General features: G+C 72.3%; 109 protein-coding genes, 1 tRNA gene and 2 pseudogenes (1 of these 112 only partly in view). 69 read left to right on the top strand and 43 right to left on the bottom strand.

Annotated elements, in window-relative coordinates:
• The 4 genes from ACWCPN_RS05390 to ACWCPN_RS05375 all read right to left on the bottom strand — a co-directional run.
• On the bottom strand, positions 1-35 hold the beginning of the coding sequence (locus ACWCPN_RS05390; protein WP_365122374.1) for a hypothetical protein. 151 nt of this gene lie to the left of the window's left edge; only the first 35 of its 186 coding nucleotides appear in the window; its start codon is at positions 33-35; its stop codon lies beyond the left edge, outside the window.
• Positions 36-88: 53 nt separating this feature from the next.
• Positions 89-592 (bottom strand): Asp23/Gls24 family envelope stress response protein, encoded by a 504-nt coding sequence (locus ACWCPN_RS05385; protein ID WP_451202544.1) that lies wholly within the window; start codon positions 590-592, stop codon positions 89-91.
• A 154-nt stretch (positions 593-746) separates the two neighbouring features.
• Positions 747-1,403: a fasciclin domain-containing protein gene (locus tag ACWCPN_RS05380; RefSeq protein ID WP_451202542.1), complete on the bottom strand. Its 657-nt coding sequence runs from the start codon at positions 1,401-1,403 to the stop codon at positions 747-749.
• A gap of 67 nt (positions 1,404-1,470) precedes the next feature.
• Positions 1,471-3,090 carry a molybdopterin-dependent oxidoreductase gene (locus ACWCPN_RS05375; protein ID WP_451202540.1) on the bottom strand — a complete coding sequence of 540 codons (1,620 nt, stop codon included), beginning with the start codon at positions 3,088-3,090 and terminating at the stop codon, positions 1,471-1,473.
• A 248-nt stretch (positions 3,091-3,338) separates the two neighbouring features.
• On the opposite strand from ACWCPN_RS05375, the gene ACWCPN_RS05370 reads away from it, so the two are divergent.
• Genes ACWCPN_RS05370 through ACWCPN_RS05360 form a run of 3 tightly spaced genes read left to right on the top strand, consistent with a single transcriptional unit; the run spans position 3,339 to position 4,881 of the window.
• Entirely contained in the window at positions 3,339-3,923 is a 585-nt protein-coding gene (locus tag ACWCPN_RS05370; protein WP_451202538.1) for an RNA polymerase sigma factor, read from the top strand.
• Positions 3,920-4,540, top strand: a complete 621-nt coding sequence (locus tag ACWCPN_RS05365) for an Asp23/Gls24 family envelope stress response protein (RefSeq protein WP_451202537.1) — start codon at positions 3,920-3,922, stop codon at positions 4,538-4,540. The genes ACWCPN_RS05370 and ACWCPN_RS05365 overlap by 4 nt, the downstream gene beginning before the upstream one ends.
• Positions 4,537-4,881, top strand: coding sequence for a hypothetical protein (locus tag ACWCPN_RS05360; RefSeq protein ID WP_451202536.1), 345 nt, complete (start codon positions 4,537-4,539; stop codon positions 4,879-4,881). Before ACWCPN_RS05365 ends, ACWCPN_RS05360 begins: the two co-directional genes overlap by 4 nt.
• Before the next feature lie 65 nt (positions 4,882-4,946).
• On the opposite strand, the gene ACWCPN_RS05355 is transcribed toward ACWCPN_RS05360, so the two are convergent.
• The 3 genes from ACWCPN_RS05355 to ACWCPN_RS05345 form a co-directional block, all read right to left on the bottom strand.
• Positions 4,947-5,672 carry an anti-sigma factor gene (locus ACWCPN_RS05355; protein ID WP_451203023.1) on the bottom strand — a complete coding sequence of 242 codons (726 nt, stop codon included), beginning with the start codon at positions 5,670-5,672 and terminating at the stop codon, positions 4,947-4,949.
• A 23-nt stretch (positions 5,673-5,695) separates the two neighbouring features.
• Positions 5,696-6,280 carry a sigma-70 family RNA polymerase sigma factor gene (locus ACWCPN_RS05350; protein WP_365121585.1) on the bottom strand — a complete coding sequence of 195 codons (585 nt, stop codon included), beginning with the start codon at positions 6,278-6,280 and terminating at the stop codon, positions 5,696-5,698.
• 128 nt (positions 6,281-6,408) lie between these two features.
• Entirely contained in the window at positions 6,409-7,809 is a 1,401-nt protein-coding gene (locus tag ACWCPN_RS05345) for a helix-turn-helix domain-containing protein (RefSeq protein ID WP_451202535.1), read from the bottom strand.
• A 213-nt stretch (positions 7,810-8,022) separates the two neighbouring features.
• Between ACWCPN_RS05345 and ACWCPN_RS05340 the strand changes: the two genes are divergently transcribed.
• Positions 8,023-8,787 (top strand): DUF4232 domain-containing protein, encoded by a 765-nt coding sequence (locus tag ACWCPN_RS05340; RefSeq protein ID WP_451202534.1) that lies wholly within the window; start codon positions 8,023-8,025, stop codon positions 8,785-8,787.
• Positions 8,788-8,880: 93 nt separating this feature from the next.
• Here ACWCPN_RS05340 and ACWCPN_RS05335 read toward each other — a convergent pair whose 3' ends face one another.
• The 3 genes and pseudogenes from ACWCPN_RS05335 to ACWCPN_RS05325 all read right to left on the bottom strand — a co-directional run.
• Entirely contained in the window at positions 8,881-9,084 is a 204-nt protein-coding gene (locus ACWCPN_RS05335; RefSeq protein WP_030736617.1) for a cold-shock protein, read from the bottom strand.
• Positions 9,085-9,314: 230 nt separating this feature from the next.
• Entirely contained in the window at positions 9,315-9,653 is a 339-nt protein-coding gene (locus ACWCPN_RS05330) for a MerR family transcriptional regulator (protein WP_451202533.1), read from the bottom strand.
• A gap of 277 nt (positions 9,654-9,930) precedes the next feature.
• Positions 9,931-10,116 (bottom strand): annotated as a pseudogene (locus ACWCPN_RS05325) (FG-GAP repeat domain-containing protein); the annotation flags it as partial.
• 157 nt (positions 10,117-10,273) lie between these two features.
• Here ACWCPN_RS05325 and ACWCPN_RS05320 point away from each other — a divergent pair.
• Positions 10,274-10,618, top strand: a complete 345-nt coding sequence (locus ACWCPN_RS05320; RefSeq protein WP_451202531.1) for an ANTAR domain-containing protein — start codon at positions 10,274-10,276, stop codon at positions 10,616-10,618.
• 320 nt (positions 10,619-10,938) lie between these two features.
• Complete coding sequence (locus tag ACWCPN_RS05315; protein ID WP_451202530.1) at positions 10,939-11,472, top strand: hypothetical protein; 534 nt, start codon at positions 10,939-10,941, stop codon at positions 11,470-11,472.
• 210 nt (positions 11,473-11,682) lie between these two features.
• Here the strand turns inward: ACWCPN_RS05315 and ACWCPN_RS05310 are convergent, their stop codons facing one another.
• The 9 genes from ACWCPN_RS05310 to ACWCPN_RS05270 form a co-directional block, all read right to left on the bottom strand.
• Positions 11,683-12,177 (bottom strand): DUF5994 family protein, encoded by a 495-nt coding sequence (locus tag ACWCPN_RS05310; protein WP_451202529.1) that lies wholly within the window; start codon positions 12,175-12,177, stop codon positions 11,683-11,685.
• 132 nt (positions 12,178-12,309) lie between these two features.
• Positions 12,310-12,615, bottom strand: coding sequence for a hypothetical protein (locus ACWCPN_RS05305; RefSeq protein ID WP_451202528.1), 306 nt, complete (start codon positions 12,613-12,615; stop codon positions 12,310-12,312).
• Positions 12,616-12,929: 314 nt separating this feature from the next.
• Entirely contained in the window at positions 12,930-14,684 is a 1,755-nt protein-coding gene (locus ACWCPN_RS05300; protein ID WP_451202527.1) for a SpoIIE family protein phosphatase, read from the bottom strand.
• 174 nt (positions 14,685-14,858) lie between these two features.
• Positions 14,859-15,359, bottom strand: a complete 501-nt coding sequence (locus ACWCPN_RS05295) for a DUF5994 family protein (protein ID WP_451202526.1) — start codon at positions 15,357-15,359, stop codon at positions 14,859-14,861.
• Between the two features lie 342 nt (positions 15,360-15,701).
• Positions 15,702-16,055, bottom strand: coding sequence for a helix-turn-helix domain-containing protein (locus ACWCPN_RS05290; protein ID WP_451202525.1), 354 nt, complete (start codon positions 16,053-16,055; stop codon positions 15,702-15,704).
• A 570-nt stretch (positions 16,056-16,625) separates the two neighbouring features.
• The gene (locus ACWCPN_RS05285; RefSeq protein WP_365121564.1) at positions 16,626-16,937 is read right to left on the bottom strand and encodes an SCO5918 family protein; all 312 of its coding nucleotides are present in this window, start codon (positions 16,935-16,937) and stop codon (positions 16,626-16,628) included.
• Between the two features lie 47 nt (positions 16,938-16,984).
• Positions 16,985-17,332 (bottom strand): CBS domain-containing protein, encoded by a 348-nt coding sequence (locus tag ACWCPN_RS05280; protein WP_451202524.1) that lies wholly within the window; start codon positions 17,330-17,332, stop codon positions 16,985-16,987.
• A 41-nt stretch (positions 17,333-17,373) separates the two neighbouring features.
• Positions 17,374-18,858 (bottom strand): DEAD/DEAH box helicase, encoded by a 1,485-nt coding sequence (locus tag ACWCPN_RS05275; protein ID WP_451202523.1) that lies wholly within the window; start codon positions 18,856-18,858, stop codon positions 17,374-17,376.
• Positions 18,859-19,101: 243 nt separating this feature from the next.
• A complete protein-coding gene (locus tag ACWCPN_RS05270; RefSeq protein ID WP_004986771.1) occupies positions 19,102-19,305 on the bottom strand; it encodes a cold-shock protein in 204 nt (67 codons plus the stop codon).
• Between the two features lie 365 nt (positions 19,306-19,670).
• Between ACWCPN_RS05270 and ACWCPN_RS05265 the strand changes: the two genes are divergently transcribed.
• The gene (locus tag ACWCPN_RS05265; RefSeq protein ID WP_451202522.1) at positions 19,671-20,024 is read left to right on the top strand and encodes a restriction endonuclease fold toxin; all 354 of its coding nucleotides are present in this window, start codon (positions 19,671-19,673) and stop codon (positions 20,022-20,024) included.
• 7 nt (positions 20,025-20,031) lie between these two features.
• A complete protein-coding gene (locus ACWCPN_RS05260; protein WP_451202520.1) occupies positions 20,032-20,427 on the top strand; it encodes an immunity 7 family protein in 396 nt (131 codons plus the stop codon).
• Positions 20,428-20,769: 342 nt separating this feature from the next.
• On the opposite strand, the gene ACWCPN_RS05255 is transcribed toward ACWCPN_RS05260, so the two are convergent.
• Positions 20,770-20,843: transfer RNA gene (locus ACWCPN_RS05255), tRNA-Gly, on the bottom strand.
• A gap of 523 nt (positions 20,844-21,366) precedes the next feature.
• Between ACWCPN_RS05255 and dcd the strand changes: the two genes are divergently transcribed.
• Both dcd and ACWCPN_RS05245 read left to right on the top strand, forming a co-directional pair.
• Positions 21,367-21,942, top strand: coding sequence for a dCTP deaminase (gene dcd, locus ACWCPN_RS05250; RefSeq protein ID WP_351672548.1), 576 nt, complete (start codon positions 21,367-21,369; stop codon positions 21,940-21,942).
• 10 nt (positions 21,943-21,952) lie between these two features.
• Entirely contained in the window at positions 21,953-22,462 is a 510-nt protein-coding gene (locus tag ACWCPN_RS05245; protein WP_365121558.1) for a phosphoribosyltransferase, read from the top strand.
• A gap of 66 nt (positions 22,463-22,528) precedes the next feature.
• Here ACWCPN_RS05245 and ACWCPN_RS05240 read toward each other — a convergent pair whose 3' ends face one another.
• The 5 genes from ACWCPN_RS05240 to ACWCPN_RS05220 all read right to left on the bottom strand — a co-directional run bounded on the left by ACWCPN_RS05240 (position 22,529) and on the right by ACWCPN_RS05220 (position 29,608).
• Positions 22,529-22,939 (bottom strand): hypothetical protein, encoded by a 411-nt coding sequence (locus ACWCPN_RS05240; protein WP_451202518.1) that lies wholly within the window; start codon positions 22,937-22,939, stop codon positions 22,529-22,531.
• Between the two features lie 206 nt (positions 22,940-23,145).
• Positions 23,146-24,168: a YIP1 family protein gene (locus ACWCPN_RS05235; protein WP_451202517.1), complete on the bottom strand. Its 1,023-nt coding sequence runs from the start codon at positions 24,166-24,168 to the stop codon at positions 23,146-23,148.
• Positions 24,169-24,192: 24 nt separating this feature from the next.
• Complete coding sequence (locus tag ACWCPN_RS05230; protein ID WP_451202516.1) at positions 24,193-25,665, bottom strand: FG-GAP and VCBS repeat-containing protein; 1,473 nt, start codon at positions 25,663-25,665, stop codon at positions 24,193-24,195.
• 193 nt (positions 25,666-25,858) lie between these two features.
• Entirely contained in the window at positions 25,859-27,157 is a 1,299-nt protein-coding gene (locus tag ACWCPN_RS05225; RefSeq protein ID WP_451202514.1) for an FG-GAP repeat domain-containing protein, read from the bottom strand.
• A gap of 168 nt (positions 27,158-27,325) precedes the next feature.
• Entirely contained in the window at positions 27,326-29,608 is a 2,283-nt protein-coding gene (locus tag ACWCPN_RS05220; protein WP_451202513.1) for a (Fe-S)-binding protein, read from the bottom strand.
• A gap of 193 nt (positions 29,609-29,801) precedes the next feature.
• On the opposite strand from ACWCPN_RS05220, the gene ACWCPN_RS05215 reads away from it, so the two are divergent.
• The 7 genes from ACWCPN_RS05215 to ACWCPN_RS05185 all read left to right on the top strand — a co-directional run bounded on the left by ACWCPN_RS05215 (position 29,802) and on the right by ACWCPN_RS05185 (position 37,726).
• Complete coding sequence (locus tag ACWCPN_RS05215) at positions 29,802-30,821, top strand: MraY family glycosyltransferase (protein WP_199211332.1); 1,020 nt, start codon at positions 29,802-29,804, stop codon at positions 30,819-30,821.
• A gap of 94 nt (positions 30,822-30,915) precedes the next feature.
• On the top strand, positions 30,916-32,754 hold the full coding sequence (gene dnaK, locus ACWCPN_RS05210) for a molecular chaperone DnaK (protein WP_451202511.1): 1,839 nt from the start codon (positions 30,916-30,918) through the stop codon (positions 32,752-32,754).
• Complete coding sequence (gene grpE / locus ACWCPN_RS05205) at positions 32,751-33,413, top strand: nucleotide exchange factor GrpE (RefSeq protein ID WP_365121541.1); 663 nt, start codon at positions 32,751-32,753, stop codon at positions 33,411-33,413. Before dnaK ends, grpE begins: the two co-directional genes overlap by 4 nt.
• A gap of 36 nt (positions 33,414-33,449) precedes the next feature.
• Positions 33,450-34,619, top strand: a complete 1,170-nt coding sequence (dnaJ, locus tag ACWCPN_RS05200; protein ID WP_199211334.1) for a molecular chaperone DnaJ — start codon at positions 33,450-33,452, stop codon at positions 34,617-34,619.
• Positions 34,620-34,626: 7 nt separating this feature from the next.
• Complete coding sequence (locus tag ACWCPN_RS05195; protein ID WP_199211335.1) at positions 34,627-35,085, top strand: heat shock protein transcriptional repressor HspR; 459 nt, start codon at positions 34,627-34,629, stop codon at positions 35,083-35,085.
• A 308-nt stretch (positions 35,086-35,393) separates the two neighbouring features.
• A complete protein-coding gene (locus tag ACWCPN_RS05190) occupies positions 35,394-36,500 on the top strand; it encodes a sugar ABC transporter substrate-binding protein (protein ID WP_451202509.1) in 1,107 nt (368 codons plus the stop codon).
• Between the two features lie 173 nt (positions 36,501-36,673).
• Positions 36,674-37,726, top strand: coding sequence for a LuxR C-terminal-related transcriptional regulator (locus tag ACWCPN_RS05185; RefSeq protein ID WP_451202508.1), 1,053 nt, complete (start codon positions 36,674-36,676; stop codon positions 37,724-37,726).
• A gap of 20 nt (positions 37,727-37,746) precedes the next feature.
• Here the strand turns inward: ACWCPN_RS05185 and ACWCPN_RS05180 are convergent, their stop codons facing one another.
• Positions 37,747-38,730, bottom strand: coding sequence for a helix-turn-helix transcriptional regulator (locus tag ACWCPN_RS05180; protein WP_451202507.1), 984 nt, complete (start codon positions 38,728-38,730; stop codon positions 37,747-37,749).
• A 183-nt stretch (positions 38,731-38,913) separates the two neighbouring features.
• Here ACWCPN_RS05180 and ACWCPN_RS05175 point away from each other — a divergent pair, with 183 nt between their 5' ends.
• Complete coding sequence (locus ACWCPN_RS05175; protein WP_451202506.1) at positions 38,914-39,123, top strand: hypothetical protein; 210 nt, start codon at positions 38,914-38,916, stop codon at positions 39,121-39,123.
• Positions 39,120-39,455 (top strand): hypothetical protein, encoded by a 336-nt coding sequence (locus ACWCPN_RS05170; protein ID WP_199211337.1) that lies wholly within the window; start codon positions 39,120-39,122, stop codon positions 39,453-39,455. Before ACWCPN_RS05175 ends, ACWCPN_RS05170 begins: the two co-directional genes overlap by 4 nt.
• A gap of 166 nt (positions 39,456-39,621) precedes the next feature.
• On the opposite strand, the gene ACWCPN_RS05165 is transcribed toward ACWCPN_RS05170, so the two are convergent.
• Positions 39,622-40,035, bottom strand: a complete 414-nt coding sequence (locus ACWCPN_RS05165; RefSeq protein ID WP_365121529.1) for a pyridoxamine 5'-phosphate oxidase family protein — start codon at positions 40,033-40,035, stop codon at positions 39,622-39,624.
• A gap of 142 nt (positions 40,036-40,177) precedes the next feature.
• Here ACWCPN_RS05165 and clpB point away from each other — a divergent pair, with 142 nt between their 5' ends.
• Entirely contained in the window at positions 40,178-42,775 is a 2,598-nt protein-coding gene (clpB, locus tag ACWCPN_RS05160; protein ID WP_451202505.1) for an ATP-dependent chaperone ClpB, read from the top strand.
• A gap of 182 nt (positions 42,776-42,957) precedes the next feature.
• Positions 42,958-43,488 carry a YbjN domain-containing protein gene (locus ACWCPN_RS05155; protein ID WP_451202503.1) on the top strand — a complete coding sequence of 177 codons (531 nt, stop codon included), beginning with the start codon at positions 42,958-42,960 and terminating at the stop codon, positions 43,486-43,488.
• A 45-nt stretch (positions 43,489-43,533) separates the two neighbouring features.
• On the opposite strand, the gene ACWCPN_RS05150 is transcribed toward ACWCPN_RS05155, so the two are convergent.
• Positions 43,534-44,718, bottom strand: a complete 1,185-nt coding sequence (locus ACWCPN_RS05150; RefSeq protein ID WP_451202501.1) for a pyridoxal phosphate-dependent aminotransferase — start codon at positions 44,716-44,718, stop codon at positions 43,534-43,536.
• A gap of 140 nt (positions 44,719-44,858) precedes the next feature.
• Here ACWCPN_RS05150 and ACWCPN_RS05145 point away from each other — a divergent pair, with 140 nt between their 5' ends.
• The 3 genes from ACWCPN_RS05145 to ACWCPN_RS05135 all read left to right on the top strand — a co-directional run bounded on the left by ACWCPN_RS05145 (position 44,859) and on the right by ACWCPN_RS05135 (position 47,857).
• Positions 44,859-45,245, top strand: a complete 387-nt coding sequence (locus ACWCPN_RS05145; RefSeq protein ID WP_451202500.1) for a hypothetical protein — start codon at positions 44,859-44,861, stop codon at positions 45,243-45,245.
• A gap of 349 nt (positions 45,246-45,594) precedes the next feature.
• The gene (locus ACWCPN_RS05140) at positions 45,595-46,140 is read left to right on the top strand and encodes a DUF2617 family protein (RefSeq protein ID WP_451202499.1); all 546 of its coding nucleotides are present in this window, start codon (positions 45,595-45,597) and stop codon (positions 46,138-46,140) included.
• A gap of 79 nt (positions 46,141-46,219) precedes the next feature.
• A complete protein-coding gene (locus tag ACWCPN_RS05135; RefSeq protein WP_451202497.1) occupies positions 46,220-47,857 on the top strand; it encodes a polyamine aminopropyltransferase in 1,638 nt (545 codons plus the stop codon).
• 16 nt (positions 47,858-47,873) lie between these two features.
• On the opposite strand, the gene ACWCPN_RS05130 is transcribed toward ACWCPN_RS05135, so the two are convergent.
• Complete coding sequence (locus ACWCPN_RS05130) at positions 47,874-50,171, bottom strand: SpoIIE family protein phosphatase (protein WP_451202496.1); 2,298 nt, start codon at positions 50,169-50,171, stop codon at positions 47,874-47,876.
• A 177-nt stretch (positions 50,172-50,348) separates the two neighbouring features.
• On the opposite strand from ACWCPN_RS05130, the gene ACWCPN_RS05125 reads away from it, so the two are divergent.
• The 16 genes from ACWCPN_RS05125 to ACWCPN_RS05050 all read left to right on the top strand — a co-directional run bounded on the left by ACWCPN_RS05125 (position 50,349) and on the right by ACWCPN_RS05050 (position 67,037).
• Positions 50,349-51,113, top strand: a complete 765-nt coding sequence (locus ACWCPN_RS05125; RefSeq protein ID WP_392292908.1) for an SRPBCC domain-containing protein — start codon at positions 50,349-50,351, stop codon at positions 51,111-51,113.
• A 102-nt stretch (positions 51,114-51,215) separates the two neighbouring features.
• Positions 51,216-52,004, top strand: coding sequence for an aldose epimerase family protein (locus ACWCPN_RS05120; RefSeq protein ID WP_451202495.1), 789 nt, complete (start codon positions 51,216-51,218; stop codon positions 52,002-52,004).
• A 10-nt stretch (positions 52,005-52,014) separates the two neighbouring features.
• Entirely contained in the window at positions 52,015-52,566 is a 552-nt protein-coding gene (pyrE, locus tag ACWCPN_RS05115) for an orotate phosphoribosyltransferase (protein WP_451202494.1), read from the top strand.
• Between the two features lie 156 nt (positions 52,567-52,722).
• Complete coding sequence (gene fbaA, locus ACWCPN_RS05110) at positions 52,723-53,745, top strand: class II fructose-bisphosphate aldolase (RefSeq protein ID WP_365121505.1); 1,023 nt, start codon at positions 52,723-52,725, stop codon at positions 53,743-53,745.
• 63 nt (positions 53,746-53,808) lie between these two features.
• Positions 53,809-55,263 carry an MFS transporter gene (locus ACWCPN_RS05105; RefSeq protein ID WP_451202492.1) on the top strand — a complete coding sequence of 485 codons (1,455 nt, stop codon included), beginning with the start codon at positions 53,809-53,811 and terminating at the stop codon, positions 55,261-55,263.
• Between the two features lie 206 nt (positions 55,264-55,469).
• Positions 55,470-55,883: a DUF3151 domain-containing protein gene (locus tag ACWCPN_RS05100; RefSeq protein WP_199211348.1), complete on the top strand. Its 414-nt coding sequence runs from the start codon at positions 55,470-55,472 to the stop codon at positions 55,881-55,883.
• Between the two features lie 162 nt (positions 55,884-56,045).
• On the top strand, positions 56,046-56,894 hold the full coding sequence (locus tag ACWCPN_RS05095; protein WP_451202491.1) for a tryptophan 2,3-dioxygenase family protein: 849 nt from the start codon (positions 56,046-56,048) through the stop codon (positions 56,892-56,894).
• A complete protein-coding gene (kynU, locus tag ACWCPN_RS05090; RefSeq protein WP_451202490.1) occupies positions 56,887-58,083 on the top strand; it encodes a kynureninase in 1,197 nt (398 codons plus the stop codon). Before ACWCPN_RS05095 ends, kynU begins: the two co-directional genes overlap by 8 nt.
• A gap of 174 nt (positions 58,084-58,257) precedes the next feature.
• Positions 58,258-59,163 carry an alpha/beta hydrolase gene (locus ACWCPN_RS05085; RefSeq protein WP_451202488.1) on the top strand — a complete coding sequence of 302 codons (906 nt, stop codon included), beginning with the start codon at positions 58,258-58,260 and terminating at the stop codon, positions 59,161-59,163.
• 137 nt (positions 59,164-59,300) lie between these two features.
• Entirely contained in the window at positions 59,301-60,305 is a 1,005-nt protein-coding gene (locus tag ACWCPN_RS05080; protein ID WP_451202487.1) for an alpha/beta hydrolase, read from the top strand.
• Between the two features lie 82 nt (positions 60,306-60,387).
• Entirely contained in the window at positions 60,388-61,608 is a 1,221-nt protein-coding gene (locus ACWCPN_RS05075) for an acyltransferase family protein (RefSeq protein ID WP_451203021.1), read from the top strand.
• Positions 61,609-61,678: 70 nt separating this feature from the next.
• Positions 61,679-63,010 (top strand): sensor histidine kinase, encoded by a 1,332-nt coding sequence (locus tag ACWCPN_RS05070; RefSeq protein WP_451203018.1) that lies wholly within the window; start codon positions 61,679-61,681, stop codon positions 63,008-63,010.
• On the top strand, positions 63,007-63,705 hold the full coding sequence (locus ACWCPN_RS05065) for a response regulator (RefSeq protein ID WP_451202485.1): 699 nt from the start codon (positions 63,007-63,009) through the stop codon (positions 63,703-63,705). Before ACWCPN_RS05070 ends, ACWCPN_RS05065 begins: the two co-directional genes overlap by 4 nt.
• Before the next feature lie 74 nt (positions 63,706-63,779).
• Complete coding sequence (locus tag ACWCPN_RS05060) at positions 63,780-65,135, top strand: sensor histidine kinase (RefSeq protein ID WP_451202483.1); 1,356 nt, start codon at positions 63,780-63,782, stop codon at positions 65,133-65,135.
• A complete protein-coding gene (locus ACWCPN_RS05055) occupies positions 65,132-65,797 on the top strand; it encodes a response regulator (protein ID WP_451202482.1) in 666 nt (221 codons plus the stop codon). Before ACWCPN_RS05060 ends, ACWCPN_RS05055 begins: the two co-directional genes overlap by 4 nt.
• 19 nt (positions 65,798-65,816) lie before the next feature.
• Positions 65,817-67,037 (top strand): cytochrome P450, encoded by a 1,221-nt coding sequence (locus ACWCPN_RS05050; RefSeq protein WP_451202481.1) that lies wholly within the window; start codon positions 65,817-65,819, stop codon positions 67,035-67,037.
• 25 nt (positions 67,038-67,062) lie between these two features.
• On the opposite strand, the gene ACWCPN_RS05045 is transcribed toward ACWCPN_RS05050, so the two are convergent.
• Together ACWCPN_RS05045 and ACWCPN_RS05040 are read right to left on the bottom strand one after the other, a co-directional pair.
• On the bottom strand, positions 67,063-68,664 hold the full coding sequence (locus ACWCPN_RS05045) for an ABC transporter permease (RefSeq protein ID WP_451202480.1): 1,602 nt from the start codon (positions 68,662-68,664) through the stop codon (positions 67,063-67,065).
• Positions 68,661-69,590, bottom strand: a complete 930-nt coding sequence (locus ACWCPN_RS05040; protein WP_451202479.1) for an ABC transporter ATP-binding protein — start codon at positions 69,588-69,590, stop codon at positions 68,661-68,663. The genes ACWCPN_RS05045 and ACWCPN_RS05040 overlap by 4 nt, the downstream gene beginning before the upstream one ends.
• Before the next feature lie 115 nt (positions 69,591-69,705).
• On the opposite strand from ACWCPN_RS05040, the gene ACWCPN_RS05035 reads away from it, so the two are divergent.
• The gene (locus ACWCPN_RS05035; RefSeq protein WP_451202478.1) at positions 69,706-70,242 is read left to right on the top strand and encodes a GbsR/MarR family transcriptional regulator; all 537 of its coding nucleotides are present in this window, start codon (positions 69,706-69,708) and stop codon (positions 70,240-70,242) included.
• Between the two features lie 178 nt (positions 70,243-70,420).
• Here ACWCPN_RS05035 and ACWCPN_RS05030 read toward each other — a convergent pair whose 3' ends face one another.
• The gene (locus ACWCPN_RS05030; protein ID WP_451202476.1) at positions 70,421-71,272 is read right to left on the bottom strand and encodes a diacylglycerol kinase; all 852 of its coding nucleotides are present in this window, start codon (positions 71,270-71,272) and stop codon (positions 70,421-70,423) included.
• 197 nt (positions 71,273-71,469) lie between these two features.
• Between ACWCPN_RS05030 and ACWCPN_RS05025 the strand changes: the two genes are divergently transcribed.
• From ACWCPN_RS05025 to ACWCPN_RS05010, 4 genes are all read left to right on the top strand, one after another.
• On the top strand, positions 71,470-72,753 hold the full coding sequence (locus ACWCPN_RS05025; RefSeq protein ID WP_199211354.1) for an adenylosuccinate synthase: 1,284 nt from the start codon (positions 71,470-71,472) through the stop codon (positions 72,751-72,753).
• A gap of 197 nt (positions 72,754-72,950) precedes the next feature.
• On the top strand, positions 72,951-73,916 hold the full coding sequence (locus ACWCPN_RS05020; RefSeq protein WP_451202474.1) for a helix-turn-helix domain-containing protein: 966 nt from the start codon (positions 72,951-72,953) through the stop codon (positions 73,914-73,916).
• Positions 73,909-74,058: a hypothetical protein gene (locus ACWCPN_RS05015; protein ID WP_451202473.1), complete on the top strand. Its 150-nt coding sequence runs from the start codon at positions 73,909-73,911 to the stop codon at positions 74,056-74,058. The genes ACWCPN_RS05020 and ACWCPN_RS05015 overlap by 8 nt, the downstream gene beginning before the upstream one ends.
• Before the next feature lie 31 nt (positions 74,059-74,089).
• Positions 74,090-75,064 (top strand): peptidoglycan-binding protein, encoded by a 975-nt coding sequence (locus ACWCPN_RS05010; protein WP_451202471.1) that lies wholly within the window; start codon positions 74,090-74,092, stop codon positions 75,062-75,064.
• Positions 75,065-75,155: 91 nt separating this feature from the next.
• On the opposite strand, the gene ACWCPN_RS05005 is transcribed toward ACWCPN_RS05010, so the two are convergent.
• The 3 genes from ACWCPN_RS05005 to ACWCPN_RS04995 all read right to left on the bottom strand — a co-directional run bounded on the left by ACWCPN_RS05005 (position 75,156) and on the right by ACWCPN_RS04995 (position 78,106).
• Positions 75,156-75,806, bottom strand: a complete 651-nt coding sequence (locus ACWCPN_RS05005; RefSeq protein ID WP_365121467.1) for a hypothetical protein — start codon at positions 75,804-75,806, stop codon at positions 75,156-75,158.
• A 140-nt stretch (positions 75,807-75,946) separates the two neighbouring features.
• Positions 75,947-76,639, bottom strand: coding sequence for a GntR family transcriptional regulator (locus tag ACWCPN_RS05000; protein ID WP_451202470.1), 693 nt, complete (start codon positions 76,637-76,639; stop codon positions 75,947-75,949).
• A gap of 111 nt (positions 76,640-76,750) precedes the next feature.
• On the bottom strand, positions 76,751-78,106 hold the full coding sequence (locus tag ACWCPN_RS04995) for an aminotransferase class III-fold pyridoxal phosphate-dependent enzyme (RefSeq protein ID WP_451202469.1): 1,356 nt from the start codon (positions 78,104-78,106) through the stop codon (positions 76,751-76,753).
• Between the two features lie 226 nt (positions 78,107-78,332).
• Between ACWCPN_RS04995 and ACWCPN_RS04990 the strand changes: the two genes are divergently transcribed.
• Positions 78,333-80,600 (top strand): serine/threonine-protein kinase, encoded by a 2,268-nt coding sequence (locus ACWCPN_RS04990; RefSeq protein WP_451202467.1) that lies wholly within the window; start codon positions 78,333-78,335, stop codon positions 80,598-80,600.
• Positions 80,601-80,699: 99 nt separating this feature from the next.
• Here the strand turns inward: ACWCPN_RS04990 and ACWCPN_RS04985 are convergent, their stop codons facing one another.
• Positions 80,700-81,449: an SLATT domain-containing protein gene (locus ACWCPN_RS04985; protein WP_365121456.1), complete on the bottom strand. Its 750-nt coding sequence runs from the start codon at positions 81,447-81,449 to the stop codon at positions 80,700-80,702.
• Between the two features lie 274 nt (positions 81,450-81,723).
• Between ACWCPN_RS04985 and ACWCPN_RS04980 the strand changes: the two genes are divergently transcribed.
• The 7 genes from ACWCPN_RS04980 (at position 81,724) to ACWCPN_RS04950 (ending at position 88,222) form a co-directional block, all read left to right on the top strand.
• Complete coding sequence (locus ACWCPN_RS04980; RefSeq protein WP_451202466.1) at positions 81,724-82,068, top strand: YbaB/EbfC family nucleoid-associated protein; 345 nt, start codon at positions 81,724-81,726, stop codon at positions 82,066-82,068.
• A 111-nt stretch (positions 82,069-82,179) separates the two neighbouring features.
• Positions 82,180-82,779, top strand: a complete 600-nt coding sequence (gene recR, locus ACWCPN_RS04975) for a recombination mediator RecR (RefSeq protein WP_199211360.1) — start codon at positions 82,180-82,182, stop codon at positions 82,777-82,779.
• The gene (locus ACWCPN_RS04970; RefSeq protein ID WP_451202465.1) at positions 82,772-83,434 is read left to right on the top strand and encodes a DUF5063 domain-containing protein; all 663 of its coding nucleotides are present in this window, start codon (positions 82,772-82,774) and stop codon (positions 83,432-83,434) included. Before recR ends, ACWCPN_RS04970 begins: the two co-directional genes overlap by 8 nt.
• A gap of 178 nt (positions 83,435-83,612) precedes the next feature.
• Positions 83,613-84,905: an aspartate kinase gene (locus ACWCPN_RS04965; RefSeq protein ID WP_199211362.1), complete on the top strand. Its 1,293-nt coding sequence runs from the start codon at positions 83,613-83,615 to the stop codon at positions 84,903-84,905.
• Positions 84,902-85,975 carry an aspartate-semialdehyde dehydrogenase gene (locus ACWCPN_RS04960; RefSeq protein WP_365121452.1) on the top strand — a complete coding sequence of 358 codons (1,074 nt, stop codon included), beginning with the start codon at positions 84,902-84,904 and terminating at the stop codon, positions 85,973-85,975. Before ACWCPN_RS04965 ends, ACWCPN_RS04960 begins: the two co-directional genes overlap by 4 nt.
• Positions 85,976-86,294: 319 nt before the next feature.
• Entirely contained in the window at positions 86,295-86,990 is a 696-nt protein-coding gene (locus tag ACWCPN_RS04955) for a SigE family RNA polymerase sigma factor (protein ID WP_199211364.1), read from the top strand.
• Positions 86,987-88,222: a hypothetical protein gene (locus tag ACWCPN_RS04950; protein ID WP_451202462.1), complete on the top strand. Its 1,236-nt coding sequence runs from the start codon at positions 86,987-86,989 to the stop codon at positions 88,220-88,222. The genes ACWCPN_RS04955 and ACWCPN_RS04950 overlap by 4 nt, the downstream gene beginning before the upstream one ends.
• 66 nt (positions 88,223-88,288) lie before the next feature.
• On the opposite strand, the gene ACWCPN_RS04945 is transcribed toward ACWCPN_RS04950, so the two are convergent.
• Positions 88,289-89,125: an SURF1 family protein gene (locus ACWCPN_RS04945; RefSeq protein WP_451202460.1), complete on the bottom strand. Its 837-nt coding sequence runs from the start codon at positions 89,123-89,125 to the stop codon at positions 88,289-88,291.
• Positions 89,126-89,307: 182 nt separating this feature from the next.
• Between ACWCPN_RS04945 and ACWCPN_RS04940 the strand changes: the two genes are divergently transcribed.
• Positions 89,308-91,128: a prolyl oligopeptidase family serine peptidase gene (locus tag ACWCPN_RS04940; RefSeq protein WP_451202459.1), complete on the top strand. Its 1,821-nt coding sequence runs from the start codon at positions 89,308-89,310 to the stop codon at positions 91,126-91,128.
• A 182-nt stretch (positions 91,129-91,310) separates the two neighbouring features.
• On the opposite strand, the gene ACWCPN_RS04935 is transcribed toward ACWCPN_RS04940, so the two are convergent.
• Positions 91,311-93,161, bottom strand: a complete 1,851-nt coding sequence (locus ACWCPN_RS04935) for an NAD-binding protein (protein ID WP_451203016.1) — start codon at positions 93,159-93,161, stop codon at positions 91,311-91,313.
• Between the two features lie 104 nt (positions 93,162-93,265).
• Positions 93,266-94,228, bottom strand: coding sequence for an SCO2400 family protein (locus ACWCPN_RS04930; protein WP_451202457.1), 963 nt, complete (start codon positions 94,226-94,228; stop codon positions 93,266-93,268).
• Positions 94,229-94,519: 291 nt separating this feature from the next.
• On the opposite strand from ACWCPN_RS04930, the gene ACWCPN_RS04925 reads away from it, so the two are divergent.
• Positions 94,520-94,993 (top strand): carboxymuconolactone decarboxylase family protein, encoded by a 474-nt coding sequence (locus tag ACWCPN_RS04925; protein ID WP_451202455.1) that lies wholly within the window; start codon positions 94,520-94,522, stop codon positions 94,991-94,993.
• A 288-nt stretch (positions 94,994-95,281) separates the two neighbouring features.
• On the opposite strand, the gene ACWCPN_RS04920 is transcribed toward ACWCPN_RS04925, so the two are convergent.
• Positions 95,282-95,752 carry a hypothetical protein gene (locus ACWCPN_RS04920; protein ID WP_451202453.1) on the bottom strand — a complete coding sequence of 157 codons (471 nt, stop codon included), beginning with the start codon at positions 95,750-95,752 and terminating at the stop codon, positions 95,282-95,284.
• Positions 95,753-95,966: 214 nt separating this feature from the next.
• Here ACWCPN_RS04920 and ACWCPN_RS04915 point away from each other — a divergent pair, with 214 nt between their 5' ends.
• The 7 genes from ACWCPN_RS04915 (at position 95,967) to ACWCPN_RS04885 (ending at position 104,890) form a co-directional block, all read left to right on the top strand.
• The gene (locus ACWCPN_RS04915; RefSeq protein ID WP_199211370.1) at positions 95,967-96,803 is read left to right on the top strand and encodes an MmyB family transcriptional regulator; all 837 of its coding nucleotides are present in this window, start codon (positions 95,967-95,969) and stop codon (positions 96,801-96,803) included.
• A 317-nt stretch (positions 96,804-97,120) separates the two neighbouring features.
• Complete coding sequence (locus tag ACWCPN_RS04910; protein ID WP_451202451.1) at positions 97,121-98,320, top strand: 8-amino-7-oxononanoate synthase family protein; 1,200 nt, start codon at positions 97,121-97,123, stop codon at positions 98,318-98,320.
• 133 nt (positions 98,321-98,453) lie between these two features.
• Complete coding sequence (locus ACWCPN_RS04905; RefSeq protein WP_392292885.1) at positions 98,454-99,620, top strand: MFS transporter; 1,167 nt, start codon at positions 98,454-98,456, stop codon at positions 99,618-99,620.
• Between the two features lies 1 nt (position 99,621).
• Positions 99,622-101,226: a carboxyl transferase domain-containing protein gene (locus ACWCPN_RS04900; RefSeq protein WP_199211373.1), complete on the top strand. Its 1,605-nt coding sequence runs from the start codon at positions 99,622-99,624 to the stop codon at positions 101,224-101,226.
• A gap of 9 nt (positions 101,227-101,235) precedes the next feature.
• Positions 101,236-103,230, top strand: coding sequence for an acetyl/propionyl/methylcrotonyl-CoA carboxylase subunit alpha (locus ACWCPN_RS04895; protein ID WP_451202449.1), 1,995 nt, complete (start codon positions 101,236-101,238; stop codon positions 103,228-103,230).
• 75 nt (positions 103,231-103,305) lie between these two features.
• Positions 103,306-104,187, top strand: a complete 882-nt coding sequence (locus ACWCPN_RS04890) for a 3-hydroxybutyryl-CoA dehydrogenase (protein WP_451202447.1) — start codon at positions 103,306-103,308, stop codon at positions 104,185-104,187.
• A 61-nt stretch (positions 104,188-104,248) separates the two neighbouring features.
• Entirely contained in the window at positions 104,249-104,890 is a 642-nt protein-coding gene (locus ACWCPN_RS04885; protein ID WP_451202446.1) for a biotin transporter BioY, read from the top strand.
• Between the two features lie 110 nt (positions 104,891-105,000).
• On the opposite strand, the gene ACWCPN_RS04880 is transcribed toward ACWCPN_RS04885, so the two are convergent.
• Both ACWCPN_RS04880 and ACWCPN_RS04875 read right to left on the bottom strand, forming a co-directional pair.
• Positions 105,001-105,303, bottom strand: coding sequence for a muconolactone Delta-isomerase family protein (locus tag ACWCPN_RS04880; RefSeq protein WP_365121425.1), 303 nt, complete (start codon positions 105,301-105,303; stop codon positions 105,001-105,003).
• A gap of 122 nt (positions 105,304-105,425) precedes the next feature.
• Entirely contained in the window at positions 105,426-105,857 is a 432-nt protein-coding gene (locus tag ACWCPN_RS04875; protein WP_451202444.1) for an arsenate reductase ArsC, read from the bottom strand.
• Positions 105,858-105,985: 128 nt separating this feature from the next.
• On the opposite strand from ACWCPN_RS04875, the gene ACWCPN_RS04870 reads away from it, so the two are divergent.
• Positions 105,986-106,294: an ArsR/SmtB family transcription factor gene (locus ACWCPN_RS04870; RefSeq protein WP_199211377.1), complete on the top strand. Its 309-nt coding sequence runs from the start codon at positions 105,986-105,988 to the stop codon at positions 106,292-106,294.
• The gene (gene arsB, locus ACWCPN_RS04865; protein WP_451202443.1) at positions 106,291-107,373 is read left to right on the top strand and encodes an ACR3 family arsenite efflux transporter; all 1,083 of its coding nucleotides are present in this window, start codon (positions 106,291-106,293) and stop codon (positions 107,371-107,373) included. The genes ACWCPN_RS04870 and arsB overlap by 4 nt, the downstream gene beginning before the upstream one ends.
• A gap of 80 nt (positions 107,374-107,453) precedes the next feature.
• On the opposite strand, the gene ACWCPN_RS04860 is transcribed toward arsB, so the two are convergent.
• A complete protein-coding gene (locus ACWCPN_RS04860) occupies positions 107,454-107,825 on the bottom strand; it encodes an ArsR/SmtB family transcription factor (RefSeq protein ID WP_451202441.1) in 372 nt (123 codons plus the stop codon).
• Between the two features lie 280 nt (positions 107,826-108,105).
• Here ACWCPN_RS04860 and ACWCPN_RS04855 point away from each other — a divergent pair, with 280 nt between their 5' ends.
• From ACWCPN_RS04855 to ACWCPN_RS04835, 5 genes and pseudogenes are all read left to right on the top strand, one after another.
• A complete protein-coding gene (locus tag ACWCPN_RS04855) occupies positions 108,106-109,491 on the top strand; it encodes an NAD(P)-binding domain-containing protein (RefSeq protein ID WP_451202440.1) in 1,386 nt (461 codons plus the stop codon).
• A 130-nt stretch (positions 109,492-109,621) separates the two neighbouring features.
• Positions 109,622-110,095, top strand: a complete 474-nt coding sequence (locus ACWCPN_RS04850) for a hypothetical protein (RefSeq protein ID WP_451202439.1) — start codon at positions 109,622-109,624, stop codon at positions 110,093-110,095.
• Between the two features lie 41 nt (positions 110,096-110,136).
• Positions 110,137-110,304 (top strand): annotated as a pseudogene (locus ACWCPN_RS04845) (site-specific integrase); the annotation flags it as partial.
• Between the two features lie 937 nt (positions 110,305-111,241).
• Positions 111,242-111,697 carry a helix-turn-helix domain-containing protein gene (locus ACWCPN_RS04840; protein WP_451202438.1) on the top strand — a complete coding sequence of 152 codons (456 nt, stop codon included), beginning with the start codon at positions 111,242-111,244 and terminating at the stop codon, positions 111,695-111,697.
• On the top strand, positions 111,687-112,261 hold a 575-nt coding region (locus ACWCPN_RS04835; RefSeq protein ID WP_451202437.1), incomplete at its 3' end, for a tetratricopeptide repeat protein. The genes ACWCPN_RS04840 and ACWCPN_RS04835, both read left to right, overlap by 11 nt.

Here is a 112,261-nt window from a genome sequence, read left to right as displayed (position 1 = left end):
ATCCCCGCGATCATCCCTACGAACGGAGCGTTCACGCCCGTCCACCTCCCGACTGGATCCGCTGCCGACCGCTCATGCCCCCGGTCCGCTACTCCACGCGTGCCTCGGCACCGGAGGAGGGCTCCTCCTCGTCCGGCAGCCGGACGTCGTTGACGGTGATGTTCACCTCGACGACCTCCAGCCCGGTGATGCGCTCCACCGCCGAGATGACGTTCTCGCGCACGTCCCGGGCCACGTCGGTGATGGGGACGCCGTACTCGACGACCAGGTCGAGGTCCACCGCCGTCTGCCGCTCGCCGACCTCGACCTTGACGCCGCGCCCCACGTTGGGCCGGCCGCCCGGTACCCGGTCGCGGACGGCGCCGATGGTGCGCGACAGCCCGCCGCCCATGTCGTGGACGCCCGGGATCTCCCGGGCCGCGATGCCCGCCACCTTCACGACGACCAGGTCGGCGATCGAAGTCCGGCCCCGGTCCGCGGCGGGCTGGTCCACGCCGGCCGTGCCGCCGGCGAGGGCCGTGGTGCCCTCTGTCCTGCCGCCGGTCCCGGCGGCGTGGGTGTCCTTGACGGTGACCGTGCTCTGCGTGGTCATGGTGGTGTCCTTCCCGCTTCTGCTCGTTCCTGTTGCGCCTGTATGTATTCGGACCCGCCCGGGCCGCCTCTGTGACGCACGTTTTCCGGAAGCTTCCGGCGGAACGCGGACGGGGGCCCGGACCACGTGGTCCGGGCCCCCGTCAGGCACGGCGTCAGGAAGGCATCAGCACCGTGTCGACGATGTAGACGTTGGCGTTGGCCGTCTTGACGTTGCCGCAGACGACCTTCGAGGAGTCGTTGACGGTGTAGGACTCACCGGAGCCGGACGTGGCGAGCTTCGACTTCTCCAGGGTGGGGAAGGACCCGTTCTCCAGGTCCTTGGGCGCGAGCTTCTGGCCGACGACGTGGTAGGTCAGGATCTTCGTCAGCTGCGCCTTGTCGGCGAGGACCTTGTCCAGGGTGGCCTTGGGGATCTTCTTGAAGGCGTCGTTGGTCGGCGCGAACACGGTGATGTCCTTCGCGTTGTTGAGCGTGTCGACCAGACCGGCCTTCTTCACGGCGGTAACCAGGGTGGACAGGGCCGGGTTGTTGGAGGCGGCGGTGGCCACCGGGTCCTTGGCCATGCCGTCGAAGGAACCGGCGCCGTCCTTGGGAACCGAGGAGCAGGCGGGCCCGAACGGCTCGTCCATGGCCGACGCGGAGCTGCCCATGCCGTCGTCCGAGGTGCCGGCCGTCGCCGTCGCCGACGCCTTCGAGGCGGAGTCGGACTTGTCGGAGTCGCTGCCGCCGTCGGAACAGGCGCTGAGGGCGAGCGGCAGGACGGCCGCGGCGGCCACGGTCAGGGCGGTACGGCGGAAACGGGTGTTCATGCGGATCTCCTGTTGGTAGCGGCAGCCCGAGCTGCCTTTATCGGGGGGAAAGAGATGGTTCGGGAGGTCACTCGACGGTGACCACGACGGAGTGCCGTCCACTGGCTCCGTCGGGAACGGTCCGGGTGCGTCTGTCGGTCTGCACCCGGCCGGAGCGGTCGGTGGCGCGCACGGTGAGCGTGTGACCGCCCTTGGTGGCCCGCCAGGGGAAGGACCACTGGCGCCAGGTGTCGCGGCTGTCCTCGGTGGCCAGCCGGGCCTCCTGCCAGGGGCCGTCGTCGACCCGGACCTCGACCCTGCCGATGCCGCGGTGCTGGGCCCAGGCGACCCCGGCGACCATGACCGGGCCGGCCGCGGGCCGGGCGAAGGGCTTCGGGGTGTCGATCCGGGACTGCGTCTTCACGGGCGCCCTGCGGGCCCAGCCGCGCTTCACCCAGTAGGGGTCGTAGGCGTCGAAGGTGGTCAGCTCGAGGTCCGTGATCCACTTGCAGGCGGAGACGTACCCGTAGAGCCCCGGCACCACCATCCGTACGGGGAAGCCGTGGTCGAACGGCAGCGGCTCCCCGTTCATGCCGACGGCGAGCAGCGCGTCCCGGCCGTCCATGACGTCCTCGACCGGGCTGCCGATGGTCATGCCGTCCACCGAGCGGGCCACCAGCTGGTCGGCCGGGCCGCCGCGCGACGGCGGCCGCACCCCGCACTCGGCCAGCAGGTCGGCCAGCCGGGCGCCGGTCCAGCGCGCGGTGCCCACGTAGGGGCCGCCGACCTCGTTGGACACACAGGTGAGGGTGATGTCGCGTTCGACCAGGTCGCGGCGGAGGAGGTCGTCGAAGGAGAGCACGACCGGCCGGGTGACGCCCTTGCCGTGGACGCGCAGCCGCCACGTCGTGACGTCCACCTTCGGGACCACCAGCGCGGTGTCGACCCGGTAGAAGGAACCGTTGGGGGTGACGAACGGGCTCACGCCGGGAATCCGCAGACCGGCTCCCCGCGGGACCGCCTGCGCCGGCGAGCCGGGCGCCGGCAGCACCAGTGCGTCGCGGGCGGCGACCGCGTCCCGGCCGCTCGCGCCGTTCAGCGACCGGCCCAGCGCCCCGGCCCCGGCGGAGGCGGCGGCGGCGGCCGAGGCGGCGATCACGAACCCGCGCCGGTCCCATCCGTCGCCGGAAGCAGCCCCGGCTTCCGCATCGGGACCCTCGCCCTCGCGGGCCGGGTCCCGCCACGCGAGCCGGCCCGCGAGGAGGAAGAGAACGGCCGCTCCGGCGCCCGCGCCCACGAGCGAGGGCAGGGTGTCGGACAGTCCGCGCGAGTCGGGCCGGCCGACGGCCGCGAGCGCGCCGACCACGCCGAACAGCACGACCCCCGCCGGGGCGGCCCGCCGGTGGCGCAGCGCGGCGATTCCGAGGGCGCAGGCGAAAAGCGTCAGCACCGCCAGAATTCCGAGTTCCAGAACCAGTTTGTCGTCGGTCCCGAAATTCCGGACGGCCCAGTCCTTCACGGCGGCGGGCGTGCGGTCGATCGCCGCCCCGCCCACCGCGACGACGGGCCCCGCCTGCGGGCGGACCGCCACCGACACCAGCTCGGCCAGGGCGAGCGAGGCGAAGCCCGCGACGGCGCCGGCGAGCGCGCCCGCCGTCACCCGGAGCGGCCCCGAGGGCCTGCGCGGTTCCTTCTCGTCGTCGGTCACGTGGGGAATCCGGTTCCGCGGGGGTTCCGGATTGGCCGTTGCCTCGATCGAGTGAATCTTTTTTCCGCACCAATCCACGGGCCGTTCCGCTACGGAAGAGAAGAAGAAATCGAAGGCCGGAACTCCGCGAACCCCGCTCGCCCCGCCGGTCGTGCATCCGCCGGTGCCCCGCCGCCGAAGAAGTCGTGCGTAACGGGCACGGCTCGACGGTGTCCAAGTGGGAGAGACCGGACGAGAGGAGCCGCCCAGTGGCGGGGGCCCGCACACCGACCGCATCACCGGACGTCGGGGGCGTCACCGACGACGCCCTGCTGACGGTCCGGGCCGCGGAGGGCGACGAGGACGCCTTCGCGGTGCTCGTGCAGCGCCACGCGCCGGCGCTGATCCGGCTGGCCACGCGCCTGCTGGGCACCCCGGCGGAGGCGGAGGACGCGGTGCAGGACGCCTTCCTGAGCGCCTGGCGCCGGCTGCCGGAGTTCCAGGGCCGGGCGTCCTTCGGGACGTGGATGTACCGCATCGTCACCAACCGCTGCCTGAACCTGCTGCGGTCCCGCAGACCGGTGGCGCCCCTGGAGGCGGCCGGGCAGCTGGCGGCGGCCGAGCACACCACGTCCCCCGAGCGCCTCGCCGAGTCCCGCGACGCCGTCCGCGAGCTGCGCGAGGCCCTGGACCTGCTCTCGGCGGAACAGCGCACCTGCTGGGTACTGAGAGAACTGGACGGCCGGTCCTACGAGTTCATCGCGGACGCGGTCGGCCTCAGCCAGGAGGCCGTCCGGGCCCGCGTCTTCCGCGCACGCCGCTGCCTGACACGAGCACTGGGGGCCTGGCGATGACCACCCACACCGACCCGCCCGACGACGCCCGCGCCCTCGGCGACGACGAACTCCTGCCGTGCGGGCGGCCGTTGTCCCAGGTCTGGGACGACTGGGAACGGCAGACGGACGACCCCCACCGGGCCGCCTGCCCGCACTGCCGGCACGCCGTCCGGGAGCTCGACGCGCTGGAGACGGCCGTACGCGGCCTGCGCGAGGAGAGCCCGGACACGTCCGCGTACGACGCCGGGCCACTGACCCGGCGGGTCATGGACCTCGTCCGGCTGGAGCTGCGGCCCGGCCGCCCGCTGCCCCTGGGCGGCCCCGCCGAGGACCTGTGGATCATGGAGACGGTCGCGGCCCGCACGCTGCGCGAGGCCGCCGAGACGGTCGACGGCGTACGCGCGGGCTCCTGCCGTCTCGCGCCCGCCGACGGCCCGGACACCGGCGCCGTCGCGCTCCGTCTCGACATCCACGCCCCGGCCGGCGCCGACCTGCCGGAGCTGGCGGAGCGGGTACGGCAACGGGTGCGGGACACCGCGGACCGGCACCTGGGCATGGACATAGCGGCCGTGGACATCCGTGTCACCGACCTCGTCGACGCCCCCGTCGGCGATCAGGAAGGGCGAACCGCATGACCGCGCACATCACGCACGACACGCTCGTCGAGGACGTCGCCAGGGTCGTGGAGGGCGTGCCCGGTGTGGCCTTCCTCAAGCCGGGCCTGGCGGCCCGGCTCCGCTCGGCGTGGGGCGGCCCGGGATCCGGGCCCGGCGCCGGACGTCCGCAGGCCGCCGGGGTCCGTCTGACGCCCGGGCCCGACGGCTGGCGGGTCGACGTCCAGGTGGTGACGTCGCGCCGGGACCGGTCGTTGGACGTGGCCCGCGCCGTCCGCACCGCCGTCCAGGCACACCTGGCCACGCTGTCCCCGGACCGCCCGGCGGCACAGGTGACCGTGACCGTGACCGGCCTGGTCTGATCCGGAGCGGCACCCGGCGCCCCGCCGCCCGGGTGCCCGCCCCTCGCTCCGTCCCGGAGCGGCCCTCAGGCGGGCAGGCCCAGCAGGGCGACCGGCGCGGACGTCGGCTTCGTGGAGCCGCCCGCCGGCTCCACGGTGACCCCCATGCCCGAGGCGCCGTCCACCCCGCCGCGCAGCAGCACGGCCTGGTCGGTGCGGCCGGGATCCATGAGGCCGGCCGACCGCATCGTGCCGTCGTCGTCGAACCAGAGCTGGTAGACCTTGCCTCCCGCGGGCCGGGCCATCCCGGAGGCGACGAAGACGGCCTTGTCCCGTTCCCGGGAGACGACGACGCTGCCGGTGGCTCCGTGGCCCAGGGCGGCGGTCCGGGTCCGCGCGTCCGGCGCCGCGAGCACGGCGGCGATCTCGGCGGTGCCCTGCCGGGCGCCGCGCGCCTGGCGCAGGGCGTCCTCGGCCCGCTGGTGCTGCCACACCGTCGTACCGCCGAGGGTGGCGGCCGCCGCGAGACAGGCGGCCAGCGCCCACCGGGACAGCAGCCGCGCCCGCTTGCCGGCCCGGCCCGCGCGCATCCCGGTCGTGCCGGGCGACACCTGCCGGACGGAGGAGATCTGCCGCAGGACCTTCCCGCGCAGGGCCGGCGAGGGCGTCATGGTGGCGGCGAGCCCCAGCCGGGCCGCGGTGGCGGACAGCTCGGCGGTCTCCTGCGCGCACGGCTCGCAGTCCGCCAGATGGCGCTCGAACGCGGTGCGTTCCTCGTCGAGCAGGGCGTGCAGCGCGTAGGCGCCGGTCATCCGGTGCAGGTCGGCGGTCGTGGTCACGCGGTCACCCCCAGGCAGTCGCGCAGCCGGATGAGACCGTCCCGCAGCCGGGTCTTGGCGGTGCCGAGGGGAAGGGTGAGCGCCTCCGCGACCTGGCGGTAGGTCAGCCCGCGGTAGTAGGCGAGCGTGACGGCCTGCCGCTGGATCTCGGTCAGCGTGCGCAGGCACCGTCGCACCTGCTCGCGCTCCAGTCTGGCCTCGACCTGTTCGGTCACGTGGTCGAACTCGGGCGTCCGCGCCAGCAGGGCCGCCTTGTGGTCCCTGACCGCGGCGGCCTCCACCGAGCGCACCCGGTCCACCGCACGGCGGTGCGCGAGCGTGAGGACCCAGTTGCGGGCGGTCCCGATCTCGGGCCGGTAGCGGGGCGCGGTGCGCCACACCTCCACCAGCACCTCCTGCGCCACCTCCTCCGACTGGGCCGGATCCCGCAGCACGGCCTGTACGACCCCGAGGACGGGACCGGCCACGGCGTCGTAGACGGAGGCGAACGCGTCCTCGTCGCCCAGGGCGACGCGGCCCATCAGCTCCTCCAGATCGGGTTCCGACGAGGGATGGGCGCCGATGTACACGGCTTCTCTCACAAGGGGCCTCCGCGGTTGCGACATCTCCGGACGTAATCCGGTCCCGGAGAGGCGGCGGATTGGTCCCGGCGGTAAGAGAGCGCGGATACCCCGAAAGGGCGGCCCGACGCCCGGTCGGCGCCCCGCCGTCACCCCGGCTGGGCGGGACCCCACTCGGAGGAGCCGAGCGGGTGGCTGTACGCGGGGCGGCCCACGTTCCCGCTGGTCCGGAAGGGCCTGCCGTTGTCGTCGACGCGCACGGTGCCGTGCCGGTCACCGCTGGACCAGTCCAGCTCCAGGTACCAGCTCACGTTGTGCGCCCGGGCGTCCGCGAAGACGTAGAAGACCTCGGGGTCGGACTCGCTCACCTTGTACGGGAAGTCGCGCCGGCCGGCCTTCGGGCTGAGTGCGGGCCGCCCGGCGTCGAGGTCCGTCCCGAACGCCGCCGTCCCCACGCCGCCACCGCACCCGACGCCCATCGCGAAGTCGTTCCAGGCGAGCGGCGGGCTCTTCTCCACCACCCGCACGTGCAGGTCCTCCAGGACGACGGTGGCCCTGCCGGTCCCCTGCACGGTCAGCGCGAGCATCTGCTGTCCGCCGGCGACCCCGCCCAGCGCGGTGACCCACCCGCGCGCGTCCGGCTCACCGGGCGGCGGAGGCACCTGCTCCGGTTGCCGGTCGATCAGATAGTGCTGGCTGCAGGGGTCGTCCCACTTGTACGGGTTGACGGCGACCGCGGGCGCGGTGGCCCCGTCCCGGGCACCGCCGCCCTGCGCCGACCCGCCGCCACCGTCACGGGAGGGGGACGCGGAGGCGGACGCCGGGGGACTCGCGCCGCGCGAGGCGGACGGCGCGGGCGAACCGCTCCTCGCACCGGCCGGCTCCGAGCCGCCCGCACTCTCCGGGGCGGGCTGAGAGACCGCCGTACCCGTACCCGGGTTCCCGGCCCGGCGCTCTTCGCCGCCGCCGGACAGAAGGTTCGCCACGAGCACGGCCGACACCAGGGCGGCGGCCACGCCGGCCCCGGCGAGGACGACGGTACGCCGCCGCGCCCAGGGCCCCCCGGCCGAACGCCCCGGTTCAGCCGCGGCCCCGGTCACGGAATCCACCGGCTCCCCGGACCTGTCCGTCCGGGCCGCGTCCGGCGCCGCGGACTCCGCGGGCGCGGACCCGGACGGCGCCTCCGCCCGTGCCCCCGGCCCCTGCGTCCCGGGAGCGGACGGCGCTTCCGTCTCCCCGGCCCCGGACGCCGACGGCGCTTCGGCCGTCACCGCCCCGGCCCCGGCCTCCGCCGCCCCGCTCGCCCTCTGCCGGCGCCGGGCGTCCGCGAGAACCCACCGCCGGTGCAGTTCCACCAGCTCCTCGGGCGTCGCCCGGCACAGCCGGGCGAACCGTTCCACGGGCGCGTAGTCCGTCGGTACGGCGTCCCCGTTGACGTACCGGTGGAGCGTGGACGCACTCGTGTGCAGCCGCTTGCCGAGCACCCCGTAACTGAGCCCGGACCGTTCCTTCAACCGGCCCAGCAGCTCCGGGAAATCGTCCCCCGTCACCGTTCGTCCCCTCCAGACGTCCCGTGCCCCCGTTCCAGGGGAAGGTCATTTCAGCAGGTCAGCGCTGTTGCAGTCATTCCAGCGTCCCGGAAGTGCCGGCAGTCCTGGCAGCCGGGACGGATCACCGCCCAGGCTTGGACCATCCAAGCACGCCGCTCCCGGACGACGGAGGAGCGGTCCAGGCCAACACCCGTACCGCACAAGGGGGATCCCATGTCCACACGCACCCGCCGCAGCCGTCTGCTGTTCGCTTCCGCACTCGCCGCCGCAGCGCTGACGCTGACGGCGTGCGACGACGGAGGGGACGTTCGCGACGAGGGCGCGCCGGCGGGCTCCGCCGCCACGCCCGCGCCCACGGCCTCCGCCACGCACTCGCCCGGGGCGAGCGCGGGAGGCGCCGCCGGCTCGGCGGACGGCTCGGCCGGCGGTGCGGCCGCTTCGAGCGGTACCACGGGTGCCCAGGGCGCGTCCGGCTCCGAGGGCTCGTCCGGGACCACGGGCTCGAAGGGCTCCAAGGGGTCCGCCGGCTCGAAGGGTTCTTCGGGCTCGAAGGGTTCGGGGGCCACCTCCGCCCGCTGCTCCCTCTCCGCCACCCGGACGACCGCCACGGTGGTCTCCCGCCCCCTGAACCACATGCTCCTCACCGTCACCAACACCGGTTCGAAGAACTGCGACCTTCTCTACTACCCGGCGGTCCGCTTCGGCGAGGCCCAGTCCGTCCCGGCGGCCTACGAGGACTCCAAGCCGCAGGCGGTGGTCACGCTGGCGCCCGGCGAGTCGGGCTACGCGAGCATCCGTCTCTCGGCCGGCGACGGCAGCGGCTCCCACGGCTACACGGCCAAGTCCCTCGAGGTCTACTTCGACACGGGCGCGAACGCCGCCGCCCGGCCGTCGCTGCCCGCGAAGGGCGTGTACGTCGACGACTCGGTCCGGGTGTCGTACTGGCAGTCGACGATGGACGACGCCCTGAACTGGTGACGCGAGAAAACGAGCCGGGGCCCGCACCTCAAGGGTGCGGGCCCCGGCCACAGGGTGCGCGAACCACCGGCTCGCGACGATCTCGCGTCAGCGTCAGGCGGGAACGATGTTCTCCGCCTGCGGGCCCTTCTGGCCCTGCGTGACGTCGAAGGTCACCTTCTGGCCTTCCTGAAGCTCGCGGAAGCCGGTGGTGGCGATGTTCGAGTAGTGGGCGAACACGTCGGCGCCGCCACCGTCCTGCTCGATGAAGCCGAAGCCCTTTTCCGCGTTGAACCACTTCACGGTGCCAGATGCCATATTGAATCTCCCTTGAGGGGCAGTGCCGGATCCGCACTTTACGGAACCGAGTGGCCGCGATGATCACCCCTCCGGAAAGATCCGGAAAGCCGTGCAAAGAAAAAATCTCTGGCAATCAGAACTGCAACCAGTAGCAAGCTAACACAGGTCGCGGTCACGGCAACTGAGCATTTTCCGGAGCGTCGGCTAGTTCTCGCCCGGCCGTCGTCGGTAATTCTGTACCGGCGGGACTAGCTATCCTTGGCGCGCCCGTCCAGCTTCCGGCGCATTTCCCGGTTCAGTCGGAGGGCGTCGTCGAGCTGGTCCTCCAGGGAGACGATGCGGCAGGCGGCCTCGACGGGAGTGCCCTGGCCGACCAGCTCACGGGCCCTGGCGGCGACGCGCAGCTGGCGGCGGGAGTAGCGGCGGTGACCGCCCACCGAACGCAGGGGGGTGATGAGCCCGGCCTCGCCGACGGCCCGGAGGAAGGCGGGCGTGGTCCCGAGGACGTCCGCGGCCCGCCCCATGGTGAAGGCGGGATAGTCGTCGTCGTCGAGGTTGCCTGCGACGGGGGCGATATCGGCGGGCATGGCACCTTCGTCTCGGGGGCGCGGCGGTCCACCGGTCCGCTCGGCACCCCGCGCCGCGCGGACTCGGCGCTCCGCCGCCTCGTAAGGCAACCCTAGCGCCGCGATACATGGACATGTGGCCCCGCCGTGGCAGTTTTCCGAAGCGGGAACGGTCCTGCACGACCGCCCGGTACGTCTGCCGGCCCGTCGCGATCTTCGCGCGGCCGCCGAAGGATCCCCTGCCGTCACCGCTGTTGCGCCAGAGGTTGCCGCTGCTGTCGCGCGAGACGAGGTCCGTCCTGCCGTCGCCGGTGAGGCCGCCGGCCGCGACCACCGCGTCGTAGGAGGCGCCCCAGTTCGAGAACACCTTCACGCGGGGCCTGAACGTGCCCCTGCCGGGGCCGTCGTACCGGTACAGGTTGTTCGACCTGTCCTGGACGAGCAGGTCGCCGACGCCGTCGCCGTTGAGGTCGCCGAACGGCACGAACCTGGCGCTGGTGGGCCATCCGGTGCCGGAGACCTTGCTGCCCAGCGTGCTGCACCCGACGGGATGTCGGGGTAGGAATGGAGATGGCGTACTCGTCCTTCGCTCGTGCGGCAGCCTCCCGAGCGGAACATCCGCAGTCAGGGATGTGATCACGATGCTCCATCCGCAGCACGACCCCGCCGTCCGGGTCGGAGCGCGCCCGCTCCCCGGACGGGAGGATCTCCTTCACAAGATCAGTGAGCTGCAGAACGAGATCGGCCAGCTGCACGACGCCGTCGTCTCGCACGCCGTGGTCGACCAGGCGATCGGCGTGGTCATCGCCGTCGGTGGCCTCCGCCCCGACCAGGGCTTCGAAATCCTGCGGCACGTCTCGCAGACCACCAACATCAAGCTGCGCCGGGTCGCCGAACAGATCGTGGACTGCACGAATGGCGAGAGTCTGCCCGACGAGATCCGGCGAGCACTGGACGTCGCTCTGTCCACCGCACACTCCGCCTGAAACGGGCAAGGAAACCGCCGTCGCCGGTCGACGCGTCGTTCCCCCGGCCACCGCCGTCGTGCGCCTGTACCACCGGAGTACGGTGGACCCACCGAGGGCTTTCCGCGCACCGGCTTCGGGTCGTTGCCGTTCTCGGCGCTCGACGACGCCGGGCTGCGGTTTCGTCCGCCCCCCGGGGCTGGGTCCATTCCATGTTTGAGTACGCGCCGGACCGGTCCGGGCCGGTGACCGCAGACGCCACACCGCACCGCGAGCGGGGCGAGCGGCCGCGCACCAGGGGCAAGGGCGCGTCGCCCCGGGTCGTGGAGTGCCTCCGCCCCTTGACCCGTTGCCAGGTCGCGGACCGGCTGGCGGGACTCGGCGACCTGTACGCGGAGTGTGCCGGAGGGGGCCCGTGGCAGTGGAACGAGGGACGCTGCCTGTTCCTCCGCCGACTCGCGACGGATCTGCGCCGGCCGGGCTTCGCCCTGCTGATCGCGGAGGCCGCCTCCATGACGGGATACGCCTACGGCTTCCCCGTGCGTGACGACGGACCCCGGTGGCCCGGTCTCGACCGGTGCCTTCCGGCCGCCCTGCGCCGGATCGCCGTGTCCGGGAGTCTCTTCGCCGTCTCCGCGATCGTCGTCCGGCCCTCGGTACGCGCCCAGTACCCGGGCCGTGACTGGAATCTCGCCCGGCGCCTGCAGCGACGGCTCCTGGCCGACCACGACGCGGTGCTCGGCGTCACGCTGGTGGCCCGCGGCGACGTGCAGACCCTGCGGGCGCTGCGGTCCTGGGGATGGCGGTCACCCGTACCGGGCACCCGTGCGACGCCTCGGCACGCTCCCTGCCGCGTCCTGGTCCTCGACCGCTGACCGTCCGGGCGCCCGCGGGCCCCGCATCGGTGGCTCCGTCCTCGCAGAGCGGGTTTCCTGCTCGTCGGCCGGGTACTCAGCGGGTGGAACGTCCGGTTGGGACCGCAGCTCGGCGGACTCGCGCTCGTGGAGATGCCGCACGCATCCCCGCGAGTGCGTCATTCCCGGGTGACCGGTGGTGTCAGCCCCGGGCGGCGGCCAGGCGCCTCCTCAGTCGGCCCCCTTCGTCGCGCTCCCGAGCCGTCCGGTCTCGGCGAGTGCCAGCATCCGGGCGGCGGTCAGCGGGTTCTCGGGGTCGGCCGCGGCGGCGAGCAGCCGGGCGGCCGTTCCGGAGGGCTCCTCGGGCGGGACGATCATCAGCACCCAGCGTCCCACGGTGCCGCATTCCAGGGTGATGACGTGTGCTTCGCTTCCGGGTCCGGCCGGCTCCACGGCGATCACCCCGCCGGGCGCCATGACCGTGCGCGGGGCGTCGGGCCATTCGGCGGGGTCCACGGTGACCCGCACAGTGGTGTCCGGATCGGGCTCCAACGACTCCACGAGAGAAGGAAGTTCGAGTTCCAGTGCGTCGCAGCGCGGCCACCAGGCTCCGTCCAGGGGGCCATGGCTGGCGTCCGTGGTGAGGGTCAGCCGGGGCCGGGGCATGCGGTACGTGTGCGCGGAGGCCGAGGTCGGGTCTTCGGGGGGCGTGTCGCTGGGTTCCATCGTGCGGTCCCGTCCCGGGAGTCGTCGGACGACCGCCCGTTTCGTCACTCGCCGGGAACGGCACCGCCGGCCGCGCTGCGCGAAAGCTCTCGGTCCGATCAGGCTACTCCCGGCCGGGGAGAAACGTGCGGGTCACTCGTCCGGCCGTGCCCTCCGCGCCGTCCGCTCGACCTCGTGTTCCTCCTCCTGCTCCTCCATCAGACGGATGCCTTCATGGGTCAGCGAGACGGTGGCGGGGGTTCGGTGCGAGGTCCATTCGACGCTGATCAGGCCGTCGTCGGCCAGATAGGAGCAAGCGGCGGAGAGGTCCTCGTCGGGCAGGCCCAGCTCCGTGCGGAGCGCCGATCCGCTGACCGCGGGGCGGTTGACCTCGACGGCCTCGTACAGGGATCGCAGGACTGCCTTCCGGTTGTTCTTGCGTTCGCTGAGTTTCGTCATGGCTGTCGCTCTCCGAGGTGTCGACGGCCGCGCCGGGACGGACACGGTGCGCTCCCGCGGCACCACGGCCCCGGGTCCGCGATCCCGCGGCATCAGGGCCCGGTCACACCTCGTCGGTGTGGGCTCCGCCGCCTTGCCGGTGGCGAGCGAGGACCGTGCGGGTTGCGCACCCTGCGCGGTGTCGCAGGTGAGATGGAGCCGGAACAGCGCCCTCTTCTGAAGGGTATGCCGGGCAGGCGCACCCGTGCGCACCACGGCCGGTGGTCCGGGCGGCAGGGCGCCGGCGCCACCGCGAACGATCACCCCGTCGTCGCTCACGGTTCGCCCGCGGTCCGGGTGCCGGGCAGGCGCAGGGCGAGCAGGGCGATGTCGTCGGTGGTGCCCGGGGGCATCCGCGCTGACAGCCGGTCGCACAGGGTGTCCAGCGGCTCGTGGGCGAGGGCGAGGGCGTGTCTGCGCAGTCGGGCGAGCTCGGTGCCCAGGTCGCTCCCGGGCACCTCGACCAACCCGTCGGTGTAGAGGAGGAGCGTGGAGCCCGGCGGCAGGGCGCGGGTGGCGCTCGGCCGATGACCGCCGACGCCCAGGTGGGTCCCGAGGACCAGTCCCTGCCCGGCTTCGAGGTACTGCGCGTTCCCGCCGGGGGTCAGCAGCAGGGGCGGCGGGTGCCCGGCACTGGTCCAGTGAAGCGTCCACGGGCCGGTGCCGGGGGCGTCGGGGCCCTCCAGCCGGGCGAGGACGAGGCTGGCCATCGGCACGCTGGTGATGGCCTGCATCGCGTCGTCGAGCCGGTCCACGACGGCACCCGTCGGCCCGGCGCGGTCCCAGGCGAGGGCGCGGAGAATGCCCTGCAACTGCGCCATGCCGGCCGCCGCGGTCAGGTCGTGGCCCAGGACGTCCCCGATGACCAGTGCGAGCGTGCCGTCCCTCAGGGTGAACGCGTCGTACCAGTCACCACCGACCTGCGAGCCGGCCGGGGCGGGCTGGTACCGGGCGGCCAGCTGCACCCGCCCGTGAGGGGGCAGCGGGGGAAGGAGGTTGCGTTGCATGGCCTCGGCGACGGCGCGCTGGCGGCCGAACCGGCGGGCGTTGTCGATGACCGGGCCGACCCGGCGGCCGATGTCGCCCACCACCTCCACGTCGCCGTCGTCGAAGGGACGCGCCGGGTCGGTGCGCACCAGGGTGAGGGCTCCGGTGACATGCTCCCGGGTGCCCAGGGGCACCGTGATGACGGATGCCGCGCCGGTCGCCCGGAGGAAGGCACTGTGGACGGCGGCCAGGGGGGAGTCCGGGGGTACGTCCACGCACGACCGGTCCCGCAGGACGGGGTCGCCCCCGCTCAGCACCTGGACCAGGGGTGAGCGGTCCCCCTCCCCGGCCGGCGGAAGGTGACCGCGCCAGTCCTCCTGTCCGGCGTCACGGCCCCCGGGGCCGGTCACCGCCACCCGGTACACCTGGCGGGAGCCGACCCGCAGGTCCACCGCCGCCCAGTCGGCGAGACGGGGGACCAGGAGCCGGCTCAACCGGGCGAGGGCCTCGTCCACCTCCAGGGTCTGCCCGAGCACGTCGGTGATCTCCGCGACGAGCGTCAGCCGCTCGGTGAGGTCCTCCAGAGCACTCGTACGGGCGGCTCGCTCCGCTTGTTCGCCCCGTTCCGCCCGCTCTGCACGCTCCGCGCGTTCCCGACCGGCTCGGCGCTCCGTCCCGGCTTCGACGATCAGTACGACCATGCCCGAGGGGAGGCCGCCCTCCGTCAGCGGCGTGGCCGACCAGGAGACAGGGATCAGCCGTCCGTCGCCCCGCAGGCACCTGTCGTCGTCCCCGCACGCCGCGCGCCCTTCGGCCAGTGCTCGCAGCAGCGGGCAGCGCTCGCGCGGGATCCGGGCGCCTCCCGGATCGCGGTGGCACAGGTCGTGCAGGTCCTGGCCGTACATCGCCGCCTCCGGGCGTCCCAGCAGCCGCTCGGCCGCGGGGTTGACGACGACGATCCGCCCTGCCGGGTCCACCACGGCCACGGCCGTGCCCACCTGCTCCACCACCCGCTGCCACAGGCCCGGGTCCGCCGTCGGCACCCGACGCTCTTCCTCCCCGTCACGCCCCACACCTTCCACCACACCGCCCACCGCCTTACGACACTCCGCCGCCGGGTCCTGGTCCCCCGGGGTCACAGGAACTCCGGCGCCCCGATGATCCCGCGCGAGGGCCGGGCTGCCCGGTTGCCACGACCGCCGGGGGGCGAGCGGCGTCTACCGCTGCCCGCGGGGGCCGGTGGGTCGGGTCTGATCACGGGCGGTGTCGACCAGGATCTGGCCGGCCTGCCGGAGGTTGCCGGCTCGTACCGCGTCGGCCATGGCGGCTCTCGCCGCGGGCAAGGGTGTGTCCGGTGGGATCACGAGCAGCGAGAAGTGGTCGCGGTCGCCACGGGTCACGAGGGCGGTGTCGTCCCTCACGACGGAGGCGTCGACGTGCACGAGGCGGCCTTCGACGGTGATCCGCGTCGGCAGTTCGTCCCAGGCGTCGCGGTCCAGGCCGACGCGGGTGACGGGCCCGAGCCGCTCGGACAGCGCGGCGATCAGACCGGGCAGTTCGGTGGCGGGATCCCTGGAACGGGGCCACCACGCACCGTCGAGGACGCCCTCGCGGTCATGGGTGGTCGCGAGCCGCAGGAGCGCCGTTCCGGGGCGCAGCGACTCGTACGCGCCGTCCGCCAGGAGTCCTGCCGGGGGAGGGGGGTCGGAGACGGCCATCGACATCACCTGCCTGTGGGTTCCGGCAGGCCACCGACCGCGGATGGCGGTGACGGAGCGGCTGCCGCAGCGGAATCACGGCCTCCTCGCGATCCTCGCTCCCACGCTACTCCGCGTCGCCGCCGCGGCACGGTCGAGGTCGACCTGACCTGCACCATGGACCCGTGCCGGGGCCTGATGCGGTGCGCCGAGAAGGAAGCGACGGGACCCTTTTGGGGCCCCATACGCCGGCTACGGGCGGGCCGGGCGACGGCACTTGAGGGGCCTTACGGCTGCCGACCCGGGCGGATGTTTCGTGCGGCGGCAGTCACGGGAGTGTCCGACCGGCGCGCGCCCGCATGATCAGCCGGCACCGGGAACGGAACTGCCGGGTGCCTCGTGCCCGGCACGACGGCGGTACTCGGCGTTGATGCGCTGCGCCTCCTCGAGCTGGTCCTCGAGGATGACGATGCGGCAGGCGGCCTCGATCGGGGTGCCCCTGTCGACGAGCTCGCGGGCGCGCGCCGCGATCCGCAGCTGGTAGCGGGAGTACCGGCGGTGTCCGCCCTCCGAGCGCAGCGGAGTGATCAGACGAGCCTCACCGATGGCTCGCAGGAAAGCCGGGGTGGTGCCGAGCATCTCGGCTGCCCGCCCCATCGTGTACGCGGGGTAGTCGTCGTCGTCCAGACGATCACTGAGCGGGTTGTCTGCTGTCATGTCACCTCGTTCTGCAACGCGTCGAGGGGCCCTGGTGCCGTACGGCACCAGGGCCCCGAAGGAAATTCAACACCATCTGTCGGCCCTACTGCTGTGCCGACCTTCTGTTTCCGCCGCCGGCCCTCGCCGAGGGGCGGTGCGGGGATCGCGGTTGCCTGACCGGGGACCACCTTCCAATCCGGGGTCTTGCGGTACCCGGGCCGAGTGCTCCTCGGGCCGGGCGATCCTGATGGCGTCTGCTCCTCCGTCCTTCCTCTGAACGGTCACTCGCTGAACTGGTACTGCGGTACTGCTGTCGGCGCCCGCCAGTTCGTGTCTGCCGGGCTTTTCTCGACCGGTGTCTACGGGAAAAATGCTACCCATGGCAGAGCCCAATGTCTACTGTGTCGACAGTAGATTTCAGCCCTGTGGGGGAACAGATAGCCTGCCACCTGCGACAACGGGTGAAGCAGGACGGCCTCGGGCCCCCGCGCCGGGCGGAGAACCGGTGGCGCGACGACGGTGAGGGCCCTGCCGACGCGCGTCGGCAGGGCCCTCACCGGGCTCCCGTGGGCGGTCTTCCGCCCGCCCTCATGCCTCCGGTTCGGCGCCGCCGAGCAGTGCCGACGCGGTCTGGAGCGGAGTGGGGACTCGCGCCGGAGCCGCGTCGGGGCGGGTGTGGCAGGTGAAGCCGAGGCGGGTCATGGCCCGGACGACCTCGGCGCTGGTGAAGTCGCGGCGGTCCTGTCGGGTGATGACCTGGCCCACCTGCTTGACGGGGTAGCGGCGGCGGCCGACCGTCACGGATTCGGCGGTGACGAGTTCGGGCGTGATGCCCTTCATCGAGGCCAGAACCCCGCTCTTGGTCAGGCAGAACGGGTATCGGGCGATGACACAGCGCATGTTGCCTCACAGGGAGAGGGGGAACCGTCTGACCGGGGCGCGGTGGGTCAGCCGGAGAGGGTGAGGAGTCCTTCGGCCCTGCCGTGCGCACCGACGGCGACGGCGCGAGTGCCGGGCGAGGTGAACGGTCCGCCGAGGACGTCCCGTAGACGGATCCGGTCCGTGTACGTGGAGTCGGCGCGGTGGACCTCGAGTTCGGCCCGGGTGACCGAGCCCGTGCACTGGTCGTCCCCGTCGCACAGCAGGAGGTACTCGACACGGGCACCGGTCATGACGGACAGCGCGACCTCGACCGTCATGTCGTCCCGGACCCGGGGGCCGGACGCGTCCCCGTCGCCGACCACGGTCACGGGGGAGGCCGTGGCCTGTTGGTGCTGTGTCTGAACCGGTGTCAAAGCCGTCTCCTCGAGGATGGGTGAGCTGCTGGCCGACGCGGTCAGGCCGCCGGGTCGAAGGCGGTCCGCCGCGCCCTGCGCCGCCCCGCTCGTCCGGCGGCGCGCCCCTGGGCGGGGCGGCCGCGCTCACCTCGGGGTGAGGGAGCCGCGGCGGACTCGGCACGGCGGGCACGTGCCACGGCCGGCCCGGTGACGACGACAGGGACACCGGAAGGCGCCTGGGCGCCGGTGATGCGGCTCAGTTCCGCTTCACCCGAACGTACCGGGGTGATCCGGGGGGTGATGCCAGCCGAGGACATCAGCCGTTCCATGCCGCGGCGTTGGGCCGGTGTCACGAGGGTGACGACGCTGCCGGACTCGCCGGCGCGGGCGGTGCGGCCGCCGCGGTGCAGGTAGTCCTTGTGGTCGCCGGGGGGATCCACGTTGACGACCAGGTCGAGGTTGTCGACGTGGATGCCGCGGGCCGCGACGTTCGTCGCCACCAGCACCGTCACGTGTCCGGTCTTGAACCGGGCGAGGGTCCGGGTGCGCTGGGGCTGGGACTTGCCGCCGTGCAGGGCCGCGGCGCGGACGCCGCTGTTCAGCAGGTGCTCGGTCAGCCGGTCCACGGCGTGCTTGGTGTCCAGGAACATGATCACCCGGCCGTCTCTCGCCGCGATCTCGGTGGTCGTCCGGTGCTTGTCCGCTACGTGCACGTGGAGTACGTGGTGTTCCATCGTGGTGACCGCTCCCGCGGAGGGGTCGACGGAGTGGACCACCGGGTCGGTCAGGTAGCGGCGGACGAGCAGGTCGACGTTGCGGTCCAGGGTGGCGGAGAAGAGCATCCGCTGCCCCGCGGGGCGCACCTGGTCGAGCAGGGCGGTGACCTGGGGCATGAAGCCCATGTCTGCCATCTGGTCGGCCTCGTCGAGGACGGTGACGGCGACGTCGTGCAGTCGGCAGTCGCCCCGGTCGATGAGGTCCTTCAGCCGCCCGGGCGTCGCGACGACGACCTCCGCGCCGGCCCGCAGCGCACCGGCCTGCCTGCCGATCGGCATTCCGCCGACCACGGTGGCCAGCCGCAGCCTCACGGAGCGGGCGTACGGGGTGAGCGCGTCGGTCACCTGCTGGGCCAGCTCGCGGGTGGGGACGAGGACCAGGGCGAGCGGCTGCCGCGGCTCCGCGCGCCGGCCCGCTGTACGGGCCAGCACCGCCAGGCCGAAGGCGAGGGTCTTGCCCGAACCGGTGCGGCCGCGGCCGAGCACGTCACGTCCCGCGAGGGAGTTCGGCAGGGTCGCTCCCTGGATGGGGAACGGTACGGTCACGCCCTCGTGGCCGAGCGCGGCCAGCAACGGCGCCGGCAGGGCGAGGTCGGCGAACGACTCGACGGCGGGCAGCGCCGGCGTGATCGTCACCGGCAGGGCGAACTCGCCACGGGAAACGGCCTGTCGACGTGTGTAGCCCTTGGACCCGGGAGCTCTTCTGGCGGAAGAACCCCGGGAGCGGTCATCGGAGCGGGACGTGCGGGCAGTGCGTGCGCGATTCAAAGTGGAACCTTCCTCGATATGGGTGCGTAGGCACGTGGCAAGGAATTTCCGCAGCCGGATGAATGGCACAGAGAATCGCGAGAACGAGCCTGAGATGATGAGCGCCGAGTCGGATCGGCGGGGGAATTCTTCACCGCTCGGAAAGGTGGTGGGCCCTTCGTGTCGCGCGCCCTGAAATGCGGCGAGCTGGGGCCCGCACCCCAAGGTGCGGGCCCCAGCTGCGAAGTACGCGTCGCCGTCCGGTCAGGCGGGGACGATGTTCTCGGCCGTCGGGCCCTTCTGGCCCTGCGCGATGTCGAACGACACCTTCTGGCCTTCCAGCAGCTCGCGGAAGCCCTGGGCGGCGATGTTCGAGTAGTGGGCGAAGACGTCGGCGCCGCCGCCGTCCTGCTCGATGAAGCCGAAGCCCTTTTCCGCGTTGAACCACTTCACAGTACCGGTAGCCATGTCATTTCTCCTTCGGAGACGATGGTCGGAATTCGCTCTGTACGGATTCCGCGTCGCCGTGCTGATTAGCCCGTCGGGAAATGAACCTTCTGGCAACCACACCTGCAACTGGTATCGACAGTAGCACGGCGCGACCGCCCCTGCCTGTTGCGTAATTCCGTTCGGGTTGATGGTCGAGAAATACTCGACGAGGGCCGCACTTGTTTCTCATTTCGCGGATACAGATATTCATGCGCGGCTGAGCCTCGTCCACGGAACACGGGCAGCGGGGCACTTCCGGCCTCCTGGCGGCCGTGGGTGCGCTGGCGACGCCCGTTGTCGACCGTGGTTGGCCGCTCTGGAGGGCACGCGGTGGGCACAACGCGATGGCAAGGAGTGGGCGCCGGAGGCGCGCGCCGACGGTATTCCCCGACCCCGCCGCCGACGCCCTGGCCGAGCGGCTCGGCGGGGAGTCCCGGGTGAAGTTCGAGCACGACCCGAAGGGGCGGGAGATCGACGCGATCAGCGACGACTACGTGGCGCAGTCGAAACCCGGAGGCATGCAGATGGGAAGCGCCCTCAGAAACCAGGCGAAGGCCACATTCGAGTACGCGATCCAGTCCGGCCGCACCCCTTACTTCCACTTCGACGGCGAGCCGGGTCCCGGAGTGATCGCCAAGCTCCAGGAATACGGCAGGCGGTACGGTATCCAGCCGGTGATCGACACGAAACCGCTGTGAGAGGCATATGTACGAGTTTCATGGTTGGTTCGGCATTGCCGAGTCCCCCGAAGAGGCGGACGCGGGATCGCTCGAAGAGGGCGTGGCCGAACTGCGGGCGGCCATCGATCGCATCGATTGGGCAACTGGCGAGGTGACGCTGAAGCTGCACAGCGGGGAGTACTTCGTGCGGACCGACGGTCTGGTCAACCGGCGCCGTGACGAGGCTGAGGAACTGGACGCTCTTATCCGCTTCATTGCGCGCCGCTTCCCCGGTTCCTGGGGGCTGCTTTACGAGCGCTCCGCCGACATGGACCATCCGCCGGGGCCGGGAGCCTTCCGGGTTCGCGTCATGGCCAGGGGAGAGGTACAGGACCGGCTGGACCCGTTCCTGTCCCCGTGCCGTCCGGTCATCGAGGACTGACCGGACCTGGCCGACGCCATGGGCCCGCGCTGGCGCCTGCAACCAGGCCAGGTGCCCCCTACCCGTGCAGCAGTCTCCTTCATTTGGTCATTGCGGCGGCTTGACCAGGAACGTGGCTGCGGGGTCGACGTCATCGCATACGAGTCGCCGATCTCGTCCACCGTGCCGATCGCGAAGGGCGCCGTTTCCGCCAGGTCGGGTCAGCTTTCCGTGCCGTGGGAGTAGACGGCACCAGGGATTACCTTCCGCCCCGGCCTTAGGGCACCGCACGCAGAGGGCGTGACGCCCGAAAATGGTCTAGACAACAAAGAACCCCCTGGTCTCCGACCTGGGGGTTCCGCATGGAGCGGGTGACGAGAATCGAACTCGCGCTCTCAGCTTGGGAAGCTGATGTTCTACCATTAAACTACACCCGCGTGATTACGGGCTGACCGCCTCCGCGGAGTCGAGGCCCGAACGCTCGCTCACTGTACCCCATCGAGGACCCCCGGTGCCCGGACCCGGGGGTCCTCGTGCGTCCGGGGCATGGGATACCGCTGCGGGGGAACGGAGTTGGGGCGTACCGTGGCGGGGTGGGAGAGGGGCCGGGCGAGGCCGGAGTGCCGCCTGGAGAGTCGTCTCTTTGATCCCGTAATGTGGCTTTCGTCGCCAGGGCAGCAGGGCGACGAGGCTCTTGGGGAAGGGACTTGAGGGATTTGATGGATCGCACCGTCGTTCGTTGCGCGGACGGACACGTCTTCAGCGCCACTTCGTTCCCGATGCAGAAGGCCGAGCGGCTGGGCCCCGGCCGGCTCGTGAGGTGTCCGCGGTGTGCCCGGCTCCGCAGTGTGGTGCAGGTGGCCCTGGAGAAGCGGTAACCGGAACCGACCGCACACGGACACAGGCGCGCGGAGCCGTCACGATTGCCGGGGCTCCGCGCGCCTTGCGTATCCTCGGGGCGTGCTTCTCTCAGACAAGGACATCCGGGCCGAGATCGATGCCGGGCGGGTACGGATCGATCCCTATGACGAAACCATGGTTCAGCCGTCGAGCATCGACGTCCGGCTGGACCGCTACTTCCGGGTGTTCGAGAACCACCGGTACCCGCACATCGACCCCTCGATCGAGCAGGCCGATCTGACCCGGCTGGTCGAGCCCGAGGGCGACGAGCCGTTCATCCTGCACCCCGGGGAGTTCGTGCTCGCCTCGACGTACGAGGTGATCACGCTTCCCGACGACCTCGCCTCGCGTCTGGAGGGGAAGAGCTCCCTCGGCCGGCTCGGTCTCGTCACGCACTCCACCGCCGGGTTCATCGACCCCGGGTTCAGCGGGCACGTGACGCTGGAGCTGTCCAACCTCGCCACCCTGCCGATCAAGCTCTGGCCCGGTATGAAGATCGGCCAGCTCTGCATGTTCCGGCTGACCTCGCCGGCGGAGCACCCGTACGGCAGCGAGCGCTACGGCTCCCGCTACCAGGGGCAGCGCGGGCCGACCGCCTCACGGTCGTTCCTGAACTTCCACCGGACCCAGGTGTGAGGGCGGCGGCATGAGCGCGGCACGCGAGAACCTGACCTACGAGCGGTTCGGCACCGCGGTCCGCGAGCTGGCCCAGACCATCGCGGACGACGGGTACCAGCCCGACGTCGTGCTGAGCATCGCGCGGGGCGGCGTGTTCGTGGCGGGCGGGCTGGCCTACGCCCTCGACTGCAAGAACATCCACCTGGTCAACGTCGAGTTCTACACCGGTGTCGGCACCACCCTCGAGATGCCCGTCATGCTCGCGCCGGTGCCGAACGTGATCGACTTCTCCGACAAGAAGGTGCTGATCACCGACGACGTCGCGGACACCGGCAAGACGCTCAAGCTGGTGCGCGACTTCTGCCTCGACACCGTCGCCGAGGTGCGCTCCGCGGTGATCTATGAGAAGTCCCACTCCCTGGTGAAGTGCGAGTACGTCTGGAAACGGACCGAGGACTGGATCAACTTCCCGTGGTCCGTGCTCCCTCCGGTCCGCAAGGCCGGTACGCCGGTCACGCCGTCCAAGGACGCCCTCTAGGACCGGCGGGGTCCGGCGGCCGGGGCTCGTGCCGCCGGTGCGCCGGACCGTGCCGTCAGAGCGTCGTCACTGCGCGGCCTGCTGCTGTTGCTGCTGCTGGGTGCAGTTGATGGTGACCTTGTCCCCGTCCCTCGTGACCGTCTTCAGAGCCTTGGCGGCCTTGGCGGTCTTCAGCGCCTTGGCCGTCTTCAGGGCCTCGGCGACGGGGTCCGCAGCGGCCTGCTGCTGCTGTTGCTGCTGCTGGTTGCAGTTGACCGTGATGGTGCCCTCGTCGTCCTTGGCGGCCTTCAGGGCCCGGGTGGCGGTGTCGCCCGTGCGGACCTGGTCCATCGAGGGGTAGGAGATCTGCAGGAGCGTCATGTTGCCCAGCAGCGGAAGGGAGTCCCCGACACCTTGTGCCTGGGCACCGCCGGCGCTGAGGAGAACCGCGGCCGTCACAGCGGCGCTGACCGTGGCACATCGCTTGGCGAACTTCACTCGACCAACCTTTCGTCGTCCCTGATGCCGAATGCCTTGCTTCGGGGGACAGAATGGTCACGGCGGGCGGCGAAGGATCACTGGGCACGCTGCGGTGCCTTCCTTTTCCCCCGTACAGCCTCACCGGGGAAATGCGCCGAGCGGATGCGAAAGACCCCCGGCGGGTGATCGCGCGGGGGCCTTTTCCGTGACGGTGAAGGACCGGGCTAGAACGTGCCCAGCTTCACGATCGACAGCAGCGCGATGAGCTGGATGGCCGACGCGCCCAGCGCCTTCGGCCAGGGCAGGTCGTGCGAACGGGACACCATCAGGGTGAGCAGGGCGCCCGCGCCGATCCAGGTGGCCCAGCCGAGCAGCTGGACGAATCCCGCGTCGCCGCCGAAGAACATGGCGAAGACCAGGCGGGGGGCGTCCGTGAGGGACGTGATCAGCATGGACAGGCCGACCGTGGGCTGCCAGGCGCCGTTGCCGCCGAGCTGACGGGCCAGGGTGTGGGTCACCACGCCCAGGACGAAGGCGCTCAGCACCATCGCCACGGCGGTGACCAGGACGATCGGGACCGCGTTGGACAGCGTCGCGTTGATCGCGTCCGCGCGGGCCCCGTCGAAGCCGAAGACGGCGAGCAGGCCGTAGAGGAAGGTGACGATCAGGGCCGGGGCCCACATCGTGTAGTCCCGCATCCGCAGGAACGTCTGGTTCGGGGCGAGCACGACGCCCTTCAGCAGTTCCTTCCAGTGCAGGGGCGGGCCGATCGGGCCGGACGGCGCGGCCGCGCCGGCGTGGTAGGTCGAGCCCTGGGTGTAGCCGGCGGCCTCGTCGACCGAGAACGCCTGGGTGTGGCCCGGGTTGTTCGCCGCGTACGGGTCGTACCCGCCGGGTCCCGCGCCCTGGTGGCCGCCGTCGAAGTACTCCGGGCCGTCGTCGGCCCGCCCCGGGTACCCGTACGGCGCCCCCTGCTGCGGGTACGGCGGCTGCGGCGCCGACGGGTAGCCGTACGAGGGGCCCGCGGGCCGTCCGTACGGCTGTCCCTGCCGTCCCTGCGAGGGCCCGCCGGGCCGCCCCTGTCCGTACGACGGTCCCTGCGGCGCCTGCTGTCCTTGGGGGGTGCGGTTGTCCCGGCCCCCGCGTCCGATCCTGAATCCAGCCACGTCATCGAACGTACCTGGTCCCGGCGGCCGACGTGCCGGACCCGGACGTCCGGGCCCGGCTTTGCGGCCGACCTGTGACATCCCCTAAGGGACCGTCAGGGTCGGTCAGTCGGCGAAGTTGGCACCGAAGAACGGCGTGCCCGTCGTCGAGACGCCCGAGGTGCTCGGGGACATGGCGCGGGAGCCGGTCGTGGTGATCCTCGTGCCGTTGGAGGGCAGGTAGGTCACCGCGCCGTTGTCGGCGTTCTCCCGGGAGCCCACGATCAGGTCGGCCCTGCCGTCGCCGGTGACGTCGTCGAGCTTGACGTCCTGCCCGAAGTAGTCGTCGTCCTCGTCGCTGCCGGGCACGCCCGCCGTCGACTGGGCGAAGGACTGGGCGCCGGAGGCGGTGTCCAGGCCTGCCGGGGTGCCGTAGAGGACGGTGACCGTACCCGTGTTGGCGGCGCTGCCGATGTTCTCGCCGGCCACGCCGATCGCGAGGTCGAGGAAGCCGTCGCCGTTGACGTCGCCGAGGTCGAGCTCGTAGCCGAAGAAGTCGTTGCCCTCGGCGGTGCCGGGGACGTTGCCCGTGTCCTGGGTGATGCCGGTGGCGTTGGAGGGGCCGCCGTCGGAGCCGTAGGTCACCCAGACCTTGCCGCCCTTGCCGGAGTCCGGGATGGCCGTGCCGTCGTCGGTGGTGGTGTTCCAGTAGGCGCCGCTGACGATGTCTCCGTAGTGGTCGCCGTTGATGTCGCCGATCGCGGTGATCACGCCGGGCTTCAGGGGCACGGCCTCGGACATGTGGAGGCCGCTCGCCCCGCCCGGGATGTAGTAGTTGCGGTTCCAGCCTTCGGCGGTGTCGGTCTCGAAGCCGTCGACGACCAGGTCGGTCTGCCCGCTGTTGTTGATGTCGCCGGCGGTCAGGTTGAGCGGTCCGCCCGCGTCGGTGCCCATGATCGGGGGCTTGACCGTGTACTTGCCGCCCGGGGTGCCGGCGGAGCTGAAGCCGCCCTTGAGGACGTAGATGGTGGCGGTGGAGCTGCCCACGGCCAGGTCGGCCCGGCCGTCGCCGTCGAAGTCGCCGGCGGCGAGGTTCTTGCCCCAGTAGTCGTGCGCGGAGGGAGCCGGGTCCGCGACCGTGGACCCCTTGCCGGTGATTCCGGAGGCGGAGCCCCACAGGATGACGACGCCGCCTCCGTCGGTGTCACCGCCGACGTCCTCGCCGGGGGCGCCGACGGCGAGGTCGTCGTAGCCGTCGTCGTTGAAGTCGGCGTACGCGGTCTCGGCGCCGAAGTGGTCGCCGCTCTCGGCGGAGCCGGGGTTGCCTGCGGTGTTCTGGCTGATCGTGGAGCGCTTGGCGGACGAGATGCCGCTCTGGCCGCCGTAGAGGACGACCAGCTGGCCGGCGGCCTTGCTGCCGCCGACGTAGGCGCCGTCGGCGGAGAAGGCCGTGTCGCCGATCCCGTCGTTGTTGAAGTCGGCCTGCGGGACGACGGTGGAGTCCGCGGCCGTGGCGGTCACGGCCGAGAACGTGAGCAGCCCGCCCGTCAGAGCGGCGGCGGTGGCCGTCGCGAGGGCGAGTCGCAGAGGCTTGTGCATGCGGGTTCTCCTGCTGCATGCGGGGATGCCTGGCGGGCATCCGCAGTCGATGGGGTGCGGACCGTCCGGGTTCGCCGCGGGTTGCCCCGCGGTTCACGGAGCGTTCGGCGCAGAGGAGACCCGCGCGGGGACGCAAGGGTTGTACGTGACGCCGGTCACTTTCCGGAGCCGCCGGGAACCGGACCGGCCCGGATCACATCGCCAGGAACTCCGAGCTGGAGAACGTCACCGCCGGCCTGTCGTCGAGCAGGTCCTTCGCCGATCCCCGGTACACGGCGACGGTGTCCTTCGTGTCGCCCCGGTGCGTCCGCACGACCAGGTCGGCCCGCCCGTCCCCGTCGAAGTCGCCGGCCGTGAGGACCCGCGTGGTGCCGGGCCCCGGCGGCGCGAGGGTGACCGCGTCCTTCCCCGTGAGCCCGGCCGGCCCCGCCCGCAGGACGCGCAGCCGGGAGCCGCTGGAGACGAGTTCGTCGCGGCCGTCGCCGTCGAAGTCGGCGGCGTCCAGCGTCGAGCCGGGCACGGCGAGCGCCGCCGGCGCCGCGGGGGCCGGCAGGTCGTAGCGCAGGGACGTTTCCGCCGTGCCGCCGACCGCCGCGTCCAGCGCCTTGCCGCGGCCGAAGCGGCCGAGGGCCACGTCGACGCCGGCGGGCAGGCGGGTGCCGGTGCGGGTGGGGCCGGCCGGGCCGCCGAGGACGAGGGCGGCCGTTCCGGTGCCCTCCGTGGCGCGGACCACGAGGTCGTCGGCCCCGTCGCCGTCGACGTCGGCCGCGGGCCCGGCGGGCACCTCGCCCGGGGAGGTCAGCGGCGCGCCCGCCGCGCGCGGGGCGCCGGTCCGGCTGAACGGTCCGCGCAGGTACGACAGCCTGCCGCCGGAGGCGTGCAGCACCAGGTCCTCCTCGCCGTCCCCGTCGAAGTCGCCGCAGACCGGCTGGTCCGGCCAGTCGTTGCCGAAGCGGGCGCGGTCCGGGACGGAGAGCTTGACGGCGCGGCCGGCCAGCCCGGCGGGTGAGCCGAACAGCACCTGCAGCGGCACCGGGGGCCGACCCTGGCCGTCGTACGGCGGGTCGGTGGAGACGATCAGGTCGGTGAAGCCGTCGCCGTCGAGGTCGCAGCCGGCTTCCGCGTCGAAGACGGCGGGGAGCCGGCCCTTGGTGGGGGCGGCCCGCTTCCCCGGGGTGAGCAGTTGCCGCGCGCCGGGTGTCAGTCCGCGCGGTCCGCCGTAGACGATCCCGATGCCCGCGTCGTCGGCGTGGCTGTCCTCCTTGACGAGGTCGTCGAGGACGAGGTCGCGGTGGCCGTCGCCGTTGAAGTCGTCGGGGACGTCGCTCCCCCCGCCGCGCGGCACGGGGATCTCCGCGGGGGCGTCGGCGATGCGGGCGGGCGTGGGCCCGGCCCCGCCGTCCGCGCCGTCCGGGCCGCAGGCGGTGAGGAGCAGGGTGCCGCAGAGGACGGCGGTGGTCGCGGTACTGATCCCACGTCTGCGCAACGGCACCGCGCACCTCTCCCGGCTCTCGGACGACAACCTCGCAATCATGCACGCGTTCGAGAGACGGGGTAAGGGGCGGGGGTGGCGGATCGGTCACGGCCGGTCCGCGGACACCACGGCGCCCCCCGGTCCGCGGTGCGGTCCGGGGGGCGCCGTGTGCTGTTCAGCGGGCGGTCACTTCACCGGCTCGGGCTCCGGCTCGCTCTCCGCCTCCGCCTCGCCCGCCGGGTCGACCGGCGTCCTGACGGAGTCGAGCAGCAGCTGGGCGACGTCCACGACCTGGATGGACTCCTTGGCCTTGCCGTCGTTCTTCTTGCCGTTGACCGAGTCGGTCAGCATGACCAGGCAGAACGGGCAGGCGGTCGAGACGATGTCCGGGTTGAGGGAGAGGGCCTCGTCGACGCGCTCGTTGTTGATGCGCTTGCCGATCCGCTCCTCCATCCACATCCGGGCGCCGCCGGCGCCGCAGCAGAAGCCGCGCTCCTTGTGGCGGTGCATCTCCTCGTTGCGCAGGCCCGGGACCTTGCCGATGATCTCGCGCGGAGGCGTGTAGATCTTGTTGTGGCGGCCCAGGTAGCACGGGTCGTGGTAGGTGATGATGCCCTCGACCGGGGTGACGGGGACCAGCTTGCCCTCGTCCACCAGGTGCTGGAGCAGCTGGGTGTGGTGGATGACCTCGTAGTCGCCGCCGAGCTGCGGGTACTCGTTGCCGAGCGTGTTGAGGCAGTGCGGGCAGGTGGCGACGATCTTCTTGGCCGACTTCGGCTTCCTGGACTCCGCCGTGACCTTGCCGTCGTCGTCCAGCTCCTCGCCGAACGCCGTGTTCAGGGCCATGACGTTCTCCATGCCGAGCTCCTGGAACAGGGGCTCGTTGCCGAGACGGCGGGCGGAGTCACCGGTGCACTTCTCGTCGCCGCCCATGATCGCGAACTTCACGCCCGCGATGTGCAGCAGCTCGGCGAAGGCCTTGGTGGTCTTCTTGGCGCGGTCCTCGAGGGCGCCGGCGCAGCCGACCCAGTACAGGTACTCGACCTCGGTGAGGTCCTCGATGTCCCTGCCGACGACCGGGACCTCGAATTCGACCTCCTTGAGCCACTCCAGGCGCTGCTTCTTGGCCAGGCCCCAGGGGTTGCCCTTCTTCTCCAGGTTCTTGAGCATCGTGCCCGCCTCGGACGGGAACGCGGACTCGATCATGACCTGGTAGCGGCGCATGTCGACGATGTGGTCGACGTGCTCGATGTCGACGGGGCACTGCTCGACGCAGGCGCCGCAGGTGGTGCAGGACCACAGGACGTCCGGGTCGATGACGCCGTTCTCCTCGGCGGTGCCGATGAGCGGGCGCTCGGCCTCCGCGAGGGCGGCGGCGGGCACGTCCTTGAGCTGCTCCTCGGAGGCCTTCTCCTCGCCCTCCATGGTCTTGCCGCCGCCGGCCAGCAGGTACGGCGCCTTGGCGTGGGCGTGGTCCCGCAGCGACATGATCAGCAGCTTCGGGGACAGCGGCTTGCCGGTGTTCCAGGCGGGGCACTGCGACTGGCAGCGGCCGCACTCGGTGCAGGTGGAGAAGTCCAGCAGGCCCTTCCAGGAGAACTGCTCGACCTGGGAGACGCCGAAGACGTCGTCGTCGCCCGGGTCCTCGAAGTCGATCGGCTCGCCGCCGGAGGTCATCGGGAGCAGGGCGCCGAGGGAGGTCCCGCCGTCGGCGTTGCGCTTGAACCAGATGTTCGGGAAGGCGAGGAAGCGGTGCCAGGCCACACCCATGTCGGTCTTCAGGGCGACCGTGATCATCCAGATGAAGGACGTCGCGATCTTCAGGCCCGCGAAGAAGTAGGTGAGGTTCTGGAGCGTGGAGACGTCCATGCCCTCGAGCCAGTGGACGACCGGGTACGAGATGAAGAACGAGGCCTCGTAGCCGTCCACGTGGTGCTGGGCGCCCTCCAGCGCGTGCAGCATGAAGATGCAGACGCCGACGATGAGGATGACGGCCTCGACGAAGTACGCCTGGCCGAAGTTCGAGCCGGCGAAGCGGGACTTGCGGCCCGGCTTGCGCGGGTGGCTGAGCTGCCGGATGACGATCAGGGCGAGGATGCCGAGCACCGTCATCGTGCCGATGAACTCGACGAAGACGTTGTACGGCGCCCAGTCGCCGATGACCGGCAGGATCCAGTCGGCCTGGAACAGCTGGCCGATGGCGTTGACGATGGTCAGCAGCAGCGAGAAGAAGCCGACCGCCACGAACCAGTGCGCGACACCGACGATGCCCCAGCGGTTCATCCGGGTGTGGCCGAGGAACTCCCTGACCACGGTGACGGTGCGCCGGCCGGGCTCGTCGGTTCGGGTGCCCGCGGGCACGTTCTGGCCGAGCCGCATGAAGTTGTAGATCTGCAGGAGGGCGCGGGCGAACAGGGCCACGCCGACCACGATCAGAACCAGCGACACGATGATCGCGGCGAGTTGCATTTCGGGGCTCCTCGGGCCTGCGAGGGAAATTACTAAGCGGTAACTTATGCAGTCCGTTCGAGACTACCCGCATCTTTACTCGCACTGTAGCCAGGCGCGAGGTGATCTGGATCGCTGAGGTGTGCCTGAGCCGAATGGCAATCCGATCGTGTTATTCGTACCGAATTGCTACTTTCGCGCCTAACTTAGAGCCGTGCTCTACGGGATCGCCGCGGCCTGTGCCGCCCTACTCCTCACCGCCGTGCTCGCGGCGCTGCTCCGGCTGCCCGCGCTGCGCGCGGGAATCGTGGACCGGCGGCGGCAGCGGCCCCTCCCGGTGCTCGGCGGAGTGGCCGTCGTGGCCGTCACCTGCCTGGTCGCCTGGGCGGGGGAGTGGATCGGGGTCGCGCCCTTCGGGGACGGCGTCGGCCGGCTGCTCGCCGTCGCCGCCGGTATCGCCTTACTGGGGCTGGTCGCCGACGTGTGGCGGCTGCGGGCGCGGGTGCTGGTCACCGGCACCGCCGTGGCGGCGGCCTGTGTGGTGCCGTACGACGAGACGGGCGCCTGGGGCGGCCTCCTGGCCGTGGCCTGGATCGTCTTCGCCACGCTCGCCTTCAAGGGGCTCGACCACGCCGACGGGCTGGCCGGCACCGTCGGGGTGGTCACCGCCTTCGGGGCGGGGGTCTGCGCGGCCGCGGAGCTGATGGACGGCCTCGCCGTGCTGCTCAGCGTGTTCGCCGCCGCGCTGACCGGCTTCCTGATGCACAACTGGCATCCCGCGCGCGTGGGGCTCGGGGCCTGCGGATCGCTCTTCACCGGATTCCTGCTGTCCGCGGCCGTTGTCTTCACCCGCGCGGGGTACGGGCTCGAGCAGAGCGCGGGTGTGGTGTTCAGCCTGAGCGCCGTGGCCGCGGCCGACTTCCTGCTGGTCGTCCTCGCGCGCCTCACCTCCCGCCGCCCGCTGCTCAGGCGGGGCCCGGACCATCTGGCGCACCGGCTGCGGCGGCTCGGGCCGACCCCGCCGGGGGCGGTCGTGCTGCTGGGCGCCGGGTCCTTCTCCTCCGTGCTGGTGGGGGTGCTCGTGCACTCGGGGTGGACCGGGGACAAGGCGGTGCTGTGGGTGGTCGGCGGGGTGGTCTTCGCCGTTCTCGTACTCCTTCGCATCCCTGTCCAGCGGCCCCGGCGCACGGTATCGACGCAGGTCAGCGGGCACTTGCGTGTAAGGAACGGATAAGAGTTGAGTCCTGTTGACTCAGGTCTGTTGACCGCACGGGCCCTCTGATGCACACTTGAGCCTGTTCCACTCAAGTCAGCTGGAGGAATCAACCATGGCACGTGCGGTCGGCATCGACCTGGGCACGACTAACTCCGTCGTCAGCGTTCTGGAGGGCGGCGAGCCCACCGTCATCACCAACGCCGAGGGTGCCAGGACCACGCCGTCCGTCGTCGCCTTCGCGAAGAACGGTGAAGTGCTCGTCGGCGAGGTGGCCAAGCGCCAGGCGGTCACGAACGTGGACCGGACCATCCGCTCCGTCAAGCGCCACATGGGCACCGACTGGAAGATCCAGCTCGACGGGAAGGACTTCAACCCGCAGCAGATCTCCGCCTTCATCCTGCAGAAGCTGAAGCGGGACGCCGAGTCCTACCTGGGCGAGAAGGTCACGGACGCGGTCATCACCGTCCCGGCCTACTTCAACGACTCCGAGCGCCAGGCGACGAAGGAGGCCGGTGAGATCGCGGGTCTGAACGTCCTGCGCATCGTCAACGAGCCCACCGCGGCGGCGCTCGCCTACGGCCTCGACAAGGACGACCAGACGATCCTCGTCTTCGACCTCGGTGGCGGCACCTTCGACGTGTCCCTCCTGGAGATCGGCGACGGCGTCGTCGAGGTGAAGGCCACCAACGGTGACAACCACCTCGGTGGTGACGACTGGGACCAGCGCGTCGTCGACTACCTGGTGCAGCAGTTCAAGGCCGGCCACGGCGTGGACCTCGCCAAGGACAAGATGGCGCTGCAGCGTCTGCGCGAGGCCGCCGAGAAGGCGAAGATCGAGCTGTCCTCGTCCACCGAGACCTCGATCAACCTGCCCTACATCACGGCGTCCGCCGAGGGCCCGCTGCACCTGGACGAGAAGCTCACGCGCGCCCAGTTCCAGCAGCTCACCGCGGACCTGCTGGAGCGCTGCAAGACGCCGTTCCACAACGTCATCAAGGACGCGGGCATCCAGCTCGGCGAGATCGACCACGTCGTCCTCGTCGGCGGCTCCACCCGCATGCCCGCCGTCGCCGAGCTCGTCAAGGAGCTGACCGGCGGCAACGAGGCCAACAAGGGCGTGAACCCGGACGAGGTCGTCGCCATCGGCGCCGCCCTCCAGGCCGGTGTCCTCAAGGGTGAGGTCAAGGACGTCCTGCTCCTCGACGTGACCCCGCTGTCCCTCGGCATCGAGACCAAGGGCGGCATCATGACGAAGCTCATCGAGCGGAACACGACGATCCCGACCAAGCGGTCCGAGATCTTCACCACCGCCGAGGACAACCAGCCCTCCGTGCAGATCCAGGTCTACCAGGGCGAGCGCGAGATCGCGGCGTACAACAAGAAGCTCGGGATGTTCGAGCTGACCGGTCTGCCGCCGGCCCCGCGCGGTGTCCCGCAGATCGAGGTCGCCTTCGACATCGACGCCAACGGCATCATGCACGTGACCGCGAAGGACCTCGGCACGGGCAAGGAGCAGAAGATGACCGTCACCGGCGGCTCCTCGCTGCCGAAGGACGAGGTCGACCGCATGCGCCAGGAGGCCGAGAAGTACGCGGAGGAGGACCACGCCCGCCGCGAGGCCGCCGAGACCCGCAACCAGGGCGAGCAGCTCGTCTACCAGACCGAGAAGTTCCTCAAGGACAACGAGGACAAGGTCCCGGGCGAGGTCAGGACCGAGGTCGAGGAGGCCGTCGCCGAGCTGAAGGAGAAGCTCAAGGGCGAGGACACCACCGAGATCCGTACGGCCACCGAGAAGGTCGCGGCCGTCTCGCAGAAGCTGGGTCAGGCCATGTACGCCGACGCCCAGGCCGCCCAGGCCGCCGGTGGCGCGCCCGAGGGTGAGGCCAAGGCGGACGACGACGTCGTGGACGCCGAGATCGTCGACGACGAGCGCAAGGACGGTGCCGCGTGACGGAGGAGACCCCGGGCTTCGAGGAGAAGCCCGACGTCCCCTCCGGCGCCACCCCTGACGACGCCGAGCCGAAGGCCGCCCCCGAGGAGGGGGCGGCCCCGGCCGGGGACGCAACCGCAGACGCCGGCCTGGTGGCACAGCTGGACCAGGTGCGCACGGCACTGAACGAGCGCACGCTGGACCTCCAGCGCCTGCAGGCCGAGTACCAGAACTACCGCCGCCGCGTCGAGCGCGACCGGGTCGCGGTCCGGGAGATCGCCGTGGCGAACCTCCTGACCGAGCTCCTGCCCGTGCTCGACGACATCGGCCGGGCACGGGAACACGGCGAACTGGTCGGCGGCTTCAAGTCGGTGGCCGAGTCGCTGGAGACCGTCGCGGCCAAGATGGGTCTGCAGCAGTTCGGCAAGGAGGGCGAGCCCTTCGACCCGACGATCCACGAGGCGCTGATGCACAGCTACGCGCCGGACGTCACCGAGACGACCTGCGTGGCCATCCTGCAGCCCGGGTACCGCATCGGCGAGCGCACCATCCGCCCCGCGCGGGTGGCCGTCGCCGAACCGCAGCCCGGCGCGCAGACCGTCAAGGGCGAGGGCGCCGAGGAGAACACCGAGGCGGACGCGGCCGACGACAAGGAGAACGGTGGCCCGGAGGAGGGCTGACGTAATCACCGGGGACAGGAAGGAGGGACGTCGGGGATGAGTACCAAGGACTTCATCGAGAAGGACTACTACAAGGTCCTCGGCGTCCCCAAGGACGCCACCGAGGCAGAGATCAAGAAGGCGTACCGGAAGCTCGCCCGCGAGTTCCACCCGGACGCCAACAAGGGCAACGCCAGGGCCGAGGAGCGCTTCAAGGAGATCTCCGAGGCGAACGACGTCCTCGGCGACCCGAAGAAGCGCAAGGAGTACGACGAGGCGCGCGCCCTGTTCGGCAACGGGGGCTTCCGCCCCGGTCCGGGCGCCGGCGGCGGCAACTTCAACTTCGACCTCGGTGACCTCTTCGGGGGCAACCCGCAGAGCTCGGGCGGCTTCGGCGGCGGGCTCGGCGACGTCTTCGGCGGCCTGTTCAACCGCGGCGGTACGGGCACCACCCGTACCCAGCCGCGGCGCGGCCAGGACATCGACACCGAGGTCACGCTGAGCTTCACGGAGGCCATCGAAGGCGCCACGGTGCCGCTGCGGATGTCCTCCCAGGCGCCCTGCAAGGCCTGTTCGGGCACCGGCGACAAGAACGGCACACCGCGCGTGTGCCCGACCTGCGTCGGCACCGGGCAGGTCGCCCGGGGCTCGGGCGGCGGGTTCTCGCTCACCGACCCGTGCCCCGACTGCAAGGGCCGCGGCCTGATCGCCGAGCACCCCTGCCTGGAGTGCAAGGGCAGCGGCCGCGCCAAGTCCTCGCGCACCATGCAGGTCCGCATCCCGGCCGGAGTGACGGACGGGCAGCGGATCCGGCTGCGCGGCAAGGGGGCGCCCGGTGAACGGGGCGGACCGGCGGGCGACCTCTACGTGGTCGTGCATGTCGGCGCGCACCCGGTGTTCGGGCGCAAGGACGACAACCTCACCGTCACCGTACCGGTGACGTACCCCGAGGCGGCCCTGGGCGGCGAGGTGCGGGTCCCGACCCTCGGCGGCCCGCCGGTCACCCTGAAACTGCCGCCCGGCACCCCGAACGGCCGCACCATGCGCGCCCGGGGCAAGGGCGCGGTCCGCAAGGACGGCACCCGCGGCGACCTTCTGGTCACCGTCGAGGTGAGTGTCCCGAAGGACCTGTCGGGGAAGGCTCGTGACGCGCTCGAGGCGTATCGCGAGGCGACCGCGGGGGAGGACCCGCGGGCGGAGCTGTTCGAGGCCGCGAAGGGAGATTGAGGGCCCCATGGACACACCCGGCCGTCGGCGTAACCCGTATGAACTGACCGAGGAGACCCCGGTCTACGTCATCTCGGTGGCGGCCCAGCTCTCCGGACTCCATCCGCAGACGCTGCGTCAGTACGACCGTCTAGGTCTGGTCTCCCCGGACCGCACGGCCGGGCGGGGCCGCCGCTACTCGGCCCGTGACATCGAACTGCTCCGCCAGGTGCAGGCGCTGTCCCAGGACGAGGGCATCAACCTGGCCGGTATCAAGCGCATCATCGAACTGGAGAACCAGGTCGCCGCGCTCCAGTCCCGCGTCGTGGAGCTGCAGTCGGCCCTGGACGGCGCTGCGGCCGCGATGCAGCAGCGCGAGGCCGCCGTGCACGCCTCCTACCGGCGCGACCTGGTGCCGTATCAGGAGGTGCAGCAGACCAGCGCGCTGGTGGTCTGGCGGCCCAAGCGGCAGCAGCAGGCGGACTGACCGCCGGCGGCCAACGGCACCGGAAGGGGCCGGGAACGGGTGACCGTTCCCGGCCCCTTCCGCGTGCGCGGCGGACGGCGCCGGTTGCCCGGATCTTTGCCCTGTCGTGAACTTCCTTTACGTGGAGGGTCCGTAAAGAGCGTTTGGAGGTGATTCCGCTCCGCCTTCACAGGTGCAGCGGAGCGTGCTGTTGCGCACTCGTTAAGTAGTTCCGCTTGACGCCGGGTGGCCGCTCCGCGTTGTCTTTTCAGACACCTGGGTCGTAAAGCAGCACCCACGTCCGGATCGCACCTGAAGTGAGCCCTCGAATGCGTCGTATCGCCATATCCGTGGCAGCGTCCACGATGATCCTTTCGCTCGCCGGGTGCGGCGTGCTGGACGCGACGGGGGACGGTGCGAGCGCGAGCCCGACGAAGGGTGACGACGTCACCATCGGGCTGCTGCTGCCGGAGAAGGCGAACACCCGCTACGACAAGTTCGACTACCCGATCATCAAGAGCAAGGTCACCGAACTGACCCACAAGAAGGGCACCGTCCGGTACGCCAACGCGGACGCGGACGCCGCCCGTCAGGCGGGCCAGATGCAGACGATGATCGACGAGAAGGTCGACGTCATCCTGCTCGACGCGGTCGACTCGCACGGCATCGCCGGCGAGGTGAAGAAGGCCAAGGAGGCGGGCATCCCCGTCATCGCCTACGACCGTCTCGCCGAGGGCCCGATCGACGCCTACATCTCCTTCGACAACGAGCTGGTCGGCGAGGTGCAGGGCCGCACGCTGCTCGAGGCCCTGGGCTCGGGGGTGGACACCTCCGACAAGGTCGTCATGGTGAACGGCTCGCCGACCGACCCCAACGCCAAGCAGTTCAAGCAGGGCGCGATGTCCGAGCTGAACGGCAAGGTCGACATCGCGAAGAGCTACGACACCCCCGACTGGAAGCCGGAGAACGCCCAGGCCTACATGACCAAGGTGATCGCCGAGATCGGCAAGGACAACATCGCCGCGGTCTACGCGGCCAACGACGGCATGGCGAGCGGTGTCATCAAGGCCCTGACGGCGGCCGGCGTCACCAAGCTGCCCCCGATCACCGGCCAGGACGCCGAACTGGACGCCGTGCAGCGGATCGTCGCCGGCGAGCAGTACATGAGCGTCTACAAGTCCTACCCGGACGAGGCCGAGGCCGCCGCCCAGATGGCCGTCACCAAGGTGCAGGGCAAGGACATCCAGTTCGACGCCCTGACCCAGGACCGGGCCGACAGCCCCACCGACAAGGACATCCCGTCCCGTCTCGTCCAGGTGAGCGCCCTGACCCGCGCCAAGATCAAGGACACCGTCATCGCCGACGGGATCTACACGACGGGCGACATCTGCACGGCCAAGTACAAGGCGGCCTGCGCGTCGATCGGCCTGAAGTAGCCCGCGTCCCACCCCCCCCAGCTTGTTGCGGTCGCGGCGGGCGAAAGCCCGTACGCAACGGCGCATACCGGCCGTTTTCCCCGGCCGGGGCGGCCGGAGCCGTGTTGCGGACCCGGTCCCGGCCGCGCATAGTTGCGCTGCGGAAGTGGCAGCAACCGGGGGTGGAATGCGCGATGGCCGGGCACGGGACGGAGGAGCATCCTCACGGTGCCGACCGCCTGTGCGAGGCCGGGGATCGCGTGTACTCCCGGGCCGTGCGCCGGGGGCGGGTGCCGCGCACGGACGCCGGTCCGGTGCCCTGCCTGCTCGAACTGGCCCTGCTGCACCCCGATCCGGACGACATGGACTGGCTGGTGCCGACCTCGCCGCAGGAGGTCATGACGCGGCTGCTGCGCGGGGTCCACGACGAGGTCAGGGAGAGCCAGCGGCGGGTGGGCTCGGCGGTCGCCGCCTTCGAGTGGTACGCGGGCCTGGGACGGCAGCTCCAGGCGCTCTCGGCGGCCGGTGAGGGCACGGCCATCCGGGTGCTGGACGGGCTCTCCCGCATCCAGGCCGCGATGGACGAGGCGACCGCGGCGTGCACCGCGGAGGTGCTCACCGTGCAGCCCGGCGGCATCCGGCGCGAGGGCGAGCTGAGCGAGGGACTGCACCGGGCGCTGGCGCTGCGCGGCCGGGGCGTGCGCATGCGCGACCTGTACACGCACGTGGCCCGGCACGGGCAGGGGCTGCTCAACTACCTGGAACTGATGGGCGGCGCGGTCGAGGCCCGCACCCTGGACGAGGTCATCGACCGGCTGATCCTCTTCGACCGCACGGTCGCGTTCATCCCCGCCAACTCCGAGCGCACGATGGCCCTCGAACTGCGGCACCCGGCCCTGGTCGAGTACCTGGTGACCGTCTTCGAGCGGCTCTGGCGCCTGGCGCTGCCGCTGACGGCCCCGCTGCCCGACACCGGCATCGAGGGCATCTCGCACCGCGAGCGGTCCATCGCCACGCTGCTCGCCGAGGGGCACCAGGACGCGGTGATCGCCGAACGGCTCGGCATCAGCGTCCGGACCTGCCGGGCGCACATCGCCCGGCTCTCGGACACGCTCGGCGCGGCGAGCCGTACCCAACTGGGCGTGCGCATCGCGCAGGTGGGCCTGGACCGCCCTCCGCACAGCGGACCGCCGGTGACGCCCGCCGCGCTGGGGATGCCCGGCCAGGGCTCCCCGAGGGTGCGCTGAGGCGCCCTCGCGCCCGCTCGTCAGTCGTGCCGCCCCGGCGCCGGTATCCCGGGCTCCTGGTCCGGTTCGTGGTCCAGCAGCCCGGAGCGGGCGATGAGATACCCGAGCTGCGCGCGGCTGCCGCTGCCGAGGGCGGCGGCCAGCTTGGCGATGTGGGCCCGGCAGGTCCGTACGTTCATGCCGAGCCGGCGGGCGATCGCCTCGTCCACGTGGCCCTCGACCAGAAGCTTGGCGATGGAGCGCTGCACCCCCGTGACGCCGTCGACCGGGGGCGCGTAGGCCGGCTCCTCCAGGAGGGGCACCGCGCGCCGCCAGAGCTGCTCGAAGACCTTGACCAGGTAGTCGACCAGCGCCGGGTGCCGCAGTTCGAGGGCCACCTGGCGGTCGTCGCGGGCGGGGATGAAGGCCACCTCGCGGTCGAAGATCATCAGACGCTCGATCAGCTCCTCGAGCGTGCGGATCTCCACCTTGCCCTTGGCCATGATCTCCGCGTACGCCAGCGTGCCCTGACTGTGCCGCACGGTGTGCTGGTACAGGGTGCGCATCGAGATCCCGCGGTCGATGACGGCCTGACCCCGTTTCAGGGCGATGCCGAGGACGTTCTCGCTGCGTCCGCCGCCGGGCTGCACGGTGAGCACCTCGTGCCGGCAGTCCGCCGTGGCCCGTTCGATGGCCGTGTTGATCCGCTCGATGCCCTCGTGCACCGTGACCGCGTTGGTGTCCCCCGTACTCTGGGCACTGATGGCCATGAATGGCTCGAAGGAATCGGTGAGTTCGATCGCGACGTGCCTGCGCTCCTGGATCTCTCGTTCGATCGGATGCAGACGCTGCGCGAGCGCGGCGGCGGGCGGTACCGGACGCAGCCATTTGGGATCGTCCGGATCGGGATGCAGCAGCGCGAGTTCCAGCAGGCAGGGGGCGACTTCCACCTCCGGGCGGGCGACGCGTCCCAGCCGCAGCGCGTCGGCGTACAGGCGCTTGCCGTCTTCACAGAGATCCGTCATCCCATGAGGATGATGTGTCTCGTTTGTGTGAGTATTAGGCAAATCTCCACCCCCCAGGGTCCTGTACATGCAGGAACATGATGCACCGCTTCTGTGGCTTTGACGTGGCTTGATGAGCCATCGTCTTGATGGCGGGGGAGAGACACAGGGGAAGTGAGGACGAAGCCCATCATGTGCAAGAGAATGCTTCGCTCAGTACTTGCCGTGGCCTTCTCCACAGGACTGGTCTTCGGCACGGTGAGCACGCTGGACCTCGGCTGGGACATCGTACGGCCGGCCGGTCACGCGGTCTCCGCGCTGGATCTCGGCTGGGACATCACGCCCCGCACGAGCCAGACCGCGTCCGGGCAGGACCTCGGCTGGGACGTCGTGAGGGCGGGTGCGAGGGCATGACCACCCCGCCCGACGACCGGTCCTTCCGGCGAGAGATGGCCACCGCCTACCGCTCCGGCTGGCACTTCATCGACCTGGTCACCGCCATCCCCCACAGTGGTGACTCGCTGATGGTGACCGTGTTCGGAGAGCCGGTCGTCGTCACCCGGGACGAGGACGAGGACGTACGGGCCTACCGGTGCCTGCGCAAGCCGCGCGGGGCGCCGCAGCCGGTGCGGTGCGCCGTCCGCTACGGAATGATCTTTGTGAACCTGGACCAGAGGGACCACCGCCTCGCGGAGCCGGAGGACCCGGAACTCACGACCATCTCAGCCACCCCCCGCAGTGCCTGACGCGATTCCCCCGTCGTAACAGATCGCTCAGGTGCTTCCCCCCGCAGCGGCGTCACCGTGACCTGAACACGGTGACGCCGCTGCAGTTTCCGGGGATATTTCCGGGTATGGACGCGTTCTCACACTGGCCGAAACCCGATGGCGGGCGCGGGTGGGGCGGCCGGCGTCAGCCGTGTCCGAGCGCCCGCTCGATCTCGATCTCGATCACGACCCGCCGGGGGTTCTCCGCCGGCACCCGGTGGTAGCGCTCGGCGTACCGCCGCTCCGCCTCCGCGACCCGCTCCCGGTCCTCGCGCACCCGCGCCCGGCCCTCCAGCGTCGCCCAGCGCCGGCCGTCCACCTGGCACACCGCGACCCGCGCGCCGTCGGCGCCGGCCGCGCGGACGTGGGCCGCCTTCGCGCTGCCTCCGTTCGTGATCACCCGGGCCAGCCGCGCCTCGGGGTCGTACGTCACCCCGACCGGGACCACGTGCGGGCTGCCGTCCGGGCGCAGCGTCGTCAGGGTGCACAGATGCCGTTCCCGCCAGAAGGCGAGATAGGGCTCGTCCGGGGCAGCAGGGTCTACGAAGTGCTTGGCCATGGCCGAAACCTAGCCGCAAATTCCCCCCGTCCCCCCGCATGCCGTGCCTTGAGTGGAATAGACTCAACTTTGTGTACGCTGGTCAAGTCAGCACTGGGAAGGACCTGGCCGCCGAGCCGACGCCGAGGAGGAGAACGGACACGTGGACGCCGAGCTGACCAACAGGAGCCGGGACGCGATCAACGCGGCCGGCAACCGCGCAGTCACCGGGGGGCACCCGGACCTCACCCCCGCTCACCTGCTGCTGGCTCTGCTCGAGGGCCAGGACAACGAGAACATCACCGACCTGCTCGCCGCCGTCGAGGCCGACCAGGCCGCCGTACGCTCGGGTGCCGAACGCGTGCTGGCCGGGCTGCCCAGCGTGACCGGCTCCACCGTCGCGCCGCCGCAGCCCGACCGGGAGCTGCTCGCGGTCATCGCCGACGCCACCGAGCGGGCGAAGTCGCTCGGCGACGAGTACCTGTCCACCGAGCACCTGCTCCTCGGCATCGCCGCGAAGGGCGGCGCGGCCGGCGAGGTGCTCCGGAAGCAGGGTGCCGACGCCAGGAAGCTCGAAGAGGCCTTCACCAAGGCCAGGGGAGGACGCCGCGTGACCACCGCCGATCCCGAGGGTCAGTACAAGGCCCTGGAGAAGTTCGGCACCGACTTCACCGCCGCCGCCCGCGAGGGCCGGCTCGACCCGGTCATCGGGCGGGACCAGGAGATCCGGCGGGTCGTGCAGGTGCTGAGCCGCCGTACCAAGAACAACCCCGTCCTCATCGGTGAGCCCGGCGTCGGCAAGACGGCCGTCGTGGAGGGGCTCGCCCAGCGGATCGTGAAGGGCGACGTGCCCGAGTCGCTGAAGGACAAGCGGCTGGTGGCGCTCGACCTGGGCGCGATGGTGGCCGGCGCCAAGTACCGCGGCGAGTTCGAGGAGCGGCTGAAGTCCGTGCTCGCGGAGATCAGGGACTCCGACGGGCAGATCATCACCTTCATCGACGAGCTGCACACCGTCGTCGGCGCCGGTGCCGGCGGCGACTCCGCCATGGACGCGGGCAACATGCTCAAGCCGATGCTGGCCCGCGGCGAGCTGCGCATGGTCGGCGCCACGACCCTGGACGAGTACCGGGAGCGGATCGAGAAGGACCCCGCCCTGGAGCGCCGCTTCCAGCAGGTGCTGGTCGCCGAGCCGACCGTCGAGGACACCATCGCCATCCTGCGCGGGCTCAAGGGCCGCTACGAGGCCCACCACAAGGTGCAGATCGCGGACAGCGCGCTGGTGGCCGCCGCCACCCTGTCCGACCGGTACATCACCTCCCGCTTCCTGCCCGACAAGGCCATCGACCTGGTCGACGAGGCGGCCTCCCGGCTGCGCATGGAGATCGACTCCTCCCCGGTGGAGATCGACGAGCTCCAGCGCTCCGTGGACCGGCTGAAGATGGAGGAGCTGGCGATCGCCAAGGAGACCGACCCGGCCTCCCGGGAGCGCCTGGAGAAGCTCCGCCGCGACCTCGCCGACAAGGAGGAGGAGCTGCGCGGCCTCACCGCCCGCTGGGAGAAGGAGAAGCAGTCCCTCAACCGGGTCGGTGAGCTGAAGGAGGGCCTGGACGACCTGCGCGGCCAGGCCGAACGTGCCCAGCGGGACGGCGACTTCGACACCGCGGCCAAGCTGCTCTACGGCCGGATCCCGGAGCTGGAGAAGGAGCTGGAGGCCGCCTCCGAGGCCGAGGAGGAGGTCGCCAGGGACACCATGGTCAAGGAGGAGGTCGGCTCCGACGACATCGCCGACGTCGTCGCCGCCTGGACCGGTATCCCCGCCGGACGCCTCCTGGAGGGCGAGACGCAGAAGCTGCTGCGCATGGAGGACGAGCTGGGCCGGCGCCTCATCGGCCAGGCCGAGGCCGTGCGCGCGGTGAGCGACGCCGTACGGCGCTCCCGGGCCGGGATCGCCGACCCCGACCGCCCCACCGGCTCCTTCCTCTTCCTGGGCCCGACCGGCGTCGGCAAGACCGAACTGGCGAAGGCGCTCGCCGACTTCCTCTTCGACGACGAGCGGGCCATGGTCCGCATCGACATGTCGGAGTACGGCGAGAAGCACAGCGTGGCCCGGCTGGTCGGCGCGCCTCCCGGCTACATCGGCTACGAGGAGGGCGGCCAGCTCACCGAGGCGGTGCGGCGGCGGCCGTACAGCGTGGTGCTGCTGGACGAGGTGGAGAAGGCCCACCCCGAGGTCTTCGACATCCTGCTGCAGGTGCTGGACGACGGCCGCCTGACCGACGGTCAGGGCCGGACCGTCGACTTCCGCAACACCATCCTGGTGCTCACCTCCAACCTGGGCAGCCAGTTCCTGGTCGACCCGGTGAGCAGCGAGGCGGAGAAGCGGGAGCAGGTGCTGGAGGTCGTACGGGCCTCCTTCAAGCCCGAGTTCCTCAACCGGCTCGACGACCTGGTGGTCTTCACCGCGCTGACCAAGTCCGAGCTGGAGCTGATCGCGGGGCTCCAGATCGACCGGCTGGCCAGGCGGCTGGCCGAGCGCCGGCTGACGCTGGACGTCACGCCCGGGGCACTGGCCTGGCTCGCCGAGGAGGGCCTGGACCCGGCCTACGGTGCCCGTCCGCTGCGCCGGCTCGTGCAGACCACGATCGGCGACCGCCTCGCCAGGGAGATCCTCTCCGGCGAGGTCAAGGACGGCGACACGGTCCGCGTGGACCGCTTCGAGGAGGGCCTGATCGTGGGGCCGGTGACGGGCAAGACGCTCTGACGCGAGCGGCGGTGCGACCTGGGCGGCGGGGCCGCCGCCGCCCAGGTCGCACCGCCCCCGCCGGGCCGGCCCGCCCGGTTCGGCGGATCATGTCAGCCCTGGGCTGACAGGCCGCGTCGGGGCTTGCCACCCCCCTCCCCGCATGGGGGAGGATGGCGGGATCCAATGAAGGGAAATTCACGGTGAGCATCGACCCGTCCTCGATTCCGAACTTCGGGGGCCAGCCCGAACCGCAGCCCCAGGGACCGGTGGGCCCCGTCGTCCCGGATCAGGATCTCGTGAAGCAGCTCCTGGACCAGATGGAGCTGAAGTACGTCGTCGACGAGGAGGGAGACCTCGCGGCGCCGTGGGAGCAGTTCCGCACGTACTTCATGTTCCGCGGGGAGGATGAGCAGGCGGTCTTCTCGGTGCGGACCTTCTACGACCGCCCCCACCACATCGACGAGAAGCCCCAGCTGCTGGAGTCCGTCGACGACTGGAACCGCCGCACGCTGTGGCCCAAGGTGTACACCCACACCCACGACGACGGCACCGTCCGCCTCATCGGCGAGGCGCAGATGCTGGTCGGCACCGGCGTGGACCTCAACCACTTCGTCTCCTCCACGGTCAGCTGGGTGCGGGCCGCGATCGAGTTCGACAAGTGGCTGGTGGAGCAGCTGGGCCTGGAAGAGGAAGTGAACGAAGCGGAGAAGCCCGAGGAAGACGGGGAGTAGCCCCGCCCCGGCCGGTCCGGGGGCCCCGGCCCCCGGACCCCGCCCTCACATGCGCCGCAACCGCTCCGCCGCCTCCCGCAGCACCTCCGCGCGCTTGCAGAAGGCGAACCGCACGAACGGCGCCCCCGCCTCGCGGTCGTCGTAGAACACCGCGTTGGGAATGGCCACCACCCCCGCCCGCTCCGGCAGCGCACGGCAGAAGGCGAAGCCGTCCTTCTCGCCGAGGGGCCGGATGTCGGTGGTGATGAAGTAGGTGCCGGCGGGCCTGAAGACCTCGAAACCGGCCTGCGCGAGCCCCTCCGCGAGGATGTCCCGGCGGACGCGCATGTCCGCGCGGAAGTCCGCGTAGTAGGAGTCCGGCAGGGCCAGGGCCTCGGCCACCGCGTACTGGAACGGGCCGGCGGAGACGTAGGTCAGGAACTGCTTGGCCGAGCGGACGGCGGTCACCAGGGCCGGGGCGGCCGTCACCCAGCCGACCTTCCAGCCGGTGAACGAGTACGTCTTGCCGGCCGAGCCGATCGTCACCGTGCGCTCGCGCATTCCGGGGAACGCGGCCAGCGGCGTGTGCTCGGCGCCGTCGAAGACCAGGTGCTCGTAGACCTCGTCGGTCACCACCAGCAGGTCCCGTTCCACCGCCAGTGCGGCGACCGCCGCCAGTTCCGCGCGGGTGAGGACCGTGCCGGTCGGGTTGTGCGGGGTGTTGATCAGCAGCAGACGGGTGCGGTCCGTGACGGCCGCGCGCAGCTCGTCCAGGTCCAGGCGGAAGGCGCCGTCGTGCGGGCGGAGCGTCACCGGCACCCGGCGGCCGCCCGCCATGGCGATGCTCGCCGCGTAGGAGTCGTAGTACGGCTCCAGGGCCACCACCTCGTCGCCGGGCTCCAGCAGCGCCAGCAGGGAGGCCGCGATGGCCTCCGTGGCGCCGGCCGTCACCAGCACCTCGGTGTCGGGGTCGTACGACAGCCCGTAGTGCCGGAGCTGGTGCGCGGCGATCGCGGTGCGCAGTTCGGGGACGCCCGGGCCCGGCGGGTACTGGTTGCCGCGCCCGTCGCGCAGGGCGCGTACGGCGGCCTCCCGGATCTCCTCGGGGCCGTCGGTGTCGGGGAAGCCCTGTCCCAGGTTGATCGCCCCGGTCGACACGGCGAGGGCGGACATCTCGGCGAAGATCGTCGTACCGAACTCCGCCAGGCGGCGGTTGAGGTGCGGGCGCGCGCTGGAGGTCATGCCGGTCATCCTGCGCCCAAGCTCTGGACTTCCTCAACTCTGCTTTCGCGCGCCCGGCGACCGGGCATCCCCCGGTCACCGCACGAGAGGCGGTGACGGCGAGGCGCCCACGGGGGGCCGCTTCGGGGGAAAGGAAGGAGGGCGGCGCCATGGAGATCGGATTCGCTCTGGCTCTGCTCGCGCTGCTGATCATCGCGGGGGCGGCGGGACGGGCGCGCAGGAGGCGGGCCAGGAACAGGGGCCTGAACCCGAACGGGGGCAGGACCCGGCCGGCCGGCCGGACCCGCTCGTTCCGCACGAGGTCCTCGTCGTCCTCGTCGTCGTACGACGGCGGCGCCAGTTGGTGGGCCGCGGGCGCGGCGGACACCGGATCGTCCTCGGGCGGCCATCACGGCGGCCACCACTCGGGCGGCCACCACTCCTGCGGCGGAGGGCACTCGTCGTGCGGCGGCTCCTCCTCCTCGTGCGGCGGAGCCTCGTCCTGCGGCGGGGGCTCCTCGTGCGGCGGTGGCGGCGGCTGCGGGGGCGGCAGCTGACGAAACGCGAGCGGGGGAGGCGGCTGACACGGGGCAGCCGGCTTCCCGGGGCCCGGGCGCCCGCCGGAGGAACGGATCCGGCGGGCGCCCGGGTGTTTCCGGGCCGCGCCCCCGGCGCACGCCGTGGTTGAACAGTTGAGCTGTGGAGCCCTCTGAGGGATGGAAACCCCACGAACTTGGGTAAAAACGCTGTGGTGGCGCCACTGTTCATGATTCCCTCTAATTCACCAACGCGGCCGTCCTACTCACCGACACAGCCCTCGGACTCCCGCAGTCGCCCCCACCGGCCGGGCTGACTGGGCTGACAAGGCCGAACTCCCCCCTCCTTGTTCGTTAGCGGAGCCGACCCATGCTCACGACCCTGAACACCTCCTACACCGATACCCGTGCCGCCGACCTCGCCTGGGCCCTCGGCCGCGAACCGCTGCCCGCTCTGGCCACGCTCGATCTCGAACTGGGTGGGTCGAGGCTGCAGTTGCGGCTCCTCGGCGCGTCCCACCAGGTGCTGCTCGAGGAGGAGCGGGGGCGATGTTCGGAGACGGTCGCGTGCATCCCCGGTTCCAGCACCCCGCTCCCGCTGGGCGTGGCCAAGCGGGTCGACGACTGGGAGTACGAGTTCGCGGCGCGCGTCGAGATGCTCACGCCGGGCTCGTTCGAGGGCCGCGCCCAGGAGCTGCTGGCCCTCGTCTCCGACCATCCGCACGGCCTCGCCGGTGTCTTCCCCGGCAGTCCGCACGCCTTCACCGCGCTGCTGGCCCGGTGGCACGAGGGCCAGGTCCACTGGCGCACCTGGCACGCCTACCCGCAGGACGGGCAGCTGGTGGCGACCCGGACCCGGGTCGGGGCGCGCGTCCCGGCCGGCCGGACGGGGCCGCACGCGTTCCGCGCGGCATAAACCAGTAATGCGTCAACTGCCCGGAGTTCCACACGTGTGGGTGACGAAGCGTACCCAGTACGTGACGTAACGTCGCAGCGTGATCGATCCGCACGCGCCCGCTCCGCCGAGTGCCCCGCCCTGGACGGCTCCCGCACGGCTGCCCGTCCGGCCCGGCACCGGGCGGTTCCTGGTCCTCGTGTGCGTCTTCGTCTGCGCGGCCTGCGGGCTCGTGTACGAGCTCGAACTCGTCGCCTTCGCCTCGTACCTGATCGGCGACTCGGTCACCCAGGCCTCCGTCGTGCTGTCCGTGATGGTGTTCGCGATGGGCATCGGCTCCCTCGCGGCCAAGCGGCTGCGCTGGCACGCGGCCGCCGGGTTCGGCGCGATCGAGATCGCACTCGCCCTCGTCGGCGGCTGCAGCGCGATGGCGCTGTACGCGGTCTTCGCCTGGACCGGCGGCTGGGGCGGGATCTGGGCCGACGGCCCGCGCTGTCTGCTGGTCGCCTTCTCGCTCGCCATCGGGCTGCTCGTGGGCGCCGAGGTGCCGCTGCTGATGGAGCTGATCCAGCGCATCCGCCGCCAGGACGCGGGGGGCGCGGTCGCCGACCTGTTCGCCGCCGACTACGTGGGCGCGCTGGTCGGCGGCCTCGCCTTCCCGTTCCTGCTGCTGCCGTTCCTCGGCCAGTTGACGGGAGCGCTGCTCACCGGCGCGGTCAACGTGATCGCCGGGGTCGCCCTGGTGCTCGGCCTGTTCCGCCGCGACCTGAGCCGCCGGGCGCGCTGGACCCTGCTGCTGGCCGGCCTCACCGTGCTCGGCGTCCTCGCCGCCGCGGCCGCCCTCGCCGGCGACTTCGAACGCGCCGCCCGGCACGCGGTGTACGGCGACGACGTACGGGTCGCCGTGCGGACCGGCGTGCAGGAGGTCGTCCTCGCCGGCGGCACCGGGGGCCGCCCCCTCGACCTCTTCCTGGACGGCCGGCTCAGGGTCGGCGGCCGCGACCAGCACCGCTACCACGAGGCCCTCGTCCAGCCCGCGCTGAGCGGCCCGCACACGCGCGTGCTGATCCTCGGCGGCGGCGACGGCCTGGCCGCCCGCGAGGTCCTGCGCCACCGCGACGTGCGCCGCGTCGACCTGGTCGAACTCGACGCCGGCCTCATCCGTCTGGCCCGCCGCGACCCCGGCCTGTCCGCCCTCAACGGCCACGCCTACGACGACCCCCGCCTGCGCGTGACGACGGCGGACGCGCTCACCTGGCTGCGCGGCGCGCCGGCCGGGACGTACGACGTCGTCATCGCGGACCTCCCCGACCCCGGCATCACCGCCAGCACCAAGCTGTACTCCCAGGAGTTCTACGGCCTGGCCCGCCGCGCCCTCGCCGCCGACGGGCGGCTCGTGGTGCACGCCGGCCCGGTCACCGCCCGTCCCCGGGCCTTCTGGACGGTGGCGTCGACCCTCCGGGCGGCCGGCTTCGCCACCGCCGCCTACCGGGTCCCCGGCCAGGACGCCGGCTTCCCGGCCGGCCCCGACCGCTCGGCCGACGCCTCCCGGGCCCCGCAGGACTGGGGGTTCCTGCTGGCGGCCCCGGGCCGTACGGCACCGCGGCTGCGCCTGGACCGCGAGGCACCCGCGCCCCGCACCCTGACCGGGGACGACCTGGCGGCCGACGCGCGCGCGGCGGCCGCCACCCGGGTGGGGCGGCTGCCGGCGTCCACGCTGGCGCACCCGAGGTACTGACCGGTGCGGCCCCGTCTCACGGGCAGCCGTCGAGGGTCTGCTGGGCCCACACGGTCTTGCCCTCCGCCTGGTACCGGGTGCCCCAGTTGTCGGCCAGGGTGGCGACGATGAACAGCCCGCGCCCGGTCTCGTCACTGGTGCGGGCGTGCTTGAGGTGCGGAGCGGACATCGCGCTGTCGCTGACCTCGCACGTCAGCGTGCCGTTGCAGATCAGGCGCAGCCGCATCGGCGGGGAGCCGTAGCGGACCGCGTTGCCCACGAGTTCGCTGACGACCAGCTCGGTGGTGAACGCGGCCTCCCGGTCGACGCCCCAGGCCCGCAGCCGGCGCCGGGCCTCCGCACGCGCGAACGGCGCGGCCTCGGGCCCCGGCGGCAGGTCACAGCCGAAGACCCGCTCGGCGGGCAGCGCCGCGGTGCGCGCGAACAGCAGCAGCGCGTCCTCCGACAGCCGGCCGTCCCTGACGGCGTAGGCGATGGTGTCGCACAGCTCGGGCAGCGGTCCGTGGGCGTGCTCGTCGAACAGGGCGCGCAGCGTCCCGGACGGGGCGAGGACGTCCCGCGCCAGGGTGCGGGTGCCGATCGCGAGCGTGCTCCCGGCCGGCAGGTCGACGGTGACGGCCGGGAACGGGGCGTTGCCGGGGCCGGCGAGGAGCGGTCCCGCGGGCACCGGGACGACGGCCGGAACGCCGTCGGGCGGGACCACGACGGGTTCCGAGAGGCCCGCCCGCACGAAGGTGCAGGTGAGGTCGATCGGGTCGTAGACGGCGATCAGACAGCTCGCGGTCAGCGGCTCGCGGTGCAGCGGATCCCCCGCCGGCAGCGCGGCGCGTTCCGTGGCGAGGCGGGCCGCCGTGTCGCTCAGCCGGGCCATCAGCTCGTCCGGGGCCAGGTCCAGGGAGGCCAGCGAGTGGATGACCGTGCGGAGCTGCCCCATCGTGGTCGCGGCGGCCATGCCGTGGCCGGCCACCTCGCCGACGATCAGCGCGGTGCGCGAGCCGGCCATGCCGATCACGTCGAACCAGGCGCCGCCTCCTTCGGGGGCGGACAGATGCAGATGGGACAGGTCCACCGTGTCCGGCACGGTCGGCCGCTGAGGGAGCAGCCTGCGCTGCACGGTCGCGGCGATGGTCCGTTCCCGGGCGTAGCGGCGGGCGTTGTCGATGCAGAGCGCGGCGTGCGCGCACACGTCGGCGGCGAGGGCGACGTCCGCCTCCTCGAAGGGGTCCTCCTCCCGGTGCCGGTAGAAACTGACCACGCCGAGCGCCTCGCCGCGCAGCGCCAGCGGGGCGACGATCAGGGAGTGGGCGCCGGAGGCCCTGATGGCGTCCGCCCGCGGCGGATCGGCCCCCAGCCACAGGCTGTCCTCCTCGACCGCGACGAGCCGCGGCCGAAGATCGGTGAGCACCCGGGAGAACGGCGTGCCGTAGGGCAGCCGCCGCACCTCGCCCACCGGATACGCCGACACCACGCCCCGGAACGCGGCCCGGCGCAGCGGCACCTCGCGGCCGACCGGGACCAGCGGCGGCGCCTCGCCCCGCACCACCTCCTCGACCACCTCGACCACGGCGATGCCCGAGAACCGCGGCACGACCGCGTCCACGAACTCCTGGCAGACGGAGATCACGTCCAGCCGCTCACCCACCCGGCGGCGCACCTCGTCCACCACGGAGAGCCGCCACAGGGCGTGTTCGCGTTCGGTCACGTCGATCGCCGAGGCGACCAGGCCGAGGATGTCGCCGCGCACGTTCTCCAGGCGCACGTAGGAGACGGAGTAGACGCCGTGCTCCTGGCCGGGCGTGCCCGGCACCACCCGCACGATCCGGTTCAGCTCCGCCCGGCCGGTCTCCAGCACCCGGCGCGCCGCCGCCTCCTCCTGTCCGGGGTCGGCCAGGCCGTACGCCCGGGAGAAGGCCCGGCCCAGCAGCCGGTCCTCCGCCACGCCGCGCAGCGCGCGGGTCGCGGTGTTGACACGGACGATCCGCAGCTGGTCGTCCAGTACGTGCAGGCCCACCGGTGACTGGGTGAACATCGCCCGCAGGATGGCCAGGTCCTCGCCGGAGGCGGCCTCCACCGCCGCGCACACCTCCCACACCAGCGTGCCGTCCGCCAGCACGGGTCGGACCAGCACGGGCCGCATCACGTCCGGGTGGGCGACGCCGGCTGGGCCGCCCTCCGCGCCTCCGCGCAGCAGCGATGCCACGGTCCGCCCGACGGCCTCCTCGGCGGACCAGCCGAACGTCTCCTGGGCCGCACGGTGCCATTCGAGCACCCGTCCGGCCTGGTCAAGACGCATGAGCCGGTCATCGCTGGGCATCGCGGCAACACCTCCGCCCCCATCCATGCCCACGCCGCCCACCGGCCCGACCCGATCCCGGCAAGCTGCCGCCGTTCGGGGCATTCCCAGGGGGCGCGGGCGGCCGCGGCGGCGGGTGTCACGGGGTCGGCGCGCGGGAGGGTGCGTTCCGGCCGGGACTGGGTAGGCTCAGCCGACATGGAGCACCAGGTCTTCGTTCCGGTTCCGGTCGACCGGCTCAGGGAGGCGCTCGCCGAGCCCGCCCGGGTCGCCCGGGCGGTCCCCGGGCTCCAGCAGGACGCCGGTGCCGAACCCGTCTCGGGCCGGCTGAAGCTGCGCGTCGGCGGACACTCCGTCACCTACCGCGGGGCGCTGCGCGTCACACCGCGGGAGGACGGCGGCTTCGCCGTCGACGGCGAAGCCGGTGAGGCCCGCGGCAGCGGCACGGCCAAGGTCGCGCTCACCCTGCGCCTCGACGGCACCGCCGACGGCACCACCGTCACGGTCGAGGGCACCGCGGAGGCGGACGGACGCATCGCCGAACTGCCGGCGGACGCGGTGAACTCGGCGGTGACCCGGCTGCTGACCCGCTTCGTGGAGAGCCTGGCGGCCGGCCCCGACAGCTCGGACCGGGCGCCCGGTCCCGAGTCCGCCTCGGTCTTCGACACCGAGGTCCCGCCGCCCTCCCTCGGCCCCGCCGCGGACGACGGCACCCCCGCAGGCCTGTCGGAGGACTTCGCCGAGACGGGCGCGCCGCCCGCCGAGGCCGCGCACGCGCGCCGGACGATGATCGGCCGCAGCGCGGAGGAGGTCGACCACGCGCCCCCGCGCGGCCGTTACGCCCCCGTGCCGGCCCCCCAGAACGGCGCCGGCAACCAGATCCTGCGCTGGGCGGCCCCCGCGGCGGCCCTGGCCGTGGCCTCCGCGATCGTGGTGGGCCGCGCCCTGCGCCGCCGGCGCTAGCGGGTCCCGGGGGCGGCCGGGCCCGGGCCCGGCCGCCCGCGCCGCCGCCCCCTCATCCGCGCGCGGCGGAGGCCCTCTTGATCGTCCGAGTAGGGTCGTCACGTGAGTAACGAAGACATCACGCTGACCGCGGGCGACGCGGAAGTGAGCGTGCGGCCCGGCAACGGTGGCCGTATCGGTGGGCTCCGGATCGGCGGCGTGGAGCTGCTGCGCCAGGGCGAGCGCTACGGCTGCTTCCCGATGGTGCCCTGGTGCGGGCGGGTCCGTGAGGGCCGCTTCCTGGACGGCGCCACCGTCCGCCGGATGCCCCTCAACTCCCCGCCGCACGCCATCCACGGCACCGCGCGCGACGGCGCCTGGCGCACCGCCCGGGTGTCCGCGGACGAGGCCGTCATCACCCACGACCTGACCGACCCGTGGCCGCACCGCGGCCGGGTCACCCAGGTGGTCAGGCTGACCGGGGACAGCCTGACCCTGACCATGTCCGTGGAGGCGTACGACGACTCCTTCCCGGCGCAGATCGGCTGGCACCCCTGGTTCCACCGCAGCCTCGGCGGACCGGACGTGCGGCTCGACTTCAAGCCCGCCTGGCAGGAGGAGCGCGGCGCCGACCACCTGCCCACCGGCAACCGCGTCGACCCCGGGCCCGGTCCCTGGGACGACTGCTTCGGCATGCCCGGCGGCGTCGACGTCACCCTCACCTGGCCCGGGCAGCTCGAGCTGAAGGTCGCGAGCCGCGAGGAGTGGGTGGTCGTCTACGACGAGCAGGCCGAAGCCGTGTGCGTCGAGCCGCAGACCGGTCCGCCCAACGGCCTGAACACCCTCCCGCGGCTGGTCACCCCGCTGGAACCGCTGGAGGCGACGACCACCTGGACCTGGCGGCGCCTCTAAGCTGGGCGGCATGACGGACGACGTACGCGGCGCGCTGCTGCAGCAGATCAAGGACAAGGCCGTGGTGCACGGCAAGGTGACCCTCTCCTCGGGTCTCGAGGGCGACTACTACATCGACCTGCGCCGCATCACCCTCGACGGCGAGGCCGCCCCGCTGGTCGGCCAGGTGCTCCTGGACCTGACCGCGGACCTCGAGTTCGACGCGGTGGGCGGTCTCACCATGGGCGCGGACCCCGTCGCGGCCTCCATGCTGCACGCGGCCGCCGCGCGCGGCAGGCGGGTCGACGCGTTCGTCGTCCGCAAGGCCGCCAAGGCGCACGGTCTGCAGCGGCGGGTGGAGGGGCCGGAGATCGCGGGCCGGCGGGTGCTCGTGGTGGAGGACACCTCCACCACCGGCGGTTCGCCGCTCACCGCGGTGGAGGCGGTGCGCGAGGCGGGTGCCGAGGTCGTCGGCGTCGCGACCATCGTCGACCGGGCCACCGGAGCCGCCGAGAAGATCGAGGCCGGTGCGGGCGTTCCGTACCGTTTCGCCTTCTCGAAGGATGAACTGGGTCTGGACTGACGCCCGGAATTGACCTGGACTTGCCCGTGGCTTGACCGGAGCGCCTGGCACCGGGTCATGTCTGGAAAGATGGGGACGACGATGACGTCACACCCCAGGTCTAGGTCAGGGCCGTAGTACGCAGAACCCCAACCCGCACACTCCAAGGAGCGGACCATGCCCATCGCAACCCCCGAGGTCTACAACGAGATGCTCGACCGGGCGAAGGCAGGCAAGTTCGCCTACCCGGCCATCAACGTCACCTCGAGCCAGACCCTGAACGCCGCGCTGCGCGGCTTCGCGGAGGCGGAGAGCGACGGCATCGTCCAGATCTCCACGGGTGGCGCCGAGTTCCTGGGCGGCCAGTACAGCAAGGACATGGTGACCGGCGCCGTCGCGCTCGCCGAGTACGCGCACATCCTCGCCGAGAAGTACCCGGTCAACATCGCGCTGCACACCGACCACTGCCCGAAGGACAAGCTCGACGGGTACGTGCGTCCGCTGCTGGCGCTCTCCCGCAAGCGTGTCGAGGCCGGTCTCAGCCCGCTGTTCCAGTCGCACATGTGGGACGGCTCCGCCGAGACCCTCTCCGACAACCTGGAGATCGCGCAGGAGCTGCTGGAGCAGGCCCGCGCCGCGAAGATCATCCTCGAGGTCGAGATCACCCCGACCGGCGGCGAGGAGGACGGCGTCTCCCACGAGATCAACGACTCCCTCTACACCACCGTCGAGGACGCGATCCGCACCGCCGAGGCACTGGGCCTGGGCGAGAAGGGCCGCTACCTGCTGGCCGCCTCCTTCGGCAACGTGCACGGCGTCTACAAGCCGGGCAACGTCGTGCTCCGCCCCGAGCTGCTGAAGGAACTGGCCGACGGCGTGTCCGCCAAGTTCGGCAAGGCCGCCCCGTTCGACTTCGTCTTCCACGGCGGCTCCGGCTCCACCGAGCAGGAGATCCTCACCGCGCTGGAGAACGGCGTCGTGAAGATGAACATCGACACGGACACCCAGTACGCCTTCACCAGGCCGGTCGCCGACCACATGTTCAAGAACTACGACGGCGTCCTGAAGGTCGACGGCGAGGTCGGCGACAAGAAGACCTACGACCCGCGCACCTGGGGCAAGCTGGCCGAGGCCAGCATGGCCGCGCGCGTCGTCGAGGCCACGCGGAACCTGCGTTCGGCGGGCAACAAGATCAAGTAAGTCGCGTACGGCTGCTTCGGCGGGCCCGGTGCTTCGGCACCGGGCCCGCTGTATATCTGGTACATGCCCGATGTCCGGCTGGGCTCGTCCCAGGGCAAGTGGATCCTGCTCACCACGGTGCTCGGTTCCAGCATGGCCATGCTGGACTCCACCGTGGTCAACGTGGCGCTGCCGACCATCGGCCGCGACCTCGACGCCAGCCTCGCCGCCCTGCAGTGGACGGTCAACGCGTACATGGTCACGCTGGCCGGCCTGATCCTGCTGGGCGGCTCCCTGGGGGACCGCTACGGCCGCCGGCGGATCTTCGTGCTGGGTGTCGTCTGGTTCGCGGCCGCCTCCCTGCTCTGCGGGCTCGCCCCGCATCCCGCGGTGCTGATCGCCGCCCGTGCCCTGCAGGGCGTCGGCGGCGCCCTGCTCACCCCCGGCTCCCTCGCCCTCATCCAGGCCTCCTTCCACCCGGACGACCGCAGCCGGGCGGTCGGTCTGTGGTCCGGCTTCGGCGGCGTCGGCGCGGCCGTCGGCCCGTTCTTGGGCGGCTGGCTGGTGGACGGCCCCGGCTGGCGCTGGGTGTTCCTGCTCAACGTGCCGCTCGCCCTGCTGTGCGCGCCGATCGCCGTGCGGCACGTGCCGGAGTCCGCCGCCGGCCCCGGCAAGGGCCGGTTCGACGTCCTCGGCGCGGGCCTCGGGGCGCTCGCCCTGGCCCTGCTGACGTACGCCCTGATCGAGGCGGGCGGCGACGGGCGGGGGGTGGTGGTGAGCGCGGTCCTCGGCCTGGCGGCGGCGGTGGCCTTCGTGTACGTCGAGAGGCACCGCGCGGACCCGATGCTCCCGCCCGGCATCTTCGCCTCGCGCCGGTTCACCGCGGTCAACCTGGTCACGCTGTGCGTGTACGCGGCCTTCGGCGGCTTCTTCTTCCTGACCGCGCTCCAGCTCCAGGTGGTGTCCGGCTACTCGCCCCTCCAGGCGGGCACGGCCCTGCTGCCGACGACGGTCCTGATGCTGCTGTTCTCGGCCCGCTCGGGCGCTCTGGCCGATCGCACCGGTCCACGGCTGCCGCTCACCGTGGGGCCCCTGCTGTGCGCGGCGGCGATGCTGCTGATGCTGCGGGTGGGCGTGGACGCGAACTACCTCACCGACGTCCTGCCCGCGCTGCTCGTCATGGGCGCCGGCATGGTCGCCCTGGTCGCCCCGCTGACCGCCACGGTGCTCGGCTCCGTGGACACCGCCCGGGCGGGGCTGGCCAGCGGCATCAACAACGCGGCGGCCCGGGCGGCGGGGCTGGTCGCCGTGGCCGCGCTGCCGCTGCTGACGGGGATGGGGCCGGAGGCGTACCGGTCCGCGGTGGCCTTCGACGCGGCGTTCTCCCGGGCGATGCCGATCTGCGCGGGGGTGCTCGTGCTGGGCGCGGTGCTGGCCTTCACCCTGATCCGCCGCCCGCCGGCCGGCTGCCGCCACCCTGAGTGCAGGACCTTCTGCGGCGTCGCGGCTCCTCCGCTGGAGGCCGAGCGCCGGGCGTAGCCGCGACCACGGGGACCTCCGGTCGTGCTTCGGCCGCGGGGCCGCTGTGGCCGGTCGCGCGGTTCCTCGCGCCCCTTTGCAGGCGTCCGGTGCCGCCCCCCAGCCGCGGGCAAGCGAATCGTCCTCCGGCCGGCACCGGGCACCCGGCGAGCACCGAGCACCGGTGCCGATCCGCCGGGGGAGCGTGCGTGCGACAGACTGGAGCCATGACGATTCACGAAAACCTCCTCGGCGGCCCGCCCCCCACCCATCTGCCCGACGACCCGGAGCCCCGCGAGCTGCTCGCGACCGGCACCGCCCCCGCGGACGTCGCCGCCAAGTACCCCACCTCCTCCCTCGCCTGGGCCCAGCTCGCCGACGAGGCGTTCGAGCGGGGCTCGGTCGTGGAGTCGTACGCCTACGCCCGCACCGGCTACCACCGCGGCCTGGACGCCCTGCGCCGCAACGGCTGGAAGGGCCACGGCCCGGTGCCCTGGGAGCACGAGCCCAACCGCGGCTTCCTGCGCGCCCTGCACGGCCTCGCCCGCGCCGCCCAGGCGATCGGCGAGCAGGAGGAGTACGAGCGCTGCTCCCAGTTCCTGAAGGACTCCTCGCCCGCGGCGGCCCAGACCCTCGGCTGACCGGCCCACCGGTCCCGCGGCGTCACCTGTGTGGCCCGTCTGGCAGCAGGCGGGCCTTGCCGTGACCGGAGTGATTGCGGAGGATGCGGGGTGGGGACCGGGGCCCCCGTGCCGGCATCGGCAGGGGCGGACCGCCACCCGGAGCAACAACAGGAGACAGCGATGTCGCAACAGGCTCGCCCCCCTCACGAGGCCGCTGAGCCCGAGACCCCGCATCTCGACTTCGCGGGTACGACGCCCTACGAGGACTACGTCCGGGCGGACGTGCTCACCCACCTCCAGCACACCCTCTCCGACGACCCCGGAGAGATGGTCTTCCTGGTGACGACCCAGGTCATGGAACTGTGGTTCACCGTCGTCGTGCACGAGTGGGAGACCGCCGCGAAGGCCCTCCGCCAGGACGACGTGCCGACCGCGATCGCCGCGCTGAAGCGTTCCGTACGCGAGCTGGAGGCGCTGAACGCCTCCTGGAAGCCGCTCGGCCAGCTCACCCCGGCGCAGTTCAACTCGTACCGCGCTGCCCTCGGCGAGGGCTCCGGGTTCCAGTCGGCGATGTACCGCCGGCTGGAGTTCCTGCTCGGCGAGAAGTCCGCGTCGATGCTGGTCCCGCACCGCGGCGCCCCCCGCGCGCACGCCGAGCTGGAGAAGGCCCTGCACGAGCCGAGCCTGTACGACGAGGTGCTGCGGTTCCTCGCCCGCCGCGGCCACGCGATCCCCGCCTCGGTCCTGAACCGGGACGTCACCCGGCGCTACGAGCACTCGGACGCCGTCGAGTCCGCCTGGGCCGCGGTCTACTCCGGCGACCAGGACGGCGAGCTCGTGCGTCTCGGCGAGGCCCTGTCCGACGTGGCCGAGCTGGTCTGGCGCTGGCGCAACGACCACCTGGTCGCCACCCGCCGCGCGATGGGCTCGAAGGCCGGCACGGGCGGCTCCGCGGGCGTGGCCTGGCTGGAGAAGCGCGCCCGCAAGAACGTCTTCCCCGAGCTGTGGACGGCGAGGTCCCATGTCTGAGCGTCCCGAACTCGCGCTGCGCGCCAAGGAACTGGACGCTGCGGACGAAATGGCCCCGCTGCGCGAGCGCTTCGTCCTCGACGACGTGGTCTACCTGGACGGCAACTCCCTCGGCGCCCTGCCCGTGAACGTCCCGGACCGGGTGGCCGACGTGGTCCGCAGGCAGTGGGGCGAACGGCGCATCCGCTCCTGGGAGGACGGCGGCTGGTGGACGGCGCCGGAGCGGATCGGCGACCGGATCGCCCCGCTCGTCGGCGCGGCACCGGGACAGATCGTGGTGGGCGACTCCACGAGCGTCAACGTCTTCAAGGCGGTCGTGGCGGCGGTCCGGATGGCGGACGCCGGCCGCGACGAGATCCTCGTCGACGCGACGACGTTCCCCACGGACGGCTACATCGCCGGGTCGGCGGCCCGGATGACCGGCCGCACCCTGCGCCCGGTGACCCCGGCCGAGCTGCCCGCGGCGCTGAGCGACCGCACGGCCGCGGTCCTGCTCAACCACGTCGACTACCGCTCCGGCCGGCTGCACGACCTGCCGGGCCTCACCGCCGCGATCCACGCCTCGGGCGCCCTCGCGGTCTGGGACCTGTGCCACAGCGCGGGCGCGCTGCCGGTGGGCCTGGACGAGCACGGGGTCGACCTGGCGGTCGGCTGCACCTACAAGTACCTGAACGGCGGGCCCGGTTCGCCCGCGTACCTGTACGTGCGCCGGGAGCTGCAGGACCGTTTCGACTCGCCCCTGCCCGGCTGGACCTCCCATGCCGAGCCGTTCGCGATGAGCGCGTCCTTCGCACCGGCGCCGGGCGCGGTGCGCGGCCGGGTCGGCACCCCGGACATCCTCTCCATGCTGGCCCTGGAGGCCGCCCTGGAGGTGTGGGACGGGGTCCGTGTCGACGCGGTCCGCGCCAAGTCCCTGGCGCTGACGGACTTCTTCCTGGAGTGCGTCGACGCGTACACCGAGCCCGGCCGGGTCGAGTGCGTGACCCCCGGGCCGCACGCGGAGCGGGGCAGCCAGATCGCCCTGCGCTGCCCCGACGCGGGAGAGGTCATGAAGCGGCTGATCGAGCGGGGCGTGGTGGGCGACTTCCGCCACCCGGACGTCCTCCGCTTCGGCTTCACCCCGCTGTACGTCGGCTTCGCGGACACGGAGCGCGCGGCCCGGGTGCTGGGGGAGCTGCTGGCCCGGTGACGTGAGCGGTGGCGGGGGGTGCCGAGCGCCCCCCGCCGCCGCCCGGCGACCCCGTGTCCGCCCACGTCACCCGCCTGGTACCGTCCCGGCCAACGGCCGACGAGGAGTACCCGCCCGTACCCCCAGGTACCCGCGCGGTCCGCCGATCCCATCCCGCCGCTGAGAGGTTGGAGCATGCCGGACGACGCCGCAGCAGCCCGCGCCGCCGCCGAGGAGGAGTCGGCCTTCTCGCACCCCGAGGTCGACCCCGACGTGACCGCCGCCTACGGCGACCACCCCGACCAGGTGATCGACTTCTACGCCCCGCGGACCGGCGCCCCCGGCGCCCCCCTGGTCGTCGTCCTGCACGGCGGAGCCTGGCGCGCCCGCTACGACCGCCGCCACGTCACCCCGTTCGCGGACCATCTGGCCCGCGCCGGCTTCGCCGTGGCCAACGTCGAGTACCGGCGCGGCGGCGAGCCCCTGATCCCGGCGCAGAGCCAGGGCGCCGGGCCCGGGCCCGAGGCCGCGACCCCGCCGGCCGGCCGCTGGCCCGACACCTTCGACGACGTGGCCGCCGCCCTGGACGCCCTGCCCGGGCTGGTCCGCGAGGCGCTCCCGCAGGCCGACCCGCGCCGAATCGTCCTCACCGGGCACTCGGCGGGCGGCCACCTCGCCCTGTGGGCGGCGGCCCGGCACGTCCTGCCCGCCGACGCCCCCTGGCGCACCGACGGGCCCGCCCCGCTGCGCGGCGTGGTGGCCCTCGCCCCGATCGCCGACTTCGACGTGGCGGAGAAGCTGGACGTCTGCGGCAACGCATCCCTGCAACTCCTGGGCGGACACGACCACTTCGCCGAGCGCCGGCCGTACGCCGACCCCGTGCTGCTCCTTCCGAACGGCATCGCCACGACGCTGGTCCAGGGCCGCGCCGACCTGGTGGTGCCGCAGCCGGTTGCCGAGTCGTACGCGGACGCGGCCGAGAAGGCGGGGGAGATGGTGGGTCTGACCCTGCTGGCGGACGTCGGGCACTTCCCGCTCATCGACCCGGCGACGGACGCCTGCGCGGTGGTGGCCGAGGAGATCGCCCAACTCGCCTGGTGAGCCGCCCCGGTCATACCCGTAGTACCTGAGAGCTACCCCGCGGGACAGCTCCCTGGCGGGACGCCGGCGACGCCTCCCGGCTCATAACTTCCCTTCTGGACAAGCCCGATGGCCGGGCTCTGCGAAGGGAAGCCACCATGGGGCAAGCGTCGCCACCCGCCACCGGTCCGCATCCGCCGCCCCGCCGGGACCGGCGGCCGCCGGGACGGTCCCGGTTCCGCCAGGCGCTGCTCACCGCCGCCACCGTCGTCGCCCTGACCGCCGCCGCGCACTCCACGGTCCCCGCCCCGCCCCCGGCCGGTCACGCCCCGCCCACCGCCGCCACCCTGCGGTCGGTCTACGCGGCGAACCGCGCCAACGCCGCCGAGGCCGCCGCCATGGCCGCGGCCCACGGCGACGTGCGCCGGGCCGCCGCGGACCGGGCCCTCGCCGGCCGCGACCTCCTCGCCTTCGACGGCCGGGGTCCCGGCCGGGCCACCGAGGTCCTCGGCGAGCTGCGCCGGGCCGACCGCATCGCCGTCCTGGTGCCCGGCTCCGACACCTCGATCGACACCTACGCCCGCTTCCACCGGGCGGCGGCCGCCCTGTACGACGACCTCACGCGCCGCGCCCCCGCCGGAACCCGCGTCGCGGTGGTCGCCTGGCTCGGCTACCGGACCCCCGCCACGGTCAGCACCACGGTCACCACCACGGCCAGGGCGGACGAGGCGGCGCCCCGGCTCCGGGCCCTCACGGGCCGGCTGCGCGCCCTCGCCCCCGCCCGCGCCCGGGTCTCGCTGCTCTGCCACTCCTACGGCTCCGTCGTCTGCGGCCGGGCCGCGCACGGTCTGGACGCCGGCGACATCGTCCTCGTCGGCAGCCCCGGCACGGGCGCCGGCACCGTCGCCGGCCTGCGCACCCACGCGCGGGTGTGGGCGGCGCGCGGCGGCGGCGACTGGGTGGCCCACGTGCCGCACGTCCGGGCCGGCCTGCTTCTCGCCACCGTCGGCTTCGGCACCGACCCGGTCTCCCCGGCCTTCGGCGCCCGGGTCTTCGACGCCGCCGGCGCCGGCCACAGCGGCTACTTCGCCCCGGGCTCGGCCGCCCTCGCCAACCTGGCCCGGATCACCCTCGGCGAGACCTCGGAGGTGACCCGTGCCTGAGCCCGCTGCCGGCCCCTCTCGCCGGCCTCCCGGCCGCCCCGCGGCGCCGCGGCCCCGCCGCGCGCCGCGCCTGCCGTACGCGATACGCCGGGGTGCCCGTCACGTGGACGCCGCCACCCCCGCCTCCCGGGACCGCGCGGTGGACGCGCTGCGCGCCCTCGCGATCCTCGGTGTCGTCCTCGGCCACTGGCTGGTCACCGCCCTGGTCCCGCAGGACGGCGCGCTGCGCACCGCGAGCCCGTTGCGGCAGCTGCCGTGGCTGGCCCCGGTCTCCTGGGTCTTCCAGACCCTCGCGGTGTTCTTCCTGGTCGGCGGCCATGTGGCGACGCGCTCACTCGCCTCGGCGCGGGGCCGGGGACTGTCCTACCCGGCGTGGCTGCGCTCCCGGCTGACCCGCCTGCTCCGGCCGGTGCTCGCGCTCCTCACCCTGTGGACGGTGGCGGCCGCCGCCCTGCTGCTGTCCGGCACCCCCTTCGGAACCCTGCACACGCTCCTGAAACTGGCCCTGTCCCCGCTGTGGTTCCTGCTGGTCTTCGCCGCCCTCACGGCGGCCACCCCGCTGCTCACGCGGCTCAGCCCGCTCTGGCCGCTGGCCGTCGTCCTGCACGTGGACGTCCTCCGCTTCGGCCTGCACACCGGGCCGTCCTGGCTGGGCTGGGTGAACGTGGCGGCCGGCTGGCTGGTCCCGTACACCCTGGGCGCCGCCTGGACCCGTGGTGAACTGGAGACGCGCCGGGCGGCCGGGGTGCTGCTCCTCGGCGGTGCGGCGGCCACGGTCCTGCTGGTGACCTGCGCGGGCTACCCCGCGTCCATGGTCGGGGTGCCGGGCGCCCCCGTCTCCAACCTGAACCCGCCGACGCTGGCGGCCGTGACCTTCGGCCTGGCCCAGTGCGGACTCGCCCTCCTGCTGCGCGACCGGCTGCGCCGGGCGATGAGCCGCCCGCTCGCCTGGGCGGCCGTGGCCCTGGTCAACCTGTCCGCGATGACCGTCTTCCTGTGGCACCAGACGGCCCTGATGACCATCACGGCCGCCACCCTCCCGGCCGGCCCCCTCCCCGGCCTCCACACCCGTCCGGACGGCCTCGGCTGGGTGGCGGCCCGGCTCCTCTGGCTGCCGGTGCTCACCGTCGTACTCGCCCTGTACTGGGCGGTGTTCCGCTCCTGCGAGCAGGGCACCCGCCAGCGCCGTCCCGCCGGCGCGGGCACCTCCGGCCGGTCCCGGGTGGTCCATGTGCACCGGGCCGCGGACCGCGGCACGACGACCGCGGACCACCGCGTCCGGCGCTCCCCGGACAGGCCCTAGGGTGGAGCGCGTGACGGAGACGGGGGGTCGCCGGGCACCGGCGCCGCTCGCGGGCCGGTGGCGCCGGCGGATGATGCGGGTGCTGCACGACGACCTGTGGAACTTCCGGCCGGATCCGCTGCCCGCCTCCGTGTGGCTGCGCTGGCTGCCGCACGGCCTGCTGTGCCTGGCCGCGTTCGGGGTCACCCTCGGCGGGACCGCGCAGCTCGGCGACAACGGGCACCTGCAGCCCGGAGCCGCCTTCGTGGTCGCGCTCGCGCAGGGCGGTGCGATCGTGCTCGCGCTGTGGCGGCCCGTCGCGGGCTGGTGGCTGTCGACGGCCGGGACCGTGGTGGGCGCCGCCGCGGTGCACGACAGGCTGGCGATGGTCGCCGACACGTCGTTCACCTGGCCCTGGACCGCGGCCGGGATCATCGCGCACCTGCTCGTCCTGCTGCTGCTCGCGCTGCGCGTGCGCACCCGGGTCTCGGCCGAGGCCCTGGCCCTGACCGCGCTGGTCACCTGGCTCCTGCAGGGCGTGTGGGGCGGCTCGCACTACCAGCCCACCGGGGTCCTCGCCGTCGTCCTGTCCACGGTCGTCGTGGTGCTCGGCGCCGCCCTGCGCGGCCGCCGGGTGGCCCGCGCCGAACTCGTCGAGCAGACCACCCTCACCGCCGAGGAGCGGGCCCGCCGCACCCTGCTGGAGGAGCGCAGCCGCATCGCGCGGGAGCTGCACGACGTGGTCGCGCACCACATGTCGGTCATCTCCATCCAGGCACAGGTGGCCCCGCATCTCGTCGAGCGGCCGTCGCCGGAGCTGGTCGAGAACCTGGCGGGCATCCGGCAGAACGCGCTGGAGGCGCTCAACGAACTGCGCCGGGTGCTCGGGGTGCTGCGTTCGGAGAACCCCGAGGACCCCTACGGCCTGGGCGACCCCGGCACCGGAACGGCACCGGACGCCCCCCAGCCCACGCTGGACCGGCTCGGCGCGCTGATCGAGAACACCCGGGCGGCCGGACTGGACGTGACCGCCGAGGTCGGTGGTGCGGTGCGGCCCTGCGCCCCGGGGGTGGAGCTGTCGGCGTACCGGATCGTGCAGGAGGCGCTGAGCAACGCCCTGCGGCACGCGCCGGGTTCGACGGTGCGGGTCGAGGTCGCGCACGGCCGGGAGGGGCTGCGGCTGGCGGTGACCAACTCTCGCCCGCGGCGCCCCGTACCGCCCTCCCCGGGCGCCGGGCACGGGCTGCTCGGCATGCGGGAGCGCGCGGCGATGCTCGGCGGCCACGTCACCGCCGCCGGAACCCCGGACGGCGGCTTCGCGGTCGCGGCCTTCCTCCCCCGGGACGGCGGCGACCCGCCCTTGTCCCCGCCCGACGCGCCCGATCCGCCCCACCCGTCCACGACAGGAGACCAGACGCCATGACGAGCGGCGCCGACGCCATCCGCGTACTCATAGCCGACGACCAGCAGATGGTCCGGCAGGGCTTCACCGTGCTGCTCGACACCAAGCCCGGCATCCAGGTGGTCGGCCAGGCGGTGCACGGCCTGGACGCGATCGCCAAGGTCCGCGAACTCGCCCCCGACGTGGTGCTGATGGACATCCGGATGCCCGAGCTGGGCGGCATCGAGGCGACCCGCCGCATCACCACCGACCACCCGGACATCAGGGTCCTGGTGCTGACCACCTTCGACCTGGACGAGTACGTGTACCAGGCGCTGCGCGCGGGGGCCTCCGGGTTCCTGCTCAAGGACGCCTCGGCCGACCAGCTCGCCGAGGCGGTCCGGGTGGTGGCCGCCGGGGACGCGCTGCTCGCCCCGGGCATCACCCGGCGGCTGATCGCCGAGTTCTCCCGGCTGGACGGCACGCCCCGGCCGCCGCTCATGCGACGGGTCGGCGACCTCACCGAACGGGAGACGGAGGTGCTGACGCTGATCGCGCAGGGCCTGTCGAACGCGGAGATCGCCGGGCGGCTGGTGGTGGCCGAGCAGACGGTGAAGACGCACGTGGGCCGGATCCTGGTGAAGCTGGGGCTGCGCGACCGCACCCAGGCGGCCGTCTTCGCCTACGAGTCGGGCCTGGTACGGCCGTCCGGATACGGACGACCGGCGGGGCCGTAGTACTTCAGGGGGAGGGCCGAGGACCCGTCTCCGAGGGGACGACCGCGGCCCCGGGTCGGCCTACCGTTGCCCACGTGACCGAGACGACGCACACGCAGACGACCCCGGCGGGCGGAGCCGGGCGGCCGCGCAGCCCCGAGTGGCGGCTCGCCGCGGACGCCCTGCGGGGCCTGCGGCAGGACCTCTTCGACGACGCCTTCGCCTACCGCCCGCTGCCCCGCACCCGGGCCGTCGGCCGCTCCGGCCGCGCGACCAGGTACACGGGCTGGACACCGCACGCCGTCGTCGTCGGGCTCGGCGCGCTGGCGGCGCTGGTCGCGCTGGCGAGCACGAGCGGCTCCGGCCTGCCGTCGCTGCTGTGCGCGCTGCTGGCGCTCGGACCGGTGCTGCTGACCCTGGCGCGGCCGGTGGGCGCGTTCTGGTTCTCGCTCGCCGCGACCACGGTCGCCTCCGTCGTCGGCGGGGCCACCGGCATGGACTGGCCGTGGGGGCCGGGCAGCTTCGTCGCGCACCTGGTGGTGCTCACGGTGGTGGCGATACGCACCCGTCCGCGCACGGCCGCCTGGATGTGGGTGCTCACCGCGGTCTACGGCTTCGTGACCGACACCCTCCTCGGCTGGGACCGCTACGACACGGACGTGGCCCCGATGCTGCTGCTGTCGGCGCCGGCCCTGCTGGCCGTCACCGTCCGGCACATCCGTCGGCAGGCCCAGCAGGAGGTGACCGCGCAGCAGACGGTGACCGCGGCGGAGCGCTCCCGGCGCACCCTGCTGGAGGAGCGCACCACCATCGCCCGCGAACTGCACGACGTGGTCGCGCACCACATGTCGGTGGTCGCCATCCAGGCCGAGGCCGCGCCGTACCGGGTGGAGAACCCGCCGGAGGAGCTGGAGAAGGCGTTCGCCACCATCCGGGAGAACGCGGTGGCGGCGCTCACCGAGCTGCGCCGGGTCCTCGGGGTGGTCCGGGCGGAGGACTACGAGGCGCCGGACGCCCCGCAGCCCACCCTCGCGGACCTGGACCGGCTGCTGGCCAATGTCCGGGAGACCGGTCTCGACGTGGAGAAGGCGGTGACCGGTGCGGTGCGCGAACTGCCCCAGGGCGTCGAGCTGTCGGCGTACCGGATCGTGCAGGAGGCGCTGAGCAACACCCTGCGGCACGCGCCCGGCGCGAGCGCCCGGGTGGAGATCGGGTACGTGCTCGGCGGCCTGGGCCTGCGCGTGGTCAACGGCCCGCCGCCCGCTCCCGGCCTGGTGAAGTCCGCCCGCCCGCACCCCTCGATGGGGGCCGGGCACGGCGTCACCGGTATGCGGGAGCGAGTCACCATGCTGGGCGGCGAGATGACGGCGGGCCCGGCGGCCGACGGGGGGTACGAGGTGACGGTGTTCCTGCCGGTGCCGGCGGACATCGCGATCGAGGGTGAGGCATGACGATCCGCGTACTGATCGCGGACGACCAGATGATGGTGCGCGAGGGCTTCTCGGTCCTGCTCAACGCGATGCCGGACATCGAGGTCGTCGGCGAGGCCGTCAACGGCCGGGAGGCGGTCGAGCGGGTGCGTGAACTCGTCCCGGACGTGGTGCTGATGGACATCCGCATGCCCGAGCTGAACGGCATCGAGGCCACCCGGGAGATCGTCGCCGCCGACGAGGCGGCGAAGGTGCTGGTGCTCACCACCTTCGACCTGGACGAGTACGTGTACCAGGCGCTGCGCGCGGGGGCCTCCGGCTTCCTGCTGAAGGACGCCTCCGCCCGCCAACTGGCGGACGGCGTACGGGTGGTGGCCTCCGGCGAGGCCCTGCTTGCCCCCTCGGTGACCAGGCGGCTGATCACCGAGTTCTCCCGGCTCGCGGACTCCCCGCGCCTCATGCCGTCGGCGCAGGCCGCGTACGGGGAGCTGACGGAGCGGGAGACGGAGGTGCTGGTCCTGATCGCGCAGGGCCTGTCGAACGCGGAGATCGCCGGGCGGCTGGTGGTGGCCGAGTCGACGATCAAGACCCACGTGAGCCGGATCCTGGTGAAGCTGGGCCTGCGGGACCGCACCCAGGCGGCGGTGTTCGCGTACGAGGCCAGGCTGGTCACACCGGGCTGAGCCCGGCTAGCGTCCCTCCATGGCCACCGCCGCGGACCTCGCCTTCGACCCCTGGGACCCCGCCTTCGTCGCCGACCCGTACCCGGCCTACGCCGAGCTGCGGGCGCGCGGCCGGGTGATCCGGTACGAGCCGACCGACCAGTGGCTCGTCCCGCACCACGCGGACGTCTCGGCGCTGCTGCGCGACCGCCGCCTGGGCCGCACCTACCGGCACCGCTTCACCCACGAGGAGTTCGGCCGGACCGCGCCCCCGGCGGAGCACGAGCCGTTCCACGTCCTCAACGACCACGGCATGCTCGACCTGGAGCCGCCGGACCACACCCGGATCCGGCGCCTGGTGTCGAAGGCGTTCACCCCGCGCACGGTGGAGCGGCTTCGGCCGTATGTGCACCGCCTGGCGGACGACCTGGTGGCGGGGCTGGTCGAGGCGGGCGGCGGCGACCTGCTGGCGGACGTGGCGGAACCGCTGCCGGTGGCGGTGATCGCCGAGATGCTGGGTGTCCCGGAGGCCGACCGGGCGTACTTGCGTCCCTGGTCGGCGGCGATCTGCGGGATGTACGAGCTGAACCCGTCCGAGGAGACGGCGGCGAGCGCGGTCCGGGCCTCGCGGGAGTTCTCCGCGTATCTCTCGGAGCTGATCGCGGTCCGCCGCGAGCGGCCCGGCGACGACCTGATCTCGGGCCTGATCGCGGCGCACGACGAGGGCGACCGGCTGACCGAGCAGGAGATGGTCTCCACGGCCGTCCTGCTGCTCAACGCCGGCCACGAGGCCACGGTCAACGCCACGGTGAACGGCTGGTGGGCCCTGTTCCGCAACCCCGGCCAGCTTGCGGCCCTGCGCGCCGACCACTCCCTGATCCCGTCCGCGATCGAGGAGCTGATGCGCTACGACACCCCGCTCCAGCTCTTCGAGCGCTGGGTGCTGGACGACGTCGAGATCGCCGGGACGACGATCCCCAGGGGCTCGGAGATCGCCATGCTCTTCGGCTCCGCCAACCACGACCCGGCCGTCTTCGCCGACCCCGCCCGCCTCGACCTCACCCGCCGGGACAACCCGCACATCTCCTTCAGCGCCGGCATCCACTACTGCATCGGCGCCCCGCTGGCCCGCATCGAGCTGGCCGCCTCGATGACGGCGCTGCTGGAGCGGGCACCCGCCCTCACCCTGGCGCAGGAGCCGCGACGCAAGCCGAACTTCGTGATCCGGGGGCTGGAGGGGCTGATCGTAACGACGGGGTGATCAGCCGGCCGGACGGGCACCGCGCTCAGCCCGCCAGGTCCCGCCGCCGCAGGGCCGCCAGTCCGGTCGCGACCAGGGCCGCCGCCAGGCCGGTGAGACCGAGGACCGGGGTCCACCGCATCGCCTCGCCCGGCAGCTTCGGCAGGTGGCCGAAGGGGGAGAGGTCCAGGACGATGCGCGGCGCGTCCAGGGCGGGGCCGACCCAGCCGATCAGCAGGACCGCCACCGCGACCCCCCAGGCGGCCGGCGCGAGCCGGGGTGCCACGCCGTGCAGCAGCACCGCCACTGCGCCGATCACCCACACCGCCGGGAGCTGCACCAGGCAGGCGCCCAGGACCGGTCCGGCCTCCTTGCCGTAGCCGACGGCGAAGCCCAGGCCCGCCAGGGTCATGATCAGGGCCGAACCGCCGAAGGCGATCGCCAGATGGCCCGCCGCCCAGCGCAGCCGTCCCACCGCGCACGCCAGGACCGGTTCCACCCGGCCCGAGGTCTCCTCGCCGTGCAGGCGCAGCACCGAGGCCACCACGTACAGGGCCGCGACCAGGCCGAGCATGCCGGTCATCGACGCCAGGAACGCGTCGGTGAGACCGCTCCGGCCGCCCATCCGCTCGAAGATCCGCCGGGCGCTGTCGTTGTCGCGGACCAGATCGGCCGCGCCGTCGGTGAGACCGCCGTAGACGACCCCGGCGAGGAAGAAGCCGGCCGACCAGCCGAGCACGGCGCCCCGCTGCAGCCGCCACGCCAGCGCGCCCGCCGTGCCGAGGCGGCCGGTGGCCGGGCCCGGCCGGGTGGGCAGGAAGCTCATGCCGACGTCCCGGCGCCCGGCGAGCGCGTACGCCACTCCCGCCTGCGCGGCGACCGCCGCCGCGAACAGCGCGAGCACCCACCAGCGTTCGTCCGCGAAGGACCGCAGGTTCTCCAGCCAGCCCAGCGGCGACAGCCAGGTCAGCGGCGAGGACCCGTCGTCCGTCGCCGAGTCGCCGGCCGCGCGCAGCACGAACGCGGCCCCGAGCACGGCCGCCGTCAGGCCCCGGGCGAGGCGGGCGCTCTCGGTGAGCTGGGCGACGACCGCCGCCGCCGTGGCGAACACCATGCCGACGCCCGCGAGACCGAGACCGAAGGCCAGGGCGCCACCGGCGCCCTGTCCGGCCAGGCCCACCGTGACCAGCAGGGCCAGGGCCGCGTCGGCGACGGCCGCCGCCAGCAGCGCCGCCGTCAGCGGGGCCCGGCGGCCCACCGCCCCGGACGCCACCAGCTCCTGCCGGCCGCTCTCCTCCTCGTCCCGGGTGTGCCGTACGACGATCAGCAGGCTCATCGCGGCCCCGAGCGCGGCGGCGTACACGCCCACCCGCCAGGCGGTCAGCGCGCCGACCGAGGTGTCGAGGACCGGGCCGATCAGCGCCCGGAAGGAGGCGTTGCCCGCCACCTGGTCCACCAGGCGGGTGCGTTCGGCGGTGGTGCCGTACAGGTTCCGCAGGGTGCCCGGCATGGAGAGGACCATAAGGGCGTTCACCGCGACCCAGACCGGGGTCGTCACCCGGTCCCGGCGCAGCGCGAAGCGCAGCAGGGTGCCCGTGCCGGCCAGCTGGCGGGAGCGGCCGGAGGCCCGCACCGCGAGGGCGGTCATCGCGCCACCCCGTTCCGCACGGCGGAGTCCTCGGGCCCGGCCGGCTCGGCCTGGTAGTGCCGCAGGAAGAGCTCCTCCAGCGTGGGCGGTGTCGAGGTCAGCGACCGTACGCCCGACTCGCCGAGCTGCCGCAGCACCCCGTCCAGCCGGTCGGTGTCGACCTGGAGCCGCACCCGCCGGCCCTGGACGTCGAGGTCGTGGACGCCGGGGAGGTCCGCCAGCCCGTTCGGCGGGCCGGCGAGTTCGGCGCTGACGCTGGTGCGGGTGAGGTGGCGCAGGTCGGCCAGCGAGCCGCTCTCCACGGTGCGGCCGCCCCGGATGATGCTCACCCGGTCGCACAGCTCCTCCACCTCGCTGAGGATGTGCGAGGAGAGCAGGACGGTCCGGCCCCGGTCCCGCTCCTCGCGCACGCACCGCTGGAAGACCTCCTCCATCAGCGGGTCGAGGCCGGAGGTCGGCTCGTCCAGGATCAGCAGGTCCACGTCCGAGGCGAACGCCGCCACCAGGGCGACCTTCTGCCGGTTGCCCTTGGAGTACGTGCGGCCCTTCTTCGTCGGGTCCAGCTCGAACCGCTCGGTCAGCTCCGCGCGCCGCCGGGGGTCCAGGCCCCCGCGCAGCCGGCCGTAGAGGTCGATGACCTCGCCGCCGGACAGGTTGCGCCACAGGGTCACGTCACCGGGGACGTAGGCGATACGGCGGTGCAGCTCCACCGCGTCCGCCCAGGGGTCGCGGCCCAGCACCCGCGCCGAGCCCGCGTCGGCGCGCAGCATGCCGAGCAGGACGCGGATGGTGGTGGACTTCCCCGAGCCGTTCGGACCGAGGAAGCCGTGGACCTCGCCGGTCTCGAAGTCCAGGTCGAGGCCGTCCAGCGCGTGCGTACGGCCGAAGGACTTGTGGAGTCCGGAGACCGTGATTGCCTTCGTCATGTTTCGCAACGTACGCTTCTTTCACAAACTTGTGAAGTTAAGAAACCGTATAAACTTGCGGACGGGTGTCGTGATCGTGCGCGACGGTGGTGCCGACCAGGGAGATGATCCGGGGATGACGGAGCGGGCGGACAGGGCCCAACGGCCCGGGGCGGCGGACCGGCGGACCTCCCCGGAACGCGACCCGGAGACGGTCTCCCGGTTCGTGGAGCACTTCGCGGCCCAGCTCGTCGAGGCGGGCGTTCCCCGGATGCCGGCCCGGGTCTTCGCCGCGCTGCTCGCCTCCGACGCGGGCACCCTGACCTCGGCCGAACTGGGCGAGCGGTTGCGCATCAGCCCCGCGGCCGTCTCCGGCGCGGTGCGCTACCTGGCACAGGTGCACATGGTCTCGCGGGAGCGCGAGCCCGGCTCGCGCCGGGAGCGGTACCGGGTGCACGGAGACCAGTGGTACGAGGCCCTGACCAGCCGGGAGGCCGTTATCAAGCGCTGGGAGCACGCCCTGCGGGAGGGCGTGGAGAGCCTTGGCGCCACCACTCCGGCCGGGCGCCGGCTCGCCGAGACGCTGGCCTTCTTCGAGTTCGTCGACACCGAGATCGCCGCGATGATGGTCCGCTGGCGGGCCCGGCGCGAGGAGCTCTTCGGCTCCCCGTGAGACCCGGAGTCCCGGGCTAGGGCCTCTCGTTTGGATCAGGCCGGGCTCGCGGGCCCTGGCACCGTGCCTCGCCGCGTTGTCGTCGGTTGCCATGGCTCCGCCATGGCGCACTCCTCCGCCTTGCGATCCACGGCACCAGACCCCGCTCCCTGATCCGGCCTGATCCAAACGAAAGGCCCTAGCCCGGCACCGGCAGGGTCAGCCCCCAGGCCCCCTCCCGCACCGTCCAGGTCCGCCTGCGCACCGGACCCGACACCACCGCGTCCGCCCGGTAGCGGAAGTCCGCCCCCACGACCGTCACCGTGCGCCCCGCGGCCAGCAGCGGCGACGGCTCCGCGCCCGGACCCGGCAGCCGCCGCACCTCGACAGCGGCCGTCCCGCCCTCGCCCGCGGTCACCGACACCGCCTCCACGGGCTGGTCCAGGTCCACGACCGTCTCCCCGTCGACCTCCACCCGCAGCCGGGCCGGACCCGGCGCCGGCACCGCGTCGAGCCGGGTGGGACGCGGGTCCAGCGTGCGGACCAGCGAGCGGTACCTCGTACGCAGCCAGGGATGCCCCTCGGGGACGGCCGCCGGCCTCGCGGCGGCCGCCGCCCGCACCGGCGGGATGCCCAGCGTGCCGAGCACCACCCCGTCGCTGTCGTCGACCAGCAGGTCCAGCCGCCGCTCGGCGCCCTCCAGCACGGCCCGCGCCGCCGCCACCGGACCGGCCGGCACGCCCAGGGACTCCGCCAGCGCCGCCTCCCCGACCGGCACCACGGCCAGCGCGCAGCCGGTCAGCTCCCGGTGCCGGTGCAGCAGGGTCACCGCGCGCACCAGCGCCCGGTCGTCCCCGATGACGACGGGCCGCCGGGAACCCCGTCGGCCGAGTGCCCGGGCGAATTCCTCCGGGCCCTCCGGCAGACACAACTTGGTGGTCGCACCCGCGCTGAGCACGTCTTTCGCGATCCGTACGGACTCCCCGTCCCCCTGCCGGGCCGCCGGATCGATGATCACCAGCAGCTGATCGGACGTCGCGAAGGTCGCCACCTCGGTCCTGCCTCGCTTCCTCGGGTAGCATCTTGGTGCAAGAGCCCCTTGCGCTATTGCGCCAGGGGCTTCGTCTATTCCGGGGCATCCGGTCCGACGGTCGTGCGACCAAAGGCGGTCGCGGTGGTATGCGGCGGTGCACATTACGCCCACGCCCCCGACCATGGACATGCCCCGCCCGGAAGGGGTGTACGCGCGTGCCCGCACTTGTGCTGCTCGGTGCTCAGTGGGGTGACGAAGGCAAGGGGAAGGCGACCGACCTGCTCGGTGGCTCGGTGGACTATGTAGTGCGATACCAGGGCGGCAACAACGCCGGCCACACGGTCGTCGTGGGCGACCAGAAGTATGCACTCCACCTCCTCCCTTCCGGAATCCTCTCGCCCGGCTGTACGCCGGTCATCGGTAACGGTGTCGTCGTCGACCCGTCGGTCCTGCTCTCCGAGCTGAGCGGTCTGAACGAGCGTGGCGTCGACACGTCCAAGCTCCTGATCAGCGGTAACGCGCACATCATCACGCCGTACAACGTGACCGTCGACAAGGTGACGGAACGCTTCCTCGGCAAGCGCAAGATCGGCACCACCGGCCGCGGCATCGGTCCGACCTACTCCGACAAGATCAACCGCGTCGGCATCCGGGTCCAGGACCTGTACGACGAGTCGATCCTGACCCAGAAGGTCGAGGCGGCGCTCGACGCCAAGAACCAGATCCTCACCAAGCTCTACAACCGCCGCGCGATCGCCGCGGGCCAGGTGGTCGAGGAGCTGCTGGGCTACGCCGAGCAGATCGAGCCGTACGTCGCCGACACCGTCCTGGTCCTCAACCAGGCGCTGGAGGACGACAAGGTGGTCCTCTTCGAGGGCGGCCAGGGCACGCTGCTGGACATCGACCACGGCACGTACCCGTTCGTCACCTCGTCGAACCCGACCGCGGGCGGTGCCTGCACGGGTGCCGGCGTCGGCCCGACGAAGATCAGCCGCGTGATCGGCATCCTCAAGGCCTACACGACCCGTGTCGGCGCCGGCCCGTTCCCGACGGAGCTCTTCGACGAGGACGGCGAGGCGCTGCGCCGCATCGGCGGCGAGCGGGGCGTGACCACCGGCCGCGACCGCCGCTGCGGCTGGTTCGACGCGGTCATCGCCCGCTACGCGACCCGGGTCAACGGCCTGACCGACTTCTTCCTCACCAAGCTGGACGTGCTCACCGGCTGGGAGGAGATCCCGGTCTGCGTGGCCTACGAGATCGACGGCAAGCGGGTCGAGGAGCTGCCCTACTCGCAGACCGACTTCCACCACGCGAAGCCGGTCTACGAGACCCTGCCGGGCTGGTCCGAGGACATCACCAAGGCGAAGTCCTTCTCCGACCTGCCGAAGAACGCCCAGAACTACGTCAAGGCGCTGGAGGAGATGTCCGGCGCCCCGATCTCCGCGATCGGCGTGGGCCCGGGCCGGACCGAGACGATCGAGATCAACTCGTTCCTGTAGCGGCCGCGGGCGGCACCGCCCGTGGAACCGTCGCGACCGCCCGCCGGCGGCACCCTTCGGGGTGCGGCCGGCGGGCGGTCCGCTTTCAGTGATCCCGAGCCCATTCCCGGGGTCCGCCGGTACGCCGCCGACGGCCCGGCGGACCCCGCTGGTACTGCTGCTCCTTGCGTATTCAACTGACCAAGGGGGACAGGAACATGGAGGCATGGGCTCGGGCCCTGGGCGGGCTGTGCGAAGGCCCGGGGCGGCCGCCCCGGGGCGTCGTACGGGATCTGGGCGACGTCCGGGTGGCATCCGTGGGCGGGGGCGCCGTCGCGGTGCGGGGGGACGGGCGCGAGCCAGGCTGGCATCTCCTGCTGGTGCGGCACGGGGACCTGGTGCTGGAGCAGGAGGGGCGGACGCTGCGGGCCGGGCCGGGCGGGAGCGTGCTGCTCGACTCGGCCCTGCCCTACCGGCTGCGGCTGGCCGGGGACTCGGCCGGCTTGGTCAGCGCCCACCTGGGAGGGCGGCCGAGGGCCCACGGCCGGCTGCGGACCCGGGAACTGGGCGCGCGGCCCGACCTGGCCGTGCTGGTGGCAGGTCTCCTCGCCGGGCTGGCGGGCGAGCGGGCGCCGCACCGCCCCGGCGACGAGCAGCGGCTCGGCGCCGTGGTGTCCGACCTGGTCGCGCTGCTGCTCGACGAGGAGGACCCCGGGGACTCGGCGCTGCTGCCGCGCATCCAGGCCTACATCGTGCGGCACCTGCCAGACGGCGGGCTCACCCCGGACCGGGTCGCCGCCGCGCACCACATCTCCACCCGCTACCTGCACCGGCTCTTCCAGCGGCAGGGCCTCACCGTCGCGTCCTGGATCAGGACGCAGCGCCTGGAGCGGTGCCGGCGCGACCTGCACGACCCCGGACTGAGCCGTCTGCCCGTCCATGTCATCGGCGCGCGCTGGGGTTTCGCCCAGGCGGCCGACTTCAGCCGGGCGTTCCGGGCCGCGTACGGGACCACGCCGACGTGCTTCCGCGCGGGTGTGCACGGGGCCCGTGGGCGTTGCGTGCCAAGGGACTGTGCGCGCAGCGCCAACGACGTCCGCGTACCGGCACAGCAGACTCGTGGACAGGACGAGGCACGGAGGATCGTGTCCGTCCCCGTACACATGGGGGAGCTGTATGCCTGAGAACGTGGACCACCCGCCCGTCGAACCGCGCGGGGGCGCGGGGCTGTTCGACGTCGACCCGGACCAGTCCGGCGTGAGCCAGGACCCGAACGTCGTCGTCATGGGCGACATCGACGCCCTGCCCGAGAACGGGGCGGTGTGACATGGGGTCCGTAGCGGGGATGCTCGCGCAGATGCGCGCACTGCTGGGCACGGCGGAGTACCCGCCCGGCTCGAACCACAACAAGGTCACCGAGTGGTACGGCTTCAACGACGCCTGGTGCGACATGACCGTCAGCTACGCCGCCGCCCACTCGGACAACCTGAGCGCGGTCGGCGGCGGCAAGAAGTTCGCGTACACGGTCGCCCACGCGAGCTGGTTCCAGTCGGTCGGCCGCTGGCACTACGGCATCGGCGGCATCACCGCCGGTGACATCGTCTTCTTCGACTGGAGCGGCGCCCGGTCGATCGGCGCGATCGACCACGTGGGCGTCGTCGAGGCGGTGCACTCCAACGGCACCATCACCACCATCGAGGGCAACACCAGCGACCAGTGCATGCGGCGGCTGCGCAACGCCGCCACCATCGTCGGCTACGGCCGCCCCGGCTACGGCGACGCCGACCCGCTGCCGGCCTCGGACGGCATCCTGCGCAAGGGCTCCACGGGGCCCGCGGTGAAGACGCTCCAGCAGAACCTCAACACCGTCATGGGCGCGGGGCTGGACGTCGACGGCGACTTCGGGCCGGCCACCGACAAGGCGGTGCGCGCCTTCCAGACGAAGTACGGCCTGGAGTCCGACGGCGAGTACGGCCCGGCCTCGGCGGCGATGATGGCCTCCGCCCTGAAGGGCGGCACCAGGCCCCAGCCGCCCGCCCCGCGGCCGCCGTCCTCGGGGAAGCTCTCGGTCGACGGGCAGTTCGGGCCGGCGACGTGCGCCGCGATGCAGCGCGCGCTCAACCAGCACGGGGCGAAGCTGTCCGTGGACGGCGCCTTCGGGCCGCAGACCAAGAAGGCGCTGCAGAGCTACCTGGGGGTGACCGCGGACGGAGCGGTCGGCCCGAACACCGTCAAGGCCCTGCAGAAGAAGGTCGGCTCCGGTGTCGACGGCGACTGGGGTCCGGACACCACCCGGCACCTCCAGCAGGCGCTGAACGCCGGCACCTTCTGACCCGGGGTACGCGCAGATCCGCGTGAGAGGGAGGGAGCCCCGTGCTCCCTCCGTCTCCGTGTGCCGGGGCCCGGCCTCCGGGCGTCCCGGCTCAGCTGAACACGATCATCGAGCCCTGGGCCAGGGACCGGGTCGCCGCCGCGTGCAGCCCGAGCCACACGTGCCGCTCCCGGGCGAACGGGCTGGGGTCGAACGGCGCGGGGACGGCCCGCTCCTCCAGCTCCGTGGGGGCGGCGGGGGGATCCGGCGCCGCCGGGGGGTTGGCCGGGTCGATGCCGATCGACGGGGCCACGTGCTCCAGTTCGCGCAGCAGGCTCTGCGAGGAACCCAAGGGGCCGCCTCCGGCCAGGAGTTCGTCGTTGGACAGCGGGTGCGGGAAGTCGACGGGGACGTACGCGCCCGCGTGGTCGTAGTGCCAGACCAGGTGGGACTGCTGGGCCGTCGACTCGAACATCTCCAGCAACTGCTCGTAGTCGCCGCCGAGTTCGTCCACCGGTGTCACCGGCAGCCCGCAGACCTGGAGCAGGTACGCCCGGCGCAGGAAGTGCAGCGCGTCGTAGTCGAATCCGGCCACCGGGGCGACCTCACCGGACAGGCCCGGCATGTACTGGTACACCGGCACCGGCGGGAGCCCGGCCGCGGCCAGCGCGTCGTTGTAGTGCGCGAGTTCCTCGGCGAACGGGTTGTCCGGGGTGTGGCACAACACGTCCACGAGCGGTACCAGCCACAGGTCACAGGCCAAAGAGAGCTCCTCGCATCGGCGGGCGCGCGTCTCGCGCACGGCAGCGGGTGGTCAGGGAAGGGTAGTCGGTACGGGGCCGGCACAGCCCCTGTCGTGCGGGTCCCATACCCAGAGCTCACCGTGGAGCCTCCGCGTCCGCCTCATTGCGGCGGCAGCCGTTCCAGCAGGGCCAGCGAGTGGGCGTTGGCGGCGGCGACGATCTCCTGGGCGGCTCCGGCCTCCCGGCGGGCCAGCGCGTCGACGAGTTCGGTGTGCCCGGCCCACAGCCGGCCGCGGACGTCCGGCAGCCGGCGCAGGTGCTGCACCGCGCACACCCAGGACTGCACGCGGAGCCGGTGCAGGAAGTCGGCGAGGTAGGGGTTGCCGAACAGTCCGCTCAGCTCGCGCCAGAAGCGCAGGTCGTAGCCGATCAGCACGCTGAGGTCGCCGGCCGCGGCGGCCCGCTGCGCCTCCTCGCCGCGCCGGCGCACGGCGGCGAGGGCCGCCACCGTCCGCGGGCTGTCCATGTCGGCGAAGGCCGGGTGGTCGACGGTCAGCGCCCGGAACATCCCGTCGGTGACCAGGCCGCGGGCCTCGAGCATGCTGCGGTAGTCGGTGAGGGAGTACTCGGGGACCCGGAAGCCCCGGTGCTGGTCGGCCTCCAGGATGCCCTGCGCGGACAGGTCGACCAGTGCCTCGCGGACCGGTGTCGCCGAGACGCCGTACTGCTCGGCGATCTCCTTGACGGTGAACGCCCGGCCCGGAGTGAGGCGGCCCGCCAGCACCTCGTCGCGCAGCGCGTCCGCGATCTGCTGGCGCAGGGTGCTGCGCGTCACGGAGCCGTTGCCGGGCATCGTCGGGGCCTCTCTTCACGCGTACGGGTGACGTACTCGCACGCACTCGTCATTCTTTACGAGCACGTCACCTTACGCGTTCGAATCGCCCCGGCGGCAGCCGTCAAGTGCCTACTCGGTGTACTCGTCGGCCGTGCTCAGCGCCGTGTCCAGGGCCGCCAGGCCCTCCTTCAGCTCGGCCTCCGTCACGTTGCACGGCGGCACCACGTGGGTGCGGTTCATGTTCACGAAGGGCCACAGGCCGTTCCGCTTGGCGGCGGCCGCGAAGGCGGCCATGGGGGCGTTCGCCTCGCCGGCCGCGTTGTACGGCACCAGCGGCTCGCGGGTCTCCCGGTTCTTCACCAGATCCAGCGCCCAGAACATGCCGGTGCCGCGGACCTCGCCCACGCTCGGGTGCCGCGCGGCCAGCTCGGCCAGGGCCGGTCCGACCACGCTCTCGCCGAGCCGCTTCGCGTTCTCGACGACGCCCTCCTCCGCCATCACGCCGATCGTGGCGACGGCGGCGGCGCAGGCCAGCGGATGTCCGGAGTAGGTGAGGCCACCCGGGTAGGGCCGCTTGCCGAAGGTCTCGGCGATCTCCGCGGAGATGGCGACGCCGCCGAGCGGTACGTAACCGGAGTTCACGCCCTTGGCGAAGGTCATCAGGTCCGGCACCACCCCGAACAGGTCGGCCGCGAACCACTCGCCGGTCCGCCCGAAACCGGCCATGACCTCGTCCAGCACGAAGACGATCCCGTACCTGTCGCACAGCTCGCGGACGCCGGCCAGGTAGCCGGGCGGCGGCAGCATGATCCCGGCGGTGCCCGGGACGGTCTCCAGGACGATCGCGGCGACCGTGCCCGGCCCCTCGAAGGCGATCGTCGTCTCCAGGTGCTCCAGGGCCCGCGCGGTCTCCTGCTCCTCGGTCTCCGCGTAGAAGCGGGAGCGGTACAGGAACGGCGCCCAGAAGTGGACGACACCGGCGCTGCCGCTGTCGGACGGCCAGCGGCGCGGGTCGCCGGTGATGTTCACCGCCTGCTGGGTGCCGCCGTGGTACGAGCGGTACGCCGAGAGCACCTTCGGGCGGCCCGTGTGCAGCCGGGCCATGCGCACCGCGTGCTCGACGGCGTCCGCGCCGCCGTTGGTGAAGAAGATCTTGTCCAGGTCGCCGGGGGTCCGCTCGGCGATCAGCCGGGCCGCCTCCGAGCGGGCCTCGATCGCGAAGGCGGGCGCGAAGGTCGTCATCCTCGCCGCCTGCTCCTGTATCGCGGCGACGACCTTGGGGTGCTGGTAGCCGATGTTGGTGTAGACGAGCCCGCTGGTGAAGTCCAGGTACCGCTTGCCGTCGTAGTCCCAGAAGTACGACCCCTCGGCGCCGGCCACGGCGAGCGGGTCGATGAGGTCCTGCGCGGACCAGGAGTGGAAGACGTGCGCGCGGTCCGCGGCCTTCACTGCGGCACCGGCTTCGGGATTGGGCTGAGGGGTCATGCGGCCGAGAGTAGAGGGCCCCGCCGCGGCCGCGACATCGGCGTCCTGTTCCCTGGCCGGGTGTTTTTCACGACATGTTGTCGACGTGCGCCGGGCGGGCGCCCCGCGCGGCAGGGGGCGCCCGGGCGGGCTGTTACCGAACCGTGGACGCACGCCCGCGCGGCTCCCGGCACGCCCGCACTATTCTCGGTCCGTTGCAGACCTATGGGGGGAAGGCGGCGCGCGGATGGACAAGCTGGGCCCGGGGGACCCGCGGCAGATCGGGGCGTACCGGCTGCTGGCGCGGCTGGGCGCGGGCGGCATGGGGCAGGTGTTCCTGGCGCGGTCGGACCGGGGCCGCACGGTCGCCGTGAAACTGATCCGCCGGGAACTGGCCGCCCAGGAGGAGTTCCGGGCCCGGTTCCGGCAGGAGGTGGGGTCCGCGCGGCGGGTCGGCGGGTACTGGACCGCGCCCGTGCTGGACGCGGACACCGAGGCGCCGGTGCCCTGGGTGGCCACCGGGTACGTCGCCGGGCCGAGCCTTCAGCAGGTCGTCGGGCACGATCACGGGGCGCTGCCCGAGCGATCGGTGCGCATCCTCGCGGCCGGGCTCGCGCACGCGCTGAAGGACATCCACGCCGCCGGGATCGTCCACCGCGACCTCAAGCCCTCGAACGTGCTGGTGACGATCGACGGGCCGCGCGTGATCGACTTCGGCATCGCGCGGGCGCTGGAGACGCTGGCCGGGGACGGCCTGACCCGGACCGGTTCACTGGTGGGGTCGCCCGGGTTCATGGCTCCGGAACAGGTGCGCGGGGACCGGGTCACGCCCGCCTGCGACGTCTTCTGCCTGGGCTCCGTGCTGGCCTACGCGGCGACCGGTGTGCTGCCCTTCGGCGGCGCGAACAGCGGGGTGCACGCCCTGATGTTCCGCATCGCCCAGGAGGAGCCGGACCTGGAGGGCATGCCCGAGGGCATCGCCGACCTGGTCCGCGACTGCCTGCGCAAGGACCCCGCCGCCCGCCCCTCGCTCGACCGCATCCTGGAGCGGACGGGCGCGGAGGACACGGTCTCCGGCGGCCGCTCCCGCGACCCCTGGCTCCCCGGCGCCCTGGTCGCCCAGCTCGGCCGCCACGCGGTACGCCTCCTGGAGGTGGAGGACCCCCAGTCGGGACCCGACACGGACACCCGGGACGCGGGCGGCGAAGTCGGGGCACACGGTCCTGCGGCGGGTGCGGGAGGTGCCGGTGCGGTGCCGGGTCCGGTGGCGGGCGCGGGGGCTTCGGCGTGGCCGGGTGGGCCTGCGGGTCCGGGTGCCTCGGCCCTCGGCGGCGTCGACGGGGCCCAGGGCTTTTCGGCGGGCGCGGGCGGGTCGGCGGGGCCGGCCGCCCCGGCGGACCGCGGTGCCCAGGCCGGTTCGGGCGCTCCGGCGGGCGAGGGTGCCAAGTCCGGTTCGGGCGTCCCGGCGGGCGACGGTGCCCAGGCGGGTCCGGGCGCGGGCGGTCCCGGTGGGGCTCAGGGCCCCGCGGCGGGCGCGGGCGCCTGGCCCGGCCCGGCCGCGCCCACGGTTCCGGTTGCCCCCGCGGGCCCTGGCGCCCAGCGAAACCCCGGCGACCAGGCGGCCCCCGGGGGACCGGTCGAGCACTCGCCCGTGGCCGATGACGCCCCGACGCCTCCGCCCCCGGGCGGGCCCGGCGGCGGAGGCGCGGCGGTCGGTCATCTGCCGACCCTGGTGGCCGGGCAGACCCCGCCGCCCGGGGCGCCCCCCGCCTACGGCTCGCCCGCGCCGTACGGCTACGGCTATCCGCAGCAGGCCCAGCAGCATCCGCAGCCCCCGTCCGCCGGCTACGGCTACCCGCAGCAGCCGTACACCCCGTACGGCGGGCCCGGTTCCACCCCGCCCTACGGTCCGCCGCCGTTCGGCGGGCAGCCGGAGCCGGAGCGCCCGGGCGGCCGCTCCACCGCGCTGCTCGTCGTGATCGCGCTGGTGGTGGCGCTGGGCGCGGGCGGCTCGGTGTACGCGCTGATGAAGCACGGCGGCGACACGGCCGGCGGCACGGTCGGACCCGCGCCGACCGGCACCAGGAGCGCCCCGCCGGTGACCTCCCCTGCTCCCACACCGTCGCCCTCCGCCCCGGCCTCCTCCGCGGCGGCGGACGGCGCCGTCCCCGCCGCGTACCTCGGCACCTGGGAGACCACCATCGACAACACGGGCGGCACCAACACCCGCAGGCTGACCATCGGACAGGGCGAGGTCGGCGACAAGATCCTCACCCTGGTCGCGGACGGCCCCGGCGAGGGTGGCGGCACGTACCACTGCGTCTTCGAGGCGACCCTCGCCGAACAGCCGGGTGACGGCGGCCCGTTGGAGATCGGACCGTCCACGGTCACCAGCGGCGAACCGATGTCGTCCTGTTCCCCGGGCGAGGCCACCGAGGTCACCCTGCTCCCGGACGGACGGCTGAAGCGCGCGAAGGCGGGTGGCGGGGAGAGTCTGACGTACACCAAGCAGTGAGCTGAAACCCCGCTCACGTCACAGCGGCCGTGCTCCGTACCCACGGCCGTGTTCCGTGCCGGACGCCGGAGGGCCCGCGGCCGTGCCGGTGACGTGCGGCTACCGGGGCTCCGGTGGCCGCTGACGGGGCATGTTCGGGCGGGCGCCGTTCGCGGGCGGCAGTGGGTGCCGGCCCGCCGGCGCCACCGACTCGGCGCGCATCCCGGACGTCAGCGCCGTCTGGATGCCGAGCGGCGCGGACCCCGTGCGGAACGCCACCATCCAGTCGGCGGTCTCCGTGCGCACCAGGTCCTGCACGTCCTCCGAGAAGCGCCGCAGCACCCCCAGGCACCGCTCGGCGGCCTCGCTCGCCGTGCCCTCGGCGGGGCCCAGCACCTCCCGGACGCTCTCCGAGGCCCAGTCGAACTGGAGCACCTGCAGCCTCCGCTGCACGGCCTGCGCGGTGGCCACGTCCCTTATCCACCCCGAGGTGACCCCGAAGAACCGGTCGGCGCCCACACAGGCCACCGCGAGCAGCAGCGCCAGATACCCCCAGGGCGCGACCCCGCCGACCACCCCGGTCATGTCCAGCAGGGGAAGCGCCGCCCCGAACACCGTCCCGGCCGCCGCGCCGGCCCGTAGCGCCCGCGCTCCCCGCCGCTTCCACACCCGGTCCTCGAGGTACCAGGCGGCCGTGTGCAGTGCCCCCCGCTCCACCCACCGGTACAGCTCGTCGAGGCGTTCGGCGGGTTCGCCCCAGTCCCCGAGCGGGAAGGTCCGCCCGGTCAGATCGCCCGGCCGCGGTCCGGCCGGACCTTCGCCCCGGCCGTCCTGGGGCGGACCCTCGGGCTGCATCCCTGGCTGACCCACCCGGCACTCCCTAATGAACACGACACCGAACACGGCACTGCGCACCCCCGTCACACCGTGTGACACCGGATGGCGACGCGCGGCCCCCTTCCTACCGCCCAATGGGTGGCACGGACGGAGCTTTGCCGGCTTTTCCGCCCGGAAGAGGGCCTTGATCAGGTATAGGGCCACCGCCGTAATCACTCGAAAGAGTGGCGCGGCGATGGCCGGGCGGACCACGTAGGCTCGTGCTCAGCGAACGACGACGCAGTGGACGAGGAACCAGGAGCTGATCGTGATTCCCGGTGGTGGCCAGCCCAACATGCAGCAGTTGCTCCAGCAGGCCCAGAAGATGCGGCAGGACCTCCAGCAGGCGCAGGAGGAACTGGCGAACACGGAGGTCGACGGTCAGGCCGGCGGCGGTCTGGTGCGGGCCACCGTCACGGGTTCCGGCGAGCTGCGGGCGCTGAAGATCGACCCGAAGGCGGTGGACCCCGAGGACACCGAGACCCTCGCGGACCTGGTCGTGGCGGCCGTGCAGGCGGCCAACGAGAACGCGCAGGCGCTGCAGCAGCAGAAGCTGGGCCCGCTGGCGCAGGGCCTCGGCGGCGGCAGCGGGATCCCGGGTCTGCCCTTCTGATCCGCCGGCCGTTCCGGTGCCCGCCACCTGAGGGAAACCCCCTCCGCCTTCCAAGGACAGGCGGCAGCCGACTACCGTACGTACCGAAAGGTCTCCAGGAAGGGCAGTCCGTTGTACGAAGGCGTGGTCCAGGACCTCATCGACGAGCTGGGGCGGCTGCCCGGCGTCGGTCCCAAGAGCGCGCAGCGGATCGCCTTCCACATCCTGCAGGCGGAGCCGGCCGACGTGAAGCGGCTCGCGCAGGCGCTCCTGGAGGTCAAGGCGAAGGTCCGCTTCTGCGCGACCTGCGGCAACGTGGCGCAGGAGGAGCTGTGCAACATCTGCCGCGACCCGCGCCGCGACCCGTCCGTCATCTGTGTGGTGGAGGAGCCGAAGGACGTCGTCGCGATCGAGCGCACCCGTGAGTTCCGCGGCCGCTACCACGTCCTGGGCGGCGCGATCAGCCCGATCGAGGGTGTGGGCCCCGACGACCTGCGCATCAGGGAACTCCTGGCCCGGCTGGCGGACGGCACGGTCACCGAGCTGATCCTCGCCACCGACCCGAATCTCGAAGGCGAGGCGACGGCCACGTACCTCGCCCGCATGATCAAACCCATGGGCCTGAAGGTCACCCGCCTGGCCAGCGGCCTCCCGGTGGGCGGCGACCTGGAATACGCGGACGAGGTCACTCTCGGCCGCGCCTTCGAGGGGAGACGACTCCTAGATGTCTGACGCCACGCTGCACGACTCGACGCGGAACCCGGACGACTTCTCGGTCCAGATCGCGGACCAGGTCGAAAGCTTCCTGGTCGCCGTCACGGAGGTGGCGAGGGGGGACGAGCCCGGCTCGACCGTTCCCTTCCTCCTCCTGGAGATCTCCCAGCTCCTGCTGGCCGGCGGCCGTCTCGGCGCCCACGAGGACATCGTTCCCGAGGAGCGCTACGAGCCCGACCTCGGCCCCGAGGGGGACGTGGACGAGCTCCGCGAGAACCTGGCCCGGCTGCTGGACCCCGTCGACGTCTACTCCGAGGTCTTCGACCCCTACGAGCCGCGCAAGGCCTCGGTGCCGGCCCGGATCTCCGACGACATCGCCGACATCATCACCGACCTCCGCCACGGCATGGCCCACTACCGCTCGGGCCGCACCACGGAGGCCCTGTGGTGGTGGCAGTTCTCCTACTTCTCCAACTGGGGCCCCACCGCCTCCGCCGTGCTGCGCGCCCTCCAGTCCGTCCTCATCCACGTCCGCCTCAACCAGCCCCTGGAGGAGCTGGACGGTCTCGACACCGACCAGGGCATGGGTGACGAGACCCTCGAGTTCGAGGCTGGCCGGGTCATGGCCGAGGAGATCGGCGGCCCTCTCGGCATGAGCCGCCCGGCCCAGTAGCCGCATCCCCGTCCGGCGGCCGCGTCACTGTGACGCGGGGCACGTTGCGCGTGCTCCGCTCCCGGCTGGGCAGGTGCCGGTTGCGGGCGTCCGGTGTCTCACCATGCGGGAGCAGGGGGGCGGAAAACGGACGCTCGGTAAACTGAGCCGACACAAACGAACCGAGCGAGGAGCGCACGTGGGCCTTGTCGTGCAGAAGTACGGAGGCTCCTCCGTAGCCGATGCCGAGGGCATCAAGCGCGTCGCCAAGCGGATCGTGGAAGCGAAGAAGAACGGCAACCAGGTGGTTGTCGTCGTTTCCGCGATGGGCGACACGACGGACGAGCTGATCGATCTCGCCGAGCAGGTTTCACCCATGCCTGCCGGCCGGGAGTTCGACATGCTGCTGACCGCCGGTGAGCGCATCTCCATGGCGCTGCTGGCCATGGCGATCAAGAACCTGGGACACGAGGCCCAGTCGTTCACCGGAAGCCAGGCAGGCGTCATCACCGACTCGGTCCACAACAAAGCCCGGATCATCGACGTCACGCCGGGGCGTATCCGCACCGCGCTCGACGAGGGCAACATCGCCATCGTCGCCGGGTTCCAGGGCGTCAGCCAGGACAAGAAGGACATCACCACGCTCGGCCGCGGCGGGTCCGACACCACGGCGGTGGCCCTGGCGGCCGCCCTCGACGCCGAGGTGTGCGAGATCTACACCGACGTCGACGGCGTGTTCACCGCCGACCCGCGCGTGGTGAAGAAGGCGAAGAAGATCGACTGGATCTCCTTCGAGGACATGCTGGAGCTCGCGGCCTCAGGTTCCAAGGTGCTGCTCCACCGCTGCGTGGAGTACGCCCGCCGCTACAACATCCCGATCCACGTCCGCTCCTCGTTCAGCGGGCTGCCGGGCACGTGGGTCAGCAGCGAGCCAGTCGCGCAGAAGACACAGCAGCAAGGGGAAAAGAAGGTGGAGCAGGCCATCATCTCGGGCGTCGCGCACGACACCTCCGAGGCCAAGATCACGGTCGTCGGCGTCCCGGACAAGCCGGGCGAGGCCGCCGCGATCTTCCGGACCATCGCGGACGCCCAGATCAACATCGACATGGTCGTGCAGAACGTGTCCGCGGCCTCCACCGGGCTGACGGACATCTCCTTCACCCTGCCGAAGACCGAGGGCCGCAAGGCCATCGACGCCCTGGAGCGCAACAAGGGCGGCATCGGGTTCGACTCCCTGCGCTACGACGACCAGATCGGCAAGATCTCCCTGGTCGGCGCGGGCATGAAGACCAACCCGGGCGTCACCGCCTCGTTCTTCGAGGCGCTGAGCGACGCGGGCGTGAACATCGAGCTGATCTCGACCTCCGAGATCCGGATCTCGGTCGTCACCCGCAAGGACGACGTGCCGGAGGCCGTCCGCGCCGTGCACACCGCCTTCGGGCTCGACTCCGACACCGACGAGGCCGTCGTCTACGGGGGCACCGGCCGATGACCGGCAAGCCGACGCTCGCGGTCGTGGGAGCGACCGGAGCCGTCGGCGCGGTCATGCTCCAGATCCTGTCCCAGCGCGCGGACGTCTGGGGCGAGATCCGTCTGATCGCCTCCCCGCGCTCGGCCGGCCGCAAGCTGGCCGTGCGCGGGGCGGAGGTCGAGGTGACGGCCCTGACGGAGGACGCCTTCGACGGGGTCGACGTGGCGATGTTCGACGTGCCCGACGAGGTCGCCGCCGAGTGGGCGCCGATCGCCGCCGCGCGCGGCGCGGTCGTCGTCGACAACTCCGGCGCCTTCCGGATGGACCCCGACGTCCCGCTCGTCGTGCCCGAGGTCAACGCGCACGCGGTGCGCAACCGGCCGCGCGGCATCGTCGCCAACCCCAACTGCACCACGCTGTCGATGATCGTCGCCCTGGGCGCGCTGAACGCCGAGTTCGGGCTGCGCGAGCTGGTGGTGTCGTCGTACCAGGCGGTGAGCGGCGCCGGACGGGCCGGCGTGGACGCCCTGCGGGCCCAGCTGTCCCTGGTCGCCGGGACCGAGCTGGGCACCAAGCCCGGCGACGTACGGCGGGCCGTCGGGGACGACACCGGTCCCTTCCCGGAGCCGGTCGCGCTCAACGTGGTCCCCTGGGCGGGGTCGCTGCGGGAGGACGGCTGGTCGTCGGAGGAGATGAAGGTGCGGGACGAGTCCCGCAAGATCCTCGGGCTGCCCGCACTGCCGGTCGCCGTCACCTGCGTACGGGTACCGGTGATCACCACGCACTCCCTCACGGTCCACGCCCGGTTCCAGGGCGAGGTGACCGTCGACGGCGCCCGCGAGATCCTCGCCACCGCGCCCGGTGTCGTGCTGTACGACGACCCGGCCGCCGGCGAGTTCCCCACGCCCGCCGACGTGGTGGGCACCGATCCCACCTGGGTGGGGCGGGTCCGGCGCGCGCTGGACGATCCGACCGCGCTGGAGCTCTTCGTGTGCGGGGACAACCTGCGCAAGGGCGCCGCGCTGAACACCGCGCAGATCGCCGAGTTGCTGGCGGCGGAGATCGCCGCGGGGACTGTCGCCCGCGGCTAGAACGTTTGTAGTATCCATATAAGGAATGTGGCCGGGAGCATGGTCCAAACCACTTGCTCCGCGCTCCCCGGCGACAGAGGATTTTCCTCCCCGTCCCCCGCAACCGTGCGGAGGGCGGGGAGCGTCTTTGCAGTGACCCTTGCGAGGCGTGGGCGTGGGGATTCCGGCGTGGGGACGTCGGGTCCTGGTGGGGAGCGCCCGTTCGAATGGGACATAAAGGAAGAGCGGGGCGCATGACGGCTGTTGAGGAACCGTCGGTTGTCGCACATGTGACGTCCGGCACGTACAACCCTTCCGGGGGGAAGCGTGTCCAACTGTCGTGGCAGAGGTACTCGAACTCAGTGCGGCCCGCGGCGCCGCGGCGCTCCGACCGCCCCGTGCGGCGCTCCGGCCGCGTATGCCCGGCGGCATGCCGGTGATTGCGCCCATGCCCGCAGCGCGGCCCACCCGCATCCCCAGTCAGCGTGACGGCTCCGACGAGAACGCGGCCGCCGCCCCGGCCGCGGACACCGTGGCGGCCGGCACCACCGTCGACCACCTCACCGAGACCTACCGGGCGCACTACCGCTCGCTGCTCGGTCTCGCCGCGCTGCTCCTCGACGACACCGCCTCCTGTGAGGACGTCGTCCAGGAGGCCTTCATCCGCGTCCACTCGGCCCGCAAACGCGTCCGCGACCCCGAGAAGACCCTCGCCTACCTGAGGCAGACGGTCGTCAACCTGTCCCGCTCCGCCCTGCGCCGCCGCATCCTCGGCCTGAAGCTGCTCTCCAAGCCGATGCCGGACATGGCGAGCGCGGAGGAGGGCGCCTACGACCAGCTCGAGCGCCGCGACCTCATCAAGGCGATGAAGGGCCTGCAGCGCCGCCAGCGCGAGGTCCTGGTGCTGCGCTACTTCGCGGACATGACCGAGGCCCAGGTCGCCGAGACGCTCGGGATATCGCTGGGCTCGGTGAAGGCGTACGGCTCCCGGGGCATCGCCGCGCTGCGGGTGTCCATGGAGGCGGCGTCGGCATGAGCGAGCACACGGAGCACGGCGACGAGGGCGTCCCGCCCGAGGACCTCTCGTCCGAGAACCTCTCGCACGAGCGCCACGAACCCTACGCCTGGCACGAGCCGACGGAGGGTGACGGACAAGAGCAATCGCAATCGCACGCTGGGAACGGAACTGTGAACCACGGCCCCGAAGAAAAGGGCTCCCAGGAGCCCGCCAAGGGCCTCGACGCGCTCGACGGGCCAGGCCCGGACGAAGAGGTGCTGCGCGGTCTGCTGCACTCCGCGGTCGACGACATCGAACCCCGCACCGGCACCCTCGACCACCTGCGCCGGGCGGTACCGGCGCGCCGCGCCCGCAAGCGCCAGGCCGCCGTGGGCATGGCCGCCGCGGCCCTGTTCATCGGCACCGCCATCCCCGCCCTCGTCCACGTCTCGAACGCCGGCGGCACCGACCCCAACACCGCCATGGCGGGCCAGTCCTCCGAGGCGCAGGGCGGCTCCACCCAGGGAAAGGACCCGCAGCCCGGCACCGGCGGCACCGGCGGCTCCCGCGACCGCACCCCCGGGCAGGACAAGGGCGACGGCAGGCCCGGTGAGCGGGGGACGTCCGGCGGCGGCAACGGCTCCGGCGGCGTCGCCGACCCGTCCGCCCCGACGGCCTCGGACAGCGGACTGTGCACGGCGGCCCAGCTGAGCTCCGTCACCGGCGGCGCCGACGCCCCGGACTCGACGGGCGTCGTCTACGGCACCTTCCGCGTCACCAACACCTCGGGCACCGCCTGCACCGTGACCGGCGGCGTCGTGGTCAGTGCCACGGCGCAGGGTGCGGCGGACCAGGCCAAGATCGGTGTCGTCCGGCATGTGGCGGGGGACGCGGCGGCGGCGCTGCCCGACCCCTCGCTCGAGGTCGCCAAGCTGGTCCTGCAGCCGGGCGGGGCCTACGAGGAACGGTTCGCCTTCGTTCCCTCCGAGACCTGCCCCACGAGCGGCGGCTCGCCCACCACCGGCGGCTCCACCGGCGGGGGAGAACCCTCGCCCGACCCGTCGCCCTCGCAGGACGCGAGCGCCGGCGGCGGCACGGACACCGGCGGCACCTCGGGCACCACCACCCAGCTCGTCACCGAGGAGGGCACGGCCGACGGCAGCGTCCTCGTCGGCTACACCGGTGAGACGGGCTCCCCGTCGGCGTCCGCGACGGTGGCCAACGCGTGCGCGGGCACCGTGTACTACACCGGGGTGCTGGCGGCGTCGTAGCCCCCGGGCGCCGGACGGGCTCACGTCGGCGGGCGGCGGCCGGGAGGCGGGCCGCCCGCGGCGCCCTCAGACGGCGGTGGGAGCGGAGGACTTCCCCTGCTCCTCGCCCTCGCCTTCCCGCTCCTGCTCCTGCTCCTGCTCCTGTTCCGGCACCAGACCGAGCGCCGCGTCCCGCTGGAACTCCACCTCGCGGCGCAGCAGCCGGAACCACATGAAGACCACGAAACCCGCGAAGACGAACCACTCCCCGGTGTAGCCGAGGTTCTGGAAGGCCTTCAGGTCGAGACCGGTGCCGTCGGGCGCGGTCGCGGGCACGGCCCTCATCCCCGCGTCGGCCCGGTCGAGGGTGACCCAGGCGTCGTACAGGCGGTCCGGCACCAGGTTGACCAGCGTGGCCGAGCTGATCGCCGCCGTCTGCCCGGCGGGCAGCCCGCCCTGGGCGCCGGCGCCGTTGTTCCCCGGCGTCTCGGAGGCCTGCAGCGCACCGGTCACGGTGACCTCGCCGCCCGGCGCGGCCGGCGCCTTCGCCGCGTCCGCCGCACCCGGCAGCCAGCCGCGCACGACGGGCAGGGACCGGCCGGATCCGGTGCGCAGCAGCGTCAGCACGTAGAAGCCGCTCCTGCCGTCCAGCTCCCGGCCGGGCACCAGGAGCTGCTTGCCGTACCGGCCGCTCGCGGTGACCCGCCGTCCGGAGGTGCGCTTGTCGACGGGCAGCATCGAGTCCAGGGGCCTGGCCGTCTCCTGCCGGTCCGACGCGGCCTGCCCGGCCGCGGCGCGATGGTCCTGCACCCGCCCCTCGAACCGGCTCAGCTGCCAGGACCCCATGAAGACGCAGAACGGGATGGCGAGCAGCACGAAGACGTTGATGCCCCACCAGCGGGGAGTCAGCAGAAACCGGTACACGCCCACAACGGTACGGCGCCGGTGCGACCGGCCCGTGCCGGGGTCGGCCACCCGTGCGCCCGGAGCCGTGTACGCACTTGTGCACGTATGTGTGTGCGGGCCGCGTGGGCAGGATCGGGAAGTTGTCCACAGGCTGGGGGCACCGTCGGCGGATTGTCGGTCGGACCAGGCACTATGGGCGCATGACTGGGGCGATGAGTGAGAGCAGGACGCCGGACACACCGGACATGCCGGACTGGGAGAAGCGCTTCCGTGCGCCGCGGGTCTCGCTGCCCGACTGGGCCGAGGACGCGCCGGACCGCTCCCTGTTCGTGTCGAACGCGACGGGCACGTACGAGCTGTATGCCTGGGACCGGGCGACGGGCGGGCAGCGGCAGGCCACGAACCGGCCGAACGGCACGACGGACGGCGTGCTCGCCCCGGACGGGGCGTGGATCTGGTGGTTCGACGACAAGGACGGCGACGAGTTCGGCGTCTGGCGCCGCCAGCCGTTCACGGGCGGCGCGGACGAGACGGCCGTCCCCGGCCTCGAACCCTCCTACCCGGCCGGTCTGGCCCTGGCCCGCGACGGCCGCACGGCGGTGGTCGGCCGCTCCACGGACGACGAGGGCACGACCGTCCACCTCGCCCGCGAGGGCGAGGCCACCGTGGAGATCTACCGCCACCGCGAGTCCGCCGGCGTCGGCGACCTCTCCCACGACGGCACCCTGATTGTCATCGAGCACACCGAGCACGGCGACGCCATGCACGCGGCCCTGCGCGTGCTGCGCCCGGACGGCACGACGGTCGCCGAGCTGGACGACACCAAGGGCGGCACCGAGGAGCTGGGCCTCGAGGTGCTGGGCTTCGCCCCCGTGGACGGCGACACCCGGCTGCTCATCGGCCACCAGCGCCGGGGCCGCTGGGAGCCCCTGGTGTGGGACGTGGCGGCGGGGACGGAGACGGACCTCGCCCTCGACCTGCCCGGCGACGTGAGCGCCGAGTGGTACCCGGACGGCACCGCCCTGCTCGTCGTCCACAGCTACGAGGCCCGCAGCGAGCTGTTCCGCTACGACCTGGCTGCCGGCGAATTGACCCGCATCCCCACCCCGCCCGGCACGGTCTCCGCGGCCACGGCCCGGCCCGACGGCAGCGTGGAGTTCCTGTGGTCGTCGGCCGCCGAGCCGCCCGCGGTGCGCTCCACCTCCGGCGGCGTCGTCCTGGACCCGCCCGGCATGAAGTGCCCGCCGTCGGTGCCGGTGGAGGACGCGTGGGTGGAGGGCCCCGGCGGCCGCATCCACGCCCTGATCCAGAAGCCCGCCGGCGCGACCGGCCCGCTCCCCACCGTCTTCGACCTGCACGGCGGCCCGACCTGGCACGACAGCGACGCCTTCGCCGCGGGCCCGGCCGCCTGGGTGGACCAGGGGTACGCGGTGATCCGCGTCAACTACCGGGGCTCCACCGGCTACGGCCGCGCCTGGACGGACGCCCTGAAGCACCGGGTCGGCCTGATCGAGCTGGAGGACGTGGCCGCCGTGCGCGACTGGGCGGTCTCCTCCGGCCTCGCCGACCCCGACCGCCTGGTCCTCACCGGCGGCTCCTGGGGCGGCTACCTCACCCTCCTGGGCCTCGGCACCCAGCCGGAGGCGTGGGCAGTGGGCATCGCCGTGGTTCCGGTCGCGGACTACGTCACGGCGTACCACGACGAGATGGAAGCCCTGAAGGCCATGGACCGCACCCTGCTGGGCGGCACCCCGGAGGAGGTCCCGGACCGCTTCGAGGCGTCCTCCTCGCTGACCTACGTCGACCAGGTGAAGGCCCCGGTGTACATCTCGGCGGGCGTCAACGACCCCCGCTGCCCCATCCGCCAGATCGACAACTACGTCCAGCGCCTCCAGGCCCGCGACGCCGTGCACGAGGTCTACCGCTACGACGCGGGCCACGGCTCCCTGGTGGTCGACGAACGCATCAAGCAGGTGACCCTGGAAATGTCCTACGCCAACGCCCATCTGAACAACGCCTAGCGGCGCACTCCCGGGCCCTGCTCAACCGGCCGACGGCCCACCCACCCGCCCACCCACCCGCTTCAGTTGAAGCAGGGGGGGCTTCCCCACCGGGGCCAGGCCCAGGCCCTGCTCAACCGGCCGAGACGGGTGGGTGTGGTGGGCGAGGAACGGGGCTCCAGGGGGCGGAGCCCCCTGGGCGCTCACCCCAACTCCGCCAGCCCCCGGCGAGTAGCGGCAACGACAACCCGGTCATCCGCCCGCAACACGTACTCGCCGCCCACATCCCCCCGCCCCTCCACCGCCAGCACCCGCCACGCCCCGCCCCGGAACGCCGCCCCCACAGCCCGCCCCTCCAACTCCGCGTGCCCGCCCACCGACACGGACGCGAACAGCAGCACCCTCCGCTCCACCGGCAGCGCCCCCAGCACCTGCCGCCCCAGCATCGCCCCCGCGAACGCGGGCGCCGACAGGTGCGACACGCTCCGGCTCCGCGTCGGCGCCCCGGGATGCGCGGCCCGCAGCGTCCGGTACACCGCCGTGGCGAAGTCGTCGTCGTACAGCCGCAGCACCACCCGCAGATCGGGCCGCACCGACCGGGCGTACAGCGCGGCCTCCAGGTTGGTCGTGTCCGCGCTGGTCACCGCGAGCAGCGCGTAGGCGCGGTGGATCTTGGCGGACTCCAGCACCCCTTCCTGCGTCACGTCCCCCAGCACCACCGGCACCCGCAGCCGCCGGGCCGTCGCCAGCCCCCGCGCCTCCGGATCGGCCTCGACGCAGACCACCGGGACGTTCAGTTCCCGCAGCCGGGTCAGCACCCGCGTACCGATCTTCCCCAGTCCCAGCAGCACCACATGCCCGCCCAGCCCGCGCGGCGGCTTCCGCAGTGCCGAGGCGCTCCGGAAGGTGCCCAGCGCTTCGAGCACGGCCGCCAGCAGCACCGGCAGCAGCAGCAACCCGACGAGCCCCGAGAGGAGTTGCAGCACCTGCCGCCCGAGCGACTCCCCGATCGCGGGATCGTCGATGGCGAACAGGTCCAGCAGCGTCAGGTAGAAGGCCGGCAGGGCACCGATGTCGGTGACCACCCACAGCGCGACGGCGAGCGCGACCACGCACGCCACCAGTCCGGCCAGCGACCACCGCAGCCGCCGCGAGAAGAGGGAGGCGAGCGGCGGTACGACCCCGGCCCCCACCCCGCCACCGCGTCCCGCCGCGTCCGGCACGGCCCCGCCGACCGCCGACACCTGCTCCAGCACCAGGGCGGACCGCCCACGGGCGAGCCGCACCTCGTCGTCGTCGGGCAGCAACCGGGGCTCCTGCTCACCACCGTGGCCGTTCCCGTCGGCCCGGCCCGTTCCCACGGGCCCGCCACCGTTCGCGGAGAGCAGCGCCAGCGTGCACAGCCCCCGGTCCGGGAGCTGCCCGTCCCGGGCCGGCGGCAGTTCGACGGACCGCAGCAGCAGTCCGCCCGCCTGTACGACCTTGGTGGTGCCGGCGACGGCGGCCGCGGCCAGTGCGGGCGCGGCCGTGTCGGCGTCGGACAGCACGGTCGTGGAGGCGTCCGGCCCGCCGTCGGCCCCCTCGCCGGAGGCCAGAGTCGCGGCCTGGTCGAGGAGTTCCTCGATGTGCTGGCCCAGCCTCCGGTTGTACAGGCGCAGGACGAGCCGGAGACGGGGGTTGAGCCGGCGGGCGGTCAGCGCGGCCCGGATGTTGGTCTCGTCGTCGTCGTACACGAGCGCCAGCGCGGCGGCCCGCTCCACCCCGGCCTCGGCGAGCACGGCCTCGGTGACGTCCACGGCTTCCAGCACCCGTACGCCGTCGGCGCCTTGCGCACTTCCGCCGGCCACGACGGACCCGCCGCTGCCGGCCCGTCCGACAGCGGCGCTGACCATCCGGTCGAGCAGCGCGGCCGAGGCGGCACGCGCCCGCCCGACCACCGGGGGCCGGGCCAGGCGCTCGTTCGGCGGCACGACGAGGGTGACCTGCTCGCCGTGGAAGGTGCGCAACTCGGCGGTCAGCCGGTGTGCGAGAGCGTCGTCACCGCACACCACCATCGTCGCCGTCCCGGCGCCGGGCCCACCTTGATTCGGAACGCTCGCCACGAGGGAGAAGACTGCCGCACACCGATAGGTGGTTCCAGCAACCGGATGAACTCGGCTCAGCCGAGGCACACCACGAGCAGGCAGAGCTGGGAGGGCGAGGTGGCCGCCGGGGAGGGGCTCGTCGGCGACGTCCCCGAGCCGGTGCTCCCGCCGTTCGTGGGCGTCGAGGTGGACGGCGTCTGCGCCGTGGAACCGGTGCTGCCGGAAGCGGACCCGGAGCCGCTCCCGGACCCGGACTCGGCCCCGGAACCCGCAGCGGAACCAGAACCAGAACCAGAACCGGACCCGGAGCCGGAGCCGGAACCGGACACCGAGCCGACCGTCTGCCGCACGGCATGGGTCACCGCCGGAAGCGGCGAGGCGGCGGCGTCCGGACCGCTCGGCGCGGTGGCCGACGTCGAGGCGGCCATGGTGTGCCGGTCCTGCCCGGCGGACGCGGAGCGACGGGTGTCGGCGTGGGCCGGGGCCGCCGCGGTGTGCGCGGGGTGCGTGGCCCGGTGACGGCCGGTGGGCGGGGCCACGTCGGGCCGGGCCTCGGCGGAGGTCTGCCGCTCGGCGACGCCCATGCTGTGGTTGTCGGCTGCCGAGGCCGCCTGGGCCCGGTCGCCGGACTGCCGGTCCATGGTGGCCAGCGTGAGCCCGCCGCCGACGATCGCGAACGCGGTCGCGACCGCCGCCCGGCGCTTGTTCTTCTTCCAGCGCACGAGCTGCCGGCGCCGGGCCGCCCGACCCTGCGACGCGGCGGGACGCACCGCCACCTCGCCGGACGGCTGGAACCGGGGCGCCCCGGCCGCACCGGCCGGCACGGGCTCTTCGGCGGCCTCGGCGGAGTCGTCGTACCAGTCACCGGTGCCGAACGCGTCGAACGGACGCGTCTCCGCCCGTGTCGTCGGTATGCCGGACGCGGCGCCGGGCGTGCTCACCGCCACCGGCGGCGCGATGTCGGGGGCGTAGGCGCCGCACCCGGGGCACACCAGGGCGCCGTTGAGATGCCGACGGCACGAGGAGCAGTAGTCCATTTACGGTCTTCCTGAGTCGGCGGCGCCTGCGGCCACGGCCGGGGCCAGTTCACGTACGTACGGGAGATCGAGCGGCAACGGTAACGAGGCGTTCCGCAGACTGTGTGCGGTCTGTGTGGCGCTCCTGCACACATTTCCTGCGGATCCATGACCGGTCGTGACCGACCCGGGATCACCCGTTTCCGCACCCCTCCCGCCTAAAGTGACCCAGGTCACAACTGGTGCTGTCACATCTCTCCGGCCCACTCCGTCAATGAGGTGTAGCCAACAGCAACCGCACTGGAGGACGTCATGGACGCTCGCTTGAACCTCTTCGGCAACCCGGTCGCCGGCAAGTTCTTCCGTCACATCAACTCGGCCGGGAAGGTCCTGTCGGACTCGACGCTGCCGCTCGCGACGCAGGAACTGGTGAAGCTGCGCGCCAGCCAGATCAACGGCTGCGGCTTCTGCACCGACATGCACAGCAAGGACGCCGCGCACGCCGGGGAGACCGCGATCCGCCTCAACCTGGTCGCCGCCTGGAGGGAGGCGAAGGTCTTCACCGACGCCGAGCGCGCCGCCCTGGAACTGGTCGAGCAGGGCACCCGCATCGCCGACGCGGCCGGCGGCGTCAGCGACGAGGCCTGGGCCGACGCCGCCAAGCACTACGACGAGGACCAGCTCGGCGCCCTGGTCTGCCTGATCGCCCTGATCAACGCCTACAACCGCATGAACGTCATCGTCCAGCAGCCGGCCGGCGACTACGAGCCGGGCATGTTCGGCTGAGTGCGACGCCGAGACGCTGACGGCGCCCACGCGCGCACCCGGTCCGCGGCCCGCCGGACCCTGGCGGGCCGGGCCCCGGCGTCCCGGCTCCCTCGTACGAGCTGCCGGCGGGGTCCGTGTCCCCGCGATGCGCCGCCCATGAGTGGGAGGGGGACGGGGCCGGTCCCACAGGGCGGTGCCGGCCAACTCCACACGCGCTGGACGGCGTTGCGGCCGCCGGAAGGTGCGGCCGGGTCTTCCGCGGCGACGTGGAGACCGACGGGGCGGGGTTCCCGGGGGAGCGGCAGGTCAGGCTTCCAGGCCGGTCAGATCCCGCCGGAGCACGACACGGACCGCGCGGGTGGCGTCCCCGTGCGCCTGCCTGGCGGCGTGATAGTCCGCCGATGTGAGGCTGCTGCCCGAGGCGAGTACCTCGCGGACGTCGCGCAGCGAGTGGTAGGACGCGTCTATCCCCGTGGCCACTTCCTCGGTCGCCGTGAGGATCAGCCGCTCCCGGGCCTCGTCGCAGCCGGACGCCTGGAACGCCTGTCTGATCCGTGAGGCCCTCACCTGGGCGTCCGTGTGATCCTCGTCGGCGGCCAGCCGCATGGCCTCGTGCGCCCGACGGAAGGCGACGAGGCAGTCCACGTACGCGGTGCGCCGGTCCCGCAGACTGTTCTCCCTGCTGGTGCGCCTCCAGCGCACGTGGTCACCGGCCAGGGTGGCGCCCACACCGAGCACGGCCCCGATCCCGGTCCCCACCAGGCTCCCCCACTCCACATCACCGATCGTGCCACACGGCCGGAACCCCCGGGCGCGCTCCGTACGCGGTGCGGAACGGCCGCGGGGATCTTGGGTACCCTTGCGCGGGGGGCCTGGCCTGCGGTGAACGCGTCGCGATCGCGACGCGGTGAACACCGCCGTCGCGCATCCCCATGCCGGCCGCCCCACCCGGGCCGCGGCAGAAGGAACCAGCCAGAGTAGGGCCCCACTCATGCAGCATGGCAACTCCACAGGCCGTACCGGGAGCGAACCGCTGCCGGACGACGAGGTGGGGCTCGCGGTGCTGCTGCGGGCCTGGCGGGCGCGAGCGGGACGGAACCTGGGCCTCGGCAAACCGCTTTCGCAGGTGGAGGTCGCCACCGAGGTCGGCATGAGTGAGCGCTGGTACCGGGACCTCGAACGCGGGGCCACGCCCCGGCTGGACGCCCGGACCCTGACGGCGCTGGCGGACGCCCTGCGGCTGTGCCCGGACGAACGCGCGACCCTCTTCCTCTACGCCGCGAGCGGCGACCCCTTCCCCGCCGTGTCGCCCGTCGACGCCGTCGACCTGACGCCGCTGCGGCGCCTGCTCGACCTGCAGCCCACGCAGCCCGCCTACCTCACCGACAACGCCTGGAACATACTCGCCCACAACGCGGCCATGGCCGAGTGGTTCCCGTGGGTGCGGCAGCCCGGCGCGAACCTGATCCGCTGGGGGCTGACCGACCCCGAGGCCCGGGAGCAACTGACCGACTGGCCCCGGCACGCACGCGCGTACCTCGCGATGCTGCGCTACGCCATGGCGCAGTACCCGGGGAACCCCGAACTCGCCGGGATCCTGCGGACGGCACTCGCCGACCCCGAGTGCAGGCGCATCTGGGACGACGGCCCGGTCATCATCGCCCACCGGGACGGGCACACGTTCCGCCTGAACATCCCCCGCTTCGCTCCCCGCACCGTCGACGTCGTCACCCAGGTGCTGAACCCCGTCGGCTATCCCGGGCTCCGGCTCACCTTCGTCAGCCTGTGCACGCAGGCCGACGCCGGCGCCGGCCGCGAGGACGGCTGAGCCCTCACTCTCGCCGATGACTGCGGCATGTTCAACAGCCGCCGACCGGCAAAAATTTTCCGGTCCCGCGACCGGAAAATATTTGCCGGTCCGCGTTCTGCCGCTCCCCGTTGACCGGCAGATCATTGCCGGTCGAATCCGTTGACATTCGCTACGGCGAGTTGCGAATCTCTGAGTCCACCGGGCTTTCAGGGAAGTCGTCCGCTCACGGAGTGCGCGGAGATGGGTCATGGGACACGCGTCTGCCCCGATCCGGTTCGATTCCATGTCCGGAACTCGACTGAAGAATCATTTCGGGAGCGACCTTGCATGCCTTCATGAACATCAAGAAAACGATAGGGATAAGCAACGACTTCTGGAACGTCACCGCCGACTCCGGAATGGCCGGGATCGTCGCCGGGAATCTCGGCGCGGGGCGCTACGTCACCCGAGCCGACGGCCACGAGTTCCTGAACATGTCGTCGTACTCGTACCTCGGTCTGGACTCCCACCCGGCGTTGATCCGCGCGGCGGCCGACGCCGTCACCGAGAACGCCTCCCTGAACACGTCGGTGTCCCGGATGCGTGTGCACTTCGGGATCCTCAAGGACGCCGAGGACGCGCTCTCGGACCTGTTCCGGGTGGAGGCGGTCACCCTCGCCTCCTGTGCCGCGGCCGCCTGGTCCGCGTTGCCCCTGGTGGCGTCCGGCGCCTTCACCGACGGCAGGCCGCCGCTCATGGTGTTCGACAAGCACGCGCACTTCTGCCTGAACGCGATGAAGCCGAGCGTCGCCGACGAGGCCGAGGTCAGGACCATCGCGCACAACGACGTCGACGCCCTGGAGGAGCTCTGCCGCACCCGTCCGAACGTCGCCTACGTGGCCGACGGCGTCTACAGCACGGGCGGACAGGCACCGGTGCGTGAACTCCTGCGCCTGCAGGAGAAGTACGGGCTGTTCCTGTTCTTCGACGAGGCGCACGGCGTGTCCACCTGCGGCGACCAGGGGCGCGGACTCGTCCTGGACACCATGGGCGAGATCAACGACCGCACCTTGATCATCACCTCCCTCAACAAGGGCTTCGGGGCGTCCGGCGGCGCGATCTTCCTCGGACCGCGGGGCTCCCGGCACCGCCGTGACCTGGCCCTGCGCTACGGCGGCCCGCTGACCTGGTCGCAGCGGATCAACACCGCCGGCCTCGGGGCGATCACCGCCTCCGCCGACCTGCACCGCTCGGCCGAACTCAAGGAACTCCAGCACCGGCTGCGGGAGAACATCGACCGCTTCGACGCGCTGGTGCCGACGGCCGACAGCGGTGACGGGCTGCCGATCCGGTTCATCGACATCGGCTCGGAGGAGAAGACCGTTCACATCGGCCGGACCCTCCTTTCCGAGGGCTACTACACCTCCGCCCTCTTCTTCCCCGTCATCGCCCGCGGGAAAGCGGGGCTGCGCATCATGCTCCGCGCCGACATGACGAGGACGGACATCGAGCGATTCGGCCGCCTGGTCGACGAGCTGCGGAGCCAGAATGACTGACCAGAGGCTCTCTTCGCCCGGTGCGAGGAAATCGCCCGGTGAAAACCGGGAACCCGGAGAAATCCAGGCGCCCGACGGAAAACGAACGGCCGACGAGGCCCAGGAATCGCTTCCCCAGGTGAACCGGCGGATCATGGCACTCTCGTGCCTCCTGGTCTTCATGGCCCAGATGGCGACCACCATCTACCTGCCGTCGCTGCCCATCGTGGCGCACGACTTCGGAATGTCCCGCAGTTACGCGGCACTGTCCATTTCGGCGTTCGTGATCGGCGCCGCGGCCCCGGTCGTCCTGTGGGGCGTGGCGGCCGACCGCTACGGCCGCCGGGGCCCGCTGCTGACCTCGCTGGCGCTGTTCGTGCTCACCAGCGCCCTGATCGCGCTGATCCGGTCCCCCGAGGGGCTGCTGGTACTGCGTGCGCTCCAGGGCATCGGCGCCGGAGGCAGCGCGATCATCGCCCGCATCCTGGTGCGGGACCGCTGGAGCGGCGACGAACTGGCCCGGCGCCTGTCCGTGCTGTCGATCGCGTTCATCACGGCGATGGGCGGTGGCCAGTTCCTCGGCGGCCTGATCGGCAGGTACTCCCACTGGGAGACCGGCTTCGTCGTCCTCGGCGCGGTCGGCGCGATCGCGGCAGCGCTGACCTTCACCGTGCCGTTCGAGCCGAGCCGGGCCGTGCAGCCGCCGTCCGAGGTGCTGCGGATCTGTCTCGCCGTCGCCCGGCAGCCCGCGTTCCTGCTGCCGGCGCTGGCCGGCGGCGCGGGGTTCGCCACGATCGTGATGCTGCAGGAGGTCAGCCCGTTCGTGTTCCAGCAGCACTTCGGGCTCGCCACCGACGAGTACGGAAGCCTCGGACTGCTCCTCGGCGCGGCCTACTTCGCCGGAGCGATGACCGTCAACCGCTTCGTGGCCCGAGCGGGATCGGCCCGCCTGATGACCGCGGGGTCGATCGTGATGACCGCGGCCGGCGTCCTGATGATCGTGCTGTGGTCGGTGCCCGGCCTGCCGCACAGCGGCGCCCTGGTGGCCTTCGTGGCGCTGTACTGCGTGACCACGTTCGGGCAGTCCGTGCTGTTCCCCAACAGCATGGCCGCCGCCGTCAGCAGCCGGCCGGGCCACGGTGCCTACGCCGTCTCCCTGTGCGGCTTCCTCCAGCAGTCGATGGCGGGCATCGCCGCGGCCAGTGCCGCGCTGCTGCACGCCGATCTCGCCTGGGCGACGGTCGCCGCCGCGCTGGGGGCCGCCGCCTGGCTCATGACCCGGATCGCCGCGTCGTCGGCGCTCACCGAGGAAGGGAATTGACATGGCGGTGCTGCGTTCCCACGTCAGCCCATCCAGCGAGTCGTTCCGCCGCAACACCGAGGCGTACGGAGCACTGCGGACGCAGATCGCCGCGGCCCGTGCCGCCGCGACGGCCGGCGGCGGCGCCGAGGCCCGGGCCCGCCACGCCGCACGCGGCAAGCTCACCGCCCGGGAGCGGGTGACCCGCCTGCTCGACCCGGGAACCCCGTTCCTGGAGATCGGTCAGCTCGCCGCACACGAGGTGTACGAGCAGGCCGTCCCGTCGGCGGCCATCATCACCGGCGTCGGCATGGTGGAGGGCCGGCCCACGGTCGTGTTCGCCAACGACGCGACCGTGAAGGGCGGCACGTACTACCCGCTGACGGTCCGCAAGCACCTGCGGGCCCAGCAGGTCGCCCGTGAGAACGGGCTGCCCTGCGTCTACCTGGTCGACTCCGGGGGCGTCTTCCTGCCGATGCAGGAGGACATCTTCCCCGACGAGAACCACTTCGGCCGGATCTTCCGGAACATCGCGGAGATGTCCGCGATGGGCCTGCCGCAGATCGCCGCCGTGATGGGCTCGTGCACCGCCGGTGGCGCGTACATCCCCGCGATGTGCGACGAGACCGTGATCGTGCGGGGCAACGGGTCGATCTTCCTGGGCGGTCCGCAGCTGGTACGGGCCGCGACCGGCGTGATCGTCGACGCCGAGACCCTCGGCGGAGCCGACCTGCACACCACGACCAGCGGTGTCGCCGACCACCTCGCCCTCGACGACGAGCACGCGCTCACCCTGGTCCGGGAGATCGCCGCCCGGCACGGCAGGCAGACCCCGGCCGCGCCGCCGGAACCACCGGTGCCGCCGCTGTACGACCCGGCCGAACTGCCGGGGATCGTCAGCGCCAACCCGCGTGAGCCGATCCCGGCCAGGGAGATCCTCGCCCGGCTGCTGGACGGCAGCGAGTTCACCGAGTACCGGGCCCGGTTCGGGCCGACGATCGTGTGCGGCACCGGCCGCATCGGCGGATACCCGGTGGGCGTCCTCATCAACGACGGCGTGCTCTTCTCCGAGAGCGCCCAGAAGGCCGCCAACTTCATCGAGCTGTGCTCGCAGCGCGGCATCCCCCTGCTCTTCCTGCACAACATCAACGGGTTCATGGTCGGTGCCGAGTACGAGGCGGGCGGCATCGCCAAGCACGGCGCCAAGATGGTGAACGCCGCCTCCTGCGCCGCCGTCCCGAAGTTCAGCGTGCTGATCGGCGGCAGTTACGGCGCGGGCAACCTCGCCATGTGCGGCCGCTCGATCGGCCCCCAGCTGATGGCCATGTGGCCCAACGCCAAGACGTCCGTGGTCGGCGGGGAGCAGGCCGCCACCGTGCTGGCGCTGATCAGGAACGAGCAGCTCGCCAAGCGGGGTGCCTCGTTGACACCCGAAGAGGAAGAGGCGTTCAAGAAGCCGATCCGGGACAACTACGACCGCGAGGGCCAGCCCCTCTACGTCGCCGCCCGGCTCTGGGTCGACGCCGTGGTCGACCCCGCCGACACCCGTGAATGGCTGACGCTGAGCCTCGCCCTGGCCGCGGCAGCACCGCAACGAGAGACACGCTTCGGCGTGTTCAGGATGTGATGGTCCGACATGGTGAAACGACTCCTCATCGCCAACCGGGGTGAGATAGCCCGCCGTATCGCCCGTACCTGCCGGCGTCTCGGCATCGAGTACGTCGCCGTCCACTCCGAGGCGGACGCCACCGCGGCCCACCTGGACGGCGCCTTCGAACAGGTCCTGATCGGACCGTCCCCGGCGGCCGACAGCTATCTGCGCGCCGACGCCCTGATCGACGCGGCCCTGCGCACCGGCTGCGACGCCGTCCACCCGGGATACGGATTCCTCTCGGAGAACGCGGAGTTCGCCGCAGCCGCCGCCGAGGCCGGCCTGGTCTTCGTCGGACCCGGCGCGAACACCATCGCGGCCATGGGGGACAAGGCCATCGCGAAGCGACTGATGGCGGAGGCGGGTGTGCCGGTGCTGCCGGGCTCGTCGGACGCCACCGAGTCGGTGGACGAGATCCGGGCGAACGCGGCCCGCATCGGCTACCCGGTGATCCTCAAGCCCGTCGCCGGCGGCGGCGGCAAGGGCATGCAGGTGATCGAGCGGGAGGACGACCTCGCCCCCGCCGTGGAAGCCGCGATCCGGCTGGCCCGCGCCAACTTCGGCGACGGACGCCTCCTGGTAGAGCGGTACCTGCGCCGGCCCCGGCACATCGAGGTGCAGGTCTTCGGCGACACCCACGGAAACGTGGTGCACCTCTTCGAGCGGGAGTGCTCGCTGCAGCGCCGGCACCAGAAGATCGTCGAGGAGGCGCCGGCCGTCGGTCTTCCGGTGGACGTCCAGGAGGCGCTGCGGTCCGCCGCCGTACGCGGAGCGCAGGCCATCGGCTACGTCAACGCGGGGACCTTCGAGTTCATTCTCGACAGCGCCGGTGACGGGAGCGGGTTCTACTTCCTGGAGGTCAACACGCGCCTCCAGGTCGAACACCCGGTCACCGAGGCCATCACCGGCCTCGACCTGGTCGAGTGGCAACTGCTGGTCGCCGCGGGCGAACGACTCCCCCTGGCCCAGGACGAGATCACCGCGTCCGGACACGCCGTCGAGGTCCGGGTGTACGCCGAGGACCCGGACGCGGGTTTCCGCCCCGCCCCCGGCCGGGCGCTGGTGGCCAAGTGGCCCACCGATCTGCGGGTCGACGCGGCCTTCGACGACGCGGGCGAGGTACCGGCCTTCTACGACCCGATGATCGCCAAGCTCATCGCGCACGGACCCGCCCGGCCCGCGGCTCTCGCCCGGCTCCTGCACTCCGTGCGCGCCACCGCCGTCCTCGGTCTCACCACCAACCTCGGGTTCCTCGCGGACCTGCTGCGCGACCCCCGGGTGAGCGCCGGCCTGATCGACACGCACCTCGTGGACGACTTCACCGCCCGCGCGGCCGAGCACGGCCGGGACCTCGAGCCGGCGGCGTCGGCCTGCGCGGCCGCGATGAGCCTGCCCGCCCGGAACCCCGCGGGCACGAACGGCTCCCCGTGGAGCGGCACCGTCGGCGCACTCGACCGGCACCTGCTGGACCCGCACGCCCCGCTGGGCCGGGTCCCCTGCCGGGTCGGCGGCCGTCCGCTCGAAGCGGCGCTGCTCTCCCTGCGACCGGGCGACCTCACCGTGGCCGTGGCCGGCGAGCGCTTCCGGGTGACGTACGAGCAGGACGGGGCACTGCTGCGCGGCAGGGTCGGCGAGGCGCTCTGGACGGGTCTGCGCCGGGCCGACGACTGCGAACTCGTCGTCGACGGACGCCGGCTGACCCTGACGCTCGGCGTCAGCGGTGAGGACGACAGTTCGGCCGCCGGCGACGCGGTCACCTCACCGATGCCCGGCACGGTGATCCAACTGCCCGTAGCGGTGGGCGAGGCCGTGCGGCAGGGCGACACGGTCGCGATCGTCGAGGCGATGAAGATGGAGAACCGGGTGCTCGCGCCCTCCTCCGGTGTGGTCGAGGAGATCCGCTGCGAAGTCGCCGACATCGTCTCGGCGGACCAGGTCCTCGTCGTCATCGGGGCGGAGCAGTGTGAGGAAGCCGCCTGAGTCGCGTACCCGAACCCGGACCGGGTCCGGACGAATCCGTACCGGGCCCGGACCCGGGGCAAGCAAGGCAGGACCATGACGGAAGTGAAGAACCAGATGAACCCCATCCGCCGTATCGGCGTGGTCGGCTCGGGTGCCATGGGCGCGGGAATAGCCGAAGTGAGCGCCCTGGCAGGCATGGACGTACTGGTCGCGGTGTCCCGCGAGGCGTCGCTGACCACGGGCCGGCGTCGCATCGGTGCCTCCCTCGACCGCGCCGTCGCGAAGGGCCGGCTCACCCGGGCCGAGCGGGACGCGGCCCTGGAGCGCGTCGAGTTCACCACGGACCTCGGCGAACTGGCCGACCGGCAGCTGGTCGTCGAGGCGGTCCGTGAGGACGAGATGCTCAAGCTCGACCTCTTCACCACCCTCGACAAGGTGGTCGAGGACCCGGACGCGATCCTTGCCTCCAACACCTCCTCCATCCCCATCATGAAGCTGGCCGGCGTCACCAACCGCCCGGCGCAGGTCATCGGCACCCACTTCTTCAACCCCGTACCGGCGATGTCCCTGGTGGAACTCGTCGGCTCGCTGCACACGTCCGACGAGACCATGCACCGGGCCGAGGAGTGGGTGGCCGGGACGCTGGGCAAGCGGCCCATCCGCTCCAAGGACCGGGCGGGCTTCGTGGTCAACGCGCTGCTGGTGCCGTACCTGCTGTCCGCCGTGCGCATGGTGGAGACGGGCTTCGCCACCGTGGAGGACGTCGACCAGGGCATGGTGCTCGGCTGCTCCCATCCGATGGGTCCGCTGCGGCTGACCGACATGGTGGGCCTCGACGTCGTGGCGGCCGTGGCCGACGCGCTGTACGCGGAGTTCAAGGAGCCGCTCTACGCGGCCCCGCCGCTGCTCTCCCGCATGGTCGAGGGCGGCCTGCTCGGCCGCAAGACGGGCCGCGGCTTCTACTCGTACCGGTAGCGCCCCCGGACCGGCCGCCGCGACAACCCCACCGAGACACGCAGAAACGGACACACCAGACGTGAGTACCGCCTTCAGGATCACGCCGACGACGACCGGGCCCACGGGACTGGTCCTCGCCGACCTCCTGCCCGCCGAGGGCGCCGCCCGGACCCGGGCGCGCGACGCCGTGCTGGTCCTCGGCGGCGCGGCCCTGACCGGGGCCGCCGCGCAGTTCGCGGTGCCGGTGCCCGGATCGCCGGTCCCGGTGACGGGGCAGACGTTCGCCGCTCTGCTGGTCGCCGCCGCCCTCGGTGCGCGGCGCGGAGCGCTGGCGCTCGCCGTCTACACCGGTGCGGGCGTCTGCGGCATGCCCTGGTTCGCCCAGGGCGCGTCCGGCACGGGCATGCCCACGTTCGGCTACCTCCTGGGCCTGGTCCTCGCCGCCGCCGTGGTCGGCGGCCTGGCCCGCCGCGGCGGCGACCGGAGTGCGCTGCGCACGGCCTGTGTCATGGCCGCGGGCAGCGCCTGCGTGTACGCCGTCGGCGTGCCGTACCTCGCCGTCGCCCTGCACATCTCCCTCGGCCGGGCCGCGGCCCTGGGCGCCTGGCCCTACCTGGCGGGCGACGCGCTGAAGGCGGCCCTGGCGATGGGCGTGCTTCCCACGGCCTGGCGCGTGCTCGGCACCGCGGCGCGTTCCGAACGCCGGGGCGAGCCCTCGTAGTCAGTGAACCGGAGCCGCCGACACCGGTGTCGGGCCCGGTGCCGCTTTCCCGGCACCGGCCTGACACCGGTGTTCTGGTGTGCCCAACCGACCCCGGGGAGCCCGCCCGATCACGCTGTGCCGTCGGGCCCGCCCGGGTCGTTGGGGTGGGACTCGACCGCGGTGACGGCCAGCGTCATCCAGGGCCTGAGCGGCAGCGTGCCGAGCACCTTCTCGTGCAACTCCGCCTCGTCGGCGGCCCGCCACACGCCGATGCTCCGCAGCTCACCGACCGGGCGCCAGAGCCGGATCAGGTTGCCACTCGCCGCCAGCTCCTTCGCCCGGGCCGCCTCGGCGGCACGGCGCCGGTCGACCTCGGCCGGATCGGTGCCCTCGGGGACGTCGGTGGTGATCTCCACCAGGAACTCGCGCATGGTCCTTCTCCCTCCGGCGGGACGAGGCCACCGGGCCACGGAGGAACGGTCCGCGGGACCGGCATGCGATCAGGCTACGACCGCCCGCGCGGACGCGCAGAGTGGCGGTGCGCCGGTGGCGGTCAGCACCGGTCCCCGTGCTTCGCGGCGGCGTCGATCTCGACGATCAGGGCCTCGACGCGGGTCCTGATCAGGTCGCGGATCGGGCGCACGGCCTCGACGCCCTTGCCGGCCGGGTCCTCCAGGGCCCAGTCGAGGTACTTCTTGCCGGGAAAGACCGGGCAGGCGTCGCCGCAGCCCATGGTGATGACGTAGTCGGACGCCTGGACGGCCTCGGTGGTGAGGACCTTCGGCTGGGCCGTGGAGATGTCGACGCCGACCTCCTTCATGGCTTCGACCGCGGCGGGGTTGACCCGGTCGCCGGGCACGGAGCCGGCGGAGCGGACCTCGACCCGGTCGCCCGCGAGGTGGGAGAGGAAGCCGGCGGCCATCTGGGAGCGTCCGGCGTTGTGGACGCAGACGAACAGCACGGAGGCGAGCGGGCTGGAGGACATCGGTTCTTCCTTCACGAGCGGACCGAACGGGGCCCCTTCAGGCGGTGCGCCAACGGGACGCCGGGATGCGTCTCCCTGAGATCAGCCTTGACTGGTATCAGCACAGACTGATGTGACAGTATCAGCCCATGCTGACGTCAGTCGATACTGATCTGATCCGGGTGCTGGCCGACCCCCTCAGGCTCCGGATCGTCACCCTGCTCGCCGAGGAGACGCTCTGCACCACGCACCTGGTCGAGGAGACCGGCGCGAAGCAGACCAACCTCTCCAACCACATGAAGGTGCTGCGGGAGGCCGGGGTCGTCGACACGGAGCCCTGCGGCCGGTACACGTACTACAAGCTGCGCCCGGACGTCATCGCCCACCTGGCCGGCCGGTTCGCGGAGCTGGCCGAGTCCGCCCGGAACGCCGCCGACAACAAGAGGGCCTGCCCGTGACCCGCACCGAAGCACCCGCGGCCGCCGAGGAGACCTCGGTCGTCGCGAAGCTGTCGACGCTCGACCGCTTCCTCGCCGTCTGGATCCTGCTCGCCATGGCCGTCGGCCTCGGGCTCGGCCGGGCCGTCCCCGGACTGAACGACGCGCTGGCCAAGGTGGAGATCGGGGGCATCAGCCTGCCGATCGCCATCGGCCTGCTGATCATGATGTACCCGGTGCTGGCCAAGGTCCGCTACGACAGGCTCGACGCGGTCACCGGCGACAAGAGGCTGATGGTGTCCTCGCTGGTCGTCAACTGGCTCGTCGGACCCGCGGTGATGTTCGCCCTCGCCTGGATCTTCCTGCCGGATCTGCCCGAGTACCGCACCGGGCTGATCATCGTCGGTCTCGCCCGGTGCATCGCCATGGTCGTCATCTGGAACGACCTTGCCTGCGGAGACCGCGAGGCCGCCGCCGTCCTCGTCGCCCTCAACTCGGTCTTCCAGGTCCTGGCGTTCGGCCTGCTCGGCTGGTTCTACCTCGATCTGCTGCCCAGCCTGCTCGGCCTGGGCGACGGCCGGCACCTGAGCGTCTCCATGTGGAGGGTCGCGCTGAACGTCGTCGTCTTCCTCGGTGTCCCGCTGCTCGCCGGGTTCCTCACCCGCCGCATCGGTGAGAGGAGGCTCGGCCGCGAGAGGTACGAGACCCGCTTCGTGCCGAAGATCGGCCCCTGGGCGCTCTACGGCCTGCTGTTCACGATCGTCGTCCTCTTCGCCCTGCAGGGAAAAACGATCACCTCCCAGCCGCTGGACGTGGCCCGGATCGCGCTGCCGCTGCTGGTCTACTTCGCGATCATGTGGTTCGGCGTGTTCGCCCTGGGCAAGGCCATCGGCCTCGCCTACGACCGCACCGCCACCCTCGCCTTCACCGCCGCCGGCAACAACTTCGAGCTGGCCATCGCGGTGGCCGTCGCCACCTTCGGCGTCGCTTCCGGTCAGGCCCTGTCGGGCGTCGTCGGCCCGCTGATCGAGGTTCCGGTCCTGGTCGCCCTGGTCCACGTCTCCCTCGCCTGGCGAAGGAAGTTCACCGCCCTCCGCTGAGCCTTCCGTGACCCGCAAGCGCCGCGAACCCCGCCCCGCACCGCGGGACGGGGTTCGCCTCTCCCCGTGGAACTCCGGGATCAGGCGGCCGCGGGGATGACCAGGAGCCGGCCCATCGCGGCCAGGACGGACGGTTCGACTCGGTAGTACACCCAGGTGCCGCGCCGTTCGGAGGTCAGCAGACCCGCCTCCTTCAGCTTCTTCAGGTGGTGCGAGACGGTCGGCTGGGAGACTCCGACGTCAGAGATGTCGCACACGCACGCCTCACCGCCCTCGTGCGAGGCGACCGCGGAGAACAGCCGCAGGCGGACCGGGTCCCCGAGCGCCTTGAACATGCGGGCAGCCGTCTCGGCCTCTTCGGCGGTCATGGGCCGTTCGGCGAGCGGCGGGCAGCACGGCGCCACGCCCCGGCCCTCGGCCCCGAGCAGCGGCAGCGGCTTCGCATTCGACATGCGTCTATGTTGACACATGTCGAACCAAGTGGGCCGTGGTCGGGGTCGGCGATCACCTCCCGCTGGAGCGCCCCGGGTGTCACCGCACAACCGGCAGCGCCCCGGGCGCTGCCGCACAGCCGGACCGCTCGCCCCCGATCCCCGCAGTGCCTGCTCCCGGGGTCCCCCCGTCTCTCGAAAACTTTGGATTCGATGAATGTCTATGTTGACGCCTATCGATACAGGTGTCATCCTGGCGGCGCAAGCCATCGACAAACGTCGAAACACGCAAGGAGTCGCCGTGAACGCGCCCACCGCCGAACTGCCCGTCGTCGTGATCGGGGCCGGACCGATCGGCTTGGCCGCCGCTGCCCACCTGACCGAGCGCGGCCTCGACTCCGTGGTCCTGGAAGCCGGACAGACCGCCGGCGCCGGAGTGCGCGAGTGGGCACATGTGAGGCTGTTCTCCACCTGGGGTGAACTGGTCGATCCCGCAGCCGAGAAGCTCCTCGCTCCCACCGGCTGGAGCAAGCCGGACGCGGGGACCTACCCGTCCGGCGGGGACTGGGCCGACCGCTACCTGAAGCCCCTCGCCGACGCACTCGGCGACAAGGTCCGCACCGGCGCCCGGGTGACCGGCGTTTCCCGTGCCGGCCGGGACCGGATCGTCGACGCCGACCGTGAGGCGCAGCCCTTCGTCGTGCACGTCGAGCGCGCCGACGGCCGGGAAGAGCGGCTGTTCGCCCGGGCGGTCATCGACGCCTCCGGCACCTGGGCCCTCCCCGGCCCCGCCGGTGGCAGCGGCCTGCCCGCCCTCGGCGAGCGGGCAGCGGCCGAGCGGATCACCTACCGCGTTCCCGACCTGAAGGACCCGGCTGTGCGGGCCCGGTACGCGGGCAGGCGCACTGCCGTCATCGGCTCCGGAGCCTCGGCGTTCACGGCGCTGGCCTACCTCGCCGACCTGGCCGAGGCCGAGGACGGTTCGGGCACGAAGGCCGTGTGGATCCTGCGCCGTGGCATCTCCGGATCGACCTTCGGCGGCGGCACCGCAGACCAGCTCCCGGCGCGCGGCGCGCTCGGACTGGCGGCCAAGGCGGCAGTGGACGACGGGCACGCGGACGCGGTCACGGGCTTCCGCACCGAGGTGATCGAGCGCGACGGCGACGGCCGCCTGGTCCTGGTCGCCGAGGACGGCCGCCGCCTGGAGCCGGTGGACGAGGTGATCGTGCTGACCGGCTTCCGTCCCGACCTGTCGTTCCTGTCGGAGATCCGCCTGGGCCTGGACGAACGCCTCCAGGCACCGACCGCCCTCGCTCCGCTGATCGACCCCAACCAGCACTCCTGCGGCACCGTCTACCCCCACGGCCACCGGGAACTGGCCCACCCGGAACAGGGGGTCTACCTGGTCGGCATGAAGTCCTACGGCCGCGCCCCGACGTTCCTCGCGATGACCGGCTACGAGCAGGTCCGCTCCGTCGTGGCCGCGATCGCCGGCGACATCGAGTCCGCCGACCGCGTCGAACTCACCCTCCCGGAAACCGGGGTGTGCGGGGGAGCGGGCCTGTTCGACGCCCCCGAAGCGGACCAGGCCGACGGCGGATGCTGCGCCCCGGCACCCCAGCTGATCCAGCTCGGCGCAAACACCTCTGCCGATGAAGCGGCGACGGGCGGCTGCTCCGGCTCGTGAACAGTGCCGCGGTCACGCGAGATGCGGTGGTCACTCAGTCAGGCCCGCGAGCAGCACCGGGCCGTAGCCTGCCCCGGTGGCCTGGCAGGCCGCGATCGGGACGTCCCTGGTGTGGCGGAGGATGGTGCTCATGTGCGCTCTTTTCGGCCCTCCCGAGCCTCGCCGCGTCTCGCCGGGCGAGTACCCCGTGTGGGACCAGGCTCTCGCTCTTCTGAACCGGGATCTGGCGGCGACGCTTCCCCGGCTGGACCCCCTGCGGCTGCTGGCCCTTGCGTCCTGCGATGCGGATGAGCCGGAGCACGTCCACGTCGCCATGGCCAACGGCGAGTGGCACGGCGATCACCTGGACCCGGACTCGCAGGACAGCCTTGCCGCTGCGCTGGCGAGCGTCGCCGATGCCGCACAGGAGACCGTCATGGAGCTTCTGTGGCAGGCGTGGCCCCTGTGTCCTGAGCATGGCCTTGGCATGCATCCGAGGGAAGGTGCGGAGGAGCGGCTGTTCTGGTGGTGCGCAGGAGAACGGTTGCGTCGCGGCCCGGCTCATATCCAGGCGGCCGTGGGCGCACTCGATGCCTTGGGAGAGACGATCCGTACACGGCCTTGAAAACCCTCGTGGCAGGGATGTCACCGCGGGTTCAAATCCCGGAGATGCGGCACAGCTTCGTGTCCCTGCTGTCTGACCGTGGCGTCCCACTGGAGGAGACCTCCCGGCTCGTCGGACACTCGGGTACGGCTGTGACCGGGGAGGCCCACCGGAAGCGGATCCGGCCCGTGAACCGGACCGGCGCCGTGGTCATGGACGGCACCTTCGGCACGCAGGAAGCGGCAATTGCGCAGGTAGAAACAAGAAGACCACCTAGGAACGTTCCTAGGTGGTCTACCTGCTGTTACGGCTGTCGGGGTGGCGGGATTTGAACCCACGACCTCTTCGTCCCGAACTATCGGCTGGGCGGTCATAGCAGGTCAGGATGCTGGTCCTGCGGTCCTCGATGGCCGTTGCCAGCCACTCGCGGTCGCTGTGGTTGCTGTACTCCGCTGCTGTACCGCAACTCTTTGCCGGCGTCCCGTTGTCAGTCCCCCCTGTTAGCTTGCCTGGCGGGATGAGACCGGTCAGAGAACCTTCGAGGTCCGCGGTCAAGGGGGGTGGGCACTAAGGTCCCCGGGAGCCACCTCGGGTCCATGTTGCAGGCCACAGACCCCCCCTCACCACCTGGCCAACACGATTTCCAACTGTGGCGATGAGCTCAAGGTCATCGGACGGGACCGTTCACCTGCGTTCGTGGCCGTCCGGCCGTTGGAGCGGCCTACGCCTACGGTCTCGCCTGAACGACCGTGAAGGGTCCTGAATGAGACGGCAACTGAGACGGACGCCAACTATGCGGCCCCTGCTTCCCGACGCTCGCGCCTGAAGTGCAACCACACAGTCAGCCCAGTAGCGGTCAGGGCTCCACAGGGCGCGGTGCAAGCCAATAGCGCCATGCTGCCGGTCACCGCACCACTCACCGCGACGGCGACTCCAGCAATCAACGAAAGGATCATGGTCCAGAACCCGACCTCTTCCCCCACCGACCAACGCATCGTTCCGTCAGACACCGCGCCCTCCGCAGCTCGTAGTTGATGCTCCGAGCATGCATCAGCAGGCCGTTGACCTGCGTTTTTCATTCCAGATGGCAACCGATCGTTCCTAACGGCCTACGCTAGGTTCCAGCAGGTTTACAGAACTTTCCAGCGGACGTCAGATCGGGGGGCGATGTCGAAGGCCCTGGCTGATCTCTCCGCACGGCTTCGCCGCTTGCACCGCGAAGCTGGGGAGCCCACTACGCGGGTCATTGGCAGGGCGATCGGCTACAGCCACACCACAGTTGCCAAGGCTTTGAGAGGCGGGAGCTGTCCTTCCTGGATGGTGCTAGAGAAGATCGTCGCGCAGCTCAGAGGAGACGTTCACGAATTCAAGCGTCTCTGGATCCTTGCGCGGGACGAACTCGCCCCGCTCCCTCCCGTGCCGGGTAGCTGCGTGGACTCTGAGCCCACACTAGCCATGGCGGTCGAATCGAGCCCGTCGTATATCCGCAGTGAGTCGCACCCTGTCATAGCCCGCGTTGATCCAAATACAGGGAACGTCGAATTCGTGATGTCTCCTGAAGTGGGCCTGAAGTGGATGATGAATCTCCGCAACTCGAAGGGCGGTGAGGAGGGTGACGAATAGTGCAGGAGGCAGTGAAGATAGGCACGCCAACGAGGGTGCATCCGCAACGATTATGCAGGCTTTGATGTATGCGGTAAATTCTGCTCAAGAAGGGGTCGAGTCCGGGGCTGCTTACTATAATCTCGGCGTCGCCGCTACTGGAGAGAATCGCCTTGATATCGCAGGCGATGCTTTCGTTCGAGCTCTTGAGATTTTCAACGCCGTAGGAAATGTGGCCGCAGCTGCCGAGGTTGGGATCAATCTTGGAATAACTCTGCGCAAATTGAAAATGCTGGATGAAGCCGTTTCCGTGATCCAGGAAGCCGTCAACCAATCAGCAATTATAGATCATGACATTATCCAATCTCGCGCTCTCAATAATCTTGGGCTTGTTCTGCAAGAGATGCGTCGGTTTGATGAGGCGGCGGATGCTCACGAACGGGCTCTCTTGCTGTGTGATGAGACCGGGGATCGGCTAGGAGCGGCACAGGCTCTCAATAATCTTGGGCTTGTTCTGCAAGAGATGCGTCGGTTTGATGAGGCGGCGGATGCTCACGAACGGGCTCTCTTGCTGTGTGATGAGAC

The organism is Streptomyces sp. NPDC002386, assembly GCF_053593175.1.
This window is presented reverse-complemented; position numbering and strand designations above follow the sequence as displayed.

Bases quoted from the DNA above. Each gene is read 5' to 3' on its own strand.
- ACWCPN_RS05140 (WP_451202499.1), top strand. From the start codon at position 45,595: ATGCTCACGACCCTGAACACCTCCTACACCGATACCCGTGCCGCCGAC.
- ACWCPN_RS05150 (WP_451202501.1), bottom strand. From the start codon at position 44,718: ATGACCGGCATGACCTCCAGCGCGCGCCCGCACCTCAACCGCCGCCTG.
- ACWCPN_RS04890 (WP_451202447.1), top strand. From the start codon at position 103,306: ATGACGGAAGTGAAGAACCAGATGAACCCCATCCGCCGTATCGGCGTG.
- ACWCPN_RS05230 (WP_451202516.1), bottom strand. From the start codon at position 25,665: ATGCACAAGCCTCTGCGACTCGCCCTCGCGACGGCCACCGCCGCCGCT.
- ACWCPN_RS05050 (WP_451202481.1), top strand. From the start codon at position 65,817: ATGGCCACCGCCGCGGACCTCGCCTTCGACCCCTGGGACCCCGCCTTC.
- ACWCPN_RS05380 (WP_451202542.1), bottom strand. From the start codon at position 1,403: ATGAACACCCGTTTCCGCCGTACCGCCCTGACCGTGGCCGCCGCGGCC.
- ACWCPN_RS05365 (WP_451202537.1), top strand. From the start codon at position 3,920: ATGACCACCCACACCGACCCGCCCGACGACGCCCGCGCCCTCGGCGAC.
- ACWCPN_RS05335 (WP_030736617.1), bottom strand. From the start codon at position 9,084: ATGGCATCTGGCACCGTGAAGTGGTTCAACGCGGAAAAGGGCTTCGGC.
- ACWCPN_RS05265 (WP_451202522.1), top strand. From the start codon at position 19,671: ATGGCAAGGAGTGGGCGCCGGAGGCGCGCGCCGACGGTATTCCCCGAC.
- ACWCPN_RS05330 (WP_451202533.1), bottom strand. From the start codon at position 9,653: ATGCCCGCCGATATCGCCCCCGTCGCAGGCAACCTCGACGACGACGAC.
- ACWCPN_RS04900 (WP_199211373.1), top strand. From the start codon at position 99,622: ATGGCGGTGCTGCGTTCCCACGTCAGCCCATCCAGCGAGTCGTTCCGC.
- ACWCPN_RS05385 (WP_451202544.1), bottom strand. From the start codon at position 592: ATGACCACGCAGAGCACGGTCACCGTCAAGGACACCCACGCCGCCGGG.
- dnaK (WP_451202511.1), top strand. From the start codon at position 30,916: ATGGCACGTGCGGTCGGCATCGACCTGGGCACGACTAACTCCGTCGTC.
- ACWCPN_RS05295 (WP_451202526.1), bottom strand. From the start codon at position 15,359: ATGGCCGTCTCCGACCCCCCTCCCCCGGCAGGACTCCTGGCGGACGGC.
- ACWCPN_RS05175 (WP_451202506.1), top strand. From the start codon at position 38,914: ATGCTTCGCTCAGTACTTGCCGTGGCCTTCTCCACAGGACTGGTCTTC.
- ACWCPN_RS05130 (WP_451202496.1), bottom strand. From the start codon at position 50,171: ATGCCCAGCGATGACCGGCTCATGCGTCTTGACCAGGCCGGACGGGTG.
- ACWCPN_RS05285 (WP_365121564.1), bottom strand. From the start codon at position 16,937: ATGCGCTGTGTCATCGCCCGATACCCGTTCTGCCTGACCAAGAGCGGG.
- ACWCPN_RS04940 (WP_451202459.1), top strand. From the start codon at position 89,308: ATGACTGGGGCGATGAGTGAGAGCAGGACGCCGGACACACCGGACATG.
- ACWCPN_RS05180 (WP_451202507.1), bottom strand. From the start codon at position 38,730: ATGACGGATCTCTGTGAAGACGGCAAGCGCCTGTACGCCGACGCGCTG.
- ACWCPN_RS05000 (WP_451202470.1), bottom strand. From the start codon at position 76,639: ATGCCCGGCAACGGCTCCGTGACGCGCAGCACCCTGCGCCAGCAGATC.
- kynU (WP_451202490.1), top strand. From the start codon at position 56,887: ATGTCTGAGCGTCCCGAACTCGCGCTGCGCGCCAAGGAACTGGACGCT.
- ACWCPN_RS05100 (WP_199211348.1), top strand. From the start codon at position 55,470: ATGACGATTCACGAAAACCTCCTCGGCGGCCCGCCCCCCACCCATCTG.
- ACWCPN_RS04960 (WP_365121452.1), top strand. From the start codon at position 84,902: ATGACCGGCAAGCCGACGCTCGCGGTCGTGGGAGCGACCGGAGCCGTC.
- ACWCPN_RS05055 (WP_451202482.1), top strand. From the start codon at position 65,132: ATGACGATCCGCGTACTGATCGCGGACGACCAGATGATGGTGCGCGAG.
- ACWCPN_RS05015 (WP_451202473.1), top strand. From the start codon at position 73,909: ATGCCTGAGAACGTGGACCACCCGCCCGTCGAACCGCGCGGGGGCGCG.
- ACWCPN_RS05065 (WP_451202485.1), top strand. From the start codon at position 63,007: ATGACGAGCGGCGCCGACGCCATCCGCGTACTCATAGCCGACGACCAG.
- ACWCPN_RS05045 (WP_451202480.1), bottom strand. From the start codon at position 68,664: ATGACCGCCCTCGCGGTGCGGGCCTCCGGCCGCTCCCGCCAGCTGGCC.
- ACWCPN_RS05085 (WP_451202488.1), top strand. From the start codon at position 58,258: ATGCCGGACGACGCCGCAGCAGCCCGCGCCGCCGCCGAGGAGGAGTCG.
- ACWCPN_RS05105 (WP_451202492.1), top strand. From the start codon at position 53,809: ATGCCCGATGTCCGGCTGGGCTCGTCCCAGGGCAAGTGGATCCTGCTC.
- ACWCPN_RS05270 (WP_004986771.1), bottom strand. From the start codon at position 19,305: ATGGCTACCGGTACTGTGAAGTGGTTCAACGCGGAAAAGGGCTTCGGC.
- ACWCPN_RS04880 (WP_365121425.1), bottom strand. From the start codon at position 105,303: ATGCGCGAGTTCCTGGTGGAGATCACCACCGACGTCCCCGAGGGCACC.
- fbaA (WP_365121505.1), top strand. From the start codon at position 52,723: ATGCCCATCGCAACCCCCGAGGTCTACAACGAGATGCTCGACCGGGCG.
- ACWCPN_RS04870 (WP_199211377.1), top strand. From the start codon at position 105,986: ATGCTGACGTCAGTCGATACTGATCTGATCCGGGTGCTGGCCGACCCC.
- ACWCPN_RS05170 (WP_199211337.1), top strand. From the start codon at position 39,120: ATGACCACCCCGCCCGACGACCGGTCCTTCCGGCGAGAGATGGCCACC.
- ACWCPN_RS04860 (WP_451202441.1), bottom strand. From the start codon at position 107,825: ATGTCGAATGCGAAGCCGCTGCCGCTGCTCGGGGCCGAGGGCCGGGGC.
- ACWCPN_RS05020 (WP_451202474.1), top strand. From the start codon at position 72,951: ATGGAGGCATGGGCTCGGGCCCTGGGCGGGCTGTGCGAAGGCCCGGGG.
- ACWCPN_RS05320 (WP_451202531.1), top strand. From the start codon at position 10,274: ATGCTCCATCCGCAGCACGACCCCGCCGTCCGGGTCGGAGCGCGCCCG.
- ACWCPN_RS05095 (WP_451202491.1), top strand. From the start codon at position 56,046: ATGTCGCAACAGGCTCGCCCCCCTCACGAGGCCGCTGAGCCCGAGACC.
- ACWCPN_RS05070 (WP_451203018.1), top strand. From the start codon at position 61,679: ATGATGCGGGTGCTGCACGACGACCTGTGGAACTTCCGGCCGGATCCG.
- ACWCPN_RS04910 (WP_451202451.1), top strand. From the start codon at position 97,121: ATGAACATCAAGAAAACGATAGGGATAAGCAACGACTTCTGGAACGTC.
- ACWCPN_RS05305 (WP_451202528.1), bottom strand. From the start codon at position 12,615: ATGACGAAACTCAGCGAACGCAAGAACAACCGGAAGGCAGTCCTGCGA.
- ACWCPN_RS05340 (WP_451202534.1), top strand. From the start codon at position 8,023: ATGTCCACACGCACCCGCCGCAGCCGTCTGCTGTTCGCTTCCGCACTC.
- ACWCPN_RS04840 (WP_451202438.1), top strand. From the start codon at position 111,242: ATGTCGAAGGCCCTGGCTGATCTCTCCGCACGGCTTCGCCGCTTGCAC.
- ACWCPN_RS04935 (WP_451203016.1), bottom strand. From the start codon at position 93,161: ATGGTGGTGTGCGGTGACGACGCTCTCGCACACCGGCTGACCGCCGAG.
- ACWCPN_RS05220 (WP_451202513.1), bottom strand. From the start codon at position 29,608: ATGCAACTCGCCGCGATCATCGTGTCGCTGGTTCTGATCGTGGTCGGC.
- ACWCPN_RS04925 (WP_451202455.1), top strand. From the start codon at position 94,520: ATGGACGCTCGCTTGAACCTCTTCGGCAACCCGGTCGCCGGCAAGTTC.
- ACWCPN_RS04995 (WP_451202469.1), bottom strand. From the start codon at position 78,106: ATGACCCCTCAGCCCAATCCCGAAGCCGGTGCCGCAGTGAAGGCCGCG.
- ACWCPN_RS04895 (WP_451202449.1), top strand. From the start codon at position 101,236: ATGGTGAAACGACTCCTCATCGCCAACCGGGGTGAGATAGCCCGCCGT.
- ACWCPN_RS05040 (WP_451202479.1), bottom strand. From the start codon at position 69,590: ATGACGAAGGCAATCACGGTCTCCGGACTCCACAAGTCCTTCGGCCGT.
- ACWCPN_RS04970 (WP_451202465.1), top strand. From the start codon at position 82,772: ATGTCTGACGCCACGCTGCACGACTCGACGCGGAACCCGGACGACTTC.
- ACWCPN_RS05360 (WP_451202536.1), top strand. From the start codon at position 4,537: ATGACCGCGCACATCACGCACGACACGCTCGTCGAGGACGTCGCCAGG.
- ACWCPN_RS04905 (WP_392292885.1), top strand. From the start codon at position 98,454: ATGGCACTCTCGTGCCTCCTGGTCTTCATGGCCCAGATGGCGACCACC.
- ACWCPN_RS05010 (WP_451202471.1), top strand. From the start codon at position 74,090: ATGCGCGCACTGCTGGGCACGGCGGAGTACCCGCCCGGCTCGAACCAC.
- ACWCPN_RS05035 (WP_451202478.1), top strand. From the start codon at position 69,706: ATGACGGAGCGGGCGGACAGGGCCCAACGGCCCGGGGCGGCGGACCGG.
- pyrE (WP_451202494.1), top strand. From the start codon at position 52,015: ATGACGGACGACGTACGCGGCGCGCTGCTGCAGCAGATCAAGGACAAG.
- ACWCPN_RS05165 (WP_365121529.1), bottom strand. From the start codon at position 40,035: ATGGCCAAGCACTTCGTAGACCCTGCTGCCCCGGACGAGCCCTATCTC.
- ACWCPN_RS05355 (WP_451203023.1), bottom strand. From the start codon at position 5,672: ATGACCGGCGCCTACGCGCTGCACGCCCTGCTCGACGAGGAACGCACC.
- dnaJ (WP_199211334.1), top strand. From the start codon at position 33,450: ATGAGTACCAAGGACTTCATCGAGAAGGACTACTACAAGGTCCTCGGC.
- ACWCPN_RS04875 (WP_451202444.1), bottom strand. From the start codon at position 105,857: ATGTCCTCCAGCCCGCTCGCCTCCGTGCTGTTCGTCTGCGTCCACAAC.
- ACWCPN_RS05310 (WP_451202529.1), bottom strand. From the start codon at position 12,177: ATGGAACCCAGCGACACGCCCCCCGAAGACCCGACCTCGGCCTCCGCG.
- ACWCPN_RS05290 (WP_451202525.1), bottom strand. From the start codon at position 16,055: ATGACAGCAGACAACCCGCTCAGTGATCGTCTGGACGACGACGACTAC.
- ACWCPN_RS05145 (WP_451202500.1), top strand. From the start codon at position 44,859: ATGGAGATCGGATTCGCTCTGGCTCTGCTCGCGCTGCTGATCATCGCG.
- ACWCPN_RS04915 (WP_199211370.1), top strand. From the start codon at position 95,967: ATGCAGCATGGCAACTCCACAGGCCGTACCGGGAGCGAACCGCTGCCG.
- ACWCPN_RS05125 (WP_392292908.1), top strand. From the start codon at position 50,349: ATGGAGCACCAGGTCTTCGTTCCGGTTCCGGTCGACCGGCTCAGGGAG.
- ACWCPN_RS05190 (WP_451202509.1), top strand. From the start codon at position 35,394: ATGCGTCGTATCGCCATATCCGTGGCAGCGTCCACGATGATCCTTTCG.
- ACWCPN_RS05195 (WP_199211335.1), top strand. From the start codon at position 34,627: ATGGACACACCCGGCCGTCGGCGTAACCCGTATGAACTGACCGAGGAG.
- ACWCPN_RS04950 (WP_451202462.1), top strand. From the start codon at position 86,987: ATGAGCGAGCACACGGAGCACGGCGACGAGGGCGTCCCGCCCGAGGAC.
- ACWCPN_RS05080 (WP_451202487.1), top strand. From the start codon at position 59,301: ATGGGGCAAGCGTCGCCACCCGCCACCGGTCCGCATCCGCCGCCCCGC.
- ACWCPN_RS05235 (WP_451202517.1), bottom strand. From the start codon at position 24,168: ATGTCACAGGTCGGCCGCAAAGCCGGGCCCGGACGTCCGGGTCCGGCA.
- ACWCPN_RS04850 (WP_451202439.1), top strand. From the start codon at position 109,622: ATGTGCGCTCTTTTCGGCCCTCCCGAGCCTCGCCGCGTCTCGCCGGGC.
- ACWCPN_RS04990 (WP_451202467.1), top strand. From the start codon at position 78,333: ATGGACAAGCTGGGCCCGGGGGACCCGCGGCAGATCGGGGCGTACCGG.
- ACWCPN_RS05245 (WP_365121558.1), top strand. From the start codon at position 21,953: ATGAGCGCGGCACGCGAGAACCTGACCTACGAGCGGTTCGGCACCGCG.
- ACWCPN_RS05260 (WP_451202520.1), top strand. From the start codon at position 20,032: ATGTACGAGTTTCATGGTTGGTTCGGCATTGCCGAGTCCCCCGAAGAG.
- ACWCPN_RS05185 (WP_451202508.1), top strand. From the start codon at position 36,674: ATGGCCGGGCACGGGACGGAGGAGCATCCTCACGGTGCCGACCGCCTG.
- ACWCPN_RS04930 (WP_451202457.1), bottom strand. From the start codon at position 94,228: ATGGACTACTGCTCCTCGTGCCGTCGGCATCTCAACGGCGCCCTGGTG.